A 112736-nucleotide genomic window follows, 5' to 3' on the forward strand; every position below is an offset into this window, starting at 1 on the left:
GACCATGGCAAGGGCGGCCGGTTTCTGCCTATGATACCGCCACTGCCGGTTGTCTCTCGGGGGATAACGCCATGGCGACAGAAGAAGCCCAAGCCATCGACACGGCGGAGATGCTGGAGAAGGAACGCCGGGCGGTCGAGGCCCTGCGCGAGAAGGAGACCGACGGGCCCTGGCTCGGCCTGGCGCTCTCCGGCGGCGGGATCCGTTCCGCCTCCTTCGCCATGGGTGTGATGCAAGGGCTGCATGCCCGGGGCGTCATGAAGAATTTCGACTATCTCTCCACCGTGTCGGGCGGCGGCTATATCGGCGCCTCGCTCAGCTACTTCCTGGTCGAGCACGGGCGGCGCAACCCGAAGAACCAGGACTTCTGGTTTCCGTTCGGCGAGCGCGGCCAGAGCGGCGCCCGCGGCGATCGCACCATGACGCCGATCTGGAACGTCCGGCACCCGGACGTCTCCAGCAATCTCGCGGTGCAGATCGTCAGCTTCATCCGACAGCATGCGCATTACCTGACACCGACGCCCAGGCTCGGCATCTTCGCGCTGGTCGCCAACGCGCTGCGCGCAGTGCTGTTTTCGCTCGGCATCTATTTCGCGCTGCTGGTGATCGTCATGGTGCTGGCCTTCGGGACCGGCCTCGTCATCCGGCTGCCGGAGCTGGGCCGGGTCAACCTGTTCGTGGTTCTCGGGCTGCTCGCCTTGCTCGGCTCGGTCGCCGTTACCCTGGCCTATTCGGTCGGCAGCTTCTTCGTCAAATACACCAAGGGCCATGACAGCGAGACCGGCGAGCCGATCCGGCGCTACTATCATCGCTTCACCATTCCGCTCACGGTGGCGCTCGGCCGGCTGCTGCAGGCCCAGATCGCCTGTGTCGCGCTGGGATCGCTGCCCTTCGCCTATGGCTGGGCCGAGCGGCATGGCGGTGGCGACCTCTATGGCGCGATTTCGGTCGCCATCGCCTATCTCGGTACCTGGCGCGAGAAGCACGCGACGATCATCGGCAAGCTGAAGGAATCGGCGATCTGGAAGAGCGTCTGGCCCTATCTCTATGCCGTGCTCGCGATCTACGGCATCCTGTTTCTGGCCTATGGCGCGGCGCAGTATATTGGCGATCCGTTCGGCACCAACTGGATCTGGTTCGCCGCGCTGGTGATCCTGGCGCTGCTGTTTGCGCTGGTCACCAACCTGAACCTGGTCTCGCAGCACCGGATGTACCGCGACCGGCTGATGGAAGCCTTGTGCCCGGACCCCAAGAGTGTCGAGAAGGGAATCTGGCATCCGGCGAAGATCGCCGACGCGCTGCAGCTCTCCGTGCTCGCCGGCGGCGTCAACAGCGGCAAGAAGAAGAAGGAAGACCCGGCGATCCGGATCGTCGGACCCTATCACCTGATCAACACCGCCCTCATCATCCCGGATTCGGAGAAGCCCAAATACAGCGGTCGCGGCGCCGACAGCTTTGTGCTGTCGCCGCGCTTCTGCGGCAGCGACGCCACACATTGGCTGCAGACCGAGCAGTATATGGACGACCAGATGGTGCTGCCGACCGCCATGGCAATCTCCGGCGCCGCGCTCAACGCGCATTCAGGACCCGACGGCAAGGGCATGCTGCGCACACCGCTGATCTCCTTCCTGGTGACGCTGTTCGGCGCCCAGCTCGGCTACTGGGCGCCCAATCCCGGCAAGCCCGACCAGATGCAGCAGACCGCGAACTATCTGCGGCCCGGCCTTTCCGGGCTGCTCGGCTACCGCATGGACGAGCATGGCGGCTTCCTGCAGCTCTCCGACGGCGGCCATTTCGAGAATCTCGGCCTCTACGAGCTCGTGCGCCGCAAGATGGACCTGATCCTGGTCAGCGATGGCGGCCAGGACGGCGACTTCACCTTCGCCGATCTCGGCAATGCGATCGAACGGGTGCGGGTCGATTTCGGCGTCAACATCCGCTTCGACGACGAGTGCTACACGCTGGAAGGCGTGCTGCCCAAGCCGCGCGACGCCAAGAGCGAGACTTGGCGCATTAAGTTCGGGCTGGCCAAGCGCGGCTTCGCCCTGGCCTCGGTCTGGTACCCGGACCGCCAGAGCTGCGGCGTCCTCGTTTACGTTAAGGCGACGATGGTCGATGGGCTGCCGAGCGACCTCTATGCCTACAAGGCGCAGAATCCGGAATATCCCGACCAGTCCACGCTGGACCAGTTCTTCGACGAGGACCAGTTCGAGGCCTATCGCGAGCTCGGCTACAACCTGGTGAAGCAGATGTTCGCGGAATTCGCCGAGGAGCAGGCGACCGCGGCACCCGAGAGCCTGCTCGCCACCGCCGTCACCTTCCTGGCGCCCGACTGAGCCGCCTTAGCTCTTCGCCGCCACCGCGTCGCGCAGTTGCTCGTTCATATGCTCCAGGCGCTGCGCCAGCACCCGCATCACCTCGAGCGAGATCGAGGGGAAGTCGGCGACCATGCGGTAGAACAGATCCTTGGTGATCTTCAAGGTGGTCAGGGATTCGGTCGCCTGGATCGTCGCGGTGCGCGGCACGTCGCACAGGATGCCGATCTCGCCGACGAAGGCGTCCTTGCCGACCTCGGCCACCTTCAAGGGGCCGCTGGGCGTCTCCACCAGCACGTCGGCCTTGCCGCCCAAGACGATATAGGCGGCATCGGCCTGGTCGCCTTGATGGAACAAGGCCTCGCCCGGCATGTACTGCGCGCGTTCGGCCGCGAAGGCGAGCAGTTTCAGCTTCGCGGGTTCGACCTTGGCGAACAGCGGGATCCGCTTCAAGGCCTCGACATCGTCTTGTATACCCATCTGTCCCTCACTCGCTCAGACCAACCGGCGCAAGCCGAATTGGCGTAAAACCAACCCTTGTTTATTGCGCCGCCGCGGCGACCGTGCCGACCATTTCGCGGAAGCGGCTGCCGTCCTTGTCGAGCTCGGCGACCTCGCCCTGCTCGATGACCCGGCCTTCTTTCATGATGATGACACGGTCGAACAATCTGGCCAGCGCGACGTTGTCGGTGATCAACACCAACGCACCGCCCTCCATGATCTTGTTCACGCGGTCCGCAAGCCGCCGCTGTGTCGCATCGTCGAACACGGCGAGGCTGTTATTCAGGATCAAGAGTCGTGGCCGCTTCAACAGGGCCCTGACCAGCGAGGCGCGCTGCCGTTGCGCGGTCGAGAGCCGTTTCCCGCCTGGCCCAACATTGTAGTCGAGGCCGACCTCGATCACCCGTGGCCGGAGCTTCATCCCGTCGATCACCTCGGCGATCACCCGACCGATCTTCTGTCCGGCCTGGGCCTGGCCGTAGACCAGGCGGCCGAACAGAATGTTGTCCTGCACCGAGGCCTGGCTGTTATAGGCCTCCGGATCGTAGAACTCGATCGACTTCCGGAGGCTCTCCGGCAGTTTCTCCGCCAGCGCGTGGCGCCCCTCTAGCAGCTTCTCTTCCATCTCGGCGTCGATCAGGTCGAGGCGATGGCGGGCCTCGATATAGGGGAAGGTCAGACGCACGAAGCGGAAGCGGTCTTCGCGCTGGATCTGCTCGGTGCTGAGGCGCCCGGTCCGCTGGATCAGCTCGCGGTACATCGGCAGGTCGTCGAATGAGATGAAGGCGTATTGCTCGAAGAACGGATGGCCGGGAGGCAGGTCGGCGAAGATTTCGACCATGGTCTCTGCGATCTTGCGCCCCATGGTCACGAGGTAGTCGCCGAGGCCGAGGCCGCGCAAGGTGCTGCGCAGGTATTCGTTGTTGGCGAGATTTTCGGGTGCGAAGTCCGGGCCGACCGCGGTGCCGAACAACAGGTTCTCCGCCACCGTCATATTCTTGTTGTAGCGCGCGGGGTCGAAGGGATCGACCAGGCTCGCCACGTCGGGGCGCTGCAGCCTTTCGCGCAGGCTGCGCCGCGCCTCCAGGAACTCGGCGGCGATGTCGGCGTCGCGCACCGCGTCGAGACGGCCGCGCAAGCCGAACTGATAGACGTCCTCGTCGAACTCCACCGCCTTCAAGAGGGTAACGATCCGGCCGTAAAGCTCGGGCAGGTCGGCGACGCCGGCGCCTTCAAGATCGAGCCAGTCGTCGCCGGGATCGAGCCAGGGATTGCCGGCGCGCTTGGCCTCGCGCATGCGACGCTCGAAATGCCGCTGGCTCTCGCCCTCGTAACGCGCCGGCACGACCGGGCGGTGCTTCAAGCCGTAGCTCAAGTTGTCGCGCAGCGAGAGCGGGAAGAAATAGCTCTCCTCGCCGACATAGGCGAAGCGACGGCCGGTCACCGATTCCGGCAGTTGCGTCAGGTCATGCACGCCGTACTTGATCTGGCCGGCGATCGGCAGCGCTAGACGCCCCAGCAGCAGGCCAAGGTGCTCCTTGCCGCTGGCGCCGGTGCCGATCACCGCGACATGGGCATCGGGCGCGATCTCGAGGCTTACGTCCTCCATGAGGCGCACGCCGGATTCGTCTGTGAAGGCGAGGTTGCTGGCGACCAGCGTCCCGGCATCGACGTCCTGCGGCGCATCGATCGCCTGCAGCTCCGGCGCCAGCATGCCATCGGGATTGAACTGCTCCATCACCTGATCATACTTGACCTGCACGTCCTGCCGCTGCTGGTCCCAGTCGATCAGCTGCTTGATCGGGTCCGGCAGGTCCTTGTAGGCGTTAATCGCCGCCAGCAGCGAGCCGGTGTCGAACTTGCCGTTCAAGGCGAGATAGCCGCCGATCAGGTAGAACAGGAACGGCGTGGTGGCGGCCAGCATGTTGTTCAGGTACTTGACGAAGAACTTGCGCTTGTAGAGTTCGAAGCGGATCAGGAAGATCGTGCCGAGGCGGTCGATGATATCGGCGCGCTCGAAGTTCGATGTGTCGTTGGTGTGAATTTCGACGGCGCCGTCCACGCTCTCGGCGATGCGGCCGGCCAGCGCCCGCGCGGTGATCTGCCGCTCGCGCGCCAGCAGCCGCACCTTGACCCTGAGCTTGGGGATGATCGCCATCTGCACCGCGAGGATCGCGAAGGTGAGCCCGCCCAGCCAGAAGTTCTGCAGGAAGATGAAGTAGAGCGCGGTCAGCGCCTGGCCCGCCAGCATCGCCGGCTGGATGAAGGCGTCGCCGATGAAGCCGCCCAGCGGCTCCACCTCGTCCTTGATCATGGTGGCGATCTCGGCCTGCTTCACCTTGCGGAAATGGCCGAGCGGGAACTTGAGGATCCGGTCGTAGAGTTCGAAGCGGAGCCGGCGCAGCATGCGTTCGCCCAGGCGTCCCTTCTCGGTGTTGACCCACTGCTTCATCCAGCCGTTCAAGACGACGAAGAACAGATAGGAGAAGCAGAGCGCGAACAGGTACTGCATCTGGTCGAGCGGGATGCCGGGGAAGAGAGTGATCTCCGGCATGCCGATCGTGGGATAAGGGCCGAACGAAATCTGCATGAACGGCAGGGTATCGAGGTGGGCGTCGCCGACCTTAAAGGCCTGGCCGCGGATGCCGTCGTTGACGATGCGCTTCGGCAGATCGAGGGAGATGAAGTAGAACACCTGCAGGAGCAGGACGATCGCAAGGATATAGACTTGATCGCGCCAGGAATGGCGCCAGATGTATTTGAAGAGATTGCGTTCCATCGCCCGATCCAAGGTCGCGGATACTGCCGTCCCCCCGGCTGGGCCGCGACCTCATGGACAATAGGGCGGCCGGCGGTCGGTCGCAAGCGATAGGACCCGGATCAGGCCGGATTTGCCCTGGGCATTCCCCAAAGCGATCAAGGATTTATGCCGTGGAGCCTGTCCCGAAACTTTGACTTTCACCGCGGAAACCCGCTGTGCAATACTCCGCCCGCGCAGGCTTCGCGCACTTGGTAATCCGGGACGCGGCAGTCGGGGGATGGACGCGTGACGCCAGGAACAAGGCCAATGGATAAGCGGGACGCCCGCGTTCTCATCTACAGCCACGACACCTTCGGCCTTGGCCATTTGCGCCGCTGCCGCACCATCGCGCATTCGCTGGTCGATCTGGAGAAGGACCTCTCGGTCATCATTCTCACGGGATCGCCGATCATCGGCAGCTTCAACTTCCGCGCCCGCGTGGACTTCGTGCGCATCCCCGGCGTGATCAAGCTGCGGAGCGGCGATTATACCCCGCTCTCGCTGCTGATCGACATCGAGGAGACCCTGGAGCTCCGGGCCTCGATCATCCGCCACACCGCCGAGATCTTCGATCCCGACATCTTCATCGTGGACAAGGAGCCTTTGGGCCTGCGCGGCGAGGTGCACGATACCCTGGTGATGCTGAAGGAGCGCGGCACCCGCCTGGTCCTGGGCCTGCGCGACATCATGGACGAGCCCGCCGCGCTGGTCCCGGAATGGGAGCGCAAGAAGGTGGTTCCGGCGCTGCGCGATCTCTACGACCAGATCTGGGTCTACGGCCTGCCGCAGATCTGCGATCCGCTGGAAGGGATCGAGCTGCCGAAATCGGTGCGGCGGAAGATGATCTATACGGGTTATCTGCACCGCACCCTGCCGCATGGCCCCGCCTCGACCGCGCCGCTCGCCAAGATCGACGAGCCGTATCTGCTGGTCACCACCGGCGGCGGCGGCGACGGCGAGGATGTGGTCGACTGGGTCCTGCGCGCTTACGAGAACGACCCGCACCAGCCGCATCCGGCGCTGCTGGTGCTCGGGCCCTTCATGCATTCCGACCGGCAGTCGGAGTTCATCCAGCGTGCCGCCAAGCTCGAGCAGGTCGAGGCGATCACCTTCGACGCACAGATCGAGCATCTGATGGCCAAGGCGATCGGTGTCGTCGCCATGGGGGGCTACAACACCTTCTGCGAGATCCTCTCCTTCGACAAGCGCGCGCTGATCATCCCGCGCACAAGGCCGCGCATGGAGCAGTATCTGCGCGCCACCCGCGCCAAGGAATACGGCCTGGTCTCGATGCTTGAGGATGACGGCACGCGCGACTGGAAGCAGATGGCCACGGCGCTGCGGCAGCTGCCGCAGCAGGCCTTGCCGAGCCAGGTGGTGCTGCCGGGGCTCATGGACGGCCTGGCCAACATCAACCGTCTGGTCGACCAGACGATCGACAACGCGCCGGTCCGCACGCCCCGCCCGCGCCTCAGGCTCGCCAGCCGCCGCGCGCGGTAGCTGCGCGCTTCGAACTCAATTGATCGCTGGTGATTCGTACCCCCACCCCGGTCCTCCCCCGATTCGGGGGAGGGGGAAGAGCGACTGCGCCCGGCTCCGATGCGGTCCCCGCCCCCGATTCGGGGGCGGGTTAGGGTGGGGGTGCGAGACACCCTTGGCGCATTCATGACCGACGAGATCATCTTCATCCTCAAGGGCTATCCGCGCCTTTCGGAGACCTTCATCGCCCAGGAGATCCGAGCGCTGGAGCAGCGCGGGATCAAGATCCGAATCGTCTCGTTGCGCTTCCCAACCGACAAGCACGTGCATCCGGTGCACCGCGAGATCACCGCGCCGGTCGCGTATCTGCCGGAGTATCTCCATCAGGAGCCGCTCCGTGTGCTGCGCGGCTGGTGGCAGGCGCGGCGGTTGCCCGGATATGCTCGCGCCTTCCGGCAGTGGATCGCGGACTTGAGACGCGACTTCACCACCAACCGCGGCCGGCGCTTCGGCCAGGCCTGCGTGCTGGCGGGCGAACTCGGCGATCCGGCCGGCTGGCCGAAGCGGCTGCATGCGCATTTCATCCACACGCCGGCCTCGGTGGCGTATTACACGCATCTGATGACCGGGATACCCTGGAGCACCTCCGCGCATGCGAAGGACATCTGGATCACGCCGGACTGGGAGAAGCGCGAGAAGCTCGCCTCGATGGACTGGCTGGTGACCTGCACCGAGACCGGGCACCGCGCGCTCGCCGCGTTGGCGCCGGCGCCGGAGAAGACGGCGCTGGTCTATCACGGCCTCGATTTTTCGCGCTTTCCAGAGCCGCGGAGCCGGGCGGCGAAGACACAAGGATCGTTCACCTTGCTCTCGGTCGGGCGGCTGGTGCCGAAGAAGGGTTATGCGGGGCTGATCGAAGCGCTCGGCAAGCTGCCGAAGGATCTCGATTGGCATTTGCGCCATGTCGGCGGCGGACCGCTGAAGGACGAGTTGCAGGCCGAGGCACAGGCCTTGGGTATTGCCGGGCGCATCACCTGGCTCGGTGCGCGACCGCAGGAGACCGTGCTGGAGGAGTATCGCGGCGCCGATCTCTTCATCCTGAACAGCCGGATCGCCGAGGACGGCGATCGCGACGGCCTGCCCAACGTGCTGATGGAAGCGCAGAGCCAGCGTCTCCCCGTCATCGCCACCAACCTCGCCGGCATCCCGGAGCTGGTGATCGACGGCGAGACCGGCGCGCTGGTGCCGGCCGATGACGCGCCAGCCTTGTCACGGGCGATCGAGCGATTGTTGCGGGATGCAGGCTTGCGGGAGCGGTTGGCGGCCGCCGGTTACCAGCGGGTGCGAACGCTGTTCGCCATGGACCGCGGCATCGCCGATCTCGAGCGTCGCTTCAAATAGCTTACTGCGGCGGCGCGCCGAGCAGTTCCAGCATGGTGCCGAGCGCCGCGCGGAGATCGTCGCGGGTCCTGGCGGCGGCGATGTTGAGCCGCACCGCGTTGGGCGGCTCGTCGCGGCCGATCGAGAAGGGGTCGGCGCGCATCACCAGGACGCCGCGTTCGGCGCAGGCCTGGGCGAAGTCGCGTTCGCGCCAGGAAGCCGGCAGGTTGAGCCAGGCATGCGGCGCATAGGCCTGGTTGCGCAGATCGTAGCCCGCCAGCATCGCCGAGGTGAGCGCTTGCCGCTCGAACAGCTCCTGCTTCTGCGATTCGATGATGCTCTCGACCGCGCCGGCTTCCATGAGCATGGTCGCGGTCAGCGCCGACAAGGGGCAGATGTTCCAGCAATCGACCCGGAAGGCGGCGACCACGTCGGCGGCGAGCGCGCGCGGCGTCAGCGCGAAGCCGATCCGCAGGCCCGGCGCCACGCATTTCGACAGGCCGGCGATATGCACGGTGAGCTCCGGCTCCAGGGCGGCGAAGGCAGGGGCCCGCTCTTCCACCAGCGGCGCGTAGACGTCGTCCTCGAGAATGAGAACGTTGTGCCGCCGCGCGATGGTGGCGAGCGCGCGCCGGCGCGGTTCCGGCATGCTGATGGCGGTCGGGTTGTGCAGGCTCGGCATCACGAAAACCAGGCGCGGCTGCCACCGGAGGCAAGCCTCGTCGAAAGCATCGGGCCGCATGCCGTGCTCGTCCATCGGCAGGCCGCGCAGGATCAGGCCGCGCGCGCGGCAGATGGCGACCAGGCCCATGTAGGTGACCTCGTCGGCAATCACCACGTCGCCGGGCCGCGAGACGCTGGCCAGCACGCAGGCAAGCGTATGCTGCGCGCCCATGCCGACGAAGAGCGACGAGGCATCGGCAGCCGGCACGAAGTCCTTCATCCACAGCGCCGCCGCCTCGCGCAGCCAGATCGGCCCTTCGGCCGGCTGGTAATCCTTCAGGCTCGCGTAGCGCCGGTCGCGCGCCAGGCGCGGCATCACGTCGGCCAAGGCGTCGAGATAGCCCGCGGTCGCAGGGCGGTTGACCGAGAGATCGATCACGCCGCGCTCGTCGGAGGGATTGGACTGGAAACGGCCCGCGCCGTTGCGGAAATCGAGAATCACCGTGCCGCGTCCTGGCCGCGTCTCCACCAGGCCGCGACGCTTCAGCGTGTGGAAGGCGCGGGTGATGGTGGTGACGTTGACCTTGAACTCGGTCGCGAGGTCGCGGTGGTTCGGCAGCCGATCGCCGGGCTCGAGCTCGCCACGCGCGATTCGCGCCGCGATCGAATCCGCGATGCGCCGATAGATCGGCGGCTCGGCAATCGGCTCCCCGAGCCCCGACCGAAATGAAATTCCCAGTTCTTCCATTCAACCCCGCCCCTGATTTCGCAAGTTGTATGGCCGGATATCTGGACGCCGCGTCATATTGGGTGTTCTGAGCTTTGCGGCGACGCACCGTCCGCCTATCTCGACAAATCGCACCATTTCTTCGAATGGTTCGCGCCTGCGAGACAGGAGTTTCATTAAGCGTTGACTCCATTCAAACGGTAACATAGCGTTGAGTCAATTGTGTGGTCAGACAATATCGAAGGCAATGACCACGCCGACCGGAGCGGCTGAATTAAATGGCGCCGGTCGCCTATAAAGTTCTGACAGGTTGAGGCCCGGGCTTCCGGGGAGTGACATTGCAGCAGATCGCCCGCCTTCGCTGTGCATTGGGGCGTCCGGAACGGATCTTCGATCCGCGCCGCGGGCGGCCGCATTCGCATCGACGTTAGCGGGGCATAAGGGGGCACGCATCGAACGATGGCCGAGGTCAGGACGAGTGGCGGTAAAGAGGACTACGTTCAATTCGTCGGCGTGCAGAAGACCTATGACGGCGAAACCCTGGTCGTCAAAAATCTCGACCTCAACATCCGGGCCGGCGAATTCCTGACTCTGCTGGGCCCCTCGGGCTCGGGCAAGACCACCACCCTGATGATGCTGGCCGGCTTCGAAGTGCCGACCCATGGCCGCATCTTCCTGGACGGCACCCCCATCGACCACGTGCCGCCGCACAAGCGCAACATCGGCATGGTGTTCCAGAATTACGCACTGTTCCCGCACATGACGGTGGAAGAGAACCTCGCCTTCCCCCTGAACGTGCGCAAGGTCGGCAAGGCCGAGGTCGAGGCCCGGATCAAGCGCGCGCTCGGCATGGTGCAGCTTTCGCATCTCGGAAAGCGCCGCCCGGCACAGCTTTCCGGCGGCCAGCAGCAGCGCGTCGCCCTCGCCCGCGCGCTGGTGTTCGAGCCGAAGCTGGTGCTGATGGACGAGCCGCTGGGTGCCTTGGACAAGCAGCTGCGCGAGCAGATGCAGCTCGAGATCAAGCATATCCACCGCAATCTCGGCGTCACCGTGGTCTATGTGACCCACGACCAGAGCGAAGCGCTGACCATGTCGGACCGGGTCGCGGTGTTCAACGACGGGGTGATACAGCAGCTGGCCAGGCCCGACGACCTCTATGAGCGGCCGCAGAATTCCTTCGTCGCCCAGTTCATCGGCGAGAACAACCGCATCAAAGGCAAGGTGGTGGCGATGAACGGCAGCGGCTGCCAGGTCGAGATCGAGGGCGGCGGCAAGATCGAAGCGGTGCCGGTCAAGGTCGAGGGTGTCGGCGCTCCGACCACGCTTTCGCTGCGGCCAGAGCGGGTCCGGCTCAATCCCGTGAACGGTCATTGCGCCAACGTGTTCCAGGCCAAGGTCGAGGAGCTGATCTATCTCGGCGACTTCACCCGGGTGCGGGCGACGGTCTGCGGCAACAGCGAGTTCATCATCAAGGTGCCGAATGCCGACGGCGCGCCGGATCTCGTGCCCGGCGCCTCGATCTCGGTCGGCTGGAAGAAAGAGGATTGCCGCGCGCTGGACGCCGCGCAGTGAGCCTTTCGTTTCGTGAATCTTTGAGGGCGTAGACAAGCAACCGCCGGAAGCAATCCGGCATAACAGGGAGAGAGGGAATGAAAGCATTACCATGGCTTTGCGCCGCGCTGCTGGCGGGTGTTTCCGCCACGGCGATCTCGGTGCCGAAGCAAGCATCGGCCGAAGACACCTTGACCGTGATTTCCTGGGGCGGCGCCTATCAGGAGAGCCAGCGCAAGGCCTTCATGGAGCCTTTCGCCAAGGAGACCGGCACCAAGATCAACGAGGGCGAGTATAACGGCGAAATCGCCAAGATCCGCGCCATGGTCGAGTCGAAGAGCGTGACCTGGGACGTGGTCGACGTCGACACGCAGACCGCGCTGGCGGCCTGCGCCGAAGGCACGCTGGAGACCATCGATTGGGCCAAGCTCGGCCTCGACCGCTCGAAGTTCATCGGCGGCGACATCGTGGATTGCGCGGTGCCGAACATCCTCTATTCGACGGTCATCGCCTATGACACGACCAAGCTGAACCCAGGCCCGACCACGATCAACGATCTGTTCGATCTCCAGAAGTTCCCGGGCAAGCGGGCGCTGCAGAAGAATCCGTTCGTGAATCTCGAATGGGCGCTGCTGGCCGATGGCGTGCCGATGGCCGATATCTACAAGACGCTGAACACGCCGGAAGGCGTCGACCGCGCCTTCAAGAAGCTCGACACCATCAAGAGCCAGGTGGTGTGGTGGGAATCCGGCGCGCAGCCACCCCAGCTCCTGGCCGACGGCCAGGTGGTGATCGCCTCGGACTGGAACGGCCGCTTCTTCGATGCGGTGAAGAAGGACAAGAAGCCGTTCAAGATCGTCTGGGACGCGCAGGCCCCGGACTGGGATTGGTGGGCGATGCCGAAGGGCGGTCCGAACCTTGACGCCGCTTACAAATTCATCGCCTGGTCGAGTCAGCCGGACCCGATGGCGGAGCAGACCAAGTACATCTCCTACGGTCCCGCCAACAAGGACGCCGGCCCGAAGATCGATCCGACGGTGCTGCCGGATCTGCCGACCGCGCCGGACAACATGAAGAACGTGCTCTACGTCGATCCGCAGTTCTGGGCGGACAACGGCGACCAGCTGCGCGAGCGTTTCAACGCCTGGCTGGCGAAGTAGCCTGACCACCGGGAGGGGGCGGCAACGCTCCCTCCTTTCTTTTGTTCAAGCGCGCAAGCATGACCGCCGTCACCGAGAACATCGGACTGGATATCGCCACCGACCGTGACGCGCTGAAGCGGCGCCTGCGGGCGGTCGAACGCAAGCGCCGGGTGCGCGCGCTGGCGCTGGTCGCGCCGCTGTTCCTGTTCATCCTGCTCTCCTTCGTGGTTCCGATCGGCGACCTGCTGCGCAACGCGGTCTACGATCCGTCGATCCACAAGCTGATGCCGAACACCGTGGCAGCGCTGGCGGACTGGGACGGCAAGGAAGTCCCGGGCGAGGCGGCCTTTGCCGCGCTCGCCGCCGACCTCGCGGCCGCCCAGAAGGAGAAATCCATCGCGCTGATCGGCAAACGGCTGAATTACGAGATCTCCGCCATCCGCAGTAAGATCCTGGTCAGCGGCCGCAAGGCCGCGCAGCTGACCCAGGGCCCCTACAAAGAAGCGATGATCGGCATCGACAAGATCTGGGGCGAACGCGACACCTGGGCGGTGCTGAAACGCGCGAGCGCGAGCTATACCAGCTTCTACCTGCTGGATGCGCTCGACCTCGGCCAGGACGCCGACGGCAATCTGGTCTCCACCCCGGAAGAGCGCGCGATCTACATCACGCTCTATCTCCGGACCTTGAACATCAGCATCACGGTGACGGTCGCGACCTTGCTGCTCGGTTTCCCGCTGGCTTATCTGCTGGCGAACCTGCCGACCCGGACCAGCAACCTCCTGATGATCCTGGTGCTGCTGCCGTTCTGGACCTCGCTGCTGGTCCGGACCACGGCCTGGTTCGTGCTGTTGCAGGACAACGGAACGATCAACGACGCGCTGCAATTCCTGCATCTCACCGACGAGCCGTTGCCGCTGATCTTCAGCCGCTTCGGCACGGTGGTGGCGATGACGCATATCCAGCTGCCCTTCACCCTGCTGCCGATCTACAGCGTCATGAAGACCATATCGCCCTCTTACGTGCGCGCCGCGCGCTCGCTGGGCGCGGGGCCGTTCCATGCCTTCTGGAAGATCTATTTTCCGCTGACCGTGCCGGGCATCGCCGCCGGCTGCCTGCTCACCTTCATCCTCTGCCTCGGCTACTATATCACCCCGGCCCTGGTCGGCGGGCCGACCGACCAGATGGTCTCCGGCATCATCGACCGGGCGATGAACAGCGAGAACAACTGGGGCAAGGCCTCGGCATTGGGCGCGATCCTGCTGACCGCGACCTTGATCCTCTATTTCATCTACAATCGCCTCGTCGGCATCGACAAGATCAGGCTCGGGTAGGAATGGCCCTCAGTCCTTACGCATCGCCCGCCGAACGCACCTGGCATGTGGCGCACCGACTGATCTGCGCCGCGGTGCTGCTGTTCCTGATCGCGCCGATCATCGTGATCATGCCGCTCTCGTTCAACTCGGAGTCCTACTTCACCTATCCGATGCCCGGGCTGTCCCTGCAGTGGTACCGCGAGTTCTTCACCAACCCGCGCTGGATGGATTCGGTGGTGATGAGCCTGCAGATTGCCTGCTCGGTGACCATCCTCGCCACCACGCTCGGCATCCTGGCCTCGCTCGGACTTTCGCGATTGAACATGCGTGGCAAGGCGGCGATCATTGCGATGCTGCTGATGCCGATGATCGTGCCGGTGATCATCAGCGCGGTCGGCATGTACTTCTTCTACGTCTCGCTCGGCATCCTCAACATCACCTGGGCGCCGATCGGCCTCATTCTGGCGCATACCGCGCTGGCGGCGCCCTTCGTGGTGATCAGCGTGACCGCGACCTTGAGCGGCTTCGACTACAACCTGATGCGGGCCGGCGCCAGCCTGGGCGCGCCGCCGCACACCGTCTTCTTCAAGGTGGTGATGCCGCTGATCCTGCCCGGCGTCATCTCGGGCGCGCTGTTCGCCTTCGTCACCTCCTTCGACGAGGTGATCGTCGCGGTCTTCCTGGCCAGTCCGGAGCAGCGCACGCTCCCGAAGCAGATGTTCAACGGGATCCGCGAGAACATCAACCCGACGATCACCGCCGCCGCCACCCTGCTTATCCTGGTCTCGGTTGCGCTCTTGACCTCGCTGGAGCTGCTGCGCCGCCGGCAGGAACGGCTGCGGGGCATCCGGAACTGATCCTCTCGGCTTGGCGCAATGCGGGTCGCACCTGTAGAGTGCGGCCATGCGGATCGCCTTCTATGCGCCGTTGAAAGCCCCCGATCATCCGGTGCCCTCGGGCGACCGGACCATCGCGCGTCTGCTGGTGGCGGCGATGAAGCAGGGCGGTGCCACGGTCGAGATCGCCAGCCGCATCCGCAGCCGCATCGCCGAGCCGAGCCTCGACGCCCAGCAGGCGATGGCCAAGAAGGGCCGCGCCGCGGCGAAGCGCCTGATCGCCAAGTACCGCGCGCGGCCGAAGCGGCAGCGGCCGCAGGCCTGGTTCACCTATCACCTCTATTACAAGGCGGTGGATTGGATCGGGCCGGAAGTCGCCAGGGCGCTCGAAATCCCCTACTTCCTCGCCGAGGCGAGCCATGCGCCCAAGCGCGCCGACGGCCCCTATGCCTTCAGCCATGAAGCGGCGGAAGCCGCGATCCGGGCCGCCGATGGAGTTTTCTGCCTGAATCCGATCGATCGGGGCTGCCTCGAGCCTCTGGTCGGCAAGCGCCGGCTGATCGACCTCGCGCCCTTCCTCGACCTCGCCGACTTCACCAAGCGACTGCCGGCGCGCGCGACGATGCGGGCGAAGCTGGCGCACGACCACGGCCTCAACGCGGACGAGCCCTGGCTGCTGGCGATCGGCATGATGCGCAAGGGCGACAAGCTCGCCTCCTACCGGTTGCTGGCGCAGGCCTTGCAGCATCTCGACCGGCCCTGGCAGCTCTTGATCGTCGGCGACGGCGAGGCGCGGGCCGAGGTCGAGCGCGCCTTCAAGCCGGTGGCGGGCGGCGTGTTCCTGCTGGGCGCCAGGCCGCGCGAGAAACTGCCGGAAATCGCCGTCGCCTGCGATCTCTGCGTCTGGCCCGCGGTCAACGAGGCCTTCGGCATGGCGCTGCTCGAAGCCCAGGCCTGCGGTCTCCCGGTGGTGGCCGGCGCCTGGGGCGGCGTGCCGGCGATCATCGTCGACGGCAAGACCGGCTGGCTCTCCAAGCCGGGCGATGCCACCGAGTTCAGCGCCGATCTCGACTTTGCGCTCGATGCCCCGCTCGCCCTGGCGGGCCGGGCGGCGCGGGCCAATGCACTCGCCAGGCATGACATCGCCGGCGCCGCGCGGACGCTCATTTCCAGTATCAGGAAGACCATCGGGAAATGACGGCCCCTGGGTCCGAAGCGGGCTTGCCGCTGGTCGCGATTCGCCACGCGCCGACCGAATGGAATGCCGCGAGGCGACTGCAGGGGCGGACTGATGTCGCGCTTGGCGCGGACGGCATCGCCGCAGCGAAGGCCTGGCGGCCGGATCCCGGCTGGACCGCCCATCGCGTGCTGGCCAGTCCCTTGAAACGCGCGCAAGAGACCGCGCGGCTGCTGTTCCCGGGACGCGAGATCGCGCTGGACCCGCGGCTGATGGAGATGGATTTCGGCACCTGGGAAGGACGGTCCCTGACCGAACTGCGGGCGACGCCGGGGGCCGCAGCGGCAGAGCGCGAGAGCCTCGGCCTCGATTTCAGCGCACCCGGCGGCGAGACGCCGCGCCAGGTCCAGGCGCGCCTTCAACCGTTGCTGAGCGAGATTGCGGCGGCGGGCGTGCCGACGGTCATCGTCACGCATAAGGCGGTTTTGCGCGCCCTGCTCTCGCTGGCGACCGGCTGGAGCTTCCTCGGCAAGCCGCCGGTGAAGATCAAGGCGGACAGCGCGCATCTCTTCCGGCTCGACGCGGATGGGAAGATCCGCGTCGAGAAGATGAATGTGTCGCTGCTGGCGGCGCCGAAATGACGCCGCGCGTGCTCATCCATGTCCAGCATCTGCTGGGCATCGGGCATTTGCAGCGCGCCGCCGCGATCGCCGGCGTGCTGCAGGAGCGTGGCGCGAGGGTGGTGCTGGCGACCGGCGGCGTGCCGGTGCCGCAGGTGGAGGCCGCGTTGGCGCAGCGCGGCGTCGAAGTCGTTCGGCTGGCGGCGGCGCGGGCAGCGGATTCCAGTTTCTCGGCGTTGCTCGATGAGCACGGCAACGCCATCGACGAGGCCTGGCGGGCGCGCCGGCGCGACGCCTTGCTGCAGCTCTTCGCCGAAACGGCGCCCGACGCGCTCATCACCGAGATGTATCCATTCGGCCGGCGGCCGTTCCGCTTCGAGCTTAAGCCCTTGCTGGAAGCGGCGCGCAGCAGAAGGGGCCCGCCGTTGATCGCCAGCTCGGTACGGGACATCCTGGTTGCCAAGCAGAAACCGGGCCGCGCCGAGGAGATGGCCGAGACCGCGCGGGACTTCTACGACCTGGTGCTGGTGCACAGCGACCCAAACCTCGTTCCCTTCGAGGCGACCTTTCCCCTGGCCGCGACCATCCAGGACCTGATCCGCTACACCGGCTATGTCACCGAGGCGAAGCTGTCGACGGCCTCGGCCGACCGGAGCGCGGGCGAGATCCTGATCTCCGCCGGCGGCGGCGCGGTGGGGCAGCCGTTGCTGAAGGCCGCGCTGGCTGCGCGCGCCTTGTCGTTCGAGCGGGCGCGGCCCTGGCGGCTGATCACCGGCGGCAATCTTCCGCAGGCGGCGTTCGAGCAACTGGAGCAAGAAGCACAGGGCTTCATCGTCGAACGCTTCCGCACCGACTTCAAGGAGCTGCTTTCGCGCTGCCGGGTCTCGGTCTCGCAGGGCGGCTATAACACCGTGCTGGAGATCCTGGCGACCCGGACCCCGGCGGTGGTCGTGCCCTTTGCCGAAGGGGCTGAGAGCGAGCAGACCGACCGGGCGCGGCTGCTGCATGAGAAAGGCCTGTTGCGCCTGCTCCCCGCGCCGGCGCTCGATCCGATGCGGCTGGCGGAGGAGATCGACCGCGCGTCTGTGATGGCGATCCCACCCTTTACCATCAATCTCGATGGTGCCCGGCAATCCGCCGCCCTTATCCTCGACGCCTTGGCAAAGAGGGCGGCGTGACCGGTTGGGGCGATCTGGCGCGCGAATGCGACATTTGGGGCGCAGCAGGACGGACGGCCACCTGGTGGTGGCGGGACGACGACGCCGTTGCGGCGACGCCGGCGCTCGACCAGTTGCTGCGGATCGCGGACGGGCCGATCTGCCTCGCGGTCATCCCGGCCGGCCTGCAACCGGACCTCGCGCCGCGGCTGCGGCAAAGCCCGGGGACGGTGGTGCTGCAGCACGGCTATCAGCACCGCAACCATACCCCCGAAGGCGGTCGGAAAAGCGAGTTTCCAGACGAACGGGACAGCCAACAGATCGCGCAGGATCTTTCGGCTGGGTTCCGAAAGCTTTCCGCTGCGTTCGGGGACCAGTTCCTGCCGGTTCTGACGCCGCCCTGGAACCGGATCGGCGGCCGGGCCGTCGCAATCCTGCAATCGATCGGCTTTATAGGGCTGACCCGCTATCTCCCGCGGACCGCGCGCGCGGTCCATGGGGTGAACCAGGTGAACACACATGTCGACGTTATGGATTGGCGGGGCAAGAATGGCCCGCCGGGGGGATTTCTGGGGGAAGGCGCCTGTCTCGACCTGTTGATCGGCCATCTCCGGGCACGGCGCCTGGGCGAAGCCGATGCCGACGAGCCGACCGGGATCTTGAGCCATCATCTTGTTCATGATCCGGCCACTTGGCGTTTTCTCGAGAAACTGCGAGATTTCCTTGCGAATCAAGCGGCAGCACGTCTGCTCGACCCGTCTGCCGCGTTCATGGGGGGTAACACCCCAACAGGGAAGCTTTCGGGATCCGACGCATAACATGGTCGAGCTGCGCTATCCGGTTTCAAGCCTGGTCTATGACTACCTGCGGGGGATCTTGGGCCTCGGCATCAGCGTGGTGATCATGCAGTCGATCGACGCCGATACGCCGATCTTCTGGGTGATCCTCGGCCTTGCCGTGTTGTTCCTGGTCTGGCTGGCCAATACCGCATTGCGGCATGCGAGCCGGATCCGCTTCGACGAAGAGGGGCTGCACAGCATGCCCTGGCCGAAGAAGAACATCGCCTGGAGTGGACTCGAGGAGATGGCGCTGCGCTACTATTCTACGCGGCGCAAACGTAAGGATGGGTGGATGACGCTGACGCTGAAGTCTGGCAAGCAAAAGATCGACATCGAATCCACCCTGCCGCATTTCGCGGACATCGTCGCGCGCGCCGCCTATGCGGCCAAGCAGGCGAATCTGCCACTGGACCAGATCACCATCGAGAACATGGACGCGATCGGCGTCAAGGTGGACGCTGCGTGACCGATCTCCTGAACGTTAAGGACCTCAAGGTCGATTTCGTCCTCGACGGCATCGTCATTCCTGCCGTGCGCGGCGTCTCATTCCGGGTGCCCAAGGGCAAGACCGTGGCACTGGTCGGCGAATCCGGTTCCGGCAAGTCGGTCTGCGCCCAGGCCATCATGGGAATCCTGCCCAAGGTCGCGAACATCACTGGTGGCCAGATCCTGTTCGATGACTCGGCGCGCCTTGGAAAAGAAGGGGGCCAAGGCGTCCTCGACATCGCCCAGCAGCCGCGCAACGGCGCGGTCATGCAGAAGCTGCGCGGCGGCTCGATCTCGATCATCTTCCAGGAGCCGATGACCTCGCTGTCGCCGGTCCACACGGTCGGCGACCAGATCGGCGAAGCGCTGCACCTCCATCGCCAGGTGAGCAAGGCCGAGGGTACTGCGGCGGTGCTCGAGATGCTGCGCCTGACCGGCTTTCCGGATCCGGAGCGCGCGCTCAAGACCTATCCGTTCGAGCTCTCCGGCGGTTTGCGCCAGCGCGCCATGATCGCCATGGCTCTGGTCTGCCGGCCGGCCTTGCTGATCGCCGACGAGCCGACCACCGCGCTCGACGTCACCTTGCAGGCGCAGATCCTGAAGCTGATGTCGGATCTGAAAGCCGAGCTCGGCATGGCGATGCTGATGATCACCCATGACCTGGGCGTTGTCGCCAACATGGCCGACGAGGTCGTGGTCATGTATCACGGCGAGGTCCAGGAATCCGGCACCGCGCAGGACATCTTCACCCACCCGGAGCATCCTTATCTGCGGGCGCTGCTGAAGGCGGTGCCGCGCTTCGGCATGGAGCCCGGCGAACGCCTGACGCCGATCCGCGAGATCAAATCCAAGCCGACCGGCATGTTCGCGGACGCGAAGGCGCTGCCGAAGGATGGACCGGAAGTCGACTTGCCGCTGCTCTCGATCGAAGGCATCTCCAAGACCTATCGCATCCGCAAGGGCGGCTGGATGGGCGGCGGCGATCGCGTCATCCATGCGGTCGCCGATGTCGGTTTCGAAGTGAAGCGCGGCGAGTGCCTGGGCCTGGTCGGCGAATCCGGCTGCGGCAAGACCACGCTCTCGAAGCTGATCATGCGCGCGATCGATCCCGATTCCGGGGTGATCCGCTACAACGACCACGGCAAGCTGGTCGATGTGCTGCGCTTGCAAGGCCGGCCGTTGAGCGAGTTCCGCAAGAAGATCCAGTTCGTGTTCCAGGATCCCTTCGCCAGCCTCAACCCGCGCATGACCGTGCTCGACATCATCAGCGAGCCGCTGGTGATCCATAACGTCGGCACGCCGAAAGAGCGGATCGAGATGGTGAAGGAGCTGATGTCGCTGGTGGGCTTGAACGTGAAGCACCTGCGCCGCTATCCGCACAGCTTCTCCGGCGGCCAGCGCCAGCGCATCGGCATTGCGCGCGCATTGGCCCTGAAGCCCGACCTGCTGATCTGCGACGAGCCGGTCTCCGCGCTGGACGTATCGATTCAGGCGCAGATCCTCAATCTGCTGAAGGATTTGCAGGCGCGGCTCGGGCTCACCTATATCTTCATCTCGCACAATCTCGCGGTGGTGGATTACGTCGCCGACCGTATCATGGTGATGTGCGCCGGCCGCGTGGTCGAGTTGGCGCCGGCGGCCAGCCTGTTCAAGAACCCGGTGCATCCCTACACCAAGGCCCTCCTGGCCGCGGTGCCGGATCCCTCGCTCACCCATCGCCTCGACTTCGAGAAGCTGATGGGCGGCAAGGCCTCGGTACCGGCCGCCTGGCCCGCACCCTTCACCATCGATGCCGACAACCAGCCGAGCCTGGTCGATATCGGCGACGATCATTGGGTGCGCGCCGCGATCAGCATCCGGAGCGCGGCATGAAGCTCCGTTCGCTCGTTCTCGCCGCAGGCCTGCTGTTCGCCGCAAGCGCCGCAAGCGCCGACTGGATCAGCCCGCCCTACTTTGCCAAGGACGAGCAGGAAGGCGAGCTGCCGCCGATCGCCGAGCGGCTGCCCGAGCATCCGGCCGTCGCCACGATGCCGGAGCAGGGCCAGCAGGGCGGCGAGCTGAAGACGCTGCTGGCCAGCGCCCGCGACAACCGGCAGATCTCCTACTACTCCTACGCGCGCCTGGTCTGCTACGACCGGAATTACAAGCTGCAGCCCGACATCCTTGAGAGCTACGAGGACAAGGACGACAAGGTCTTCACGCTGCACTTGCGCAAGGGGATGAAGTGGTCGGACGGCAAGCCCTTCACCACCGAGGACTTCCGCTATTGGTGGGAGGACGTCGCCAACAATCCCGAGCTCTCGCCCTCCGGTCCGCCGAAGGATCTCATCGTCAACGGCAAGCCCCCGGTGGTCGAGTTCCTCGACGAGACCACCGTGCGCTATTCCTGGGACGCGCCCAACGCCGACTTCCTGCCGAAGCTTGCGGGTGCCGCGCCGCTCTACATCTACCGCCCGTCTCATTACCTGAAGAAATTCCACGCCAAGTACGCCGACCCGGAGAAGCTGGCCGAAGCAGTGAAGGATGCCGAGCAGCCGAGCTGGGCCGGCCTGCACAACCGGCGTGACAATATGGGGCGCAACGACAACCCGAAGCTCCCGACCCTCGATCCCTGGGTCCTGCGCACCAAGCCGCCGGCGCAGCGCTTCGTCTACACCCGCAATCCCTATTACTACCGGGTCGACCAGGCGGGGCATCAGCTCCCCTACCTCGACCAGCTGATCGTCGACGTGGCGGCCTCCTCGCTGATCCCGACCAAGACCGGCGCCGGAGAGACCGATCTCCAGGCGCGCTATCTCCGGTTCGACAACTACACCTTCCTCAAGGTCGGCGAGAAACGCGGCACCTATTGGGTGCGGCTCTGGGACGACGGGCGCGGCAGCAATCTCGCGCTCTTTCCCAACCTCAACACCAACGACGATGTCTGGCGCGAGCTGATGCGCGACGTGCGGTTCCGCCGTGCCCTCTCGCTCGGCATCGACCGCCACGAGATCAATCAAGCGATCTATTTCGGCCTCGGCAACGAGGGCGGCAACACGCTCATTCCGGCGAGCCCGCTGTTCAAGCCGGAATATCGCAACGCCTGGGCCAATTTCGATCCGGTGCTGGCCAACCGCCTGCTCGACCAGATCGGCCTCACCGAGCGCGACGAGAACGGCATCCGCCTGCTGAAGGACGGAAGGCCCGCGCAGATCATCATCGACATCGCCGGCGATTCCACCGAGGCGACCGACGTGCTGGAGCTGATCAAGGACACTTGGCACACGATCGGCATCGATCTCTATCCCAAGCCCTCGCAGATCGAGGTCATGCGCAACCGGATCTTCTCCGGCGACGCGCAGATGTCGCTGTCGAACGGCATCGACAATGGCTTCCCCTCCGCCGATATGAGCCCGCAGGACTTCACCCCGACCACGCAGCAACAATACCAGTGGCCGAAATGGGGCCAGTATCTGGAAACTGGCGGCGAGGACGGTCAGAAGGTCGACCTGCCGGAAGCGACGAAGCTGCAGGACCTGATGGGCCAGTGGCGCCGCGCGGGAGACAGCGCAGCGCGCGCTCAGATCTGGGGACAGATCCTGTCGATCTGGGCGGACCAGGTCTATACAATCGGCACGGTCGCCGGAATTCCGCAGCCGGTGGTCGTCTCGCGGCATCTGAAGAATGTGCCGGAGCGCGGCATGTGGGCTTTCGAGCCGGGCGCGAGTTTCGGCGTCTACAAGCCGGACACGTTCTGGCTGGACGCGCCCGGCCCGCTCAGTCCGGTGGCGGAGAAGTAGTCGGAGAAGCCGGCAGGGGAGTGCCGGTGCGTGCGTTAAGAGACTTGGTCTAGGGGATTCGATGCTGCGTTATCTGGTCCAGCGGCTGTTCGTGATGATACCGACGCTGCTGGTGATCAGCTTCCTGGTCTTTGCGATCATCCAGGCGCCGCCCGGCGACTTCCTGGAAAGCATGATCGCCGAGCAGCAGTCGCGCGGCGAGAACGTGAACAACGACAAGATCGAGTTCCTGCGTCACACCTACGGCCTCGACCAGCCGTTCTACCTGCAATATCTGCACTGGATGTTCGGCAACTGGGATGGGCTGAAGCACGAGGGCGGCGGGCTGATCTTCGGCGACATGGGCTATTCCTTCGAGCATATGCTGCCGGTGACCGAGGTGATCGGCGATGCACTCAGCCTCACCGTGCTGATCTCGATCGCCTCGATCTTGTTCGTCTGGGTCGTCTCCTTCCCGATCGCGGTCTATTCTGCGACCCATCAATACGGCTTCTTCGACTATGTCTTCACCTTCCTGGGGTACCTCGGCCTTGCCACGCCGAGCTTTCTGATCGCCCTGGTGCTACTCTACTTCGCCAACATCTGGTTCGGCACCTCGGTCGGCGGGCTCCTCGACCCGCAATACATCGACCAGCCCTGGAGCTGGGGCAAGTTCGCCTCGCTGATGGAGCATATGTGGGTGCCGGTGCTGGTGATCGGACTGCCGGGCACCGCCGGCATGATCCGGCGGTTGCGCGCGAATCTGCTCGACGAGCTGAACAAGCAGTATGTGGTGACCGGCCGGGCCAAGGGCCTGCCGCCGTTCCGCCTGCTGGTGAAATATCCGCTGCGGATCTCGCTCAATCCCTTCATCGCCGACATCGGCAGCCTGCTGCCGGAGCTCATCTCCGGGTCGGTCGTGGTTTCGGTGGTAATGTCGCTGCCGATTACCGGGCCAATCCTGCTCGCGGCCCTGCGATCCCAGGACATGTACCTCGCCGGCTCCTTCCTGATGTTCATGGCGCTGCTGACGGTGATCGGAATCTTCGTTTCCGATCTGGCCCTCGCCCTGCTCGATCCCCGAATCCGCTTCGGCGCCGGGGGCGGCAAATGATCGAGATGAACGCCGATCCCCAGCCGCTGAAGCACAGCGTCTCGCAGGCGCCCTTCGATCCCTATTCGGTCGAGGTGGTCACGCCGGAGCAGGAGAAGATCTATCTCGCCTCGCAATGGCGGATGATGTGGCTCCGCTTCAAGAAGCACCGGCTGGCGGTGGTCTCCGCGATCGTGCTGGCGGTGATGTATGTCGCGATCCTGTTCGTCGAGTTCCTGTCGCCGTACAATCTTCATTCGCGCAACGTCGATTCGATCTTCGCGCCGCCGCAGCGAGTCCACCTGTTCGACAAAGGCGAGTTCATCGGGCCCTTCGTCTATGCCTATGACTACAAGCTCGACATGGAGACGTTGAAGCGCGTCTATACGCCGAACCCCGAGAAGCCGCAGCCGATCCGCTTCTTTTGCCGCGGCGACAGCTACAAGTTCTGGGGGCTGATCGAGGGACAGACCCACCTTTTCTGTCCGCCCAACGGCGGCACCCTCTTTCTCTTGGGCTCCGATCGGCTGGGGCGCGACATGTTCTCGCGAATCCTCTACGGCATGCGGATCTCGCTCACCATCGGCCTCGTCGGCGTGACGGTCTCCTTCGTGCTCGGCATGCTGCTCGGCGGGCTGGCCGGCTATCACGGCGGCTGGGTCGATGACCTGGTGCAGCGCGCGATCGAGATCCTGCGCTCGATCCCGCATCTGCCGCTCTGGCTCGCGCTGGCGGCGATCCTACCGGTGAACTGGTCGCCGCTGCTGATCTATTTCGGCATCACCATCATCCTCGGCCTGATCGACTGGACCGGCCTGGCCCGCGCAGTGCGCTCGCGGCTGCTCTCCTTGCGCGAGGAGGATTTCTGCGTCGCCGCCGAGCTGATGGGCGCCAGCCCCGGCCGCATCATCTTCCGCCACCTGATGCCGAGCTTCATGAGCCATCTCATTGCCTCGGCGACCCTGGCGATCCCCGGCATGATCCTCGGCGAGACTGCGCTCTCTTTCCTCGGCCTCGGCATCCGGCCGCCGATCGTCTCCTGGGGCGTGCTGCTCAACGAAGCGCAGAATATCCAGGTGGTGGCGCTGTATCCCTGGTTGATGCTGCCGATCGTTCCGGTCATCATCGTGGTGCTCGCCTTTAACTTCATGGGCGACGGCCTCCGCGACGCGGCCGATCCCTACAAGTAATCCGCGGAGGAGACGATGACGCCGACCCTCGCCATTCTCGCGATTTCTGGCGCCATCGCGGTCGGCGCCGCCAGCCCCGGGCCGAGCTTCGTCATGGTGATGCGCACCGCCCTGGCCCGCTCCCGCGCCGACGGTGTCGCGGCGGCCTTCGGCATGGGAATTGGCGGCGTCATCTTCTGCACCCTCGCCTTGCTCGGCATGCGTGCGGTCTTCGCCCAGGCGCCCTGGCTCTATCTCGGTTTCAAGGTCGCGGGCGGCGCCTACCTGCTCTATCTCGCCCTGCGCATGTGGCTGGGCGCCCGGCAGCCCTTCATCGCCGAGGCCGGCGCCGCGGCGCGGCCGCAGGTCCTGAAGAGCTTACTGCTGGGGCTTGCGACCCAGCTCAGCAACCCGAAGACCCTGGTCTTCTACGGCAGTGTCTTCGCGCTGCTTCCGGCAGACCTGCCGACTTGGAGCTATCTGGTGCTGCCGCCGGTGATCATGGCGATCGAGACCGGCTGGTACATGATCGTGGCCCTGGTCTTCTCGCTCCGGAGGCCGCGCGCCGCCTATCTGCGCTGGAAGACCTGGGTCGACCGCTTCGCGGCCGGCGTCATGGGCGCGCTCGGGCTGAAGCTGATCTTCTCCTCGGCCAAGGCCTAGCCAACCGCACACGTCCTTAACCACCCTGCGACAAGGCGCCCCGCCGGTTTAACCACGAATGCCACAACCGGGGATTTAATCCGGCTTGACCCCATGAGGGCCTGAAGTAGTATCGGATTTCGAGGCATCTTCGTGGGGATATCATCCATGTTGCGTATTCTGGGCGCCGCGCTGGTTGCGGTGCTGCTTGCCGGCTGTGCATCGTCGCTGAGCGGCGATTATGCGCGCGGCAAGGGCAAGACCCTCTCGGTCACCAAGGACGTCTGGGCGGGCTATCAGGAATATCTCTCCCTCATCAGCGGCACCAATCCCGGCGATTTCGTCGTCGCCGCAGTTGACGGCGTGGCGCTGGGCTATACCGCCGGCTACTGCCCGGCGGCGGGCTGCCTGATCATGGGCGGCAGCCGGCACAACAAGTTGATGAACGAGTGCCGGAGCTACGGCCCGGGCGTGGAATGCATCCTGTTCGCCCACAGCTCGGACATCCTGGTCGACTATAAGATCGTCGAGAACATCAATTAGCGCCGGCTCTGCCCCGCCGCCTCCCGTCGAGGTCGCGGCGTCGCGCCGATTGACAGGCTGACGCCCCCTCGCTATTCCCAGCCGGACCCTCGGCGCGGACCGCCGATCGAGCTTGGGAGTGACAGCGCCCGATGAGCGCAAGCAAGAATCGCGATCTGGCGTTCATCCTGGGCGCGGGCAAGACCGCCACGACCTCGCTCTGCGGCATGCTGAACAGCCATCCCGACGTCTTCATGATGTGCGAGGTGCTGCTGAACAACAGCCATGTCTCGCGCTACGGCACCAAGCTGGTGAAGGCGCAACCCGAGCTGCTGTCCTGCTTCTTCCGTCCGGCCGGCGCCGACAAGCTGGAGAACTACCGCCGGGCTCACGAAATCCTGCGCGCCCACGGCTTCGCCAGGCAATGCTTCGGCGACAAGCTGGTCGGGATCGATTCGAACTACGCGAAGGATTTCAAGGATACCCGGGTCATCTACAGCGTGCGGCGGCTGCCCGAATGGATCGCCAAGGATTCCGTGCGCGCCTGGTTCCCGCTCGACGTCGACGTGGTCCCGTTCGCGACCCAGTATACCAAGCATTTCGTCGAGAGCTTCCTGATCCCACGCATCTACCACGTGCGGATGGAAGCCTTTCTGAAGAAGAACGCGAGCGTGGTGCGGGACATCTGGCAGTTCCTGGAGATCGATCCGCCGGCGAGAGCCGAGCTCTGGTGGGAGACGATCGGCCATTACCCCTCGGGCGACCCCAAGGGCGCCTTGAACTGGTGGCGCGGCCATGCCTCGAGCGCGGTGGCCCCCCAGGACAACGACACCCAGGCGCAGATCCGGCAGAACGCCTTCTGGGCCGAGATCATGCCGATCTTCAACAAATACTACGACGGCGTCGGCCAGAGCTTCGCCCGCGCCGAGATCGAAGCCGACCTCGAGACGCTGCAGACGATGATCGGCCGGCACCGGCAGCCGTTCGAGACCTGCTTCAAGGTGGCGGATTCCGAAAGCCGCAACCGCCGCTTCAAAGACGAGCGGGCCGCGGCGAAGAAGAAAGGCGTCGGCCGGATCCTGCGGGCGATCGGCCTGAAATAGCCGCGCCGATCAAGGCACTCGTTACAACCTAGGATTTTATCCGCGCTTGATCTTCCGGCGCGCCTGAGTAGTAATGTACTCAGTCGAGTTCGCGTGGGGAGTGGGGTTAGGATGCTGGAATTTGTGGGCGCCGCGATGCGGGCGGCACGGCCGGCCGCGCGCGTGGGTGTTCTCACCCTGGTGGCGGCGATCTTTCTCGGCGGCTGCGTCAGCGGTTACAAGAGCGAGTATGACAAGCCGGACGGCAAGGTCTTGCTGGTCAGCAAGGACCACTGGGCGGATTTCCAGAAGTATCTGGGCGACATCGGCAGCACCCGGGATGGCGCCTTTGCCATGGGCGTCAATCAGGGCCACAGCGACGGCTGGGCCAGCAGCTCCTGCCCGATCGACGCTTGCTATGGCAGCAACACCGCCACCGAGGTGATGCGGCGCTGCCGCCAAGGCGGCGAATGCGTGCTGTTTGCCATCGATGACCGGATTCTGGTGAACTACAAGATCGAAGAGTAAGTGCTGCGCGCGCCGGCGCGTCACGGCACATGAATCCACCATAAGGAAAGAGCTGAAATGTTGCGCATTGCCGCCGTGCTGGCTGCCGGGCTGCTGTTGACTGCCTGCGCGTCTCCTTTGAGTGGCGAATATGCCGGGAGCAACGGCAAGACCTTGCTGGTCACCCAGAAGGTCTGGGGCTGGTACAAGGAATATCTCACTAAGATCAGCGGCGTGAACCGCGGCCTGTTCGTCGTCGCGGTTTACAACGGCGTCGCGTCCTCGGCCTACTACTACTATTGCCCGGGCACCAGCTGCCTGTCGGCGAACTACAGCAAGAAGGCGATGGACGGCTGCAGGAGCTACGGCGCCGAATACGAATGCATCCTGTTCGCCAACAGCGGCAGCGTCGTCGTCAACTACAAGGTCATGGGCGAATAGCCCGCGGATCGACCGAGGAAATTTCCCGATGCTGCGCATTCTCGGCGCCCTGATCCTGTCGGGCCTGCTGACGGCCTGTGCCTCCTCCTTCCCCAGTCCCTACGACGCGCCGGAAGGCAAGGTCCTGATCGTCCGTGGGGTGGAATGGAAGGAGTTCGAGACCTATCTCTCGATGATCGGGAATACGCGTCCCGGCGCCTTCGTCATGCACGTGACCAACGGGCAGACCGACGAGTTCAACTACAGTCTCTGCGAATATGACTCCTGCTACGGCGGTCCGGCCTATGCCAATGGCGCAATGAATCGCTGCCGTAAGCGTGGTGGCGGCGAATGCGTGATGTTCGCCGACAACCGCGACATCCTGGTGAACTACAGGATTGCCGAGCAGCCATAGAGGCCAAGGCGCCGGCTGGGGCCTCAGTCGGTGATCGCGATATGCCGGCCTTGTGCCGCGACGCGACCGAGCCAGTCCTGGATCGCCGGATAGCGCCTGAGCTCGAAGGCGCCGCCCTCCTCGGCAACATGGGTGTAGGCGTAGAGAGCGATGTCGGCGATCGAGTAATCATTGCCGGCAAACCAGCGATGATTCCTCAAATGTCCTTCCATCACGCCGAGCGCGCGCTCGCCGCCGGCGATCTTGGCCGGCAACAGCGGCTCGTTCTGGGGCGTCTTGCCGAGATGCGCGACCCAGTGCCGGACCACGGCGATGGTCGGCTCGTGGCTGTATTGCTCGAAATTCATCCACTGCATCGCCTGGCCCTGGTCCCAGCGATCGCTCGGCCAGTATTTCGTGCCCTGTGCCAAGTAGAAGAGGATGGCGTTGGATTCGAACAGCACGCGGCCGTCGGGGAATTGCAGCGCCGGCACCTTGCCGTTGGGATTGATCTTCAGGAATTCCGGCGTCCGGGTCGAGCCGTCATCGACGTTGAACTCGATCCGCTCGAAGGGAATTCCGAGATGATGCAGCAGCAGCCGCACCTTGTAGGCGTTGCCGGAAATCGCGCTGTCATAGAGCCGATGCATCTCATCCTCCCCGTCCCGAAGACGGCCGGACCATCGCAAGCGCGGCGCCGACCGGCAATAGAGGTTTCCTCACAGCTGATGTGAGGGGAAGTGGAGAAATGTATGGGTGCAATCAGTCCAGCGCGACCATCCGGCCCATGTTCTGGCCGCCGAGGATATGGATGTGATAGTGCGGCACCTCCTGCCGGCCGTCGGCGCCGGTATTGGCGATGACGCGGTAGCCGGTCACCGCGACACCCACCGCCTTCGCCACCTTGCCGATCGCACGGTGCATGGCGGCGAGCTCGGCATCCGAGGCCTTCTCGGAGAAGTCCTGGGCGGAGACGTAGGGTCCTTTGGGAATGATCAGGACATGGACCTTGGCCTGGGGACGGATGTCTTTCAAAGCGAGGACATGCTCGTCCTCATAAACCTTGTCGCTCGGAATCTCGCCGCGGATGATCCTGGCGAAGATGTTGTTCATGTCGTAGCTCATGGCGGCCCCCATAACCGTCAGCTCGGATTTTCCAAGGTGAAGCGCTGCGCGTCGTCATCATAGGCGAAGATTTCGGCGAAGCGGCCCCAGTTTATCACGCTCCGCAGAGTCATTTCAGCCGCTTCCCGCGTCATATGGTCCTGCAGCTCCTCGCTGAATCGGCTCTTCGGCGCCGCGCGGTTCGGGCGCTCGTCCAGCACCCGCCGGATATGCGCGGCCAGCGGCAGATAGGCGATCAAATGCTGGGCGAAGATCCGCTTCTTCTCGGTGATCTCGGACTCGGCGAAGCGACGGCCGGCTTCGGTCAGGCGGATATCCCCGCCCTCGAGCTCGACCAGGCGCAGCATCTGCAGCGTCTCGGCGACCGGGAACAGTTCGTCGATCTCGAGCTGCAATTGGCGGGCAATCTCGGGCAGGTCGGCGCGGCCGGAATAGGGCCTCTCCGCCACCGCCTCGGCCATGCCGGCCAAGAGATTGGTCGAGACCCGCGGCAGGATGGTGGCGATACCCGTGCCCGGGAATTTCTCCGCCCGGGCGAGCGCTGCGACCGGGTCCTGGCGTGCGGTCATCGCCACATAGATTTTTTCGACCAGGGCGCGGAAGGCGGGATCCTGGCGGTTGCGGGGATGCGGCAGGTCCACCTTCAGCTCCAGCAGGATGCGGCCGGGATTGCTGGCAAAGAGCAGGATGCGGTCGCACATCTGCACCGCTTCCTCGATGTTGTGGGTCACCAGCACCACGGCCTTGATCGGCAGCTGGCCCTCGGACCAGAGGTCGAGGAAGTCGGTGCGCAACGTCTCGGCGGTCAGCACGTCCAAGGCCGAGAAGGGCTCGTCCATCAACAGGATGTTGGGGTGCGTGACCACGGCGCGGGCGAAGCCAACCCGCTGGCGCATACCGCCGGAGAGCTCGCGCGGGAAGGCGCTCTCGTAGCCGTCGAGGCCAATCATGTCGATCGCGGCCAGCGCGCGGCTGCGCTTCTCCGCGGCCGCGACGCCCATCGCCTCGAGGCCGATCTCGACATTCTCCAGCACGGTCAGCCAGGGGAAGAGCGCGAAGTTCTGGAACACCATGGCGATGCCCGGCAGCGGACCCTGAACCGGCTTCCCCAGGTATTCCAGCGCGCCGCCATTGGGCCGCGAAAGACCGGCGATCAGGCGCAGCAGGGTCGACTTGCCGGAGCCGGAGCGGCCGAGCAGACCCACCAGCTCACCCTCCCGCAGGCTGAGATCGACATTCTCCAGCACGACCAGCGGCTCGCCGTTCGGGCGGCGGAAGCTCTTGTTGGCGCCATTGACGGCGAGAATTCGCTCACCAGGCATGGAACATCTCCTCAGTTCATCCGGTACTTGCGCTCGGCCAGGGCGAAGAGCGGCCGCCAGAGCAGCCGGTTCAGGCCGATCACGTAGACGATCATCACCACGATCCCCAGCACCACGCGGTCCATGTCGCCTTGCTCGGTCGCCTGCGCGATATAGGCGCCGATGCCATGGGCCTTAAGGTGGCGGTCGCCCCAGCTCACCCATTCGGCGACGATCGCGGCGTTCCAGGAGCCGCCGGAGGCAGTGATCGCGCCGGTGAGATAGAAGGGAAAGACGGCCGGCAGAGCAAACCTGCGCCACCAGAGCCAGCCCTTGAGGCCGAGATTGCCGCTCGCGTCCTTCAAGTCGCGCGGAATCGCCGAAGCGCCGGCGATCACGTTGAACAGGATGTACCACTGGGTTCCGAGCGCCATCAGCGGCGAGAGCCAGACATCGGGATCGAGATCGAGCGCGACGATCGCCGAGACCGCGAGCGGGAAGAGCAAGTTGGCCGGAAAGGCCGCCAGCATCTGCGCCACCGGCTGCAATGCCGCGGCGAGGCGCGGCCGGAGCCCGATCATGACTCCGACCGGCACCCAGACCAGGCTGGCGAGCGCAATCAGCACCAGCACCCGCACCAGGGTCGGCAGGCCGAGCAGCAAGGCATGGACGATCTCCCGCTCGGGAAAGGTCCGGTGCAGATGGAGGGCGAAGACGCCCAGGCCGACGAGGCCGGCCAGGATCAAGCCGGCATTCCACAATCGGTCGCCGATCGGCCGCCGGCAATCGGGCTCGGGCACGGCGACCTGTCGCGCGGCGTCGAGACGCGTCCAGCGCAGCGAGGCATCGAAGCCGGCCAGCACGGGACGGCTCGCGTGGTCGATCAGGCTGGAGCGCTGCAGCACGGTCAGCATCCAGGCCGCGGCCGCGGCGTCTCGTCCTCCTCCCCGGGGCGGAAGCGGTCCGACCAGGCGACCAGCGGGCGGAACAGGAGCTGATCATAGATCAGGATCACTGCCAGCATCACCGCGATCGCCCAGTAGATCGCACTCAAGTCTTGGTCCGCCACGGCGACCGCGATGTAGGAGCCGATCCCCGGCAGCAGGAGATTGGTCGAGCCGACATTGATCGCCTCGCAAGCGACCACGAAGAACCAGCCGCCCGACATCGACATCATCATGTTCCAGATAAGGGCCGGGGCAGCGAAGGGTACTTCCAGCCGCCAGAAGCGCATCCAGGCGGAGAAGCGCAGGCTGCGCGATGCTTCCTTGAGATCGTCGGGAATGATCTTCAGCGACTGATAGAAGCTGAAGGCCATGTTCCAGGCCTGGCTGGTGAAGATGGCGAAGATCGCCGCCAGCTCCGCGCCCAAGGCATGGCCGGGCGCCAGGGCCATGAAGGCGGTGACGGTGACCGAGATGAAGCCCAAGACCGGCACCGACTGCAAGATGTCGAGCATGGGCACCAGCACGGTTTCTGCCCGGCGGCTTTTTGCGGCGAGGCTGGCGAAGGCGAAGGTAAAAATGAGCGAGGCCGCCATCGCCGCCAGCATCCGCATGGTCGAGCGCAGCGCATAAAGCGGCAGGTTCCAGGGCGAGAGCGAGATCGGCGCGCTCTCGGCCGCCATGGGCGCGGCCATATGCCGGCCGGCATCGGCGAAAGCCAGCAGAAAGGCGAGGATCAGCCCGGCGGCGACCAGGTCATGGAGATTGAAGCCGCGGCGCGCCCCTTGGACGGCAACAGGGGAGGATTGCCGCAACATCGGCTCTGCTCCATCGTCGTCGTCCTTTGCAAGAGTGGGTATGCGCCGTGCACTTAGTGCCGGCGCCGCAGGGCGTCAAATTGAATCGGGCGGATGATACCGGCCGTTACACGAAAGACGGTGGCGCTCAGTCCTTCGCGCGCGCGGCTTTCTCGGCGATGCCGGAAATGCCTTCGCGGGCACGGAGCGCGGCCCAGACTTCGTCGGGCTTCACGTCGAGCGCCGCCCAGAGGACCAGCAGGTGATAGAGCAGGTCGGCGGATTCCGAGATGACGCCGTCCTTGTCGCCTTTTACGCCCTCGATCAGCGTCTCGACCGCTTCCTCGCCGAGTTTCTGGGCGATCTTCTTCTTGCCCTTGGCGAAGAGCTTGGCGGTGTTCGATTGCGTGGGATCGGCGCCGCGCCGGGTGAGGATCACCCGGTAAAGCTGCTCAAGAACATTGTCTTCCGCCATGAACGCCCCCTAACGCACCAGCCGCATCGGCAGGCCGGCTTTCGCCATATGCGCCTTGGCCTCGGCAATCGTATAGGTGCCAAAGTGGAAAATGGATGCGGCCAGAACCGCGGTCGCATGGCCGTCGCGGATACCTTCGACCAGATGGTCCAGCGTGCCGACGCCGCCCGACGCGATCACCGGCACGGTGACCGCATCGGCGATCGCGCGCGTCAGCGCCAGATTGTAACCGGCCCGGGTGCCGTCACGGTCCATCGAGGTGACCAGCAGCTCGCCGGCGCCGTTCTCGGCCATGCGTTTGGCAAAACCTACGGCGTCGATACCGGTGGCGTTGCGGCCGCCATGGGTGAAGATCTCGAACCTGCCCGGTACCGTCTCCTTGGCGTCGATCGAGACCACGATGCACTGGTCGCCGAATTTCTGCGCCGCCTGTTTGACGAAGTCCGGGTCGCTCACGGCCGCGGTGTTGATCGAGACCTTGTCGGCACCGGAGAGCAGCAGCTTGCGGATGTCCTCGATCTTGCGCACGCCGCCACCGACGGTCAGCGGCATGAAGCAGGCTTCGGCGGTCCGCTGCACCACGTCGTAAAGCGTGTCGCGGTTGTCCGAGGAGGCGGTGATGTCGAGGAAGCAGAGCTCATCGGCACCAGCCTGGTCGTAGACCCGCGCTTGCTCGACCGGATCGCCGGCATCGACCAGGTTGACGAAGTTGACGCCCTTCACCACGCGCCCATCCTTCACGTCGAGACAGGGGATGATGCGCATCTTCAGCATGCCCGAACTCCCCTTAGGCGGCCTTCAAGGCAGTGATCGCGGCGCGCAAGTCCAGTCGGCCATCATAGAGCGCGCGGCCGGCGATGACGCCGGCGATCCCGCCGCCGGCCTTCTTCGATTGCGGCAGCACCGCTTTCAAACGGTCGAGGTCTTCGGGACCAGCGACCCCGCCCGAGGCGATCACCGGGATGGTAAGGCGGGACGCGAGCTCGGCGGTGGCTTCGGCGTTTACGCCCTGCAGCAGGCCGTCACGGTCGATGTCGGTGTAGATGATCGCGGCGACGCCGGCATCCTCGAAGCGGCGGGCGAGGTCGAGCGCCGTCACATCGCTGGTCTCGGCCCAGCCCTCGACCGCGACCCGGCCGGCCTTGGCATCGATGCCGACGGCAATGCGTTTCGGAAAGAGTTGCGCCGCACCCTTCACCAGCTCCGGCTTCTTTAGCGCGACGGTGCCGAGGATGACGCGGGCGATACCCTTCTTCAACCAATCCTCGATCCGCGCCAGGTCGCGGATGCCGCCGCCGAGCTGCACCGGGATCTTCACGGCCTTGAGGATGGCTTCCACCGCGGCGGCGTTGACCGGCGCGCCGGCAAAGGCGCCGTCGAGGTCGACGAGGTGCAGCCATTCGGCGCCGTCGCGCAGGAACTTGCCGGCCTGGTCGGCGGGGTCGGCGTTGAACAGGGTGACCTGGCCCATGTCGCCTTGGCGCAGGCGCACGCATTGGCCGTTCTTGAGGTCGATCGCGGGGAACAAGATCATTGGGGACGCCACTTCAGGAAGTCGCCGAGAAGCCTCAGGCCGACGGCCTGGCTCTTCTCCGGGTGAAACTGCACGCCGAGCATGTTGTCGCGCCCGATCGCCGCGACCACCGGCCCGCCATAGTCGATGCGCGACAGCACGTCTGCGTCATGATCGGCGACGAAATGATAGGAATGCACGAAATAGGCGTCCGCGTCCTTCGGCAGGCCCCGCAAGACCGGATGCGTCGAGGCGGTGAGGTTGTTCCAGCCGATCTGCGGGATTTTCAGGCTCGCGTCGCTGGGCTTGAGCTTGACGACCTTGCCCTTGATCCAGTCGAGGCCGCGGTGCTCGCCATATTCGATGCCAAGCGTCGCCATCAGCTGCATGCCGACGCAAATACCGAGGAAGGGGCGCTGCTTGTTCAGCACCGCCTCGTTCAGCGCCTCGATCATGCCCGGCAAGGCTTCGAGCCCCGCCTTGCAATCAGCAAAGGCGCCGACACCCGGGAGCACGATCCGGTCGGCGGCCCGCACGGCCGCGGGATCGGCACTGACCGCGACGTCGATGCCGCTGCCCTTCGCCGCTTCCATGAGCGCCTTGGCGGCGGATTTCAGATTTCCCGCGCCGTAATCGACGACCACGACGGCCATGTCAGGCTTTCAGCGTTCCGCCGAGCACGCCCTTGGTCGAGGGGATCGCATCGGACTTGCGGGGATCGATCTCGACCGCAACGCGGAGTGCGCGCGCGAGGCCCTTGTAGCAGCTCTCGACGATGTGGTGGTTGTTCTCACCGTAGAGGTTCTCGACATGGAGTGTGAGGCCGGCCGCCTGCGCGAAGGCCTGGAACCATTCCTTGAAGAGCTCGGTGTCCATCTCGCCGAGCTTCGGCTTGGTGAAATTCACCTTCCAGATGAGATAAGGCCGGTTGGAGGCATCGAGCGCCACCCGCGTGAGGGTCTCGTCCATCGGGATCATGGCATCGCCGTAGCGGTTGATGCCGCGCCGCTCGCCCAAAGCCTGAGAAACCGCCTCGCCGATGGCGATGCCGGTGTCCTCGGTGGTGTGGTGGAAGTCGATGTGGAGATCGCCCTTCGCCTTGACGGTGAGGTCGATCAGGCTGTGGCGCGAGAGCTGCTCCAGCATATGGTCCAGGAAGCCGATCCCGGTCGCGATCTCGGACTTGCCCGAGCCGTCGAGATCGACTGAGACCGAGATCTCGGTTTCCTTGGTCTTCCGTTGAACGCTCGCCTTACGCCCGAAAGCCTGCATCGAAGGGGTCCAATACCTTGCCAAAGCCGTGCTGGGCGGGTTTCTTACCAGCGTTATCCCGAGAGGCCAAGCAGCCGCAGCTTGAACGCCCCAGTTGAATCCCCGGCCTCGTTAACCTATTTGAGCCCCATGTCGCAGAACTCCTCCCAAGACGCCGCCGCCCACGGCCTTTCGCCTTGGCACGGCACCACCATCCTCTTGGTCCGCAAAGGCCCGGAAGTCGTGCTGGCCGGTGACGGCCAGGTGACCGTCGGCCATACGGTGATGAAATCCAATGCCCGCAAGCTCCGGCGCCTCGGCAAGGCGGATGGCCCCGGCCAAGTGATCGCCGGGTTTGCCGGCGCGACCGCCGACGCCCTGACCCTGTTCGAGCGGCTGGAGGGCAAGCTGGAGCAGCACCCGGGCCAGCTGGCGCGCGCCTGCGTCGAGTTGGCCAAGGATTGGCGCACCGATCGCTACCTGCGGCGTTTGGAAGCGATGATGGCGGTCGCCGACAAGTCGGTCAGCCTGGTGCTGACCGGGACCGGCGACGTCCTGGAGCCGGAAGACGGGCTGATCGGCATCGGCTCCGGTGGCGCCTATGCGCTGGCGGCGGCGCGGGCTTTGATCGACCGCGAGGAGCTCGACGCCGAGGCCATCGCCCGCAAGGCGATGCGGATCGCCGGCGATATCTGCATCTACACCAACCACAACGTCATCCTGGAAAAGCTGTAACGCCATGGCCGAACCCGCGAAGAAGCTTGAAGCCCCGGCCGAATCCGCCGCCGCGGCGCTGACCCCACGCGAGATCGTGTCGGAGCTCGACCGCTTCATCGTGGGGCAAGGCGAGGCCAAGCGCGCGGTCGCCATCGCGCTCCGCAACCGCTGGCGCCGGCAGCAGCTTCCCCCGGAGATCCGCGACGAGGTCATGCCGAAGAACATCCTGATGATCGGCCCGACCGGCGTCGGCAAGACCGAGATCGCGCGGCGCCTCGCCAAGCTCGCCCAGGCGCCGTTCCTGAAAGTCGAGGCCACCAAGTTCACCGAGGTCGGCTATGTCGGCCGCGATGTCGAGCAGATCGTGCGCGACCTGGTGGAGATCGCGATCGCTATGACCAAGGAAAAGGCGAAGCGCCAGGTGACCGCGAAGGCCGAGGGTCTGGCCGAGGAGCGCGTCCTCGATGCCCTGGTCGGCACCGATGCCAGCGCCGAGACCCGGTCCAAATTCCGCCGCATGCTGCGTTCGGGCGAGCTCGACGGCAAGGAGATCGAGATCAACGTCAAGGATGCGGGCGGCGGCAATCTGCCGACCTTCGACATCCCCGGCATGCCCGGCGCCAGCATGGGCATGATCAACCTCAACGAGGTGCTGGGCAGCGCGCTGGGCGGCGGGCGGCAAAAGCCGCGCCGCATGACCGTCGCCGATTCATACGAAGTGCTGATCGCCGAGGAGAGCGAGAAGCTGCTGGACCAGGAGAAGGTGACGGCGGAATCGATCCGCGCGGTCGAGCAGCACGGCATCGTCTTCCTCGACGAAATCGACAAGATCTGCGCCCGCTCCGAGCATGGCCGGGTCGGCGCCGATGTCAGCCGCGAAGGCGTGCAGCGCGACCTGCTGCCGCTGATCGAAGGAACGCAGGTCTCGACCAAGCACGGGCCGGTCAAGACCGACCATATCCTGTTCATCGCCTCGGGCGCCTTCCATCTGGCCAAGCCCTCGGACCTGCTGCCCGAGCTGCAGGGCCGCCTGCCGATCCGCGTCGAGCTCAACGCGCTCACCCGCGAGGACATGAAGCGCATCCTGGTTGAGCCGGAAGCGAGCCTGATCAAGCAATATGTCGCCTTGCTGAAGACCGAGGACGTGACCCTCGATTTCGCCGAGGACGCGATCGACGCCCTGGCCGATCTCGCCACCGACATCAACGCGACGGTCGAGAATATCGGCGCGCGGCGGCTTCAGACCGTGATGGAGCGGCTTTTGGAAGAAGTCTCCTTCACCGCCAGCGAGCAGAGCGGCAAGACCATCCGCATCGACGCCCAGATGGTGAAGGACAAGGTCGCACCGCTGGCGAAGAACGCGGACCTGAGCAAGTTCATCCTGTAAACCCTTGCGTCATGGCCGGGCCCGACCCGGCCATCTCCAGCCGGCTTCGCTCGGCACGAGACCCGCGGGTCAAGCCCGCGGGTGAAGGCATAGGTCATCCCGCGTAAAGCAGCCAGACGCCGAAGCCGAGGCCGAAGAGGATGCGATACCAGGCGAACGGGGCGAGCCCGTAACGGCCGACGAAGCCGATCAGCCCTTTGACCACCGGGATCGCCACGACGAAGGCGGTGACGAAGCCGACCGCGATCAGGCCCAAGCCATCCGTGGTGAGGTCGTGGCGCGCCTTCCAGAGGTCGAGCACGCTGGCGCCGAGCATGGTGGGGATTGCGAGGTAGAAGGTGAACTCGGTGGCGATCCGGCGATCGACGCCCAGGAGCTCGCCGCCGAGGATGGTGGCGCCGGAACGGCTGATGCCGGGGATCATCGCCAGCGCCTGGCAGAAGCCGATCCCCAGCGCCGTCTTCATCGGGATGTCCTCGATGCTCTTGTAGCGCGGGCGCGGCGCGATGCGCTCGATCACCAGGATCACGATGCCGCCCAATACCAGCGTCACGCAAACCACCCAGGATGAAAACAGTTTCTCCTTGATGAAGTCGTGAAAGATCAGGCCCAGCACCACCGCCGGCAGGAAGGCGAGCAGGACCGCCAGGGCGAAACGCCGCGCGCCGGGTTCGCTCGGCAGCCCGACCAAGACCTTCCACAGCCGACCGAAATTGAAGACCACGACCGAGAGAATGGCACCAAGCTGGATCACCACCTCGAAGACCTTGCCCGTCGTGTCCTGGAAGCCGAGCAATTCACCAGCCAGGATCAGATGTCCGGTTGAGGAGATCGGCAGGAATTCGGTGAAGCCCTCGATCGCGCCAAGGATGATGGCCGAAATCCAGTCGTTCATGAAACCTCAGGGAAAGGCAGGGGAGGGCTGGGACGAGGCTTACGCGAACGCAGGCGAACCGGCAAGGGTTCCCGCTATGACAGCGTGTGACGGGAAGCTGACATCACTTGCCGAGCTGCTTCAGGATCGCCTTCAGCGCCAACTCATCCAGCGCCTTGATCTTCGTCCGCAGCCGGTTCGCCACCTCGGTCGCGAGCGGCGAGAGTCCGCGTGTGTCGATGCTGGGCTTGGGATCGGAAAGCTCGGCCAGGGCCTTCAGCTCGTCGACCTCCTCCCAGGCGAGATTGAAATAGGCCGCCACCTGCTGCACGAAGCCCGGCTTCGGCTGCGCCCGATGCCCATGCTCGAGGGCGGAAAGATAGGCCGAAGAGACTTTGAGCGCCCGCGCCATGTCCTTGAGCGCACGGCCATGCTGCTGCCGGAGATCGCGCAGGCGCTGGCCGAAGGGAGTCATCGGCGCTCCTCCTTCTTCCGCTTCAGCAGTACGTAGAGTGCGCCTTCGCCGCCGTGTTGCGGCTCGGCGTAGTCGAAGGCGAGGACGTGGCGGCGCAAGCTGGGCTCGTTGAGCCAGCGCGGCACGTTCTCGCGCAGCACGCCGGATTTCGCGCCGGTGATGCCCTTGCCGGTGATCACCAGCACCATGCGTTTCCCGGAAGCGTGGGCGCGGGCGAGGAAGTGGTGCAGGTCGTCATGCGCCTCCTGCTGGGTGCGGCCGTGGAGATCGATCTTGCCTTCGATCGGCGTCTTGCCGCGGCGGAAGCGCTCGGCCTGCCGCTTGTCGATGCCGACCGCGTGGCCGTGCGTGAGTTCGTGCGGGCGTGATGGCGGCGGCATGACGGGTGCCGGCGCTTTCGGCGGCGGCGCCTTGGTCTTCGGCTTGGCAGGCTTCGGGACGGGCTTTTCCGCAGGCGGCGGCAACGGCTTCGGCTCGGACTTGCGGCGCCGCTTCAGCGGCGTCGCGGTCTTGGCGATCATCTGCCAGAGCGCCCGCTCTTCGTCGCTGATCGGGCGGCGCGCCATCCGGATTCAGAGGGTCGGGCGCGCAGAGGGTTTCGGGGCATCGACCAGGATGACATGCAGCCGCTTCGGGCCATGCGCACCCATCAGCAGAATCTTGCCGATATCGGCACTCCGAGACGGCCCGGTCACGAAGCTGACCGTACGCGGCATGGCGCCGTTGGAGAGATCGCCGCCCTGCTTCGCGCGGAGCGCGGTCCAGCCTTCCTCATAGGTGCCGACCAGCTCATCGGCATAGACGACGGCGATGTGGGTTTCGGGCAGGAAGTGCAGGGTGTTCGGCGTCGCATCGCCGGAATGCACTATCAAGGTGCCGGTCTCGGCGACGCCGGCCAGCACCGGCGTGACCGCGGCGGAGTCGTGGCCGTCGCTGGCGCCGCTGCTGGTTTCCAGCAGCGGCTGGCTCTTCCAGTCGAGACCTTGGACCCGCGCGTCGGGTGCCAGCTTGATCTGCGGCGGAAGGTTGCGGCCCCGCAAGTACTCGGCGACCGCGGCGGGTACGTCCTCGGCGCGCGCGACCTCGGCCACCGTTGCGGCTGCGGCTTCGGCCTGCTTGCGGAACAGATCGACCAGCGCGCGGCCGGTCTGCTGGCCGCGCTGCGGCACCAGGGGTGCCGGCTTCGGCGCGCCCCTGGTGGGCGAGCGGGAGACGCCAGCACGGATCGTCGCCAGCATGCGGTCGCGATCGGTGCTCATGCTTTGCGGGCCTTCCACTGGTCGTGAAACGTCTTGCCCTGCGGCACCGGAAAGTCGCGATGCTTGGTCCAGCCGCCGGCCAGCGGCAGGGTCGTCAAGCTGCCGCGTCCGTCGGCGATGACCTTCAAGAGTCGCAGGCCCCAGCGCGCGGCGATGCGATAGAGCGCCGGGTGCTTCGCGAACCAAGCCCAGAGTCCGAGACCCGCGCGTTGCGTGGCCGGCGTGATGGCGCGGGAGAATTCCTCCTCGCGCCAATGGCGCAGCAGCTTCGGGATCGGGATCCGCACCGGGCAGACGGATTCACAGCGGCCGCAGAGCGACGAGGCATGCGGCAGGTGCTTGGCGTTCTCGACGCCGACCAAGGCCGGGGTCAGGATCGAGCCGATCGGGCCGGGATAGACCCAGCCGTAAGCATGGCCGCCGACCGCGTGATAGACCGGGCAGTGGTCCATGCAGGCACCGCAACGGATGCAGCGGAGCATCTCCTGCATCGGGCCGCCGAGATAGGCGCTACGCCCGTTGTCCAGCAACACGACATGGAAGGCCTTCGGCCCGTCGGGATCCGTCTGGCGGCGCGGCCCGGTCGAGAAGGTGACGTAGACCGACAGCTCCTGGCCGGTGGCCGAGCGCGGCAGCACGCGGAGCAAAGTCATCGCATCCTCGAGGGTCGGCACGACCTTCTCGATCGAGGTGATGGCGATGTGCATCTTCGGCAGGGTCTGCGTCAGATCGCCGTTGCCCTCGTTGGTGACGATCACCGTCGAGCCGGTTTCCGCGATCAGGAAATTGGCGCCGGTGATGCCGACATCGGCCTCGAAATACCGGTCGCGCAGCTTGGCGCGCGCCTCGGCCATCAGCGCTGCGGGTTCTTCGAGGGAACGGTTCGCGTCGAGATCGGTGTGGTGCTCGCGGAAGGTCTCCTCGACCTGGCGCTTGGTGACATGCAGGGCCGGGCCGATGATATGGCTCGGGATCTCGTGGCGGAGCTGGATGATGTATTCGCCGAGATCGGTCTCGATGGGCTCGATGCCGTTCCGCTCGAGGAAATCGTTGATGCCGATCTCCTCGCCGATCATGGTCTTGCCCTTGGTGACCGTCTTGGCATTCGCCTCGCGGCAGAGCCGGAGCACGGTCTGGCGCGCGGTCTCGGCATCGCTGCACCAGTGCACCTCGCCGCCCGAGGCCTTCACCTGGGCCTCGAACTGCAGCAGGTACTGGTCGAGATGGCCGAGGATGTGGTTCTTCAGGTCGCGCGCGCGGTCGCGCAGGAGCTCGAACTCGGCGAGGTTGTTGGCGGCCTTCAACCGGTTCGGGATCGACTGGACGCGCAGGACGCTCAGGGCTTCCTGCAGCTGCGGGTTCGCGATCGCCTTGGTGGATTCAATCGCGAAGGCATTGGCGTTGGGCTGCACCATGGCGCTATTCCGCTTCCCCGATCGCGGCATGGTCGGTCATACCGGCGAGCACTTCGGCCACGTGGCGCACTTTGACGGCACTGCCTTCGCGCTTCAGCTTCCCGGCGATGTTCATCAGGCAGCCGAGATCGCCGGCCAGCAGGGTGTCGGCGCCGCTGGCCGTGATGTCGGCGGTCTTGCGCTCGACCATCTTGTTGGAGATGTCGGGAAACTTGACGCAGAAGGTGCCGCCGAAGCCGCAACAAGCCTCGGTCTCGGCGAGTTCCGAGATCTGCACGCCTTTCACCTGGCCGAGCAGATCGCGCGGCTGCGTCTTGACGCCCATTTCGCGCAGGCTCGAGCAGGAGTCATGATAGGTGACGCGCGACGGAAACGAGGCGTCGATTCTGATCTTCGCGACCTCGACCAGGAACTGGGTGAGTTCGTAGCTGCGCGCGGCGAAAGCGACGGCGCGCGCGGCCCATTTGGGATCGTCGGCCAGCAGCTCCGGATAGTGGCAATGCAGCATGCCGCCGCAGGAACCGGAGGGAGCGACAATGTAGTCGTAGCCCTCGAAGGCCGCGATGGTGTTGCGGGCGATCGCCTGGGTGTCGGCACGGTCGCCGGAATTGTAGGCAGGCTGGCCGCAGCAGGTCTGCGCTTCCGGCACCTCGACGGTGAAACCCGCCTGTTCGATGAGTTTCACGGCGGCAAAGCCGACCGAAGGGCGGAAGAGATCGACCAGGCAGGTCACGAACAGGGCGACACGCTGGCCCTTAACGTGACCCTGGGATGCAGGCGGCATACTCAATTCGGTCCGTCGGTGTTGAGCTCGCTGACGGTCAAGGTGTTACGCGTCGCCACCGTTTTCGGCAACAGGACATAGTAGCGGCCGCTGTTTTTCATCCGCCCGGCAAATTCCAGGGCGGTCTCGCCGGTGCCCCAGAAGAGGTCGCCGCGGATCGGGCCCTTGATCGCCGAGCCGACGTCCTGGGCCACCATCAGCCGCTGCAACGGGGAGCCGTCCGGGGCATGGGTGTCGAGCCAGACCGGAACGCCCAGCGGCATGAAGGCGGGGTCCACCGCCATGCTGCGGGTCGGCGTCAGGGTGACGCCCAGCGCGCCCGCCGGGCCGGTCGGCATGCCCGCCGTGGTGTCGAGCTCGCGGAAGAAGATGTAGCGTGGGTTCTTCTGCATCCAGGTCCTGGCCTCAGCCGGGTGCGCCTGCAGCCAGGCCCTGACCGATTGCATCGAGGCCTGGCCCTTCGGGATCAGGCCTTCCTGGATCATCAGCCGCGCGACCGGGACGAAGTCCTGGCCGTTGTTGCCGGCATAGCCGATCCGGGTGAGCTTGCCGTCGGGCAGCTTCACCACACTCGAACCCTGGATATGCAGCATCCAGGCATCGACCGGGTCCTTGAGCCACATCAGCTCCAGCCCCTTGCCGGCCAGCGCGCCGTTGTCGATCTCGGCGCGGGTATAGGTGACCGGCGGGTTCGGCGCCTTGTAGAGCGGCACGGTATAGGCACCGCCGCGCGCCCGCGCGCCGTCGAGCTCGGTCTCGTAATAGCTGGTGAAGAGGCCCTGGTCGGTGGTGCGGTCGAGCGCGCGGTAGGGCTGGAAATAGGTCTTCAAGAAGATCGCCATGCCGGTGTTGTCGCCGGCTTGCAGCTGCATCGCCGCGTTGCAGGCGGGGCGCCAGTCGGCGGCCTGGCCGCCGAGCTTGCCGATGGCTTTCTCGTCCGGCCATTTCGCGAAGGCGGCACAGCTGTTCTGCAGCGCCGGCAGCGCCTCGGAGAGGCGATCCTGCTCCCAGCCGGGCAGAGAGTCGAAATCGGTCGCGACCAGCGCGAGGCTGTGATCCGGCGCTTCGCCGACCCTCGGCGTCGCGCAGGAGGCGACCAGCATCAAGAGACCGAGCGACGCCAGCGTGAAGGAATGCCGGCCGTGATGCAGCAGCTTGCGCAAGGCGGCGAGCTGCGCCGCCTTGCGCGCGGCGCGCTTCTTGGCGACGGGATGTTTTGCGGCTTTGCGCTTGCCCTTATGCGGGGCGCCCGGGCGGTGCGGCTGGCTGCGGCGCTTTCCCGGGCGGCGATGCTGTCCGGCCTGCCGAGCCTGCATGTTTCCCCCTAGCGCTCAGGCTTAGTTCGGGCTTTCGGTGCCGATCAGGACCCAGTTCGGATCGCGCGCCGTCACCGGGCGGCTGAAGGTCCAGATGTCGGTGATGGTCGCGACCTCGTTGGGATGGCCATCGACGATCCGGCCTTCGCTGTCCTGGGTGACGTTTACCTGCTGCGAGATGAACTTCACCTTGATCCGCGCGTCGGGGCCCTTCATCTCGGCGTCGAGCAGCTCGAGGCCGATGATCCCGACCAGGGTCGTCTTCAGGGTCTCCTTGCGGCGCAGGCGGTCGCTGATGGCGGAACCGAATTGCTGCATGACTTCCGGCGCCAGCAGCGGCTTCAGCCCGTTGGCGTCGCCGGCGGCAAAGGCTGTCAAGATCATGTCGAAAGCGATCTTCGAGCCGGCCAGGAAGGACACGGCGTCGAATTCCGGATCGGCGGCGCGGATCGCTTCCAGCCCCTTGCGGGCGGATTCCGGAGATTGCGCGATCACCGCTTCCAGCTGGCGCTGCTCGCGCGGCAGGACGCTGCGCTCCTCGCGCGGCTGCGGCGCGTCCTCGTTCGCCGGCGCATCCAGACGCGGCGCGCGGCCCGCCGGCTCGCTGTTGGGCGTTCCGGTCGGCGCGGAGCCGGGCTTGGTCATGAAGGGATCGATCGAACGCTCGTTGCCGGTGCGGCGGCCCAGCACCGTATAAAGCTTCCAGCCGAGAAACAGGGCGAGGGCGGCGAAGATAATCAGATCAAATCCGGTCACGGTGCGGTTCGATGCCTATCTATCTGAACAGGAAACTCTATCTGAGCAGGAAACCCCGGCCTGGACGGGTGGTACGGCCCGCCGGAACAGAGTAAACCATTGATTTCCATTTTACATAGGAAGCCTTGGCCCCGCCAACAACTATGACCCGTTTCGTGACCTTGACCGCCGTCATGCTGCCTTTCCTGGAAATCCCGGGTTTTGTCCTGGTTTCCACTTGGATCGGCGTGATTCCGATGCTGGGCCTGGTGGTCTTGGGGGTGATCCTCGGCATCATGGTGATCCAGCGGGTGGGCTTGAATGCGGTGGTAAACCTCCGGCTGGCCGTCGCCCGCGGCGAGGAGCCGGGCCATACCCTGATCGACGCGGCCTGCTTCGCGTTGGGGGGCTTCTTGCTGACCATCCCCGGTTTCATCAGCGATATCATCGCGCTCTTCCTGTTCCTGCCCTGGACCCGCAACTACCTGCTGCGCCGGGCGGCCCGTCACTTCGACGTGAAGATCTATGGCACTGGATTCGGGGCGAGGCCGGAGCCCAGGACCGGCGCCGGCGGCGTGATCGAGGGCGAGTATTCGGTGGTGGATTCGGAAGCGCCCGAGCCCGACCAGCCGCGATTGAAGGATGGATCTTCCGGCCCATGATCCTGATCCGCCACGGCGAGTCCGAGTTCAACGCCGTCTTCAACCGTACCCGCAAGGACCCCGGCATCGCCGACCCCAAGCTCACCGCCCAGGGCAAGGAGCAGGTCCGCCGCGCGGCGGACCGGATCCGGCGCGACGGGCATCCGGTCCGGCGCCTGATCACCAGCCCCTACACCCGTGCGCTCGAAACCGCCGCGATCCTGGCCGAGGTGCTGAAGCTGCCGGTCGAGGTCGAGCCGATCGTGCACGAGCATGCCTGCTGGACCTGCGATATCGGCACGGCCGTCAGCGCGCTCTCCGAGCAATGGCCGGCGCTGGATTTCAGCCATCTCGAAGAGATCTGGTGGCCGGAGAACGAGCCACATGAATCGGTGCACCGACGCTGCAACGATTTCCGGGTCAAGGCAGCGCAGCTCAACGACTGGCGTCATGTCGGCGTGGTCAGCCATTGGGGTTTCATCCGCACCCTGACCGGGCTCGACGTGAAGAATGCCGAGGTCGTGGAGTTCGATCCCACCTTGCGGCCATGAGCCATCCGATCATTGAGACCCCACGCCTTATCCTGCGTCGCCTGGCGAACTATGACGCGCCGGCCTTGCATGAAATGCTCTCGGATCCGGAGACCATGCGCTTCTGGTCGACCGTTCCGCATGTCGAGATCGCCGAGACCGAGGCCTGGATCGCCGAGAGCGTCGCCGCCACGTGCCGCGGCGATGCGCATGACTTCGCGGTGCTGGTCGAGGGGCGGGTGGTCGGCCGCGTCGCCTTCTGGATGGGCAACGAAATAGGCTTTCTCTTTCACCGCGACGTCTGGGGCCAGGGCATCGCGCGCGAAGGAGTCGGCGCGCTGCTGCGCCATGGCTTCGACACGCTGAAATTCACCAGTGTCCGCGCCGATGTCGATCCGGGGAACATACGCTCGCTGGCTTTGCTCGGGCGCTTGGGCTTCAGGCGCACCGGCTATGCCGAACGCACCTTCAAGATCGGCGAGACCTGGGTGGACAGCGTGTACTTGGAGCTGAAGGCGGGCGAGTTCGTCGCCGCCTAGAAATTCTCCGTCCATGGCCGCACTTCCATCTCCGTGCTCCAGGCGCTGCGGTGCTGGCGATGGACGGCGAGGTAGGTCTGCGCGATGGCGTCGGGGTTGAGCCATTTGTCGTTGGCGGAGACACGGTCGGCCGTGGTGCCGGCGATGCCGCCGTCGATTACGAAATGCGCGACATGAATGCCCTTGGGCTGGAGCTCGCGGGCGAGGCTTTGCGCCAGCCCCCGCAAGGCGAACTTCGCCATCGCGAAGGGTGCCGACTGCGCATAACCCTTCACGCTGGCAGAAGCGCCGGTGAAGAAGATCGAACCGTTACCCTTGGGCAGCATGCGCTTCGCGGCCTCCTGTGCCACCAGGAACCCACCATAAGCCGAAGAGATGAGGGTCTTCTCGACCTCGGCCGGATCCAGCTCGACGAAGGGGCCCCTGGTGCGATAGCCGGCGTTGAAGACGACCAGGTCCGGCACCGTGCCGATCTGCTCGAACAAGGCCTTCACGTCGGCCGGCTTGGTGGCATCGCAGGCGACCGCCTTGGCTTCCGTCTCCTTCACGAGGTCGGCAAGCTTCTCCGGATGGCGGGCGGCCAGGACCAGCTTCATGCCCTCGGCGGCAAGGATCCTGGCAAGGCTGGCCGAGAGGCCGGAGCCCGCGCCGACGATGACGGCAAGCTCGCCCGGGTTTGCATTCGCCATTCTAATCTCCTGTGATTTCAGAGGTTTAAAGCGAAGATGCCGGCCACTTCGGCCCGTCGCGGTTGCCAAGCCCAGGCGAAGGTGCTAGCGGGAGCGCCGATTCCGAACATGCTTCGCGAAACGGTCCCGTCCAAGGGCCAGGCGAAAAAATACACGACTTCAAGATCAGGGACCCTCATGGCCGACCAGACCCCCTCCAATCCCAGCGGCACCCAGCCCGGCAATGCCGCCGACGCCGCCGCCCAGGCTGCCGCCCCGCTGACCGTGGTGCATCAGTACCTGAAGGATTTTTCCTTCGAGAACCCGAATGCCGCGAACGGCTTCCAGCCGCTTTCCACCATGCCGACCGGCTATATCCGGGTCGATGTGCGGGTGAAGCCGATGACGCCGCCGGACATCGAGGTGTCGCTGTTCCTGGCCGCCGAGGCGAAGATCGGCGAGACCACGATCTATGTGGTGGAGAGCGAATATGCCGGCGTGTTCCGCCTCGGCCGCGTGCCGCAGGAGCATATGCTGCCGCTGATCATGATCGAGGCGCCGCGGCTGCTGTTCCCGTTTGCGCGCCAGCTGATCGCGACCGCAGTGCAGGCCGGTGGCTTCCCACCGCTCTACATCAATCCGGTGGATTTTGTGCAGCTCTACCGCGACCGCCAGCCGGACCTGCAAGAAGCGATCAAGGAAGCGCAGGGCGGGGAAACCGCGAAGGCCTAGCTAAGTCCTAACCCGTCATGGCCGGGTCAGGCCCGGCCGTCTTGTGCCGCCGGAGAGAGATGCGCGGGTCGAGCCCGCGCTTGCCGGCTTGTTATGCCTTCAGCCAGATCGCGTCCTTGATCTTGGCGAGAAACGCCTGATGCGCCGCGAGCTCTTCGGGACTCGGCGCATGGGGGCGGGGCGGGCGCACCGGCAGCTCGATTCCCGGTGACGCGCTGCGCCTTCCGCCGGTGAAGTCGAGATCGACGCTGACGCTGACTTCCTCGGTCAGGATCAGGCCGGCCTGGCGGCCACCCATCAGCTCCAGATAGACGTCGGCCAGCAGCTGCGCGTCGAGCAGGGCGCCGTGCAGGGTGCGGTTGGAATTGTCGATGCTGAAGCGCTTGCAGAGCGCATCGAGGCTGGCCGGGGCGCCGGGGAATTTCTTGCGCGCCATCGCCACCGTGTCGATCGCGCGCTGAAAGGGAATCGCCGCCTTGCCGGCGCGCTCGAGCTCGACATTGATGAATTTCATGTCGAACTCGGCGTTATGCGCGATGATCGGGGAATCGCCGATGAATTCCAGCAGCGCGTCCGCGACCTCGGCGAATTTCGGCTTGTCGGCAAGGAATTCCGCCGAGAGCCCGTGCACCTGGAAGGCCGCCTGCGGCACGTCCCGCTCCGGGTTGACGTATTTCCAGAAGCTCTTGCCGGTCGGCACGTGGTTCATGAGCTCGAGGCAGCCGATTTCCACCAGCCGGTCGCCATTGACGGCGTCAAAGCCGGTGGTTTCGGTGTCGAGCACGACTTCACGCATCGAGCAGCGTCTCCGTTGAGTCCAGCGTCCCAGGGTCTATCGAGTCGACGCGTTGAAATCGAAGATGCCGCCCGTAGAATCGGCTGGCAAGCGTGGAAACCGCCTCCGGTTCGCCAGTGGTGAGGCAGACCGGCGCGACCGGGTCCCGCGCAAAATCCTTCATTTCCGGATGGCGGAAGAGATAGGCGACCATCGCGGCGGCCACCCGCGCCGGCTGGCTCAGGATCTGGGTCTCCGGCGGCAAGGCGCCGCGAAACAAGGCTTCCACCAGCGGGAAATGGGTGCAGCCCAGGACCGCCTTGTCCGGTGCCTTGCCGAGGCGTTGCAGCAGCGCGTTGACGTGGCGCGAAACCGTCTCGCGGAGCGCCGTCTCGGAGGCGCCAGACTCGATCATGCCGGCGAGTTCCGGGCAGGCCTGCTGCGTCACCACGATGTTCGGCGCGCGCAAGGAGATCTCGCGCGGATAGAAACCACTCTCGACGGTCGCCTGAGTCGCGAAAACGGCGACGGTCTCGACCGGACGGCGCGCTTCACCCGGACCGGCGGTGGAATGCCAGGGCGTCTGGGCGATCTCCTCGATCATCGGCGCGATGACGCCGAGGATCCGCCGGTCGGGATAGTACATCGGCAACCAGTCCTGCTGCAGCGGCCGGATCGCGGCTGCCGTGGCGGTGTTGCAGGCGAGGACGACGACGCGAGCCCCGGCGTGGAACAACAGCGCGACGCCGGACCGAGTCAGCGCCAGGATTTCCGCGGCGCTCTTCGGCCCGTAGGGCGCATGCGCATTGTCGCCGAGATAGAGGAAGCGCTGGCGCGGCAGACGCGCGTGCAGGGCGGCCAGCACGGTAAGGCCGCCATAACCGCTGTCGAAGACCCCGATCACTTGAACTTCTTCAAGATGCGGGCGAGGGCGACGCGCGAAGCGCGCTTGCCCATGCCAGTCTGCACCACGAAGTCGGCGCATCGGCGTTTCTCCGCATCCGGCATCTGCTTGCTCGCGATCTCATCGAGCCGTTGGCGGCTCATGCCCGGACGCTTCAATACCCGCTGATCTTGGAGAAATTTAGGCGCGGTCACGACGATCACGGCGTCGCAACGCTTTTCGCCTCCGGTCTCGTAGAGCAGCGGGATGTCCAGCACCACGACCCGATGCCGGCGGGCCCGCGCGCTGCGGAGAAAGATCCGCTCCTGTTCGCGCACCATGGGATGGAGGATGGATTCCAGCCGCTTCAACTGGGCCGGATCTGCAAAGGCCCGACGCCCCAGTTCCTTGCGGTCGATGGCGCCGTCGAGCGCCGTGCCGGGGAAGGCCGCTTCGATGAAGCCGACCGCGGCGCCGCCATGGTTCATCAGCCGGTGCACGCTGGCATCGGCGTCGTGCACCGGAACGCCCATCTGCCGCAGGGCCTGAGCGGCGGTGGATTTCCCCATGCCGATCGAGCCGGTCAGGCCGAGGATGATCACGGGATGTCTTTCAACACGAAATCCCTGAGCGCTTGCGTCACCTGGGGCTCGACGCCGAACCAGGCGGCGAAGCCGGGCCGCGCCTGGTGCAGCAGCATGCCGAGCCCGTCCACCACGGCATTGCCGCGCGCCCGGGCGGTGGCGAGCAACGGCGTTTCCAGCGGCACATAGACGATGTCATAGACGGTCGCCGATTTCGGCAGGGCGTCGAGATTCATGTCCAGCGCCGGCTGGCCGGCCATGCCGAGCTGGGTGGAATTCACCAGCAGGCCGGCGCGTTCGAGCGCGGCCTCGCGGTGATGCCAGGTCACCACCTTCAGGCGGCCGGCAAGATCGCTGCCGAGCGCGGCGTCGAGTGCCTCCGCCAGTTCCTCGGCGCGGCGCTGGGTGCGGTTGGCGAGCAGGATTTCCGGCACGCCGGCTTCCAGCAAGGCGACGATGATCGCCCGCGCCGCGCCGCCGGCGCCGAGCAGCAAAGCGGGGCCTGCGTGGGGCTGCCAGCCGGGCTGGCTCGCCTGCAGATGCGCCAGGAAACCGAAGCCGTCGGTGTTGTCGCCGAGGATCGAGCCGTCATCCCGGACAATCAGCGTGTTCACCGCGCCGATCCGTTCGGCGACGCGGGTCACTTCATCGACCAGGCCGAGCGCCGGCTCCTTATGCGGCAGGGTGACGTTGCCGCCGCGAAAACCGAAACTCGGCAGCGCGCGGATTGCCCGGGGCAGGTCGCGCGGGTGGGTCGCAAAGGGGATATAGGCGCCGTCGATCCCATGCTGCGCCAGCCAGAAACCGTGCAACCTGGGCGAGCGCGAATGATCGACCGGATAGCCGAAGACTCCGGCGATCTTCGATTTGCCGGTCAGCGTACGGGTCACTGAGAGAGCCTCGTCGTTCATCGCGGCAGCATGTTCTGTTCGCGCAGGATGTCCAGCACGGGGAGCAGCGGCAGGCCAAGGATGGTGAAGAAATCGCCATCGATCTGCTTGAACATCTGCGCGCCCAGGCCTTCCAGCTGATAGGCCCCGACCGAGCCGAGGACCGCGTCGCCCGCCTGGCCAAGATAAATGTCCAGGAAGGCGTCTGTGAAGGCACGCATGGTGAGGTTCGCGGCGCCAGCATGATGCCAGATCCGCTGCCCGTCACGCGCCAGGACCGCGGCGCTGGTCAAGCGGTGGGTCTTGTCGCGCAAGGCCAGGAGCTGGGTCCTGGCGGCGGCACGGGATTCCGGCTTGTCGAACCAGACACCCTTGCAATCCAGCATCTGGTCGGCCCCCAGCACCAGCCGGCCCGGCCTGGCGCGGCTGACCTGCAGCGCCTTCAGTTCGGCGAGGGCAATGGCCGCGGTTTCGACCTCGGCTTTCTGCCGCTGCAGCGAGAGCTTCAGCTCGGATTCATCAACCCGGGCCGGGACGATTTCGATCGCGACACCGGCTGCGCGCAGCATCTCGGCGCGCGCGGTGCTGGCAGAGGCGAGGATGAGAGGCTGGGACGGCACTAAGCTTCGCGGACCGCCGCCAAGCCACGCTTCTCGCGGTGCTCGTGCAGCAGCTGGATGATGCTGGCGGCGGTTTCCTCGATCGAGCGGCGGGTCACGTCGAGGACGTGCCAGCCATGCTCGCTGCAGAGTCGCCGCGCCTGCACCACTTCTTCGCGGACCGCGGCGAGATCGATGTAGTCGGAATCCTCGTCCTTAGCGATCATCTGCATGCGGTTCTTGCGGATCTGCACCAGCTGGCTTGGGTCTTTGGTAAGGCCGACCACCATCGGGTTCTTCACCGTGAAGAGCTCGGCCGGCAGCGGGCAGCCGGGCACGATCGGCACATTGGCCGCCTTGATGCCGCGGTTGGCGAGATAGACACAGGTCGGCGTCTTCGAGGAGCGGCTGACCCCGACCAGGATCACATCGGCATCCTCGTAGTTCCGGGCCGACTGGCCGTCGTCGTGGGCAAGCGCATAGTCCATTGCCGCGATGCGGTGGAAATAGTCCTGGTCCATGATGTGCTGGCGGCCGGAGAGGCCCTTGGCGGTTTGCCCGAAATGCGCTGCCAGGGCGGTCATGACCGGATCGAGGACGGGAACCAGTGTGACGCCGAGGTCGCGGCAGCTCGAGACCAGCAGGTTTCTGAGCTTGTCGTCGACGATGGTGTAGAGGACCAGGCCCGGATTCTGCTGGATGCCCTGGAGCACCTTCTGCATCTGGCCGGTGGTGCGGATCAGGGTCCAGGAATGCTCGATCGCGGTCACTTCCTCGAACTGGACCAGGCAGGCGCGGGTGATGCTGTTCAGCGTCTCGCCGGTCGCATCGGAAACCAGGTGGATGTGGAAGCCGGTCGGCATCGGTCTCTCTCGTTCGCGAGGCGCGGGTCAACCCGGTGCACAAACCCGGGATAACTCCCCGACAACCCTGGGACAAAAGCCCAGTTTATGCACCTTCATGGGTTGTCCCCAGTCATGGCATTGCCCATCTCCAGGATCAACCCCCGGCACGGGTGACATCTTGAATCACGTGAATCCCGGGGATCGTCACGGCGACCGATTTCATCCCGGTTTTCCCCGTTATTCGTCCTCCTGGCGTCTTGCGGATTCACCCGGTGTTATCCTTCGGATCAGGTCTCGCCGGTCTGCGATTCCATCCGCAGGAATTGCGGGCATGAGATAGAAGACCGGGGATTACGACGATTCACCGCACATCTACTTCATCTACCTCTCTAGATTCTCTTTAAGTGTAAGAGTAGGAGGGACGGAGTTCTCCCTGGTCCTGCCGAGATGACCCAGCCCAAAGCACTGCCAAAGGTTTTGATCGATACTTTGCATGGTCGCAAAACCGACCGGACCCCGATCTGGCTGATGCGCCAGGCCGGGCGCTATCTGCCGGAATACCGGGCGCTCAGGCAGAAGGCTAAAGACTTCCTGGATTTCTGCTACACGCCGGAGCTGGCGGTCGAGGCGACCTTGCAGCCGATCCGGCGCTATGACCTCGACGCCGCAATCCTGTTCTCGGACATCCTGGTGGTGCCCCATGGCCTCGGGCAGAAGGTCTGGTTCGAGGAGGGTGTCGGCCCGCTGCTGGACCCGATCGCGGGCGCGGACGAGCTCAACCGCTTCGAAACCGGACGTATGGTCGAAGCCTTGGCGCCGGTCTACGAGACTTTGCGGCGCCTGAGAGAAGAGCTGCCGAAGGACCGGGCCCTGATCGGCTTTGCCGGCGCGCCCTGGACGCTGGCCAGCTACATGATCGAAGGCGGTTCGAGCCGCGACTTCGCCAAGGCCAAGCTCTGGGCCTATGGCCGGCCGGAGAGCTTCCAGAAGCTGACCGACCTGCTGGTGGATGCGGTGGCGACGCATCTGGAAGCCCAGGTCGCGGCCGGAGCCGAGGCACTGCAGATCTTCGATTCCTGGGCCGGGGCGCTGGATAGTGCGGGAATGCGACGCTGGTCGCTGGAGCCGATCCGGGCGATCGTGGCGCGGCTGAAGCGGACGGCGCCGAATGTGCCGGTGATCGTCTTCCCGCGTGGGGTCGCGACCGGCTATCGCGATTTCGCCGAGGCCGGGATCGGCAACGCCATCAGTCTCGACCAGCATATCGATCCCGCCTGGGCGCACGATGTGATCCAGAGCAAGACAGTGGTCCAGGGCAATCTTGACCCGCGCTGGCTGGTGGTGGGCGGCGACGGCATGCGCCAGGCGATCCACCGGATTCTCGACGCGCTGGGCCAGGGTCCGCTGGTGTTCAACCTCGGTCATGGCTGCGTGCCGGAGACGCCGCCGGAGCATGTCGCCGAGCTGATCGAAACGGTCCGCAGCGCGCGATGAGCAGCAACCGGCGCATCGCGGTCGTGCTGTTTAATCTCGGCGGGCCGGACAATCCGGCGGCGGTGCAGCCCTTCCTGTTCAACCTGTTCAACGACCGCAACATCATCGACCTGCCCGGCATCCTGCGCTGGCCTCTGGCGAAGCTGATCTCCAGCCGGCGGGCCAAGGCGGCGACCGCGATCTACCAGGCGATGGGTGGCCGCTCGCCGATCCTGCCCAACACCGAGCGCCAAGCGGCGGCCTTGCAGGCGACTTTGGGTGATCTCGGCGAGGTGCGGGTGTTCATCGCTATGCGCTATTGGCATCCGCTGACCGAGGCGGCGGCGGCGGCGGTGAAAGCCTTTGCGCCGGACGAGGTCATCCTGCTGCCGCTCTATCCGCAATTCTCGACCACGACGACGGAATCCTCGAACCGGGTCTGGCGCGACGCGGCCAGGAAGCTGGGACTCGAGGCGCCGCAGAAGCTGATCTGCTGCTATCCCTCGGAGCCGGGCTTCGTCGCAGCGGTGGCCAAGGTCACTGCCGCGGCGATCGCGCGGGCGAAAGCCAAGACTGCGGCGCCGGTCAAAGTGATCTTTTCCGCCCATGGCCTGCCGAAGAAGATCGTCGATCGCGGCGACCCGTATGTCGCGCAAGTCTCGGCGACGGTGCATGCGGTGGTGGACAAGCTCGGCCTTGCGGCGCCGGAATGGATGGTGGCCTTCCAGAGCCGGGTTGGCCCGCTGGAATGGGTTGGCCCGCCGACCGATCATTCGATCGAGGAAGCGGCAGCGGCCGGCAAGGCGGTGATCGTGGTGCCGATTGCCTTCGTCTCCGAGCATTCGGAAACTTTGGTCGAGCTGGATATCGAATATCGTCACCTCGCCGAGAGGCGCGGAGCGGTCGCCTATGAGCGCGCGCCGACCGTTTCGGAGGAGCCGGATTTCATCGCCGGCCTGGGGCAGCTGGTGCGCAATGCCTTGAACGACCCGAAACGCGTTCAACCGGGTTCGGGCGCTCAGGTCTGTGCCGACTGGCCGCGCTGCGCCTGCCAGCAACAGGGGCTGTAGACGATGCTGTACAACTGGCTGCTGGCGCTGCACGTCATCGCCGTGATCGCCTGGATGGCGGGCATGCTCTATCTGCCGCGGCTGTTCGTCTACCACGCGCAGGCTCTGCAGAAAGGCGGGGCTGGAGCCGCCGCGCTCAGCGAGACCTTCAAGGTGATGGAGCGCCGGCTGCTGCGCGCCATCATCAACCCGGCGATGATCGCAGCCTGGCTCCTGGGGCTGTCGCTGGCCTGGCAGGGGGATCATTGGCTGGAGGGCTGGTTCCACGCCAAGGTCGTACTGCTGATCGGCATGCAGCTGATCCACGCCGCCCTGGCACGCTGGCGCCGCGCCTTTGCCAGGGACGCCAACATTCACTCCGAGCGCTTCTACCGCTTCATGAACGAGGTCCCGACCCTGCTCATGATCGGGATCGTGATCCTTGCAGTGGTGAAGCCGTTTTGACGCGAAAGCCGAACCCGGTCGGCAAGATCACCGAAGGCGGCGCTGCCGCCGGACGCTAGGGGCACGGCCGATTGTATGACGGCCAGCCAGACATTCGCCGGCCGCCGCCCTTCCAAGCAATCAGAACTCCCGGCGCTATGCCCCTTGAAACCGCGCACGAAATTGCCATTTGACTTTGCATGGTCACTCCGGTATCGCCATGGGTAGCACCCTGGCAGGACCAATCGTTCCTCGCTCCCCCACGATATAATCCGTGAGTCTGGCCCTAAGACCTGGGCTTTGAGCGAGGGACCGGACCCGTCCAGGACGCGGCCTTCAGAAGACCGGTCATCAAACCCGGCACTCTTTCAGGATCGGGCGAACCGGAATCGGTCGCGCCGCGTCCCACTCCCCAGAAACTGCCCCCCTTTCCGCGCGTTTTCCCCACAAGAACCAAAGACCTACCGAAACCACATGAATCTCCAAGAACTGAAGCGCAAGACCCCCGCCGAGCTGCTGGAGTTTGCCGAGAGCCTGCAAATCGAGAACGCGAGCGCGCTCAGGCGCCAGGACATGATGTTCGCGATCCTGAAGCAGCTCGCGGAGAACGACACCGCCATCTTCGGCGACGGCGTGCTGGAAATCCTGCAAGATGGGTTCGGCTTCCTGCGCAGCCCCGAGGCCAATTACCTCCCCGGCCCCGACGATATCTATGTCTCCCCCAGCCAGGTGCGCCGCTTCGGGCTGCGCACCGGCGACACGGTGGAAGGCCAGATCCGGGCGCCGAAAGATGGCGAGCGCTACTTCGCCCTGCTGAAGGTCAACAAGATCAATTTCGACGACCCGGACAAGCTCCGACACCGCATCAACTTCGACAACCTGACGCCGCTCTATCCCGACGAGCGCTTCAACATGGAGCTCGAGGGCAAGGGCGATGTCGAGATGCCCAAGCGCGAGGAAGAGGCGCCGGCGATCAAGGTCGAGCCCGGCAAGCGCATGGAGCTCTCCAAGGGCAAGCTGCGCGGGTCGCGCGAATCCCACGATACCCAGAAGGTGGACATCACCGCGCGGATCATCGATCTCATCTGCCCGATCGGCAAAGGCCAGCGCGCGCTGATCGTGGCGCCGCCGCGGACCGGCAAGACGGTGATGCTGCAGAACATCGCGCATTCGATCGCCGCCAATCACCCGGAATGCTACCTGATCGTGCTCCTGATCGACGAGCGGCCGGAAGAAGTCACCGACATGGCCCGTTCGGTGAAGGGCGAAGTCGTCTCCTCCACCTTCGACGAGCCGGCGGTGCGCCACGTCCAGGTTGCGGAAATGGTGATCGAGAAGGCCAAGCGCTTGGTCGAGCACAAGCGCGACGTGGTCATCCTGCTGGATTCGATCACCCGCCTCGCCCGCGCCTACAACACCGTGGTCCCGTCATCGGGCAAGGTGCTGACCGGCGGTGTCGATGCCAACGCGCTGCAACGCCCGAAGCGCTTCTTCGGTGCCGCGCGCAACATCGAGGAAGGCGGCAGCCTGACCATCATCGCGACCGCGCTCATCGATACCGGCAGCCGCATGGACGAGGTCATCTTCGAAGAGTTCAAGGGCACCGGTAACTCGGAAATCATCCTGGACCGCAAGCTCTCCGACAAGCGGACCTTCCCCTCGATCGACATCACAAAGTCCGGCACCCGCAAGGAAGAGCTGCTGGTGGACAAGGGCACTCTCTCCAAGATGTGGGTGCTGCGCCGCATCCTGATGCCGATGGGCGTCACCGATGCGATGGAATTCCTGATCGACAAACTGAAGCATTCGAAGACCAATTCGGACTTCTTCCAGTCGATGAACCAATAGGGAAACCCCCCAGCGGCGCGACGAACCACCCGGTTCGGCGCTTATGACGAGCCCCGCGCTTGATCGACATCAGGCGCGGGGCTGTTCATGACAAATTAACGCTGTCTCACCGATCCTGGCATTGCTTGCTGGTCGCGGGTGGTCGCGCTACCTCTTTGGGCGGACTTGCGGCGGCGGCGCGACTGGACCGGGGATGCTGCGGATGCGGTTGGCGAAGGGGGGCACGGCGGGGCGAAAGCTCAGGGGCCGGATCGCTGCGATTGCAGTCGGCGGCGCCCTGTTGCTGGCCTTTTCCGCCGGCGCCGAGCCGCTGCCCAAGCCGTATGGCGGCGAAATCATCCTCACCATCAACGGCGCGATCGCCAATGGCAATGGCGATGGCGGTGCCTATTTCGACCTCGAGCTGCTCAAGACCCTGCCGGCGCGCGTGCTGGTGACCGAGACGCCCTGGACCAAGGGCAGGCATAGTTTCACCGGCGTGCCGCTCGAGGTCCTGATGGCGGCGGTCGGCGCCACCGGCAAGACGGTCACGGCCTATGCCCTCAACGACTATTCGGTCGACCTGCCGGTGGATGATGGCAAGAAGCACGGCGCGCTGGTGGTCTACCTGTTCGACGGCAAGCCGATGCTGCCCTCGGACCGCGGTCCGCTCTGGATCCTCTATCCGTTCAGCGCCCGGAAGGAGACCCAGTCTGAGACCTATTACCAGCGCGCAGCCTGGAACCTCTATGCGATGACGGTGCGCTGAATGCATGCACCGCCGCTCATCCTGCACCACTGGCGCAAGATCTTCATCGCCGGCCTGGTGCTGCTGGCGGCCCTGGTGCTGTGGTCGGCCAAGGAAGTGGCGGTCAGCATCAATACTTTGCGCGCCAACGAGCTCGACAATGTCGGCTGGAATGCAAGCCAGCTCGAAGTGCAGCTGGTAAAGCTCCAGCACCTTCTGGCCGAGGCCAAGGCGGGCAACCCGCAGCGGCTGCTGCTGCAGCGGCGCTGGGACAATTTCCTGAGCCGGGTCGATCCGCTGGATGCCGCGATCACCCCGGACCTCGATGCCCGCCAACCGGATTTCGCGCCGACCTTCAAGGAGGTCAAGGCTGGCATCGCCGAGATGGAAGCCTATGTGCGGGTCCGCAACGGCAACCTCGTGCAATCGGCCGACGTGCTGGAAGCGCCGGCCACCGCGCTCGCCGTGCCGATCCGGCGGCTGGCGGTGATGGGCGACCAGTATTGGGGCCAGCTGGTCGAGCGCCGCCGTGGCGCCCTGGTGGACAAGATCCAGTTGCTGGCCTTTGCGCTGGGCGGATTGCTGCTGCTGCTCTGCGCCAACCAGGTCGTCATCCTGGCGCAGCGGCGGCGGCTTCACGCGATGGCGGGCGACCTGCAGCGCGCGCTCACCGCCGCCGACCAGGCCAATGCCGCCAAGACCAGCTTCCTCGCCCGCATGAGTCACGAGCTCAGGACGCCGTTGAACGCGATCATCGGCTTTGCCGAGGTGATGCAGACCGAGATGTTCGGCCCGGTCGGCCATCCGCGCTACAAGGACTACGCCACCGGCATCCATGCCTCCGGCCGCAATCTGCTGGGGCTGGTGGATTCCGTGCTCGATGTGTCGCGGATCGAATCCGGCAGCGTGCCGGTGACCCAGGAACTGGTGGCGCTGGACGAGCTGGCGCGCAGCTGCGTCACCGCGATGCAGAACCAGACCCGCAACGGTGCCGTCGAGATCGCCAACGTGGTGCCGGAGGATCTGCCGCGGGTGCGGGTGGATCCCGAGCACCTCCGCAAGATCCTGCTGCAGCTGCTGGAGAATGCGGTGAAATTCGGCCCCAACGGCTGCCATGTCGAACTGGGTGCCCGCCGTGGCGATGCCGGCAAGCTGGAGATCTGGGTCAAGGATGACGGTCCCGGCATCCCCGCCGCCGACCTCAACAGCGTGCTGGTGCCCTTCAACCAGGTGCGCAACCATCTGGTCTTCCAGCATGAGGGCCTGGGCCTGGGCCTGCCGATCGCGAAGTCCCTCACCGAATTGAACGGCGGCGAGTTCGAGCTGACCAGCCAGCCCGGCCACGGCACCGAGGCCCGTCTGCGCTTCGACGCCGCCGCATAAGCCACGTTTCGGCCCCAGTCCCGCCGCGATTTTCGGCTAAGCTGCTTGCGGGGTGTTCGACCGCAAGTGGGGCTGCTGCAATGACGTGCATATCGCGATGGATCGTCTCGATCCTGCTGGTCCTGTCGCTTGCCGCCTGTGCGGCAAGCGATGGTGCTGGCACCAACACCGGTGGCGCCGGATCCTCCCTGGAATCCGCGATCGTGATCGAGGCGAAGAACGAGATCGAGGGTGTGCGCGCGGAGTATAGGTGGATTCGCGACCACATGCCGGGCTGGCGGAGTGGAAACCAGCATCTGCTCAACGAGAATGGCCGGGTCTACGACATGATCGAGGTCAGCCGCGGTGGCGAAACCCGCGAAGTCTATTTCGACATCACCGGCTGGTTCGGGAAGTGGGAATAGAGTCTGGCCGCGCCACCAAGAGGCATGATGCCTGGCATGCATCGATTGCATCGCCCTGGAGCGAGCGGGGCAGCGCCGATCCGGTAAAGCTCCGAATCTTCAAACCATGCCCCAACGGCATCGATCTCCTGATTAGGCTTGGCTGCAATCGATGCTGTCGATCCGGGGAGGAGACATGGCGGGGCGTGGTTTGCGGAGGCTCTTGGTCGCACTGGCGCTGTTCTGGACTATGACAGGGGGCGCCGAAGCTTCGACGATCTATACCTACAGCTTCAGCGAGGATTTCAACTACTCGCTGGGCGCCGGCTACCTCTATCCCACCAAGCTCACCGGCGGGTTCACCGGCGCTGCCGATGCTACCGGCCATATCAGCCTGACCACTCTCACCGACTTTCACTTGACCTTCGATTACGCGCCGGGAGGCCTGCCGGGCCTTGCCTTCGGCAGCTATGCGGGCCTGCCGGATTACTTCTCGTTTCTGGTCGGGGACACCAGCGGCAGCACGCTCGCCTTCCAGTCTCCGCTGCCGATAGGATTGTTCTCGACCGCGACAAGCACGGTCTGCGTCGGGGCGGCAGTGGCACCATTGTGCAATGGCGGAACGCCGCGCGGCGTCGTTGCCATCTCGTTCGGCGGAGCTCCAGCAGGCATCTTTGCCCGCAGCGAGGTGGCGCCGGTCTTGACTCTGGCCTCGTCTTCCACCATCGCCACGACGCCGATTCCAGGGGCGATGTTGCTGTTCATGACCGCGGTTGGCGGACTCGGTGCGGCGAGCCTGCGCTGGCGAAGGCGCGCTGCAGTCTCATCATGAAAGAGGGCGGCGGATCGCTCCGCCGCCCCAACTGCAACGCGATCCGAAGGTTCGCGTCTACTTCATCGTTTTCACTTCTTCCCAGACCTTGGTGTATTTGTCGGCATCGACCTTCTGCAGCATGATGCCGGAGTTCAGGGCTTTCTCCGGGTCGGTGATGCCGATGGCGGCGACCGCCTCGGGCTTCGCCATCTCGAAGGCCTTCCGGTTGCTGTGGCCGTAGCTGAAATCCTCGATCAGCCGCACGCCGGTTTCCGGCGACAGCCAGGCGTCGAGGAAGTCGTAGGCGGCTTCCTTGCTGGCCTTGCCGGTCGAGAGCAGGGTCAGGCCGCAGAGCCAGGTGAAGATGCCTTCCTTCGGCACCGCGTAGGCCGCCTGGATGCCCTGCTCGCGCAGGGTCTTCGGCGTCTCGTTCCAGGCATAGGCCGCGACGATTTCGCCGGAAGCCAGCGCCTGGTTGATTTCGGTCGGGTCCTTCCACAGGAAACGCGCGTTCTTCACCACCTTCTCGACCAGCGGCTTGGTTGCCTCGAGGTCCGCGTCGGTCATCTCGAAGATCTTCTTTGGGCCGTAGCCGAGCAACAGGCCGGCGATCTGGGTCACGACGTAGTCGTCGGTCATGGCGACACGGCCGGCATACTTGTCATCGGTGAAGATCGACCAGCTCGGGTCCTTGTTGAAATCGGCATCGACCAGGTCCGGCCGATAGCAGATCGACGAGTTGCCCCAGTCGCAGGGCGTCATCACTACGTTGCCGTCGACCACGACGCCGGGTGCCTTCTGCAGGGCGGGGAAGACGTCCTTCCAGTTCGAGAGCTTGGAGGTGTCGATCGGCTCGGCGATCTTGGCGTCGGTGAAGCGGAAGACCGAATAAGTGCAGGGATGCATGATGTCGGCGTTGAAGCCGCCGCGCACCTTCTGCAGCGCCTCTTCCTCGTTGGCGAAGATCGAGAAGTTCGGCGCCTTGCCGTGCTTCGTCACATAGGAGGAGAAGAGATTGTCGACGTCGTAGCCGCTCCACTCCATGCAGGTGAGTACTTCTTCCGCCTGGCCGATCCGCGGCAGCATCACCATGCCGACGCCGAAGGCCGCGGCCCCCCGCATCATGTCGCGCCGGGAAACCTTGCCCTGTGCCATCCGGTCGATGAATTTCAGCTTGTTCATAATCGTCTCCTGTTGCCTTGATTTGCCCTGTTGCCGCTTTCTTTTTGAATGCTTCTTCAATTCTTCAATTTGACATCCGCGCGTAAATCGCTGTCAATGAAGTTTCGGACCCGATTTTCAAATCCGGCGGCCGGAAGAGCTGCATTGGGAACCGAACCCGCGTCGTTAAGAGAGCGGGCCACAGGGCAGGTGGATGGCTGAGACCAGTGTAGAATTGCCGGCACCGAATCCCCCAAAGGGATCGGCGGGTACCCGGACCAATATTGGTTTGCTGCAGCGGCTGGAATGGGTCCGCGGCTACTTGTTAATGGCGCCGACCATCCTGCTGATGGTCGGGCTGCTGATCGCGCCCTTGGCCTCGCTGCTGCTGCGCAGTTTCTGGAGCCAGCACGGCTTCGAGCTCGACCCGACCTTCACCTTGAAGAACTACTGGGCGCTGATCGCCCCGTCGGACAAGGTGACCTGGTGGTCGGGCATTCCCTTCCCGCTCGAAAACCCGGCCTACGCGATCGTGATCGTCAAGTCGTTGGCGCTCTCCTTCGCCGCGACCGTGGCGGTGATTCTGATCGCCTACCCGATGGCCTATTTCCTGGCCTTCAGGGTGACCCGGCACAAGATGCTCTGGTTGATCGTGATCACGATTCCGTTCTGGACCAGCTATCTGCTTCGCGTCTTCGCCTGGAAGATCATCCTGGGCTTCAACGGCGTCATCAACAGCTTCCTGATCTGGGTTGGGATCATAGACAAACCGCTCGAGTTCCTGCTCTACAATCCGCTCTCGGTGGTGATCACCCTGGCCCATGCTTGGGTCGCCTATGCGATCCTGCCGATCTACGTGAGCCTGGAGAAGATCGACCGCTCGCTGCTGGAAGCCGCGACCGATCTCGGCTACCGGCCCTGGGAGCGCTTCCTGCGCGTGACCCTGCCGCTTTCGCTGCCGGGGGTGATCGCCAGCACGCTGCTGGTCTTCATCCCGACGGTCGGTGATTACGTGACGCCGAGCCTGGTCGGCGGCCCGACCGGCGTCATGGTCGGCAACACGATCCAATCCCTGTTCGGCCAGCGCAATGACGGGCCGCTCGGCGCCGCACTCTCGGCGGTGGTCATGCTGATCGTGACCATCATCGTCTGTCTGTTCCTCTGGGCGGTGGGCTATCGCAAGATGCAGCAGCGAGGGGCCTGAGCGAATGACCCGGCATCATCCCCAATGACAAGACGGTGGGACTTCCTGACCTTCTACGGGCTCGGCTTCGTCGTCTTCCTCTACGCGCCGGTCCTGCTGCTGCCGCTGTTCTCCTTCAACGACAACATCTTCGCCATCTTCCCGCTGAAGGGCTTCACCCTGAAGGCCTATGCGCAGCTGGCCGATGACACCAAGTTGCAGGCCGCGGTCTGGAACAGCATCACCGTCGGCTTCTGGGTGGCGATCGTCAGCACTGCGCTCGGCCTGCTTGCCGCCATGGCGGTGACGCGATATCGCCTGCCGGGCAAGGGGCCGGTGGTGGGCACGATCATGCTGCCGCTGGTCATCCCCAGCATCATCCTCGGGGTGGCCTTGCTGGTGCTGGTGCGCCAGGTCTTCGACATCGAACTCTCGCTCTGGTGCGTCGCCGCCGGGCACATCCTGCTCTGCACGCCCTTCTCGATGCTGGTGCTGATCTCGCGGCTCGAAGGCTTCGACAAGAATCTGGAGGAAGCGGCCCAGGATCTCGGCGAGAACGGCTGGATGACTTTCTGGCGGGTGACCTTCCCGCTCGCCATGCCGGGCGTCATCTCCAGCCTGCTGATGTCTTTCACCACGTCCTTCGACGAATATGTCCTGGCCTTCTTCCTTTCCGGGATCGACCAGACTCTGCCGATCTATCTCTGGAGCATGCTGCGCTTTCCGCAGCGCCTGCCGATCACCTTGGCACTCGGCAGCAGCATCCTGATCATCTCCACCATCGTCGTCGTCGTATCCGAGGTCCTGCGGCGCCGCGGCGTCCAGTCCGAAAAACCGAGCGGGTTGTAGCAATGCCTGAAGTCAAGACCGACGCCATCATCTCGCTGCGGCATCTCTCGAAGAGCTTCGGCCCGGTCAAGGCGGTCGATGACATCAGCTTCGACATCCGGCGCGGCGAGTTCTTCTCCCTGCTGGGGCCGTCGGGCTGCGGCAAGACCACCTTGCTCAGGATGTTGGCCGGCTTCGAGCAGCCGACCGCCGGCGATCTCTTGATCGACGGCCAGCAGATGGCGGGCGTGCCGGCCTACAGCCGCCCGACCAACATGGTGTTTCAGAATTACGCGATCTTTCCGCATCTCAATGTCGCGGAAAACATCGCCTTCGGGCTCCGGAAGCGCGGCTTTTCGAAATCCGACATGGCGAAGCGGGTCGAGGAAGCCCTGGCGCTGATCAAGATGGAAGGCTATGGCGGCCGCGCCAGCAATCAGCTCTCCGGCGGCCAACGCCAGCGCGTGGCCTTGGCCCGCGCGCTGGTCTGCCAGCCGAAGGTTCTGCTGCTGGACGAACCCCTGGGCGCCTTGGACAAGAAGCTCCGCGAGGAAATGCAGATCGAGCTCCGGCAGCTGCAGCGCAGCGTCGGCATCACCTTCGTCTTCGTGACCCACGACCAGGAGGAGGCGCTGGCGCTCTCCGACCGTATCGCGGTCATGTCGCGCGGCAGGGCGCTGCAGATCGAAAGCGCGACGCGGCTCTACGAAGCACCGAACTGCCGCGAGGTCGCCGAGTTCATCGGCTCGATGAACTTCTTCCCGGGCACCCTGCGCGATGCGGCCGGCGGCCGTGCCGTGGTCGATGCCGGGCCTTTGGGTTCGTTGAATGCGATGCTTGAGGGTACGCCGCCACCCTTGGGGGCCGCGGTCTCGATCGCGGTGCGGCCGGAGAAGCTGCGGCTCGCCTGGGACCGGCCGGCGGGCAATGCCAATGCGGTGGCGGGCAAGGTCAACGCCCAGGCTTATTTCGGCGACCGCAGCCACTTCTACATCTCGGTGCCAGGCAGCGAGCGTCCCATCGCCGTGGCGCACCAGAATGTCGACCGCAGCCTCGAGGATGTCGAGACCATCGGCCGCCCGGTCTGGCTCACCTTCCCCGCCGAAGCCGCGGTGCTGCTGACGCGCTGACGCGCGGCCTGCGCAGCGCCGGAATATCTTCTCAGCGCCGTTCCCATTTTCGTTAACGTCGCTTCAATTAATCCCTGAGCAAACTCGCTTTAATTGCGGCTTTGTTTGGGGTTGGACGGCATGAGACCGCGCGTTCTGTTTCGCGGCGTGTGCGCCGGGATGCTGATGGGGATCGGCGTCGCGACAATCGGTTGGCCCGGTGGTTCGAGCGTCATGGCGCAAGCCGCGACGCCGGCCGGCACGATTCTGGTGATCGATGGCAATGTTTCCGGCGGCCAGCCCGCCGCCTTCGACCTGGCGGCGCTGAAGGCTCTGCCTGTCACGCGTATCACCACCATGACGCCTTGGACCGATGGCGAGAATCTCTACGAGGGCGTGAAGATCCGCGACCTGCTGGAGCGGCTGGGGGCCGAAGGCCAAAGCATCATCGCCGACGCGGTCGACGACTATAAGGTCAAGATCCCGATGGAGGACGTCCGGGACTACGACGTCATTGTCGCCTACGCGGTCGACGGCAAGCCCTTGCCGGAGGACGACAAGGGCCCGCTCTGGATCATCTATCCCTATTCCGAACATTCCGGGCTGCAGAAGGATCTCTACTTCTCGCGCAGCGTCTGGCAATTGAACCGGTTGACCGTGCAATGAGCATGAGCGGACGCACTACCTTCAGCGGCATGCCGGCCGCCCGCAGCGCCATGTTGAGCCGGCGCCGCGGCATCTTGCGTGATGTCCTGATCGCGATCGGGATCGCTGCCATGGTGATTGCCGCCGGCTGGATCGGCAGCCGGGCCGTGGATCGCCTCGACTCTCTCCGTAACGCGCCGCATTACAACATCACCTGGATGGGAACCCAGCTCGAGACGCATTACACGCGGTTCGAGGCCTCGGTCGCCGCCTCGCTCGCCGGGCATGACGATCCGCAGGAGCTCGCCGACCGCTGGAATTCCTTCCAGACCTGGGTCCATGTGGTGAGCGCGGGCGACGCGCGTGCGCAGCTCCCGCAGGACGAGATGTTCAAGATCGAGCTGAGGCGGATCGCGACGCTCGACGGCGAGATCACCGGCCTGGTCGCGGCCACGGGCTCGTTGAGCGCCGCGGCGCCGGAGATCTATTCCATCTTGCGCGCAACCGAAGGCTCGGTGCGCCGCATTGCGCTCGCCAGCTATCAGCAAGGCCTGCAGACGGTGAATGCCGAGCGCGGCCGGATCGAGGTTGATTTCGGCCTGCTGGCCGGGATCACCGCGGCGGTGCTGCTCTCGCTGCTGATCCTGGTCGCGGTGCTGATCCGGCACCGCCGCCGGCTCTGGTATGTCGCGCACGAGCTCTCCGCCGCGAAGCTCCGGGCCGAGGTCGCCAACCGGGCCAAGACGGAATTCCTCGCCCATATGAGTCATGAATTGCGCACGCCGCTGAACGCCATCATCGGCTTCTCCGAGATCATGGCGCTGGAGGCCTTCGGCCCGCTGGGCGAGCCGCGCTACCGGAACTACGCAGCTGACGTGGTCGGCGCTGGGCGGCATCTGCTCGGCCTGATCGACGGCGTGCTGGACATCGCCCGGATCGAGAACGGCAAGATGACGCCGGTGCCGCAATCGGTCGATGTCCATGAGCTCGGCAACGCCTGCATCGGCATGATGCAGCAGCGCGCCGCGGAACGCGGGCTCGCGCTGCTGGGCGATCTCGACGGCGAGCTGCCGCGGTTATTCGTCGATCGCAAGCATCTGAAGCAGATCGTGCTGAACTTCCTCGGCAATGCGGTGAAGTTCACCGAGCCCGGCGGCAGTGTGACCTTGGGCGCGCATCGCACCCAGGACGGCCAGCTCTGCATCTGGGTCAAGGACAGCGGCATCGGCATCGCCGCCGGCGATCTCGAACGCGCGCTGCAGCCCTTCGGCCAGATCGAGAACAGCCAGTCCAGGACACAGATCGGCTGGGGTCTCGGACTGGCGATCTCGAAGTCGCTGGCCGAGCTCAACGGCGGCACGCTGGCGCTCGCCAGCAAGCCCGGCCAGGGCACCACCGCCAGCGTGACCTTCCCAGCGCCGGCGCTGGCCCGCGCGGCGTAAGCGTTACGGCAGCAGGATCGTCGCGCCGGTCGTCTTCCTGGCCTGCAGATCGCGATGTGCCTCCGCCGCGTCCTTCAGCGGATAGCGGTGGCCGATCTGGATCTTCACCACGCCGCGGTTGACCACGTCGAACAAGGCGCTGGCTGAGAGCTCGAGATCGGCGCGGCTGGCGATATAGTGGAACAGGGTCGGCCGGGTCAGGAACAGCGAGCCCTTCTGCGAGAGCAACAGCGGCGGGATTTCCGGCACCGGGCCAGAGGCGTTGCCGAAGGTCACCATCATGCCGCGCATCCGCAGGCAATCGAGCGAGGGCAGGAAGGTGTCCTTGCCGACGCCGTCATAGACCACGTGGACGCCCTTGCCGTCGGTGATCTCCTTGACCCGCTTCACCCAGTCTTCGCTGCGGTAGTTGATGACGTGGGTCGCACCCAGCGATTTGGCGATGGCGCATTTCTCCGGCGATCCTGCGGTGCCGATGGTGACCGCGCCCAGGCTGGCGAGCCACTGCATCGCGATGGTGCCGACGCCGCCGGCGGCGGCATGGAACAGCACGAAGTCGCCCGCCTTCACCGGATAGGTGCGGCGGAGCAGGAACTCGACCGTCATGCCCTGCAGCATCATGCCGGCGGCGGTCTGGAAATCGACCGAATCCGGAAGCTTGATCAGGCGCTCTGCGGGATAGTTGCGGTAGGTCGCATAGGCGCCGTTCGGCGCCGAGCAATAGGCGACCCGATCGCCGGGCTTGAACTCGGTGACGCCGGGCCCGATCGCCTCGACCACGCCGGCGCCTTCCAGGCCGAGACCGCTCGGCATGGTGAGCGGATAAAGGCCGCTCCGCTGATAGGTGTCGATGAAGTTGAGGCCGCAGGCATGGTTCTTGATCGTGACCTCGCCGGGACCTGCCGGCGGCACCTCGACCTCTTCCCAGCGCATGACCTCGGGTCCGCCCGTTTCATGGATGCGGATGGCATTCGCCTTCATCGCTTTACTCCTGGCTGCAATAAGGAGCGGCGACTCTGGCGCGATTGGCCGCGGAATGGAAGGGCGAAGCGCCGCCGGCTAGCCGATCACCGTGTGGCTGTGGCCCCACCATTTCGGCAGCGGCGTGACGCTGTCGATGAGATGGGTGCCCGCCTGGAGCTTCATCAGGCCGTTCCAATAGCCGGTCACATGCCAGGAGGCACCGTCCGGTGAGAGCGCGACGCCGCAGGGCCAGCGCAGCCCATGCTGGTCGGTCCGGATGACCTTCTTGACGGCGCCGGTCGCCCCGTCGAACAGCGCGATGCGGTGCGTGGCCGGAAAGGTCATCAGGATTTCATCAGCCGTCGCGTCGTAGAGCACGGAAAGTCCATGCCGGGTCATCGGCAGGTTGTCCGAGAGCAGCGGCTCGGCCTGACCATCGACGACGCGAACCGGCCGCGAAGCGAGATATTCGAATCCATGCTCGGCGCTCGGGTCCGGTTCGAGGCCTGCCGCTTCCGGGGAATCGGCCCAAGCCATCTTCGCGGTTACCGCGAAGATGCGATCCAGCCGCTTGCCGCATAGATGCCGGAGCTCGGCGGTCGGATCCGTCCCATCGATCCAGGACAGCAGCTTGCCGCTGGCGATCTCGATGACGGCGATGCCCGGTGCGATCGGGTCCGGCAGATCGGGATTGTCGTCCGAGGAGCCGGCGACCGCGGTGCTGCCGTAATTCGCCACCACCATGTGGCGCCCGTCTTCGGTGATCTGGATCTCGTGCGGGCGAATGCCGTGGCCCGGCAGTTCGCCGACCGGCGCGAGGGTGACCGCGTCGCGGATGACGATGCGTCCCGCCAGCCGTGCGATATCGCTGGCGCGATCGCCGCTCTTCGGGTCGGCCGGATGGCGCTCGGCGATGGCGACGTGCTTGCCGTCCGGCATCACCGCCGGATGGCCGCCGAAGCGCCAGCCTTCCCGAACCGGGCGAACCAGCGCCGTCATGTCGAGGCTTTCCAGATCGAAGCCGACGACGGTGTCATGCTCCATGCCGGAGAAGATGCCGACGCCGAGCGGGCGCAGCACCTGCAGGCCGTGGCCGCGGACCGGGAACACGGCGCGCTTGGGTTCGGCGCCGGGCTCCGAAAGGTCGAACATGTTGAGCGCGGTACGGTTCTCGGTCCAGCCGGCCGGGACCTTGCTGACCTCGGGCAGGTCGACCAGCAAGGTGTCGCCTTGGCGGGCGAGCTCGGTGCGGTAGCCGGGCACGAACAGCCGGCGCCGGGTATCGACGCCGGCTTGTGCCGCGCGCTGCAGCGGGCCTGCTGTCGCGATCGCGCCGAGTGCTGCCAGCGCGCTCTTCAATGCAATCCGCCGTGAAAAGCTGCGCCTCATGATGACCTCCTCAGCCCTCACCCCCGCCGCCGCCACCACCGCCACCCCCGCCGCCGCCACCCCCGCTGCCGCCGCCGGTGCGCGGCTTCTTGGTCGGCGTCGTCGTCGGTGCGTTGGTCGGTGGAACCGGACTGGTCATCGGATCGCTCCAGTCGCTGTAGCCGCCATCGCCGGTGTGATGCGTGGTGCTGTTGGGGCCGAGATAGTTGTCGGAGGTCCAGGTGTCCTTGACCCTACCGTCGGGTCCTTTGATCTGCGTAACGGTGTAGGTGTGCAGGCTACCGTAGTCGATGCCCGGCACCCGATAGCCGCTGTAGGTATGGACCTCGATCGTGTGGTCGGCGGGAATCTGCCCATTGTTCTGCATGGTTTGCAGCTTGTCGGCGATGGCGCGGCCGCGGGTGGTCGCCGCGTCGACGCAGCTGCCGCCCGACCCGTTGAGCACGTTGGTGTAGATCGTGGTCCGCGGCGTGCTGCTGACCGCCGAGCTGATTTCTTCGCCGACATGGTCGGCGTCATAGGGTGCTGGCGGCGGTGCCGGGAGCTCCGTGGTGCCGCCGGCGACGCCGGGTTCGGTCGGCTCCGGCATCTGCGACGGTTCCGGAATGGAGGGGGGCGGCATCATCGAGAATTGTTCTTGCGGCGGCGGCGCGCAGCCGCCGAGGGCCGCCGCGGAGAGCAGCGCAATCGTTGCAAAGCTGGCGGTGCGGAAATCGATTCTCTTCATGGCCGGGCCCTCACTTCTTCACGCTGTAGTTGGCGATGGCGAAGGCGCCCTTGGTGGGCGAGCCCTTCATGACGAACTCGAAGACGGCGACCGAGGCCCCGCCCTGGTCCTGCACGGAGTAGTTGGCGCGGTCGAACACGGTGAGGTCGAGCGGCAGCCGGTATTGCTGCGCGAAAGCGACGAGCTCGTCGAGATTGGCGGGCCAGCGCTTGTTGGCGCCGCTGAAGCCGGTCAGCGCGTCGCGGACATGCTGGACGTCGCTGTCGTTCTCATTCTTCATGCCGGCGAAAAGCGGCTTCGCTGGCGAGGCCGCTTCGGCCGCGAGCCCCAGGCCGTAAGTGAAAAGACCGGCCAGCAGTGCACTGGCCATCATCCAACGTTTCATGATCTCGCCTCGCGAAAGGATTTTCCGATGCTGGCCGTCGCAAACATGGCTGAGCAGCCTGCGACTGAAATCCTTAGCGGCGAAGCGGTGCGGGCGATTTGCGTTTAGTCAAACTTAGGACAAATCCGCCTGGCGGACTCCAAACGCGGCGCTTTGCCGCGCCGGGGCGGTCAGGCGGCGGCGCGTTCCACTTCCGTCCGATAGGCGACCAGCTCGGCGATGGTGAGCACCGGGAAGCCGTGGCGGCGGGCATAGCTTTTTGCAGCTTTGCTGCGCAGCATTTCACCGTCCTTGGTCATCAGCTCGCAGATGACCGCGGCCGGTTTCAGCCCGGCGAGCCGCGCGAGATCGACCGAGCCCTCGGTATGGCCGCGCCGCGTCAGAACGCCGCCGGGATTGGCGCGCAGCGGAAAGATATGGCCGGGGCGGATGAGGTCGGCGGGCGTCGCGCGTTCCGAGACCGCGGCGCGCACCGTGACCAGCCGGTCGGCGGCGGAAACGCCGGTGCTGATGCCGTGCCGCGCGTCGATCGAGACGGTGAAGGCCGTGCCGTTCTTGCATTCGTTGCGCGCCACCATCGGCGGCAAGTCCAGCCGCCGCACTGTCTCGTCGTCGAGGCAGAGGCAGACAATGCCGCTGCCGTCATGGATCATCCGCGCCATCACATCGCGGGTCAGGGTCTCGGCGGCGAGGACAAGATCGGCCTCGTTCTCGCGGTCATGGTCGTCCAGCATGACGACCGGGATGCCCGATCGCATGGCGGCAATGGCGGCATCGATGCGCTGGTTGAGAAGAATGGTCATTGTGAAACGCTCCTCGCACTTCAACAGGTTGCGACAAACGTTTCAGGGCGAACGCCTGACAAGACGGATTCCGCGCGCGGAATCGCTCATCGGACGTTGCGTCTTCTTCCATCCGGACTTTAACCGTCGGCCCAGGACTGGCATCGGGAGATGCGTCACCTGATCTGCTGACCCGCGATCCGAGGATCGCGGCGCTCGCGGGCTCGGATTCTTAAGAACCCTTACCGCCGGTGGGGAGTTTCACCCCGCCCTGAAGACGTGTAACGGGATGAAAGTGGCAAGTCCGCCGCGCCCCGTCAAGACAGGGTTATCTCGTCGGCGGGATGAGGAAAGCGCGCTTCTATTGATCGAGCGTCGTGACGGCCCGCCGGTTCTGGCTCCAGCAAGCCTCCTCCGCCTCGGAGCAGACCGGTCGCTCCTTGCCGTAGCTGATCGTGTTCAGGCGTCCGGGATCGACGCCGAGAGCCGCGAGATAGCGGATCACGGCTTGCGCCCGGCGCTCGCCGAGCGCGATGTTGTCGCAGCATCGGGGCGATCTTTCGGTTGGGGGTGGTTAGTTGCTGAGCGCGGTGACGCCGCGGCGGTTTTCGGCCCAGCAGCTGTCGGAGGCGTCCGGGCAGACCGGCTTCTCCTTGCCGTAGGAGACTTCCGAAAGCCGCGATTTATCGACCCCGAGCGCCACCAGGTAGTTCAGCACCGTGGTCGCACGCCGATCGCCCAAAGCCAGGTTGTATTCGCGGGTGCCGCGCTCGTCGGCATGGCCCTCGATCGTCACCATGTGCTGCGGGTATTTCTGCAGCCAGGCCGCCTGCTTCTGCAGGATGCCCTGTGCCTCGGCATTCAGCGAGTAGCTGTCGGTGTCGAAGTGGATCGTATTGCCGATCTGGGTCTCGAATTCCCCGGCACTGCCCGGGCCCATGCTGGCGCTCTGGACGCCGTTGTCGAGCCCGGTGCCGGTCACGCTGTCGGCGCCCGTGCCGGAGAGCTGCGACATGTCGTTCGCCGCCATGTTTCCGCCGGTATCGGATCCGCTGCTCCCGCAAGCGGCAAGCAGCAGCGCAGCGCCGAGCGCTGACATCATCCTGAAGTTCATCGAAGTCCCCATAAGTTGCGACTCGGAATCGTCGCTTAGCGGTTGCAAAGCTGCAAGGTAATCGGGGCGATCTTGAGGCGAAATTCGGGCGTGCGGTGACAAATCGGGGGGATTTTGGCGTCGACTTCGGGCGTCGAGCCTCAAATTCCGCGCTGAGACTTCATGGCTAACGTCGGGAATTAAGTCTCGACTCGGCTTGTCCATCCTTTCCAGCCCCGGTAAACTCTATGCTTAATAAATCGTTAACACGTGGATCGCGCTGTTAACGCGGGGGTCGAAACGGGGAGACAGCGGCCGGCCGAAAACCGTTATTTCGCGGGGGGTTACGCGAAGGCGGAGCAGCTTGGCCGGGCGATCGGGCATGACGGGGGTCGCACCGAATACCGAAGATGCAGCGCCGGAGCCGAAGAGCCCGACGGCGGCCCCTGCCCTTGGCCCGGACGGAACGCCGAATGTCGTCCCGCGCATCCTGACCGCCCAGCCGGGTCAGGTGGTCGAGCTGCCCTTCACCTTGGCCGCGGCGACGATCGCCTTGCGCGACGGCGATCTCTACCTGCAATCCGGCGACCAGCTTGTGGTCATCGAAGGCTATGGGCCGGCGCTGCTGGCCGGCAGGGCGCCGACCGTGCTCGATCCCCGCGGCGATACCCTGGCGCTGGAGACGCCCGAGATCCGGCCCGGGAACGAGATCATCCTGACCGATGCGCCGGAGCCGCCGCCGCCACCGGCGGCGTTCGCCACCGCCGGGGTGAAGCCGCCGTATTTCGGCGGCGCGCTGCTCACCGTCTTCGATCCCGTCTCGGGAACGCTGCTGCGCAGCTTCCGCTCCGTCGGTACCGGCCGTGAGGATGCGGGCTTCGATGGAAGCTCGACATTGCGCGGCACCGGATCGCAGGTGCCGGATTTCGAGGACATCAACCTGGCGCGGACCAGCAACGGTCCCACCCTGCCGACGCTTGCGCCGGGTCCCTTCGAGGCGAAGGACGATGCCGGTGGCGTGCTGCGTGGGCTCGGCACCGGCAATGTGATCGCCGGATGGGGCGGCGCGCCGGATCTCACGGCCGGCGGCAGAGTCACTGAAGCGGCGGGGATCGGCGCCGCGATTCCGGTCACAGCTTCGGGCGTCGACGTCGCCGGCCAGTTTGGAAAGTTGCATGTCGCGGCCGATGGCGGCGTCGGCTACCAGCGAACGGTGGGTTCGGTCACGGATCTCGCCGCCTTGCCGAACGGCGCGCTCGATCTCTTCACCTACACCCTGGTGAACGGCGACGGCCGCAGCGACACGGCGACGCTTTCGATCCGCGTGATGCCGGAGACGGTGGTCGCCGGCAATGCGACCGGCACCGGCAATGACGAAGCCCTGGTGCTGCAGGCCGGCGCCGCGGGCCAGCTCTCCGGCCTCGGCGGCGAGGACCGGCTGTTCGGCGCGAGCGGCAGCGACACCCTTTCGGGCGGCGACGACGACGATTTTCTGCAAGGGGGTTCCGGCGACGACGCGCTGCTCGGCGGCGATGGCAACGATACGCTGGCCACCGGCAGCGGCATCGACAGCGCCGATGGCGGTGCCGGCGATGACATATTCGACCTCGCCGGCAATCTGACCGCGGCGGATACGCTGACCGGCGGCAGCGGCAACGACATCCTGAAGCTCGACGGCAACTACGCGGCGGGGGTCATCTTCGCCGCGACCACCTTGAGCGAGGTCGAGCGCATCGAGCTCAAGGCCGGCAACAGCTACAAGCTTACCCTTGCGGATGCGAATAACGCGGTCTCGCTGACGGTCGACGGCAAGACGCTGACCGCGAGCAATGTGCTCACCCTGAATGGTGCCGCGGAGACCAGCGCGGCGCTGATCGCCGAGGCCGGCGCCGGGAACGACGCGCTGACCGGTGGCGGTGGTTCGGACCAGCTCGACGGCGGCGCGGGCAACGACACGCTGACCGGCAATGCCGGCGCGGATGTGCTGACGGCGGGAACCGGCAACGACACGCTGAGCGGCGGTGCCGGGAACGATCGCCTGCTACTGGCCGGCAATCTCACCGCGGCGGACAAGATCGACGGCGGCGCCGACACCGATACGCTCGCGCTCGACGGCAACTACGCGGCGGGCGTCACCTTCACGGCGACCACGCTGGTGAATGTCGAGGCGATCGCCCTCGCTGCCGGCAACAGCTACAAGCTCACCTTGAGCGACGCCAGCAACACGACGGGCCTCGTCCTCGAGGGTTCCGCGCTGGCGGCACCCAACAGCCTCACCGTCATCGGCACGGCGGAGACCGCCGCCGCTCTCTCCGCCACGGGCGGCGCCGGCGACGACGTGCTCACCGGCGGCGCCGGCAAGGACCTGCTCTCCGGCAATGCCGGCAATGACGTGCTGACCGGCAACAACGGCGACGACAGGCTGATCGCGGGGAGCGGGACCGACAGGCTCGCCGGCGGCAACGGCAACGACGTCCTGGATCTCGGCGCCGGCCTGGATGCGGCGGACAAGATCGACGGCGGCGCCAACGCCGACAGCTTGAAGCTGGACGGCGATTACGGCGCGGGCGTGGTGTTCGACGCGACCACGGTCACCAATGTCGAGACCTTCCTCCTCGCCGCCGGTCACGACTACAACCTGAAGCTCACCGATGCCAACAACACGACCGGGATCAAGGTCGATGCCTCGGCTTTCGCCGCCGGCAACCGGTTGGTATTCGACGGCGCTGCGGAAACCGCGTCGCTGCTGAATGCGACCGGTGGCGCCGGGGACGATGTCTTGATCGGCGGCAGCGGCAACGACACGCTGACCGGCGGTGCCGGGGCCGATGCGCTGACCTCGGGCGCCGGCAATGACATGCTCTCGGGCGCGGCCGGCGATGACGTCATCACCCTGAACGCCGGCCTCACGGCGGTGGATAAGATCGATGGCGGCGCTGATTTCGACATCGTCAGGCTGGACGGAAACTACGTCGTCGGCGTGACGCTGAGTGCCACCACCATCACCAACGTGGAGCAGATCGAGCTCATCGGCAGCAGCTACAAGCTGGTGCTGAATGACGCGACGGCGACGACCGCGCTGAAGGTCGACGGCACCGCGCTCATCGCCGGCCAGGTGATGATCATCGACGGCGCGGCCGAGACCGGCGCCGCTTTGACCCTGCTGGGCGGTGCCGCGAACGATACCATCGGCGGCGGCGGCGGCGACGATGTGCTCTCCGGCGGCGCGGGCAACGATACGATCACCACCGGCGCCGGCATGGACAGGGTGAGCGGCGGCACCGACAACGACACCATCGTGCTCGCCGGCAACTTGACCGCGGCGGACGCGATCGATGGCGGCAGCGGCACCGACACGGTCACGCTCAACGGCAATTACAGCGCCGGTGTCACGTTCGGGGCGGCCACGATCAACAATGTCGAGACCGTCACGCTCGCCAACGGCTTCAGCTACAAGCTGATCCTCAACGACGCGACCAACGCCCTGGGCCTGACGGTCAACGGCGCGGCCCTGGTCGCGGCCAACGCGCTCTATCTCGACGGCAGCGCCGAGGCCGGCGCCGCGCTCACCGCGATCGGCGGCAGCGGCAACGACACGATGCTGGGCGGTGCCGGCGATGACGTGCTGACCGGCGGTAGCGGCACCGATCTGCTGCGGGCCGGTGCCGGCACGGACACGCTCTCCGGCGGCAATGGCAACGACACCCTGTATCTCGGGGCCGACCTTTCCGTCGCGGACAGGATCGACGGCGGCGCCAACACCGACACCCTGTTGCTGGACGGCGATTATGCCGGCCTGACGCTGACGGCGACCACGGTCACCAATGTCGAGACCATCCAGCTCGCGACCGGCCATGATTATGGACTGACCCTGGACAATGCCAACAATGCGGTTGGGCTCACGGTCGATGGTTCCGCCCTCGGCGCGGTGGACACACTATCCCTGAACGGCGCGGCGGAGACGAGTGCGGCGCTGACCGCCCGCGGCGGCGCCGGTGATGACATGCTGGTCGGCGGCGCGGGGGCGGACATCCTGCAGGGCGGCGCCGGCAACGACCTGCTGATCTCCGGCGCCGGTATCGATACGCTGCAAGGCGGCGCCGGCGATGACGTGCTCGATCTCGGCGCCAATCTGCTGGCGACGGACAAGCTCGATGGCGGTGCGGACAGCGACATCCTGAAGCTCAACGGCAACTACTCTGCCGGCCTCACCTTCATGGCGACGACCATTGTCAACGTCGAGGCGATCGCGCTCGCCGCCGGCAACAGCTACAAATTCACCCTGAACGATGCCAACGCGACGGCATCGCTCGCCATCGACGGCAGTGCGCTCGCCGCGAGCCAGGTGCTGACGGTCAACGGCGCTGCGGAGACCGCGGCGGCTCTGCTGCTCAGCGGCGGCGCCGGAGACGACGTGCTGACCGGCGGCGCCGGCTCGGACTTGCTGAAGGGTGGCGACGGCAATGACAAGTTGACCACCGGCGCTGGCAACGACTTGGTGGATGGCGGCAGCGGCAATGACACCATAGTGCTGGCCGCAAACCTGACCGCGGCGGACCAGATCGACGGCGGTGCCGGCAACGACACGGTCACGCTGTCCGGTAGCTACGGTGCCGGCGTCGTCTTTAGCGCGACGACCCTGACCAATGTCGAGACGCTCACGCTGGCGGCTGGCAACAGCTACAAGTTCACGCTGGACGACGCCACGAACGGCACCGGCCTCACGGTCAATGCCGCCGCCCTCGCCGCGACCGCCGTGCTGACCCTGGATGGTTCGGCGGAGATCAGCGCGGCGCTGATCGTGACCGGCGGCGCCGGCAATGACGTGATCACCGGCGGCGCCGGAGCGGATGTGATCACCGCGGGTGGCGGCATCGATAGCTTGAGCGGCAATGCTGGGGCCGACAGTTTCATCCTCGGCGGCAGCTTCACCGCGGCGGACCAGATCGACGGCGGCGCGGACCAGGACAAGCTCAGCCTCAACGGCAACTATGCAGCCGGCATCGTCTTCAACGCGACCACGCTCGCCAATGTCGAGACCATCACTGTCGCCGACGGCAACAGCTACAAGCTTACCTTGAACGATGCGACCAATGCAGCCGGGCTCAGCATCGACGGCTCGCTGCTCGGCGCCACGCGTGTCCTCACGGTGAACGGCGCGGCCGAGACCAGTGCGTCACTGGCTGCGACCGGCGGTGCCGGCAACGACGTGCTCACCGGCGGCGCCGGATCGGACGTGCTGAGCGGCGGCGCCGGCAACGACCTGTTGACTACCGGCGCCGGCGACGATGTCGTCGATGGCGGCGCGGGGAATGACACGATTGCGCTCGGGACGAACCTGACCGCGCTCGACCAGATCGACGGCGGCGCGGACACCGATACGCTGACCCTCTCCGGCAACTACAGCGCGGGGGTCGTTCTCGGCGCGACGACGGTCAGGAATGTCGAGACCATCTCCGTCGCGGCGGGCAACAGCTACAGGCTGACCCTGGATGACGCGACCAACGGCAGCGGCCTCACGGTGAATGCCGCTGCCCTGGCCGCCGCCAATGCGCTGACTCTCGACGGGGGCGCCGAGCTTAGCGCGGCCCTGACGGCCATCGGCGGTGCCGGCAATGACACGATCACCGGCGGTGCCGGGGCTGACAAATTCACCGGCGGGGCCGGCAATGATACCTTGAGCGGCGGCGCTGGCAGCGACACTTTCACCCTCGGCGGCTTCTTCACCGCCGCCGACCGGATCGACGGCGGCGCCGATGCCGATACGCTCAGTCTCAACGGGAACTACGCGGCAGGCGTGGTCTTTAGCGCGACCACGCTCACCAATGTCGAGACCATCACCGTCGCCGACGGCAACAGCTACAAGCTCACTGTGAACGATGCGACCAATGCCGCGGGCCTTAGCATTGATGGCGCATTGCTCTCGGCCACCCGCGTTCTCACCGTCATCGGCACGGCGGAAACCAGCGCGGCGCTGTCCGCGACGGGCGGCGCCGGCAATGATTCGCTGACCGGCGGCGCCGGCGTCGATACGCTCACCGGCGGTGCCGGCAACGACACCCTGGTCGGCAATGGCGGCGGCGATACGCTCGTGGGCGGTGCTGGCAATGATACGATGACCGGCGGCACGGGCGCGGACACCTTCCAGTTCCGCTTCGCCGAGCTCGGCAAGGACACGGTCACCGATTTCAAGCTGGTCGAAGGCGACCGGCTGGTCTTCACCCAGGTCCTCGACGGCGCGGGCAACGACATCCAGGACCTGATCGATGCCGGCTTCTCGGCCGTGGCTGCCGCCGGCAATTGCGTCATCAGCTGGAACGGCGGGGCTTCAACCCTGACCTTGACCGGCGTCGGCGGCTCGGTCGCCAGCATGAACGACCTCGGGACCCTGCTCGGGCCGCAGCTCCAGGTCACTCATTGATCGTCACGCCGCCGCCAGCTGCGTCGACAGCGCGGCGTCCAGCGCTTTCGGGTCGGTGATCGGCAAGCCGCAACTTCGGTTCCGGCAGAGATAGGCGGTGGCCTTGCCGTTCTGCTGGGTCTTGCCGGACGCGGGATGCGCTGCGGGCAGCGTGGTATCGGGCGGCACCACCTGGAGCAGCCGGTCGGGCAGCGAATGCCGCATCGCCGTCTTGATCAGGTCGATCGTGTCCGGTGCGTCATGGGCGCCGATGATCACCACTTCCAGCGCATTGGCGAGGAAGGCCGCGTTGTTGAGGAAGGTCGAGAGCGGGAAGAAATTGCGCTCGACCTCGCCGCTGAAGGCCGCGACCAGGGCGCGCGCGCGTTCCTCGAAGCGCGCTTCGCCGGTCAGCAGGAAGAGCCGCGCCAGCACGCCGACCATGACGCCGTTGCCGTTGGGCACCGCGTTGTCGGCGGCGGATTTCGGCCGCACCACCATGTCCTTGGTGTCGTCGGCGGTCATGAAATAGCCGCCGCTGGCCGGATCCCAGAAATGGGCGTCAAGCAGCGCGGTCAGCTCACGCGCGGCGTCGAGATACTGCACCTTCGCCGTCGCCTCGTAGAGCGCCAGCGCCGCGCGGGCGAGATTGGCGTGATCGTCGAGCGTCGCCGGATGCGCCAGCTTGTCCTTGCGCCAGGCGTGGTAGAGCCGCCCGTCCTTGAACATGTGCCGGCGGATGAAGGCGAAGGCGTCGCGGGCGAGGTCGATCCAATGCGGCTCCTCGAACACCAGGCCGGCTTCGACCAGGGCCGCGATCATCAGCCCATTCCAGTCGGCCAGTACCTTGTCATCCCAGCCCGGGCGCACGCGCTCGGCCCGCGCGGAGAGCAGGGTTTGCCGCGCGCGCAGCAGGCGGGCCTCGCCCGCTTCGTCCAGGAGGGCGGGTTTTTGCGAGCGGTTGAGAATGGAGAGGCCTTCCCAATTGCCGCCGGGTGTCACGTCGTAATGGGCGCAGAAGAAGTCGGCCTCGTCGCCGAGGGCGGCGTCGATCTGCTTACGGCTCCAGACGTAGAAGCGTCCCTCCTCCCCCTCTGAGTCGGCGTCGAGCGAGGCGGCGAAGGCGCGGTTGGTCTTCTGGTCGGGGCCGGTCAACATTTCGGCCTCGAGCCAGTCGATGGTCTCGCGCACCCTGGCCTCGTAGAGCGGGTCCTTGGTCTCCTGCCAGACCAGGGTCAGCAGCGCGATGAACTCGGCATTGTCGTAGAGCATCTTCTCGAAATGCGGCACCAGCCAGTCGGCGTCGGTCGAATAGCGCGCAAGCCCGCCGCCGAGATGATCGTAGATCCCGCCCTGGGCCATCTGCGTCAGGGTCACGGTCACGGCGTGGCGAAACTCCGCGCGGCCTGAGCGCTTATAGGCGCGCCAGAGCAAGGTGAAGATCGCCGGTTGCGGGAATTTCGGCGCCGAACCGATGCCGCCTTTCTCCAGGTCGACCTCCTGCAGCAGCCGCTCGGCGATCTGGTCGAGCAAGGCGGCCTCGATCTCGCCGCCGCTTCTCGGTGTGGAGAGCTTCTGCATCGCCTCGCCGATCGCGGTGACGTTGGTCATCACCTTCTGCGGTTCCTTGTGGAAGATCTCCGAGACGAAGTTCAGCACGTCGCCGAAGCCCGGCCGGCCGTAGCGCGCCTCCTTCGGAAAATAGGTGCCGCCCCAGAACGGCCGCCCGTCCGGCATCAGGAACATGGTCAAGGGCCAGCCGCCCTGCTGGCCCAGCAAGGCCAAGGCCTGCTGATAGATGGTGTCGAGATCCGGCCGCTCCTCGCGGTCGATCTTGATGTTGACGAAGAGCTTGTTCATCAGGGCCGCGATACCCTCGTCCTCGAAGCTCTCATGCGCCATGACATGGCACCAATGGCAGGCGGCATAGCCGACCGAGAGCAGGATCGGCTTGTTGTCGCGCTGCGCCTCGCTGAGCGCTTCCTCGCCCCAGATCCGCCAGTTCACCGGATTGAACCGGTGCTGCAGCAGATAGGGCGATGTGGATTCGCCGAGCTTGTTTTCCGGGTTTAGCTTCGGCGCGGGAGCGGTCATTGCGGATCCTTTGCGGTATGCTTTGGATCAAACGCTGTGCGGACAGATGGTTCAACCCGTGATTTGCTGGGGTCTCTGCTCAGGCGACGCGGATGTCGGTTTTCGAGAAGTCATGGCCCTTGAAGAGCAGAGGCTCGCCGATTTCCTTGGCGAGCGCATAAGCAAAGCAGTCGGCGAGATTGAGTTTCGCGCCGTGATTGCCCTTGCCGAAGCGACGATAGGCCTCGCGGGCGAGGCGGGCATGCTCGACGCGCACGGGGACGATCTGGATATTCGTCGCGGCGACGAACTCTTCCACGGCCTCGCCGCCTTGCGGGCCGAGGCGGCTGTCCATCACGACCAAGGCTTCGAGAAAATTCACGGCGGATAGGTAGCGAACCGGAGCGGCGGCCATTTTGCGCAGCAACTGCAGCGCACCGTCTTCCTTTTGCATGATGCCCAGCACCGCCGACGTATCGATCACCATCAGCCGAACAGCCCGTTCTCGTCGTAACCGATGATTTCATCGGCCGGCCGGGGATCCAGGACAGGAAGCTTGGCGGATCGCTCGACAATCTTCATCACGTCCGCGATGAACTGTTCTTCAGTCCGCTCATCACCCTCGATGATGCGCAGCTTGTCGCGCAAGGCGCTGTTGATCGCATCGGTGAGACTCTGTCCAGTCGCCTTCGCCAACCTGCGCGCGAGCTGGTCCGTCTCCGGGTCCTTGATGCTGAGGGCCATTTTCCACCTTTCTAGACAAGGTTTCTAGAAATATAGAAAGCCGGGTGCGACCTTGCAAGACTTCACCCCGTTGGATGGCCGGACTAAAATGAATATTCATTCAGCGGAGGCGCAGATGGCCGATACTGCCAGCATTTCGGAACTCGGTGGGCGTTTGGGTCGTGGCGGCAGCGCGGCGCGTCGCGCCTTGCGGAAGTCCGGGCCCAAGGCCGGTGCCGTCCGTCCCGGCATGCCCGGCGGCACCTATCGGCCGCTCTCCGAGCATGACATGCGGCGCATCCACGACACGGCGCTCGACGTCCTGGAGAAGCTCGGCGTCGGCGAGCCCATTCAAGAGATTCTCGACGTCGCCCAGCCGCGCGGCTGCTGGCTGAACGACCAGGGGCGGCTCTGCTTTCCGCGCGCGCTGGTCGAGGACATGCTGGCGATCGCCTGCCGCCGCTACACCGCCTATGGCGTGACCCCGGAGCACGACCTCGAGCTCGGTGGCAGCCATGTCAACTTCGCCACCGCGGGCGAGGCCATCAAGGTGCTCGACTTCAACAGCGGCGAGTACCGGCCCTCGACCCTGCTCGACCTCTACGATTTCGCGCGGCTCGCCGACCGGCTGGAGCATGTGCATTGCTTCGGCCAGACCATCGTCGCAACCGACATGCCGGACCGCATCACTTCGGATTTCAACGTCGCCTATGCCTGCCTGGCCGGGACGCAGAAATCCTTCGGTGTCTCGATCGAGAATGTCGAACACCACGCCAAGCTGATCGCCTTCTTCGACGCCTTCCTCGGCGGCGAAGGCCGGTTCGTCGAACGCCCGTTTTGCGTCATCGGCGGCTGCCCGATCGTCTCCCCGCTTCGCTTCGGCAAGGAGAATGCCGAGGTGATGGTGGCGAATGCGCGTCTGGGCCTCTGCATTGATCCGGCGATCGCTGCCCAGGCCGGCGCCACCGCGCCCGCGGCGCTGGCCGGCACCCTGGTGCAGACCGTGGCGGAAACCTTGGTGACCTTGATCGTCGGGAATCTGATCACGCCGGGCCTGCCGGTCTCCTTCGGCATTTGGCCTTTCGTATCGGATCTGCGCACCGGCTCCTTCACCGGCGGTGGCGGCGAGGAGGCTTTGCTCACCGCGGCCGCGGTGCAGATGTGCCGCTTCTACGATCTCCCCTCCTCGGTCGGGGCCGGCATGACCGATGCAAAGGCGATCGACGCCCAGGCGGGCTATGAGAAAGGCGTCAGCGTCACCCTCGCCGCGGTCGCCGGTGGCAACTACGTCAACGAATGCTGCGGCATGATGGCCAGCCTGATCGGCTGCTCGGTCGAGGCCATGGTCATCGACAATGACATGCTCGGCAACATCCAGCGCGTGCTGAAGGGCATCGACGTCACCGACGAGAGCCTGAGCTTCGACGAAATCGCCCGCGTGATCGCCGGACCCGGTCACTATCTGGGTTCGCCGAAGACGCTCGAGCTGATGGAGACCGAGTATCTCTACCCGCATATCGCCGACCGCGATTCGATGAACGGCTGGCAGAGCCGTGGTTCCCCCGACATCCGCCAGGCGGCGCGCGCAAGGGCGCAGGAGATCCTGGCCTCGCACTACCCCGCCTATATCGATCCCGCGACCGATGCCAGGTTGCGTGCGCGGTTTCCAATCCTGCTGAAGCCGGAGGATATGCGTACCGGCAACGGACGCTGGTGAGCCATTCCACCGAATAACGGTTAACGCTGCGCGTTCACCCCCATTTGGGGGAGGCGTCGCTTTGCGACATCGGCCACCTTTTCCGCAGGCAGGTAACTAAAAGCGGTGAGGCAGATGAAGCGGACAGCGTTGGGGCTGCTCATGGCGGCCGGCGTCGTTGGTGCCTTCGGTCTTGAAGCCCAAGCGACCACCCTGGATTTCGGCAACACGGCGGGCAGTGCCGCGAACTGCATCGAGAACAGCACGCAGCCCTGCTACGGCTCGCGCGTCAACAACACCACGGATCCGAACGGCTTCGGCACCTATGGCCTGGGCAACGGGTTCACGCCGAATGTCGTCGCGGACTATACCGGCACGAACCAGCGCCTAGTGACGGTCAGCGCGGCCAATGGTGGCGGCGCGGTCTTCGCCACCAGCTTCCACGGCAGCTCGCACGTCTTCACCCTGACCGCGGATGCCGGTTTCAACGTCCAGCTGAACGCGGTCACGGTCAAGAACTCGGACATCCCGGGCATCGACCAGACTGAGAATTTCGAGGTCTGGGCCGATGGCACCCACCTCACCAGCCTCGACTTCACCTATACCGGCCAGGCCCCACTGAGCTTCACTTTCGCCAGCTTGATCGCGCAATCGATCTCGATCATATCCGACAGCGCCTTCGCCGGCCTCTCGGCGGCCAATTTCGATCAGGTCGCCGCGACCCCGATTCCGGCCGCTCTGCCGCTCTTCGCCTCCGGGCTCGGCGCGCTCGGCTTCGCGCGCTGGCGGAAGAGCAAGCGGGCCGCCAAAGCGGCCTGACGACCCTGGTACGGACTTCGTACTGCAAGCTCCGCCCTTCCGGGTGGAGCTTCATTTTTGCGCTTCGCGCTGCAGTTCGGCTTTCCGTGCCGGCGTGATCGCGCGCCAGTGCTGTCCGGTCAGCACGGCCTCCAAGCCATAAAGCGCATTCAAGGTGACGTCCTTGCCGAAGCGGAACTTCAGCCGCTGATAGGCCTTGGCGGCCCCAGCTTGCGCAAGGCGGCGAGGTCGGCGACGCCAACGGCAATCAGCCTTTGCTCGGTGACCGGGCCGATGCCGGGAAACAGGGGCGAGGTTTTGCTGCGGGCCATGCTGCGCAGCATAGCGCATGGTCGATTGCTTTTCCGCAGCCGCGGGCGTAGAAACCCGGCCCATGACCAGCGCGCTTCTCACCCGGCTCCAACGGCAACGTCGCCATCACGCGGCGGCGTTTGTGCTGGCTGGAATTTGAGGATCGCCCCGACCGGTTGATCCCGACCTGGTCGACACCAAGCCCCGCCCATCCGGCGGGGTTTTTCATTTCGGGCTCCCGCCGCATTTCCCTCTGACGCAAAGGAGAGTCCCTTGATCGATCTCAGTCTCTATTTGGCTTTCATCGCCGCGGTCACCGTCCTGATGGTCATACCCGGCCCCAATGTCGCACTGATCGTCGCCAACAGCGTGGCGCATGGAGCGCGTTACGGCCTGCTGACGGTCGCCGGGACCAGCTCGGCCATGCTGCTGCAGCTTGCCCTGGTCGCCGTCGGCATGACGCCGCTCCTCGGCGCACTTGGCGCCTGGTTCGAGCTGCTGCGCTGGGTCGGCGTCGCCTACCTGGTCTATCTCGGAATCAGGGAATGGCGGGCGCCGGCGGTGGATCTCACCAAGACCAGGCCGGAGCTGAAGTCGCGGCGCGCGATGTTCACGCGGGCGTTCCTGGTGTCGATGACCAACCCGAAGACGCTGCTCTTCTATGGCGCTTTCTTCCCGCAGTTCGTCTCGGTCGAGCGCGCTTTCCTGCCGCAGGTCATGCTGCTCTCGGCGACCTTCGTGGCGATCGCCGTGTTGGTGGACGGCAGCTGGGCCCTGGCGGCGGCGCGGGCCCGGCATCTGCTGGCTGCCCGCGGCCGCTTGCGCAATCGGATCGCCGGAGGGATGTTGATCGGCGCCGGTGCGGTTCTCGCGGCGGCGCGGCATCGCTAGGGGTCGAGATGACGGGGGTTTCGAAGCAGCCGGTCGAGGATCCCCCGGGCTGGCGCAGGGGCCTGGCCTGGCTCACCGGCCTGTTGATCCTGGCCGCCGTCATCCTGGTCGCGCTGCATTTCACCGAGCTCGAGCATTTCGCCGAACTGGCGCGACAGGCGGAGCCGCTTTGGCTGTTGGTGGCGGCCGGCCTGCAGGCGGCGACCTATTTCGCCGCCGCGGGTGTGTGGTGGGTGACCCTGCGCCGCGCCGGGCAGCCCCGGCCCTATCTCGCACTGGTGCCGATGGGCCTGGCCAAGCTCTTTACCGACCAGGCGCTGCCGACGGGTGGGATCGGCGGCACCCTGCTGGTGCTGGCGGGATTGCATCGCCGCGGCGTGCCCAAGGGGATCGCCATGGCGACCCTGCTGGTCGGGATGATCTCCTATTATGCCGCCTATTTCATTGCGGTCGCGGTCGCGAGCGGAATCCTCTACGCCGAGCGGGTGCTTGACCGTTGGATGATCGCCGGCGCCGGCGCCTTCGTGCTGGTGGCATTGGCGGTGCCGATGGCGGTGCTGCTGGTGCGGCGCTGGGTCAGGGTCTGGCCCTTTACCCTGGTGACGCGAATCCTGCCGGCCCTCTCCACCCTGGTCGACGCCATGGCCGAGGCGCCGGCCCGGGTGCTGAAGGACCCGGTCTCCTTCATCGCCTCGCTGTTGCTGCAGCTCGTTGTCTTTCTGCTCGACGCCATGACGCTCTGGGCGATGCTTCACGCGGTCGGCAGCGACGGTGATCCGGCCGAGGCCTTCGCCGGCTTCATCATGGCTTCGGTCGCGGCGACCGTCGGGCCGATGCCGCTCGGTCTCGGCACGTTCGAGGCGGTGTCGACCGCCGCCCTCAATCTCCAGGGCCAGTCGGTGGCGGCGGCGCTGACCGCGACCTTGCTGCTGCGCGGTTTCACCTTCTGGCTGCCAATGATTCCCGGCCTGGTGCTGGCGCGCCGCGAGCTCGGCCGTCACGCCCGGAAGCGGCGATAGAACCAGCGCTTGGCGATTTCGACCAGGATCAGATAGGCGGCGACCGCCGCCGCGAGAAAGGCGAAGAACAAGGCCGGCAGCGGCACCAGCCCGAACCAGGCGCCGACCGGCGTATAGGGCAGGACCAGCGCCAGGGCGCTCAGGCCGAGCGCGGTCGCCGTCACCGCCGCATGCGGCCGGCTCTTGAGCAGCGGGCGCCGGGTGCGGATTGCAAACACGACCAGGATCTGGGTGGCGAGCGATTCCACGAACCAGCCGGTCTGGAACAGCGCTTCGCCGGCCGCGAACAGCACGAACAGCGTATAGAAGGTGAGAAGGTCGAAGACCGAGCTCAGCGGCCCGAACACCAGCATGAAGCGCGCGACCAGGTGGTTGTCCCAGCGCGCCGGCCGTTCGGTCGCTTCCGGATCGACTTCGTCGAACGGCAGGGCGGTCTGCGAGAGGTCGTAGATCAGGTTGTTGAGCAGCACCTGGACCGGGAGCATCGGCAGGAACGGCAGCAGCACCGCGGCCAGCGCCATGCTGAGCATGTTGCCGAAATTGGAGCTGCTGCCCATCAACACGTATTTCGCGACGTTGCGGACGGTGCGGCGGCCGTAGAGCACGCCTTCGCGCAGCACCGAGAGATCGTGCTCCAGCAGGATGAGATCGGCCGCGGCGCGCGCGACATCGGCCGCGCCGTCGACCGAGATTCCCACGTCGGCGGCATGCAAAGCCGGCGCGTCGTTGATGCCGTCGCCCAAGTATCCGACCACATGGCCGAGACGCTTCAGCGCCAACAGGCAGCGCAGCTTTTGCTGCGGGTTCAGCCGGCAGAGCAGATTGACTTGCGGCAACCGGGCCAGCAGCGCTTCCTGGGAGAGATGGTTGAGCGCGTCGCCGTCGATGCAGCCGGTGACGGGAAGATCGAGTTCGGCAAAGACATGGCGCGCCACCTGCTCGTTGTCGCCGGTCAGCACCTTGACCGCGACCCCGCCCGCCGACAGCGCGCGGATGGTCTCGCCGGCGCTGCTTTTCGGCGGATCGAGGAAGACGGCGAAGCCGTCGAAGACGAGCTCGCTCTCGTCGGCGGTGGAGGCCGAGAGATGGTCCGGCGGCACGATGCGGCTGGCGATGCCGAGCGCGCGCTGGCCGTCGCGGCTCAGCGCGGTGAAGGTCGCGGCGATCCTCGCGCGGGTGGCCGCGTCGAGATCGAGGGTCGTTCCGTCTGCCGCGACGGCGCGGTTCGACAGCTTCAGGATCTCCTCCGGCGCGCCCTTGACGATGAGACGGCGCTCGCCGTCATGCTCGGCCAGGATGGAGACGCGGCGGCGCTCGAAGTCGAAGGGCGCTTCGTCGAGCTTGCGCCATTCCGCGGCGCTGGCCGGCGGCTTGGCCGCAAGGATCGCGGCGTCGAGCGGGCTCTTGAAGCCGCTCTCGCAACGGCTGTTGACCGCGGCGAGCAGGAAGGCCCTGGCGCTTTCGGTGCCGAAGCCGTCGATGCAGCGGACGAGATCGATGCGGGCCTCGGTCAGCGTCCCGGTCTTGTCGGTGCACAACACGTCGATCGCGCCGAGGTCGTGGATTGCGGCCAGCCGTTTCACGATGACCTTGCGCTTGGCGAGTTCCAGCGCCGCCCGGGCCAGCGTGACGGTGGTGACCATCGGCAGCAGCTCGGGCGTCAGCCCGACCGCGAGCGCCAGGGCGAACAGCAGGGAATCCAGCACCGGCCGGTCGAAGGCGATGTTGACCACCAGCACGAACAGCACCATCGCGACCGCGATCCGCAACACCAGCATGCCGAAATGCCGGACGCCGAGCTCGAAGTCGGTGGCGGGCGGCTTCTGCGCCAGGTTGCTGGCGAGCGCGCCGAGGGCGGTGGCGCCCCCGGTATGCACCACCAGCGCGGTCGCGGTGCCGCTGATCACCGAGGTGCCGGCGAACAGCGCATTGGCCGCGTCGGTGAAGGCCGCCGTCGCGGTGCCGCCTGCGCCCCCGGTCGCCTGTTTCTCGACCGGATAGGGCTCGCCGGTCAGCAGCGCCTGGTTGACGAAGAGATCCTTGGCTTCGAGGAGCCGGCAATCCGCCGGAACGAGATCGCCGGCGGAAAGCGCGATCACGTCGCCGGGGACCAGCCGATCGACCGGCAGCGTGGTGGCCTGTCCGTCGCGCCGGACCGCGGCGGAGACCGCGACCGACCGGCGCAGGGTTTCGACGGCATTGGCGGCGCGACTCTCCTGGAAGAAGTCGAGCAGCATGCTGAACAGCACGATGACCGCGACGATGACGAAGCTGGCCACGTCGCCGGCGGCGGCGGAAAGGGCGCTGGCGACCAGCAGCATGACCACCAGCGGATTGGCGAGCCGGCCGATGAGGCGGAGCCAGAACGGCCGGCGGCGCTCCGCCGCGGCGTCGTTGGGTCCAAACTGTAGAAGGCGCCGCCGGGCTTCTTCGTTGCCGAGGCCGGCTGGGGTGGTTCCGAGTTCGGCCAGCAGTTCGGGCAGGGCGGCGCGCCAGAGCCGGTTCCGTCCGGGATCCGTCGCGGCGGCCGGAGAGTGGAGGGTAAGGTGCGGCGCGTGCAGGGGCATGGCTCCGAGTTTCGGCGGGGAGGACCGGCCGGCATTGTAAGTCGGTTGCCGCGCCCTTAGTCTTGATCGGATCGGCATCCGGGAGCGCTTTATGAAGATCCATGTGGATATCGACTGCACGCCGGAAGAGGCCCGGGCCTTCTTCGGCCTGCCCGATGTGCAGCCGGTCCAGGCCGCCGTCATGAAAGAGCTGGAGAACCGGCTGATGGCCGGGATGCAGGCCATGGATCCGGAGACCCTGATGAAGACCTGGGTTCCGGCCGGCCTTGCCAATATGGAACAGCTGCAACGCATGTTCTGGCAGCAATTCGGCGGGTCGGATAAGAAGTCCGGCCAATAGCCCATCCGAGGCATCCGCCCGAAGGATTTTACCAATGGCCGATCCCGCGCCTTATTACAGCGCCCATGTCTTTTGTTGTGTGAACGAGCGGCCCGACGGCCATCCGCGCGGCTGCTGCAAGCGCAAAGGCGCCGAGAAGCTGCGCAACTATATGAAGGCCCGGGCCAAGGAGCTCGGCCTCAAGGACGTGCGCATCAACCAGGCCGGCTGCCTCGACCGCTGCGAGCTCGGGCCGACCATGGTCATCTATCCGGAAGGCGTCTGGTACAGCTACAACTCGATCGAGGACGCTGAAGAGATCCTGCAACGCCACCTTCTCAAGGGCGAGCGGGTCGAGCGGCTGATGCTGCAGCCGGAGGACAAGCTGCCCGAGGACCGCATCGCGAAGTCGGCGCAATGAGCACGACCATCTTCGCGCTGGCGACGCCGGCGGGAAGATCGGGCGTCGCCATCATCCGCATCTCCGGCCCCAAAGCCGGCGATGTGCTGCGCGCGATCACGCGGCGCGATCTGCCACAAGCACGCGTGGCGGCGCGTCGGAAATTCCACGGCGCCGGCGACATTGTCATCGACGACGGCCTCGCGCTCTGGTTTCCCGAACCCGCCAGCTTCACCGGCGAGGACATGGTTGAGCTGCATATCCATGGCGGCCCCGCCGTCATCACCGCGATGGCGGAAAGCCTTGCGGCGCAAGGGCTCCAGCCTGCGGAGGCCGGCGCCTTCACGCGCCGCGCCTTCGACAACGGCAAGCTCGACCTGACCGAGGTCGAGGGCCTCGCCGATCTCATTGCCGCCGAGACCGAGGCGCAGCGGCGGCAAGCGCTGCGCCAGATGGAAGGCGGCTTCGGGCAGCAGATCGAGGCCTGGCGGGGCGGATTGCTCGGGGCGCTCGCGCGCATCGAGGCGGCGATCGACTTTCCGGAGGAGGATCTGCCCTCCGGTCTGGTCGAGGGTGTCGATGAGGCGATGCGCGCGATCGGCGTCGAGATTGCGCGGACATTGGACGACGACCACCGCGGCGAGCGCCTGCGCGAAGGTCTGTCGGTCGTCATTCTCGGCGCGCCCAACGCCGGCAAGTCCAGTTTGATGAATGCGCTGGCGAAGCGCGATGTCGCAATCGTCTCCGATGAAGCCGGCACGACGCGGGACGTGATCGAGCTGCATCTCGATCTTGGCGGTTATCCCGTGCTGCTGGCCGACACCGCGGGCCTGCGCGAGAGCGGCAACAGGATCGAGACCGAAGGGGTCCGCCGCGCGCTCAATCGGGCGGCGCGCGCCGACGTGAAGCTCATCGTCATCGACGGCGCCGTCTGGCCGGTTATTCCCGAGGCGACCAGGGCGCAGATTGACGCTCAGTCCATTCTGGTATTGAACAAGGCCGATTTGCTGGCGGCGCCGTTGCAGGCGCTGTCCGGGCACCTGTTGATTGCGGTCTCGGCGTTGAGCGGGAGGGGCCTGTCGGATCTGCTCGCGGTGCTGAAGGTACGGGCGGCCGGATTGCTGGCCTCCAGCGACCAGCCGGCGCTGACCCGGCTCCGGCACCGTGAGGCGCTGGCAGATTGCCGTCAGACCCTGGTCCGGGGTCTTGCCGTCGGGCCGGTCGAGTTGAAGGCAGAGGAACTCCGGCTGGCGACCCGGGCGCTCGGGCGGATCACCGGGCGGGTGGATGTCGAGGATGTCCTCGACATCATCTTCCGTGAGTTCTGCATCGGTAAGTAATTGATAAATAACGATAATAGATGTTTCACGTGAAACAATTCGATGTGGTGGTGGTCGGCGGCGGCCATGCCGGGACCGAGGCGGCCGCGGCTTCGGCGCGGATGGGCGCCAGCACCCTCCTGATCACTCATGATCCGGCCAAGATCGGCGAGATGTCCTGCAATCCCGCGATCGGCGGGCTGGCCAAGGGCCATCTGGTCCGGGAGATCGATGCCCTGGACGGAATCATGGCGCGGGCAATCGACCGGGGTGGCATCCAGTTCCGGATGCTCAATCGCTCCAAGGGCCCTGCCGTTCGCGGCCCCCGGGCCCAGGCCGACCGCAAGCTCTACCGCGAGGCCGTGCAGGCCCTGATCGCCGAGCAGGAAGGCCTGACCGTTCTGGCGGCCGCCGTCGAGGATCTGGAAGTCGAGAACGGCCGGCTCTCCGCGGTCCTGACTCAGGATGGCCGGCGTATCCCCTGTGGCGCCGTGGTCCTGACCACCGGCACCTTCCTGAACGGCCTGATCCACTGTGGCGAGGAGCGGATCCCTGCTGGGCGGGTCGGCGAAGCCCCGGCTTTGAAGCTCTCGGAGACCCTGGCCCGCTTCGGTTTTGCCCTGGGCCGTCTGAAGACCGGCACCCCGCCGCGGCTGGACGGCCGCACCATCGACTGGGCCTCCCTGGAGATGCAGCCGGGTGACAATCCGCCGGCGCCGATGTCCTTTCTCACCCGGGAGATCAACACCCCGCAGATCTCCTGCGGTATCACTTATACCGGTGCCGCCGGGCATGACCTGATCCGGTCCAATCTGCACCGATCGCCGATGTATTCCGGCCAGATCGAGAGTCGCGGTCCCCGCTATTGTCCCTCGATCGAGGACAAGGTGGTTCGTTTCGCCGAGAAGGACCGGCATCAGATCTTCCTGGAGCCGGAGGGCCTGGACGACCCGACCGTCTATCCCAATGGAATCTCGACCTCCCTGCCCCGGGATGTCCAGGAGGCGCTGCTCCGGACCATTCCGGGCCTGGAGCAGGCGGCAATGCTCCGGCCCGGTTATGCGATCGAATACGATTTCGTGGACCCCCGCGAGCTCCGGCCGACCCTGGAGACCCGGCGGGTTCCGGGCCTTTTCCTGGCCGGCCAGATCAATGGGACGACCGGGTATGAAGAAGCTGGCGCCCAGGGCCTTCTGGCCGGGGTGAATGCGGCATTGGCCGTCTCCGGTGACGATCGGGGCTTCACTTTGGACCGGGCCGAGGCCTATGCCGGGGTCATGGTGGACGATTTGGTGACCCGCGGCGCCGACGAGCCCTATCGGATGTTCACCAGCCGGGCGGAATACCGGCTTTCGCTCCGGGCGGACAACGCCGACCAGCGGTTGACCGCTCGCGGGATCGAGGTTGGCTGCATCGGACCGGAGCGGCAGCGGGCTTTCGCCGACAAGACCGCGGCTTTGGAAAGCGGGCGCGTCCTGATGACGGGCCTGAGCGCCACCCCGACCCAGCTCCAGCGGCTGGGCCTCACCATCAACCAGGACGGCGTCCGGCGGAATGCCCTGGAATTGCTGGCTTATCCGGATATCACCTGGGAGCGCCTGGCTGCGATCTGGCCCCAGCTTCAGGGGCTGGCGCCGGAGATCGCCGAGCAGATGGAGATCGACGGTCGCTATGCCGGTTATCTCAAGCGCCAGGAGGCCGATGTCGTGGCCTTCCGGCGCGATGAAGACCTCTCCCTGGCGCCGGACCTCGATTACGACCGGATCGCCGCCCTTTCCACTGAAGTGCGGCAAAAGCTGAAGACGGCGCGCCCGGCGACCCTCGGGGCTGCCGGCCGCATCCCGGGCGTGACCCCGGCGGCCCTGGTCGCCCTCCTGCGCCATGTGAAGCGGCGCACGGCGGCTTAGCGTCATGAGCCTGGTTTGCGGCACCCCCTCCCCAGCCCTCCCCCGGAGCCGGGGGAGGGAGAAGAACAAAGCCCTCCCCCGTCTTTGGGGGAGGGTTGGGTCGGGGTGCAACACCTCGATCTCGGCCAACTAACCATGGCCCCTTCCTTTGGCCCCGAGCAATTCCTGGCGGAATTGAAGAAGCTCGGTGTCATTGTTTCACGTGAAACAATGGCCGCCCTGGAGACCTATGCGGGACTGCTCCGAAAATGGCAGAAGGCCATCAACCTGGTCTCGGGCGCGACCCTGGATGACGTCTGGAACCGCCATTTCCTGGATTCCGCGCAGCTGCTGCCGCTGCTGCCCGAAGGCGACGGCCATATCACCGATCTGGGCTCCGGCGCCGGCTTCCCCGGCTTGGTCCTGGCGCTGCTCTCGGGCCGGGCGGCCAACCTCGTCGAGTCCGACCAACGCAAGGCGGCCTTCCTCGGTGAAGTGGCGCGGGCGACCGGCTGTGCCGGGCGGGTGCAGATCCATGCCGCCCGGGTCGAGGCGCTGAAACCCTGGGTTTCGCCCATCATCACCGCCCGCGCCCTGGCCGATTTGACCCAGTTGCTCGACTGGGCGTCACCTTTCCTGTCAACCGCATCGGTTTGCATTTTTCCCAAGGGTGCCAAGGCGGAAGAGGAATTGACCGCCGCCTTGAGAGTCTGGAAAATGACGGTTGAGCGCGTTCGGAGCGTCACCGATCCCACCGGGCTCATCCTCCGATTGTCGCATCTCGAGAAACGGGGCCAGACGTGAGCGACCAGCCCGGAAACAATGGAGCGACGGAGCTTAGGGCTCCCGGCGCACCCCACGGTTCGCCTCACGGTTCGCCGCGCATCATCGCCATCGCGAACCAGAAGGGCGGCGTCGGCAAGACGACGACCGCGGTCAATCTGGCCACGGCCCTGTCCGCCTGCGGTCGCCGCACCCTGATCATCGATCTCGATCCCCAGGGCAATGCCTCGACCGGCCTCGCGATCGACAGCGTGCAGCGCAGGCTGGGCGCCTACCAGGTCCTGGTCGGCGGTGCGAGCCTGGCCGCCGCGACACAACCCACAGTTGTGCCGAACATGTCGATCATCCCGACCACGCCGGACCTCGCCGGCGCCGAAATCGAGCTGATCGATCTCGACCGCCGCGAATACCGGCTGCGCGATGCGCTGGCCCGCGCCGCCAGCCACGGGCCGCTGCCCTACGATTTCATCCTGATCGATTGCCCGCCTTCGCTCTCGCTGCTGACCTTGAACGCGATGGTGGCGGCCGATTGCGTTCTCGTGCCGCTGCAATGCGAGTTCTACGCGCTGGAGGGTCTCTCGCAGCTGATGCGCACCATCGACCGGGTGAAGCGTGCGCTCAATCCAGTGCTGGAGATTCAGGGCGTCGTGCTCACCATGTACGACAAGCGCTCGAGCTTGAATGAGCAGGTCGCCTCGGACGTTCGCGCGCATTTCGGCGCCAAGGTCTACGAGACCGAGATCCCGCGTAACGTCCGGGTCGCCGAGGCGCCGAGCCACGGCAAGCCCGCTTTGCTCTATGACATCCGCTGTGCCGGATCGCAGGCCTATGTGCGGCTCGCCGGCGAGCTGCTGAAGCGCGAGCACGGTCTCTCCGGCCGTTCCCTCAGTGCCGCATAAAGCGCGCGGCTTCGTATGACCAAGAAACCGCATCTCGGTCGCGGCCTCTCGGCTTTGCTCGGCGGCGAGGAGACGCCGGCAGATCTCGGACCCCAGCGCAGCATGGCGATCGACCTGCTGCATCCCGGCCGCTATCAGCCGCGCGGCCGCTTCGCGCCGGAGGAGCTGCAGGCACTGGCGCAATCGGTCAAGGAGAACGGCATCCTGCAGCCGATCCTGGTCCGTCCGCATGAGAAGCTCACCGGTCATTTTGAGATTGTCGCCGGCGAGCGCCGCTGGCGCGCGGCCCAGCTGGCGCAGCTCCATGAAGTGCCGATTATTGTCCGCAGTCTCGATAACCGCAGCACGCTGGAGATCGCGCTGATCGAGAACGTCCAGCGCGAGGACCTGACGCCGCTCGAGGAGGCCGAAGGCTATGCGCGGCTGATGGCGGAATTCGACTATACCCAGGAGACCCTGGCCGAGCGCATCGGCAAGAGCCGCTCGGCGATCGCCAACCTGCTGCGTCTCCGCGCCCTGCCGGAAGCGGTGCGCGCCCTGATCTCCGAAGGCAAGCTCAGTGTCGGCCATGCCCGCGCGTTGATCGGCGCCGCCGATCCGATCGCGCTGGCCAAGGAGATCGTCGCCAAGGACCTCAACGTCCGCCAGGCCGAAGCACTGGCGAAGAAGCAGAAGCCGGAAGCTTCGCGGAAGAAGAGCCCGGCCGGCGGGGGATCGGAAAAGGATGCCGACACCCGCGCGCTCGAGCGCGACCTCTCGCTGAAGCTCGGGCTGAAAGTCGAAGTACAGTTCGACGGCAAAGGCGGCCGCCTGGTGCTGCACTACACCTCGCTCGACCAGCTCGACGGTGTGATCGAGAAGCTGAACGGCTGATTTCTAGTCCTCCACCATCTTCGGGGGAGGGTTGGGTGGGGGTGCCGCAGACGCGCTGCATCAGCGGCGGAAACTTGTCTCATCGGTCAAACTTTGGGAACACCGTCTCGTCGCAATCGGCGTGAAACGCTGATAGGTTAAGGCACGGTCCGACAACGATTTTCACATTACCCAGTCCAGAATGTACGCGCTCGAACGGCCGCCACATTTCAGCTCCGCCGCCCTCGACGATGTAAGATCCCCGCGCATCCGCGCGCTGTATGACTATTGGAAATCGAAGTGCAACGACGTCGTGCCGCCACCGCGCAGCGCGATCGAGCCGGCGGAGATCCGCCCACTCCTGCCCTATCTGCTGCTGACCGAGCTTTCCGCGGAGCCGTTTGGCATCGCCTACCGGCTGGTCGGCACGGCGGTGGTACGCTGGCATGGCGAGGATTTCACCGGCCGCGAACACGGGTCGGTCGCATCGCTTTCCGAGTCCGGGATCGAAGGCTCCTATCGGCAGGCGGTTGCCACCAAGGCACCGGTGTTCGGCCGCACTGCGCTCTATGCCGGGGACCGGTCCTGGATTGCCTTCGACTATGCGGTCTTCCCGCTGAGCGACAACGGCAAGACCGTCAACAAATGCCTCGCGATCGAGTGCATCGGCCCCGCCGAGGCAGTCGATGCGGATGCGCCGTCAGTCGGCGGCGACGGTTCGAAGCGCCCGCTTGCGGCGCCAGCCGAGAACGCCGAAACCCGCAAGCCCGGTCAGCATGAGCGGCAGGGCCGCCGGTAGCGGCACCGTGCCCACCTGGTACTCGACGAAATAGCCGATGCTGCTGCTGCCGCCACTGCTGCTGCCGCCACTGGCGCCGCCCGCCGCATCGCCCCATTGCCCGGTCAGAATGCCGGCGATCGCCGGCCCGATGTTCATATAGACATTGCTCGGCCCGTCATCGGGCTCTGCGCCGCCGAAATTGCTGAAGGTGAAGAGCTGCCCGGCTTCGGGGCCGACCGCCCAGCGCGCCGTTCCGCCGGCATCGACCGCCCCGCCCAACCATACCGCCTGCGGAAAGCTAATGCTCGGCGCGATCCCCAGCAGGAAATCATTCTCGGCAGAGGATGTGACGGTCGCGAGATGACCGTTGACCCCCATGAAGATCGAAGCGCCGGCCGCGGCGCTGGCGTCGCTCCAGGAGATGGCCTCGTCGGTGATGTATTCGTAGTAGCTGTTGCCGAACTGGACCGGCGCGGCATCCGCACCACCCAATGGAAGGATCGCGGCGGCCGCCAACAGGCCAGCCGCCAGCATCGCGCGTGACGCCGTGCACCGCATGTCTTTCTCCTGATGGGGCGCACTGGAGGCCCCAGCGCGCTTGCATCGGCCCAACCCAACGAACGCAGCCGGGTTGCACGTCGGCACCAGGAATACGCGGGCCCGGCCGCCATATCGGATAATCCCCGACTTCGTCCGTCACGCGGCGAACCAGCAACAGAGGAAATGGCACCGAGCCGGATGGCGCTGTCCCCCACCCGGACGATCCTGCCCAGCATGGAGAATCCCGCGACTGTGCCGGCCTGCACCGGTAACCGGTGGTTAACCTAAGATTGTTAACCTAGGCGCCTGGGATTGCGGTCGGTGCCCCCGTGGTGCGCCATCGCCCGCCAGGAATCGGGAATGCGCCTCAGCAATCGGAACAGCTTCATTCTCGGGGTCACCGCTGGCTACGCCATTCTGGCGAGCCTCTGGATTCTGCTCTCTGACCATCTCTTGGCGCTGCTGGTCGGCGATGCCAACGCGGCATCGCCGCTGGCGAGCCTGAAGGGCCTTGGTTTCGTGGCCGCTACGGCCGTCGGCCTGGCGCTCCTGCTTCGCCATGTCACGCGCGGTGCTACGCCGGCGGAACAGCTGACCGCGGTGCCGACCAAGCTGCGGCGAGAGTCGCTCGCCATTGCGCTGGCCGCCATCGCCCTGACGCTCGCCGTGATCGGCACCCTGGCCTACCGCAGCGGCGCGGAGTCGATGAAGCATGACCAGCGCGACGCCCTTCGCACCGTGTCCGAGCTCAAGGTGAGCGCCATCAAGCGTTGGCTCCTGGAGCGGCGCACCAATGTCCTTGCCTTCGCCCACGACACCGCGGCGGGCACCGTCCTGAACAGCTGGCTCGTCGCCGGAGCCCCGGCGGACAGCGATATCCTGGTTGGTGCGCTCGCGAGCCTGCGTCACACCTACGGCTTCACGTCAGCGCAGATTCTCCGCGCCGACGGCACGGTGCTTCTGGGCGACGGCGAGCCCAGCCTGGAGGGCGACCGGCTGCGACAGGCCATCGACGCCGCGTTTGCCAGCGGCAGCGTGGCCACGGTGGATCTCTATCGTCCCGATCGCGCCGCCGGCATTCGCCTCGGCTTCGTGGCGCAGATCACGACGCCGCGCCGTGCCGCCGCTCTCGGTCCGATCCTGGTGGCGGTGGAACTGAGACCGGACGAATCCCTGTTCCCGCTCCTGGAATCCTGGCCCACGGCCCAGTCCGGCGGCGAAGTGCTCCTGGTGCGCCGCGAAGGCAGCGACCTCGTCTATCTCAACGATCTGGAGGGTCGGCCGGACAGTGCCTTGCGGATGCGGATGCCGCTCGATGATCCAGCTTTGCCGACCGCGAAGCTCCTGCTGGCCGAGGCCGACGTGGTCGAAGGCACCGACTATCGCGGCGTCGCGGTGCTGGCTTCGGTACTGCCGGTGCCGGGCACGACATGGTTCGTCCTCACCAAGGTGGATGCGGCCCATGCGCTGCAATCGGTCAATCGTCTCGCTGCCTTCACCGCCGGCATGACCATCGCGGCGGTCCTGTTCGCGGCGGCGATCAGCGGTCTGGTCTGGCAGCGGCAAAGGCTCCAGGCGGCGATGATCGAGGTGCAGCAGCGCCAGGAGACCGCGGCGGCGCAGCTTCGCTTCGAGGCGACGTTCGATCAGTCCGAAATCGCGCTGGCGCATTTCGGACTGGACGGCCGCCTGCAACGGTTCAACGAGCGCTTTTGCATCTGCCTCGGTCTCGACCGTTCCGCCCTCGCGAATGCGAGCCTGACCGGAATCACCGAACCGCGATACCACGAGGATAACGCCGCGGCGCTGGCCCGCCTGATGAGCGGTGAGATTCAAAGCCATCATGTCGAACGTCGGATCCAGCGCGCCGACGGCACCGCGTTATGGGTCGACTTCACGCTGTCGCTGGTCCGGGCCCGGGGCGGCGCGCCGCAATTCATCGTTCTGGCGATGCGCGACATCAGCGAGCGGCGCCGCGCCGAAGAGAGCCGGCGACAGGCCGCCGCGGTCTTCAGCAGCACGCAGGAAGGCGTCGTGGTGACCGACGCCGCCGGCACCATCCTGAACGTCAATCCCGCGGTCTGCGAAATAACCGGCTATGAAGAGGCCGAGCTGTGCGGCAGCAACATGCGGATATTGCAATCGGGACGCCACGACGCCGCGTTTTACAAGGAGCTTTGGCAAGCGGTCGCCACTGCCGGCTTCTGGCAGGGCGAGATCTGGAACCGGCGCAAGGGGGGCGAAATCTATCCGGAGCTCCTCACCATCAGCACGGTGCGGAACGAGGCCGGCGAGGTCGTCAATTACGTTGGAACCTTCTCCGACATCACCAACATCAAGCGCTCGCAGGAGGAGCTGCACAAGCTTGCCCATCACGATCCGCTGACCGGACTGCCGAACCGCCTGCTGCTGCACTCGCGCCTTGAGCATGCGCTCGAACGCTCGCGGCGGCATGGCGAGATCGGCGCGGTGCTGTTTCTGGACCTCGACCGGTTCAAGAACGTGAACGACAGCCTGGGTCATCCCGCCGGCGACGAGCTGCTGATTCATGTGGCACAGCGCCTGCGGGCACGATTGCGCGACTCGGACACGCTGGCGCGGCTTGGCGGCGACGAGTTCGTGGTGGTGCTGGAAGGCGTCGGCACCCCGGAGCGCGCCGCTGCGGTCGCGCAAACCCTGATCGAGCGGCTGGCGGAATCCTTCGAGCTCGATGGCGGTCACGTCGTCTATATCGGCACCAGCATCGGCATCAGCCTGTTCCCGGCCGACGCCACCGTCGCCAGCAAGCTCATCCAGGAGGCCGACACCGCGCTCTACGAGGCGAAGGAGCACGGCAAGGGGACCTATCGCTTCTACCGTTCCGCGCTCACGGAAGCGGCCAATGCCCGCCTGGCCTTGGAGGCGAAGCTGCGCCGCGGCCTCGAGCGCGAAGAGATGGTTGTGTACTACCAGCCGCTGGTCGCAATCGAGGGCCGCCGGCTGATCGGCGCCGAGGCGCTGCTGCGCTGGCAGGATCCCGATGCCGGCCTCGTGCCGCCCGATCGCTTCATCCCGCTCGCCGAGGAGACCGGGCTGATCGTGCCGCTGGGCGACTGGGTCTTGCGCGCCGCCTGCCGACAGCTCAAGGCCTGGCGCGACGCCGGGGTTGCGATCGAGGTCATCGCCGTCAATCTCTCGCCGCGCCAATTCCTGCTGCCCGATATCGCCGAGCGGGTCGGCGCCGTGCTTCTGGAGACCGGGCTGCCGCCCCACTGCCTGGAAGTCGAAATCACCGAAGGCGCGTTGATGGAGCGGCCCGAATCGACGCTGGAGAAGCTGTCGGCACTGAAGGCCCTCGGTATCCGGCTGGCGATCGACGACTTCGGCACCGGCTATTCCTCGCTCGCCTACCTGAAGCAATTCCCGATCGACAAGCTGAAGGTCGACAAGAGCTTCGTCACCGACATTCCGAACAACCCCGCGGACATCGCGATCACCACCGCGATCATCGGCCTCGCCAAGCATCTCGACCTCGAGGTCCTTGCGGAAGGTGTCGAGACGCCGGAGCAGTTCGCCTTCCTTGACCAGAAGGGTTGTGACACGGTGCAGGGCTTTCTGTTCTCTCGCCCGTTGCCGGCGCAAGACCTGTTCCAGACCCTCGGCCGGGACGGCGCCGTCCACTTCAACTTCCCGGCGCCCCGGGCCGGCGCCGCCTGACGGCTTCAGGCTGGCCGGCCGTTCCCGACCTGGGTTGCATCGCGCAGCGCAAAGCCGTAACCAAGGAACCACTGCCTAATGGTGGAACCTGGATGGCCGAGCACCAATCGATCGACGTCAAACCGGACGCGGCGCGCCCGAAGATCGGCCTGCGGGACTACTTGGCGAAGATCGCCGCGACCGTTCCGGGCACGATCTATGCCTTCCGCCTGGCGCCCGACGGCACGATCTCGGTGCCCTATGCCGCGCCCAACCTGGTCGAGCTTTGCGGCCTGGCGCCGGCGGCCGTCGAGGCCGATGCGGCGCCGCTCTTCGCCGCCATGCTCGAGGAAGACAGGGCACGCCTTATCGCCTCGATGCGCATCTCCGCCGAGCGGCTCACGATGTGGGAGCAGCAGTTCCGACTGCAGCATCCGAAGAAGGGGTTGGTCTGGATATCGGCCTGCTCGACGCCGGAGCGCGCGGCCGACGGCGGCACGATCTGGCACGGCTTCGCCCGCGATGTCACCGGGAGTCGCCGCGACGACGAAGAGCGCCGGCTGGCCGCCGCAGTCTTCAACAACACCCAGGAAGGCGTCGTGATCACCGACCCGGACGGCCGGATCCTCGCGGTCAATCCCTCCGTCAGCGTCATCACCGGCTATGATCGCGACGAACTGCTGGGCAACACGATGCGGCTGTTGCGGTCGGGCCGCCACGACCAGGCCTTCTATGACGCGCTCTGGGATGCGGTGCGCAACGCGGGCTACTGGCAGGGCGAGATCTGGAACCGGCGCAAGAACGGCGAGGTCTATCCCGAGCTTCTCACCATCAGCACGGTGCGCGACGAGCAAGGCGAGATCACGAACTATGTCGGCACCTTCTCCGACATCACGCTGTGGAAGCGCTCGCAGCAGCGCATGGAGCATCTGGCGCATCACGACGCGCTGACCGGCCTGCCGAACCGCCTGATGCTGCTGACCAGGCTGGAGCATGCGCTGAGCCGCGCCCGCCGCGACAAGGGATTGGGCGCGGTGCTGTTCCTCGACCTCGACCGCTTCAAGCAGGTCAACGACACGCTCGGCCATCCGGCCGGCGATGTGCTGCTGATCGCCGTCGCCAAGCGGCTGCGCGAGCGCCTGCGCGACGCCGATACCCTCGCCCGGCTGGGCGGCGACGAATTCGTGATCGTGCTCGAGCAGCTCAGCGACCGCGATCGCGCCGCGGCGCTGGCGCTGGAGCTGATCGCGCGGCTCTCCGAACCCTTCGACATGCCCGGCGGCCATGTGGTGCGGATCGGCGCCAGCATCGGCATCAGCCTGTTTCCGGCCGACGGAATCCTGCCTGACGAGCTCATCAAGCATGCCGACGCCGCGCTTTATGCCGCCAAGCAAGGCGGGCGCGGGACCTATCGATTCTACCGGGATTCCGGCATTCCGCCGGCGCTGTGACGCCGTCGACGTGACGCAGGACACAGACCCCCCGCGAACCGCGTGACGCCCGGCCGCGACAAGGCCATGGTCTCGACGGCACCGCGCCTCAACGGGCGCGCTCGTCCCCATATGCTCAATAGGGATCATGAACTCGATCACGCGACCGGAACAGCTGCGGCCCGATGAAAACTGGCGTCAACCGACCCGGCTTTCCGGGCTGATCTTCGCGGCGAAGGCGGCCGGCCTGCGGGTGCAGCGGCGCCTCAGCGACATTCTCCACCCGCTGCCGAAGCTTGCCCAGGCACAGTGTGAAACCTGGCCCGTGCTGCTCGCGGAATCGGTCACGCCGCTCTGGTCCGACCCGCGGCAGAGCGAATCCGGCTTCCAGTTCGGCAAGGTCGAGAACCTGCGCCGGGCGGCGCGGCATCTCGACGGCTTGCTGATTCCGGCCGGCGAAGTCTTCAGCTTCTGGAAGCAGCTCGGCAAGCCGACCCGCGCCCGCGGCTTCGTCGCCGGACGGATGCTGAAGGAAGGCTGCATGGTCGCCTCGACCGGCGGCGGCCTGTGCCAGCTCTCAAACGCCCTGTTCGAGGTCGCGCTGACAGCCGGCTGCCCGATCCTCGAGCGCCATGCGCATTCCCGCGCGGTTCCCGGCTCGGCGGCGCAACTCGGCCGCGACGCGACCGTCGCTTGGAACTATGTCGATCTCCGCTTCCGCGCGCCGCAGGCCTTGCAGCTCCGCGTCACCTTGAGCGCAACTGCGCTCAAGGTGCAGCTCTATGCCCGCGCGCCGCGCGCTTCCATTCTGATGCCGGTGCTCGATCTCGACCACCGTCCGCTGACCCCGGCCAATGATTGCGGGTCCTGCGGCCAGACCCGCTGCCATCGTCACGAAGACCCCCTCATTAGACAGGGAACGAGGAAACTGGGAGCCCCCCGCGTGCTCGGTCGTACCGCCTTTCTGCTCGACGAAGCCTGGCCGGAGTTCCGCGCTTATGTGGAGCAGCGGCGCGCCCCGGGCGATCGCATCGGCATCCCGGTTGACGGCAACCGCTGGAACAAGCCGCGCTACGCCTGGTCCACCGAAGGCTTCGACCGGCCGGCCACCGCGACCGTCGCCAGCCTGATCCATTCCCTCCGCGCGCGGCGCCACGCCGCCAACGGCCGGCGCGTCGCCGCGCAGCTGCGCCGCTGCGAGGCCGTGGCGAAACGACTGGCGCGGATCCTGACGCCGGACGTGACTGAAGTCTGCGTCGCCCAGTCGCTGCTGCCCTTCCTCTGGAAACTGGGCGTGCTCGGCGGCCGCCGCGTCACCGTGCTGATGACCCGGATGCCGATGGAAAAGCTGCAGTCGCGACTCGACCGCGCCGCGCAGGCCCATCCCGACCGCGCCACCCTCGCCGACTTCCGCGCGCCGGCCGATGTGGTCGCGGCGGAAAAGGCCGCGCTCGAGGCCGCGGACCGTATCGCGACGCCGCATGCCTTGGTCGCCAGCCAGTTTCCCGGCAAGGCCGAGCTCCTGGACTGGCATATGCCGAGCCCGTTGCGCGCGCCCCGCACGCCGAAGCGCCGCTCCATCGTCTTCCCGGGTCCCAGCATCGCGCGCAAAGGCGCCTACGAAGTCCGCGCGCTGGCGCTGAAGCTCGATCTCGAAGTGGTGCTGCTCGGCAGCGACCTGGAAGGCGAAGGCTTCTGGTCCGGCCTGCCGGTGCGTCATGCCGCCCGCACCGATCTCAACTGGCTGCGCGAAGCGGGCCTGGTGGTTCAGCCCAGCATCATAGAAGAGCAGCCGCGCAGCCTTCTCGCGGCGCTCGCCGCCGGCGTCCCGGTGATCGCGACGCCGGCCTGCGGCATCCTGCCGAAGCTCGGCATCACGCTCATTCCGGAAAACGATCCTGAGGCATTGGTCGAGGCCATCCTCGCGCATACCGATGTGCCGCAGCGAATTGCCCAGCCGGCGGTTTCCCAGGCCGGCGTTTCCCACCGCGGTCACCTGAGCGAAGCCGAAGCTTCATAGAAGGTTCACCGCTTCTTTCGCGCTTCATCATCGCGCCCGTGTGAAGACGGGCGGGTCGATCGGCCGGTTCCGCGCGCTGATCCAACCGAAATGATGGGTGTGGCATGAAAGCTTCCTGGCCCCTTGGCCTTTCCCTTGGCGCTTGTGGCGCCGCGGCGCTGTTGGCGCTCTCCTCTTCCGCGGCGATCGCCGGCGGCAAGACCAAGATCGATTTCTGGTACGGCAATTCCGGCGACATCTCGAAGCGCGTCCAGGAAGTCTGCCAGCACTTCAACGAATCGCAGAAGGACTACGAGATCGTCTGCACCAGCCAGGGCACTTACGCCGGCGCGGTGCAGAACACGATCGCGGCCTATCGCGCGGGCCAGCAGCCGACCATCGTCCAGGTGTTCGACGTCGGCACCCTCGATCTCATGCTCTCCGACGCCTATGTCCCGGCTTCGAAGCTGATGGCCGACGAAGGCTACAAGGTCGACTGGAGCAACTATCTCCCCGGCATCCGCGGCTATTACGCGACCTCCAAGGGCGAGATGTATTCCTTCCCCTTCAACTCCTCGACCGCCTTGCTCTACTGGAACAAGGACGCGTTCCAGAAGATCGGCAAGACCGAGGCGCCGAAGACCTGGGAGGAAGCCGCCGCGGACATGAAGGCGCTGAAGGATGCGGGCTATGCCTGCCCCTTCGGCTTCAACATCAGCGCCGATGACAGCTGGCAGCTGCTGGAGCAGTTCTCCGCCGTCAACGATCAGCCGCTCGCCACCAAGGACAACGGCTATGGCGGGCTCGATGCCGAGCTGGTGTTCAACAAGACCAAGTTCGTGCAATACGTCACCGACCTGAAGTCCTGGTACGACCAGGGCCTCGCGGTGATCAAGAGCAAGGAGAGCGGCCAGGAGATCGTCCCGGCCTTCGCCTCGGGTGACTGCCAGATGATCCTGACCTCGGTCGGCGATCACGGCTCCATTGGGCGGACCGCCAAGGAAGGCATGAACTGGGGCGTCGCCATGCTCCCGGTCTACGCCGGAGTCGAGCGCAAGAGCTCGCTGGTCGGCGGCGCTTCGCTCTGGGTGCTGCAGGGCAAGACGCCGGCGGAATACAAGGCCGCCGCCGCCTTCCTCGACTTCATCGCCCAGCCGGAGCAGGCGCTGTTCTGGTCGACCGTCACCGGCTACATCCCGGTGACCAAGACCGGCTACGACTTCATGGTGGAGAAGGGCTTCTATCAGGATCCGAAATACCAGGGCCGCGAGATCGCCATCGCCAGCCTGACCGCCTCCGACAAGCTGTCACAGACCCACGGCACGCGGTTGGGCGGCTTCCTGCAAATCCGCAACGAGGTCGCCAACGGCTGGCAGGCGATCTTCGCCAACAAGGTCTCGGTGCAGGAAGGCATTGACCAGATGGTCGACCGCGGCAACCAGATCCTGCGCCGCTTCGAAGCCACCTATAAGGGCAAGCAGCTGCCGTAAATCCGGCAACTTGTCCTCGCGTCGTTTCGCACCCCCACCCCAACCCGCCCCCGATTCGGGGGCGGGAGTTCTTCCGCGTTCGTCTTCGCGCGACGCACCTTCCTTCCGCCTCCCCCGAATCGGGGGAGGGCCGGGGCGGGGATGCGAATCACCGGTGAGCGCGAGCTAGCGCATGGAAAAGCGCACCCTCTTCACCAACAAGGGGCTCGGCATCGCGCTGGTGCTGCCGCAGGTCCTGCTCATCTTCACCTTCTTCTACTGGCCGGCAGGCGAGGCGCTCTATTGGGCCTTCACGCTCGAGCGGCCTTGGGGCGGCGGGAATGAATGGGTCGGCTTTGCCAACTTCGCGCATATCCTCGGCGACGCGGTCTATTGGAACTCGATCGGCGTCAGCCTCACCTTCGCCTTCGCCGCCACCGGGCTCGGCATGGGTGTGGCCCTCGCCCTGGCGCTGCTGACCGACCGCGAGCTCCGGGGCTTCCGCGTCTATCGCACGATCCTGGTCTGGCCTTACGCGATCGCGGCACCGGCGCTGGGCGTTGCCTTCCGCTTCATCCTGGCCCCGGAAGCCGGCTTCATGGCCTATCTCAATCACCTCTGGCCGGGCCTCTGGAACCCGGCGCTGAACGGCGGCCAGGCCATGGTCGCGATCGTGATCGCCTATACCTGGAAGTATATCGGCTACAACTTCATCTTCTTCCTCGCCGCCCTGCAGGCGATCCCGAAGAGCCTGATCGAGGCGGCGGCGATGGACGGTTCCGGACTCCTGCGCCGGGTGAAGGACATCCAGGTCCCGCTGCTGACGCCGACCATCTTCTTCCTGGTCGTCATCAACTTGACTGACAGCTTCACCGACAGTTTCGGCATCGTCGATCTGATGACCGCGGGCGGGCCCGACCGCGCCACCGAGCTCATGGTCTACAAGATCTTCTTCGACGGCTTCAAGGGCCTCGACTATTCCGGCGCCGCCGCGCAGAGCATCATCCTGATGCTGCTGGTGATCGGCCTGACCGTGTTCCAGTTCCGCTTCCTGGAACGCAGGGTCCATTACAAGTAGGCCGGGGAGATTCCAGCATGGTCGAGCGCACGCCGGTGCTCAGTGTCGTGACTCAGGTCCTGCTGCTGCTGGGCTTGTTGCTGGCGCTGCTGCCCTTCGCGATCATCGCCATCGCCGCCTCGCATGACCTGCGCACGGTCAATGAAGTGCCGATGCCGCTCGTCCCCGGCGACCGGTTCTGGGTCAACCTGGTCGAGGCCTGGACCCGCGCCGATCTCGGGCCGAAGCTCCTGAACAGCATCGTCTTTGCCGCCGGCGTCGCGCTGGGCAAGGTGTTCATCGCCGCGCTGACCGCCTTCTCCATCGTCTACTTCCGCTACTGGGGAAAGATGCTGGTCTTCTGGGCGGTCTTCATCACGCTCATGCTGCCGCTCGAAGTCCGGATCGTGCCGACCTATGCGGTCGCCGCCAATGTCCTGAGCCCTTTCCAGGCGCTGCTCGATCTCAGCGGCATCACCTGGTTGGTGCGGCAGGCGACCGGCGTCGAGATCGCGCTGAAATGGGGCCTGCTCAATTCCTATACCGGCCTGATCCTGCCGCTGATCGCCACCGCCACCGGCACCTTCCTCTATCGCCAGTTCTTCCTGACCCTGCCCGATGAGCTGACCGAGGCGGCGCGCATGGACGGCGCCGGGGCGATCCGCTTCTTCTTCGACGTGCTGCTGCCGTTGTCGCGCACCAACATGGCGGCGCTCGGGACCATCATGTTCGTCTGGGCCTGGAACCAGTATCTCTGGCCCTTGCTGGTCACCACCGATTCCGCCCATGGCACGGCGGTGACCCAGCTTCGCGAACTGATACCGCAAACCAACGGCACGCCGGACTGGCATGTCGCGATGGCGGGCACCTTGATCGTCATGCTGCCGCCGCTCGCGGTCGTGATCCTCATGCAGCGCTGGTTCGTGCGTGGCCTTGTCGCAACTGAAAAGTAAATGGGCGAAAAAGAGGAGAGGCGCTATGGCCGAGGTCGCAATCCGCGGCGTCCATAAGAGCTACAACAAGGTGCCGACCGTGCACGGCGTCGACCTCACCATCGCGCATGGCGAATTCGTGGTGCTGCTCGGGCCTTCGGGCTGCGGCAAGTCAACCTTGCTCCGCATGATCGCCGGCCTCGAGGAGATCACCGGCGGCGAGATCGCGATCGACGGCACGGTCGTCAACAAGCTGGAGCCCCGCCAGCGCGGCTGTGCCATGGTGTTCCAGAACTACGCGCTCTACCCGCATATGACGGTCGGCGAGAATATCGGCTATGCGCTCAAGGTCGCCGGCATGCGCAAGGCGGAACGCAAGGCCAGGATCGCCGAGGTGGCGCAGAGCCTCGGTCTTGGGGAAATGCTGGACCGCAAGCCCGGCACGCTCTCCGGCGGCCAGCGCCAGCGCGTCGCCATCGGCCGGGCGATGATCCGCTCGCCCAAGGTTTTTCTGTTCGACGAGCCGCTCTCCAATCTCGACGCCAAGCTGCGCGCCCAGATGCGGATCGAGATCCGCCGGCTGCATCAGAAGCTGGGTGCCACCAGCATCTTCGTCACCCATGACCAGGTCGAGGCGATGACCCTGGCCGACCGGCTGGTGGTCCTGAACCAGGGTCGGATCGAGCAGATCGGAACGCCGACCGAGGTCTACCGCCGGCCCGCCAGCCGCTTCGTCGCCGGCTTCATCGGCGCGCCGGCCATGAATTTCATGGCGGGCGTCATGGCGCCCGACGGCAGGATCGCGATCGGCAGCGGGCCAATGGGAGATGGCCTGGGCATCCCGGTCACCATCGGTGTCCGGCCGGACGAGATCAAGCTGGTTGAGGCACCGCTCCGCGGCACGCTAGATTTCACCGTCGAGCTCGTCGAGGAGCTCGGCACGGGACAGGTTCTGTACGGCAGGAGTGGAGAGCTGGAAATGACCGTGATGTGCAGCGGCGGCGCCGAAGCCCGGATGCTGCCGAAACCCGGCCAGCGCCTCCATCTCAAGATCCCGATGGCCTCCGTGCATCTCTTCGAGGCGGAGAGCGGCCGGCGCATCGAGCTTCCGCCCACCCGCCTGGCCGCGGAATAGAATCGGGACGAACAGCACCGGCATGATCGAGATCCATTCGCTCACCACGGCGGCGCTTCCCGCGCCGGGTCACGCCGAGATCACCGCGGCCCTGACCGCGGAGCCAACCCAGGCCGAGCACGATCGCATCGCCCGCGGCGTCACCGCCTTGACCGCGATCGAGTATCGCCCCCCGGAGACCGTCACCGTGCCGCGCCGCCCGCTGCGGCTCGCCGCCTGGAATGCGGAGCGGCTGAAATACGGCGAGGCCTCGGCCGCTCTCCTGCGCGGGCTAGATCTCGACATCCTCCTGCTCTCGGAAAGCGATGTCGGCATGGCGCGCTCCGGCAACCGCCACACCACCGCCGAGCTCGCCGCGGCGCTCGACATGGGCTACGCCTACGGCGTCGAGTTCGTCGAGCTGGGCCTTGGCGACGACCGCGAGCGAGAATGGCACAAGGGCCAGCGCAACCATGCCGGATTGCACGGCAACGCCATCCTCTCCCGACTGCCGCTCCATGACCTGGCGCTGATCCGGCTCGATGCCGGCGGCCGCTGGTTCGCCGATCGGGTGAACGGCAAGGCCGGTGGCGTGCAGCGCCGGCTCGGCGGCCGCATGGCGCTGGCGGGCCGGATCGCCACCGACGGCGGCGACTGCGTCCTGGTCTCGCTGCATCTCGAAAGCGACAGCGACGCCAACGGTCGCGCGCAGCAGATGACGCGGCTGCTCTCGGCCATCAACGGCTGCTACGGCAATGCGCCGATGGTGATCGGCGGCGACTGCAACACCGCCGCCCTGCCCGAGGTCGATCCGGCGCGCCCGGAAGATGCACGATCCTGGTTCCACCGCTGTGATGCCTACGAGCCGCTGTTCGGCGTGATGCAGCAGGCAAGCTTCGGCTGGCGGAGCGCCAACGACATGGCGGCCACCCAGCGCCAGCGTCCGGACGGCAGGCCGCTGCCGCCCTTCCGTCGCATCGACTGGCTGTTCACCCGGAACGTGGTGGCGTCGGCGCCACGCACCGTGCCGGCGGTCGACGCCAACGGCGCGGCGATTTCCGACCACGACGTCGTCGTAGCCGAGCTGGCGGTCGGCTAGGGCGCGACGATACGGAGCAGCAATCCCAGGGCGGGCATAACGCCGACCACGACATAAGCACCCCAGGCCCAGCGGCGGGACCGGCGCTCGGGGCGCGGCCCGGCGATCAGCAACACGGCGGCGATCAGGAATGCCGCGATCACCAGGACGCTGTAAGCGGCGTATGGCAGCGCGATGACCCGGAGGACGAGGCCTTGCAGCACGACGGCGAGCGCGAGCATGGCTGTGATCCAGGCGCCCCAGGAGATTGCCGCGGGGCGCCAGATGCGCAAGGCGAGGGCGGCGGCGATGAGCGCGATCTGCGCGGCGCGCTGTCCCAGCGGCGAGATCAGGCCCAACGCCACCGTGCCGCCGAAGCAGCAGACCGCGAAGATGGTGAGGACTGCCGCGCCGAGGCCGCTGGGCCACGGGCCGCTAAGCCTCTCGCGCAGGCGCAACGCACGACCCGAAAGCGGAACAACCGGTGCCGCCAAGAGAACGGCGCTCACCGCCACGACCCGGATGAGCAACCACCAGATGTTGTCCAGGATCGCCGTGAGCGGCTCACCGGCAGCGTGATAGTGGTCCAGGAAGAACATTCGAGCGGGTTGCGACAACCAGGCGACCACCGGGATCGCATACACGCCGATCATTTCGCTCAGTCCCAGCAAACCCGCCAGCAGCATGAGCACCATGCTGATCGTGAACAGGGCGCCGTCGGTGATCGCTTCTCGCGGCACCATGCATGCCGCCGCGGCGGCGAGCACGGCCGCGGCCACGGCCAGCCGATGCGGCAGCCGCTTTGCGGCCGTTGCCAAGGCGAGGCCGGCAACCGCGCCGGAGAGAATCAGCAAGAAACCCGGATCGGCTATGCCATGTCCCATCGACGCAACCGTGCTTTTCGGCGGAGCGCTCTGTCCCGCGTACGGCTACCACAACTTGCGATGTTAGTGGGGCTAACTTCGTTTCCGATCGCGTTACCGCTTGCCCGGCAGCGCGGCGATCTCCAGCCCGGCGCGGCGGGTCAGCGTGTCGGCGATCTCGCGGTGGCGCATCGCCTGGGATTCCGTCTCGCCGATCTTCTGCAGGGCGACGGCGATGGCGCGGCTGGACCAGCGGCGGCATTGCTTCTCCAGCCGCGGGCGGTCGCGCCAGAACAGGGGCGAGTTCAGCGCCACCATCGCGTCCTGCAGCGAGGCGCCGGATTCCAGACGTCCCACCGCGCCGTGCAATTTCAGGAAATGCCGGGCGAGGCCGCGCAGGATCATGATCGGCGCGGTCTCGGCGAGGTTGAGGTCGAGCTGCCGCTCGATCGCGCGTGAATCGCCCTCGGCAATCGCGTAGTTGAGATCGTCCTGCTCGACTCCGGCGGAATGGCCGACCGAGGCCATCGCATCCTCGAGCTCTATCTGTTTCGCCGCGCCGACATAGAGAATGAGCTTCTCGATCTCCGAGCGGGTGGCGCCGCGGTCGCCGCCGAGCGACTGCTCGAGATAGGAGAGCGCCGCCGGCGCGGCACCCTTCCCCGCCGCGCTCAGCTGCTGCTGAATCACCGCCTTCAAGTCGCCGCCGGAATCGTGATAGCAGGCGATGACGGCGGCATGCGGCGCGCCCTCGAACAGCTTGCGCAAGGTGGCGCGGCCGGGCAGCTCGCCGGCCTCGAAGATCACCAGGGTGTTCCTGGAGTCGCGGTGGCTGTCGAGGAAGTCCTCGATCACCTTGGTCTGGCCGTCGGTGACGCCGCCCACCCGCACCGCGCGGCGTCCGCCCAGCATCGAGATCGCGCCCGCCTCGTCCATCAGCCGCGCCGGATCGCCGCGCAGCTGATCGGCGTCGAGCTCGACCACGCGGAAGGGATCGTCGCTGCTGCCGGCCGCCGCCTTGACCAAAGCGTTGACCCGCTCGCGCACCAGGCCTTCGTCCGGCCCGAAGACCAGCACCGCGGCGGTCTTCTCGCCGGGATTCTTCAGGAACTCGTCGATCTGCCGGCGCTCGAGCTTCATGATTCGCGATTCCGCCTGCAACAGACCCGCGGGTCAAGCCCGCGGGTGACGCCTAAGAAAGAAACGTCATGCCCGGACTTGATCCGGGCATCTCCTGCCGCGTGAAACTCAGACGACGATATTCACGATCCGGTTCGGCACCACGACGACCTTCTTCGGCGCCTTGCCTTCCATGGCGCGCTGTACGCCGGGATCGGCGAGCGCGGCCTGCTCGGCCAGCGTCTTGTCGCAATCGCGCGGCAGGCTGATGGTCGCGCGCAGCTTGCCGTTGACCTGGACCGCGACCGTCGCCTGGTCGTCGGTGGTGAGCGCTGGATCGGCCACGGGCCAGTCGGTCTCGACCAGCATGGTCTTATGGCCGAGGCCCTGCCAGATCTCTTCGGCCAGATGCGGCATCATCGGGCCGATCAGCAGCGCCAGGGTGTCGAGTGCTTCCTTGCGCGCCCACAAGCCCGCGGCATCGCTGAGCGCTTCCGGCTTCACCTCGGCCAGTGCATTGGCGAATTTGTAGATCGCCGCGACGCCGCTGTTGAAGCTGAACTTCTCGATCGTCTCGGTCACCTGGGCCACGGTCTTATGCGTGATCCGGCGCAGCGCCAGCGCGTCGCCGGAGAAGCTCGTCGGCGCGGCGCCGAGTTCCTCCCTCAGCGAAGGATGCGCCTCGGTCCAGCTCTCGGCGATCCGCCAGAGCCTTTGCGTGAACCGCCAGGCGCCCTCGACGCCGGCATCGGTCCATTCCATGTCGCGCTCGGGCGGAGAATCGGAGAGCACGAACCAGCGCGCGGTGTCGGCGCCGAAGGTCTCGATGATGCGCGCGGGCGGCACCACGTTCTTCTTCGACTTCGACATCACCTCCTTGCGGCCGACCTCGACCGGCTGGCCGGTCTTCACATGGACCGCGCTGCCGTCGGCGCGCTTATCGACCTCTTCCGGATAGAGCCACTTGCCCTCGTGGTCCTTGTAGGATTCGTGCAGCACCATGCCCTGGGTGAACAGGCCTTCGAACGGTTCGTCCAGCTTGGCATGGCCGGTCAGCTTCATCGCCCGGGTGAAGAAGCGCGAATAAAGCAGGTGCAGGATCGCGTGCTCGACGCCGCCGATATACTGGTCGACCGGCAGCCAGTAATCGACCTTGTCGCGCTCGGTCGGCACGGTCGCGCGCGGCGAGCAGAAGCGCGCGAAATACCAGGAGGAGTCCACGAAGGTGTCGAAGGTGTCGGTCTCGCGCCGCGCCTTGGCGCCGCAGCTCGGGCAGTTCACATG

The 112736-nt window shown here is 65.9% G+C and carries 107 protein-coding genes and 1 riboswitch (1 of these 108 running past the window's edge); of the genes, 62 read left to right on the top strand and 45 right to left on the bottom strand.

Annotated features, from left to right (window positions below; all coding sequences use genetic code 11):
- Window positions 1-71: 71 nt before the first annotated feature.
- Window positions 72-2336 (top strand): patatin-like phospholipase family protein, encoded by a 2265-nt coding sequence (locus tag ACYQ4T_RS15995; protein ID WP_459856042.1) that lies wholly within the window; start codon window positions 72-74, stop codon window positions 2334-2336.
- Window positions 2337-2342: 6 nt separating this feature from the next.
- Here ACYQ4T_RS15995 and ACYQ4T_RS16000 read toward each other — a convergent pair whose 3' ends face one another.
- Together ACYQ4T_RS16000 and ACYQ4T_RS16005 are read right to left on the bottom strand one after the other, a co-directional pair.
- On the bottom strand, window positions 2343-2795 hold the full coding sequence (locus tag ACYQ4T_RS16000; protein WP_379955932.1) for a cyclic nucleotide-binding domain-containing protein: 453 nt from the start codon (window positions 2793-2795) through the stop codon (window positions 2343-2345).
- Window positions 2796-2856: 61 nt separating this feature from the next.
- The gene (locus ACYQ4T_RS16005; protein WP_459856046.1) at window positions 2857-5595 is read right to left on the bottom strand and encodes an ABC transporter transmembrane domain-containing protein; all 2739 of its coding nucleotides are present in this window, start codon (window positions 5593-5595) and stop codon (window positions 2857-2859) included.
- Window positions 5596-5883: 288 nt separating this feature from the next.
- Here ACYQ4T_RS16005 and ACYQ4T_RS16010 point away from each other — a divergent pair, with 288 nt between their 5' ends.
- Window positions 5884-7116, top strand: coding sequence for a glycosyltransferase family protein (locus tag ACYQ4T_RS16010; RefSeq protein ID WP_459856048.1), 1233 nt, complete (start codon window positions 5884-5886; stop codon window positions 7114-7116).
- 165 nt (window positions 7117-7281) lie between these two features.
- Entirely contained in the window at window positions 7282-8496 is a 1215-nt protein-coding gene (locus tag ACYQ4T_RS16015; protein ID WP_459856051.1) for a glycosyltransferase family 4 protein, read from the top strand.
- A gap of 1 nt (window position 8497) precedes the next feature.
- Here the strand turns inward: ACYQ4T_RS16015 and ACYQ4T_RS16020 are convergent, their stop codons facing one another.
- Window positions 8498-9886 carry an aminotransferase-like domain-containing protein gene (locus tag ACYQ4T_RS16020; RefSeq protein ID WP_459856054.1) on the bottom strand — a complete coding sequence of 463 codons (1389 nt, stop codon included), beginning with the start codon at window positions 9884-9886 and terminating at the stop codon, window positions 8498-8500.
- A gap of 438 nt (window positions 9887-10324) precedes the next feature.
- Here ACYQ4T_RS16020 and ACYQ4T_RS16025 point away from each other — a divergent pair, with 438 nt between their 5' ends.
- From ACYQ4T_RS16025 to ACYQ4T_RS16115, 19 genes are all read left to right on the top strand, one after another.
- Window positions 10325-11437 carry an ABC transporter ATP-binding protein gene (locus ACYQ4T_RS16025; protein ID WP_459856057.1) on the top strand — a complete coding sequence of 371 codons (1113 nt, stop codon included), beginning with the start codon at window positions 10325-10327 and terminating at the stop codon, window positions 11435-11437.
- 77 nt (window positions 11438-11514) lie between these two features.
- Entirely contained in the window at window positions 11515-12576 is a 1062-nt protein-coding gene (locus ACYQ4T_RS16030; RefSeq protein WP_459856060.1) for an ABC transporter substrate-binding protein, read from the top strand.
- A gap of 59 nt (window positions 12577-12635) precedes the next feature.
- Window positions 12636-13892, top strand: a complete 1257-nt coding sequence (locus ACYQ4T_RS16035) for an ABC transporter permease (RefSeq protein ID WP_459856063.1) — start codon at window positions 12636-12638, stop codon at window positions 13890-13892.
- 2 nt (window positions 13893-13894) lie between these two features.
- The gene (locus ACYQ4T_RS16040) at window positions 13895-14731 is read left to right on the top strand and encodes an ABC transporter permease (RefSeq protein ID WP_459856065.1); all 837 of its coding nucleotides are present in this window, start codon (window positions 13895-13897) and stop codon (window positions 14729-14731) included.
- Window positions 14732-14777: 46 nt separating this feature from the next.
- Window positions 14778-15908, top strand: coding sequence for a glycosyltransferase family 4 protein (locus ACYQ4T_RS16045; protein ID WP_459856067.1), 1131 nt, complete (start codon window positions 14778-14780; stop codon window positions 15906-15908).
- Window positions 15905-16528 carry a histidine phosphatase family protein gene (locus tag ACYQ4T_RS16050; RefSeq protein WP_459856069.1) on the top strand — a complete coding sequence of 208 codons (624 nt, stop codon included), beginning with the start codon at window positions 15905-15907 and terminating at the stop codon, window positions 16526-16528. The genes ACYQ4T_RS16045 and ACYQ4T_RS16050 overlap by 4 nt, the downstream gene beginning before the upstream one ends.
- Window positions 16525-17685, top strand: coding sequence for a glycosyltransferase family protein (locus tag ACYQ4T_RS16055; RefSeq protein ID WP_459856071.1), 1161 nt, complete (start codon window positions 16525-16527; stop codon window positions 17683-17685). The genes ACYQ4T_RS16050 and ACYQ4T_RS16055 overlap by 4 nt, the downstream gene beginning before the upstream one ends.
- The gene (locus ACYQ4T_RS16060) at window positions 17682-18482 is read left to right on the top strand and encodes a polysaccharide deacetylase family protein (protein WP_459856073.1); all 801 of its coding nucleotides are present in this window, start codon (window positions 17682-17684) and stop codon (window positions 18480-18482) included. The genes ACYQ4T_RS16055 and ACYQ4T_RS16060 overlap by 4 nt, the downstream gene beginning before the upstream one ends.
- 1 nt (window position 18483) lies before the next feature.
- The gene (locus ACYQ4T_RS16065) at window positions 18484-18969 is read left to right on the top strand and encodes a hypothetical protein (RefSeq protein ID WP_459856075.1); all 486 of its coding nucleotides are present in this window, start codon (window positions 18484-18486) and stop codon (window positions 18967-18969) included.
- Complete coding sequence (locus tag ACYQ4T_RS16070) at window positions 18966-20861, top strand: ABC transporter ATP-binding protein (protein WP_459856077.1); 1896 nt, start codon at window positions 18966-18968, stop codon at window positions 20859-20861. The genes ACYQ4T_RS16065 and ACYQ4T_RS16070 overlap by 4 nt, the downstream gene beginning before the upstream one ends.
- Window positions 20858-22768, top strand: a complete 1911-nt coding sequence (locus tag ACYQ4T_RS16075) for an ABC transporter substrate-binding protein (protein ID WP_459856080.1) — start codon at window positions 20858-20860, stop codon at window positions 22766-22768. The genes ACYQ4T_RS16070 and ACYQ4T_RS16075 overlap by 4 nt, the downstream gene beginning before the upstream one ends.
- Before the next feature lie 61 nt (window positions 22769-22829).
- The gene (locus ACYQ4T_RS16080) at window positions 22830-23861 is read left to right on the top strand and encodes an ABC transporter permease (RefSeq protein ID WP_459856082.1); all 1032 of its coding nucleotides are present in this window, start codon (window positions 22830-22832) and stop codon (window positions 23859-23861) included.
- Window positions 23858-25030, top strand: a complete 1173-nt coding sequence (locus ACYQ4T_RS16085) for an ABC transporter permease (RefSeq protein ID WP_459856085.1) — start codon at window positions 23858-23860, stop codon at window positions 25028-25030. The genes ACYQ4T_RS16080 and ACYQ4T_RS16085 overlap by 4 nt, the downstream gene beginning before the upstream one ends.
- A 15-nt stretch (window positions 25031-25045) precedes the next feature.
- Window positions 25046-25672: a LysE family translocator gene (locus tag ACYQ4T_RS16090; RefSeq protein WP_459856088.1), complete on the top strand. Its 627-nt coding sequence runs from the start codon at window positions 25046-25048 to the stop codon at window positions 25670-25672.
- 147 nt (window positions 25673-25819) lie between these two features.
- The gene (locus ACYQ4T_RS16095; protein WP_459856091.1) at window positions 25820-26194 is read left to right on the top strand and encodes a hypothetical protein; all 375 of its coding nucleotides are present in this window, start codon (window positions 25820-25822) and stop codon (window positions 26192-26194) included.
- Between the two features lie 131 nt (window positions 26195-26325).
- Window positions 26326-27276 carry a hypothetical protein gene (locus ACYQ4T_RS16100; protein WP_459856093.1) on the top strand — a complete coding sequence of 317 codons (951 nt, stop codon included), beginning with the start codon at window positions 26326-26328 and terminating at the stop codon, window positions 27274-27276.
- Window positions 27277-27387: 111 nt separating this feature from the next.
- A complete protein-coding gene (locus ACYQ4T_RS16105; protein ID WP_459856096.1) occupies window positions 27388-27783 on the top strand; it encodes a hypothetical protein in 396 nt (131 codons plus the stop codon).
- A gap of 57 nt (window positions 27784-27840) precedes the next feature.
- Window positions 27841-28203 carry a hypothetical protein gene (locus ACYQ4T_RS16110; protein ID WP_459856098.1) on the top strand — a complete coding sequence of 121 codons (363 nt, stop codon included), beginning with the start codon at window positions 27841-27843 and terminating at the stop codon, window positions 28201-28203.
- 28 nt (window positions 28204-28231) lie between these two features.
- On the top strand, window positions 28232-28597 hold the full coding sequence (locus ACYQ4T_RS16115) for a hypothetical protein (protein WP_459856101.1): 366 nt from the start codon (window positions 28232-28234) through the stop codon (window positions 28595-28597).
- A 23-nt stretch (window positions 28598-28620) separates the two neighbouring features.
- Here the strand turns inward: ACYQ4T_RS16115 and ACYQ4T_RS16120 are convergent, their stop codons facing one another.
- The 10 genes from ACYQ4T_RS16120 to hisB all read right to left on the bottom strand — a co-directional run bounded on the left by ACYQ4T_RS16120 (window position 28621) and on the right by hisB (window position 36003).
- Entirely contained in the window at window positions 28621-29226 is a 606-nt protein-coding gene (locus tag ACYQ4T_RS16120; protein WP_459856104.1) for a glutathione S-transferase family protein, read from the bottom strand.
- Between the two features lie 112 nt (window positions 29227-29338).
- Window positions 29339-29701: a histidine triad nucleotide-binding protein gene (locus tag ACYQ4T_RS16125; protein WP_459856107.1), complete on the bottom strand. Its 363-nt coding sequence runs from the start codon at window positions 29699-29701 to the stop codon at window positions 29339-29341.
- A gap of 17 nt (window positions 29702-29718) precedes the next feature.
- Window positions 29719-31023, bottom strand: coding sequence for an ABC transporter ATP-binding protein (locus ACYQ4T_RS16130; protein WP_459856109.1), 1305 nt, complete (start codon window positions 31021-31023; stop codon window positions 29719-29721).
- Window positions 31024-31034: 11 nt separating this feature from the next.
- Entirely contained in the window at window positions 31035-31916 is an 882-nt protein-coding gene (locus ACYQ4T_RS16135) for an ABC transporter permease subunit (protein WP_459856112.1), read from the bottom strand.
- Entirely contained in the window at window positions 31910-32764 is an 855-nt protein-coding gene (locus ACYQ4T_RS16140; protein ID WP_459856115.1) for an ABC transporter permease subunit, read from the bottom strand. Before ACYQ4T_RS16140 ends, ACYQ4T_RS16135 begins: the two co-directional genes overlap by 7 nt.
- 127 nt (window positions 32765-32891) lie before the next feature.
- Window positions 32892-33218, bottom strand: a complete 327-nt coding sequence (locus ACYQ4T_RS16145) for a phosphoribosyl-ATP diphosphatase (protein ID WP_459856117.1) — start codon at window positions 33216-33218, stop codon at window positions 32892-32894.
- Window positions 33219-33227: 9 nt separating this feature from the next.
- The gene (gene hisF / locus ACYQ4T_RS16150) at window positions 33228-33992 is read right to left on the bottom strand and encodes an imidazole glycerol phosphate synthase subunit HisF (RefSeq protein ID WP_459856120.1); all 765 of its coding nucleotides are present in this window, start codon (window positions 33990-33992) and stop codon (window positions 33228-33230) included.
- Between the two features lie 13 nt (window positions 33993-34005).
- Window positions 34006-34752, bottom strand: a complete 747-nt coding sequence (gene hisA / locus ACYQ4T_RS16155; RefSeq protein WP_459856122.1) for a 1-(5-phosphoribosyl)-5-[(5-phosphoribosylamino)methylideneamino]imidazole-4-carboxamide isomerase — start codon at window positions 34750-34752, stop codon at window positions 34006-34008.
- Window positions 34749-35384 (bottom strand): imidazole glycerol phosphate synthase subunit HisH, encoded by a 636-nt coding sequence (hisH, locus tag ACYQ4T_RS16160; protein ID WP_459856125.1) that lies wholly within the window; start codon window positions 35382-35384, stop codon window positions 34749-34751. Before hisH ends, hisA begins: the two co-directional genes overlap by 4 nt.
- A gap of 1 nt (window position 35385) precedes the next feature.
- The gene (gene hisB, locus ACYQ4T_RS16165; RefSeq protein WP_459856127.1) at window positions 35386-36003 is read right to left on the bottom strand and encodes an imidazoleglycerol-phosphate dehydratase HisB; all 618 of its coding nucleotides are present in this window, start codon (window positions 36001-36003) and stop codon (window positions 35386-35388) included.
- Between the two features lie 129 nt (window positions 36004-36132).
- Between hisB and hslV the strand changes: the two genes are divergently transcribed.
- Together hslV and hslU are read left to right on the top strand one after the other, a co-directional pair.
- Window positions 36133-36717: an ATP-dependent protease subunit HslV gene (hslV, locus tag ACYQ4T_RS16170; RefSeq protein ID WP_459856129.1), complete on the top strand. Its 585-nt coding sequence runs from the start codon at window positions 36133-36135 to the stop codon at window positions 36715-36717.
- Window positions 36718-36721: 4 nt separating this feature from the next.
- The gene (gene hslU / locus ACYQ4T_RS16175; RefSeq protein WP_459856131.1) at window positions 36722-38086 is read left to right on the top strand and encodes an ATP-dependent protease ATPase subunit HslU; all 1365 of its coding nucleotides are present in this window, start codon (window positions 36722-36724) and stop codon (window positions 38084-38086) included.
- A 94-nt stretch (window positions 38087-38180) separates the two neighbouring features.
- On the opposite strand, the gene ACYQ4T_RS16180 is transcribed toward hslU, so the two are convergent.
- The 8 genes from ACYQ4T_RS16180 to ACYQ4T_RS16215 all read right to left on the bottom strand — a co-directional run bounded on the left by ACYQ4T_RS16180 (window position 38181) and on the right by ACYQ4T_RS16215 (window position 44965).
- Complete coding sequence (locus ACYQ4T_RS16180) at window positions 38181-38981, bottom strand: undecaprenyl-diphosphate phosphatase (protein WP_459856133.1); 801 nt, start codon at window positions 38979-38981, stop codon at window positions 38181-38183.
- A 103-nt stretch (window positions 38982-39084) separates the two neighbouring features.
- Window positions 39085-39435: a helix-turn-helix domain-containing protein gene (locus ACYQ4T_RS16185; RefSeq protein ID WP_459856135.1), complete on the bottom strand. Its 351-nt coding sequence runs from the start codon at window positions 39433-39435 to the stop codon at window positions 39085-39087.
- Window positions 39432-40001 carry a Smr/MutS family protein gene (locus tag ACYQ4T_RS16190; protein WP_459856137.1) on the bottom strand — a complete coding sequence of 190 codons (570 nt, stop codon included), beginning with the start codon at window positions 39999-40001 and terminating at the stop codon, window positions 39432-39434. The genes ACYQ4T_RS16185 and ACYQ4T_RS16190 overlap by 4 nt, the downstream gene beginning before the upstream one ends.
- A 6-nt stretch (window positions 40002-40007) precedes the next feature.
- Complete coding sequence (locus ACYQ4T_RS16195; protein WP_459856139.1) at window positions 40008-40694, bottom strand: LutC/YkgG family protein; 687 nt, start codon at window positions 40692-40694, stop codon at window positions 40008-40010.
- Window positions 40691-42109: a LutB/LldF family L-lactate oxidation iron-sulfur protein gene (locus ACYQ4T_RS16200; protein ID WP_459856141.1), complete on the bottom strand. Its 1419-nt coding sequence runs from the start codon at window positions 42107-42109 to the stop codon at window positions 40691-40693. Before ACYQ4T_RS16200 ends, ACYQ4T_RS16195 begins: the two co-directional genes overlap by 4 nt.
- 4 nt (window positions 42110-42113) lie before the next feature.
- Window positions 42114-42893: a (Fe-S)-binding protein gene (locus ACYQ4T_RS16205; protein ID WP_459856143.1), complete on the bottom strand. Its 780-nt coding sequence runs from the start codon at window positions 42891-42893 to the stop codon at window positions 42114-42116.
- Window positions 42894-42895: 2 nt separating this feature from the next.
- Complete coding sequence (gene mltA, locus ACYQ4T_RS16210; RefSeq protein WP_459856145.1) at window positions 42896-44209, bottom strand: murein transglycosylase A; 1314 nt, start codon at window positions 44207-44209, stop codon at window positions 42896-42898.
- Between the two features lie 21 nt (window positions 44210-44230).
- Complete coding sequence (locus tag ACYQ4T_RS16215; protein ID WP_459856147.1) at window positions 44231-44965, bottom strand: Tim44/TimA family putative adaptor protein; 735 nt, start codon at window positions 44963-44965, stop codon at window positions 44231-44233.
- 155 nt (window positions 44966-45120) lie between these two features.
- On the opposite strand from ACYQ4T_RS16215, the gene ACYQ4T_RS16220 reads away from it, so the two are divergent.
- Genes ACYQ4T_RS16220 through ACYQ4T_RS16230 form a run of 3 tightly spaced genes read left to right on the top strand, consistent with a single transcriptional unit; the run spans window position 45121 to window position 46654 of the window.
- Window positions 45121-45606 (top strand): FxsA family protein, encoded by a 486-nt coding sequence (locus ACYQ4T_RS16220; RefSeq protein ID WP_459856149.1) that lies wholly within the window; start codon window positions 45121-45123, stop codon window positions 45604-45606.
- Entirely contained in the window at window positions 45603-46136 is a 534-nt protein-coding gene (locus tag ACYQ4T_RS16225; RefSeq protein WP_459856151.1) for a histidine phosphatase family protein, read from the top strand. The genes ACYQ4T_RS16220 and ACYQ4T_RS16225 overlap by 4 nt, the downstream gene beginning before the upstream one ends.
- Window positions 46133-46654: a GNAT family N-acetyltransferase gene (locus tag ACYQ4T_RS16230; protein ID WP_459856153.1), complete on the top strand. Its 522-nt coding sequence runs from the start codon at window positions 46133-46135 to the stop codon at window positions 46652-46654. The genes ACYQ4T_RS16225 and ACYQ4T_RS16230 overlap by 4 nt, the downstream gene beginning before the upstream one ends.
- On the opposite strand, the gene ACYQ4T_RS16235 is transcribed toward ACYQ4T_RS16230, so the two are convergent.
- Window positions 46651-47343: an SDR family NAD(P)-dependent oxidoreductase gene (locus ACYQ4T_RS16235; protein WP_459856155.1), complete on the bottom strand. Its 693-nt coding sequence runs from the start codon at window positions 47341-47343 to the stop codon at window positions 46651-46653. The two genes, ACYQ4T_RS16230 and ACYQ4T_RS16235, sit on opposite strands and share 4 nt — an antisense overlap.
- A gap of 177 nt (window positions 47344-47520) precedes the next feature.
- On the opposite strand from ACYQ4T_RS16235, the gene secB reads away from it, so the two are divergent.
- A complete protein-coding gene (gene secB, locus ACYQ4T_RS16240; protein ID WP_459856157.1) occupies window positions 47521-48054 on the top strand; it encodes a protein-export chaperone SecB in 534 nt (177 codons plus the stop codon).
- 91 nt (window positions 48055-48145) lie between these two features.
- On the opposite strand, the gene dnaQ is transcribed toward secB, so the two are convergent.
- Genes dnaQ through ACYQ4T_RS16270 form a run of 6 tightly spaced genes read right to left on the bottom strand, consistent with a single transcriptional unit; the run spans window position 48146 to window position 52648 of the window.
- Entirely contained in the window at window positions 48146-48850 is a 705-nt protein-coding gene (dnaQ, locus tag ACYQ4T_RS16245) for a DNA polymerase III subunit epsilon (protein WP_459856159.1), read from the bottom strand.
- Complete coding sequence (locus ACYQ4T_RS16250) at window positions 48843-49733, bottom strand: glutamate racemase (RefSeq protein ID WP_459856163.1); 891 nt, start codon at window positions 49731-49733, stop codon at window positions 48843-48845. The genes dnaQ and ACYQ4T_RS16250 overlap by 8 nt, the downstream gene beginning before the upstream one ends.
- On the bottom strand, window positions 49730-50314 hold the full coding sequence (gene coaE, locus ACYQ4T_RS16255; protein WP_459856165.1) for a dephospho-CoA kinase: 585 nt from the start codon (window positions 50312-50314) through the stop codon (window positions 49730-49732). The genes ACYQ4T_RS16250 and coaE overlap by 4 nt, the downstream gene beginning before the upstream one ends.
- Window positions 50311-51186: a shikimate dehydrogenase gene (locus ACYQ4T_RS16260; RefSeq protein ID WP_459856168.1), complete on the bottom strand. Its 876-nt coding sequence runs from the start codon at window positions 51184-51186 to the stop codon at window positions 50311-50313. The genes coaE and ACYQ4T_RS16260 overlap by 4 nt, the downstream gene beginning before the upstream one ends.
- A 17-nt stretch (window positions 51187-51203) precedes the next feature.
- Entirely contained in the window at window positions 51204-51806 is a 603-nt protein-coding gene (locus ACYQ4T_RS16265) for a Maf family protein (protein WP_459856171.1), read from the bottom strand.
- Window positions 51806-52648: a pyruvate, water dikinase regulatory protein gene (locus ACYQ4T_RS16270; protein WP_459856174.1), complete on the bottom strand. Its 843-nt coding sequence runs from the start codon at window positions 52646-52648 to the stop codon at window positions 51806-51808. Before ACYQ4T_RS16270 ends, ACYQ4T_RS16265 begins: the two co-directional genes overlap by 1 nt.
- Before the next feature lie 429 nt (window positions 52649-53077).
- Between ACYQ4T_RS16270 and hemE the strand changes: the two genes are divergently transcribed.
- The 8 genes from hemE (at window position 53078) to ACYQ4T_RS16310 (ending at window position 60769) form a co-directional block, all read left to right on the top strand.
- On the top strand, window positions 53078-54124 hold the full coding sequence (hemE, locus tag ACYQ4T_RS16275) for a uroporphyrinogen decarboxylase (protein ID WP_459856176.1): 1047 nt from the start codon (window positions 53078-53080) through the stop codon (window positions 54122-54124).
- Complete coding sequence (hemH, locus tag ACYQ4T_RS16280) at window positions 54121-55173, top strand: ferrochelatase (protein ID WP_459856178.1); 1053 nt, start codon at window positions 54121-54123, stop codon at window positions 55171-55173. Before hemE ends, hemH begins: the two co-directional genes overlap by 4 nt.
- Before the next feature lie 3 nt (window positions 55174-55176).
- The gene (gene hemJ, locus ACYQ4T_RS16285; RefSeq protein WP_459856181.1) at window positions 55177-55617 is read left to right on the top strand and encodes a protoporphyrinogen oxidase HemJ; all 441 of its coding nucleotides are present in this window, start codon (window positions 55177-55179) and stop codon (window positions 55615-55617) included.
- A gap of 453 nt (window positions 55618-56070) precedes the next feature.
- Entirely contained in the window at window positions 56071-57444 is a 1374-nt protein-coding gene (gene rho / locus ACYQ4T_RS16290) for a transcription termination factor Rho (protein WP_459856183.1), read from the top strand.
- 202 nt (window positions 57445-57646) lie between these two features.
- Window positions 57647-58192: a putative pterin-binding protein gene (locus ACYQ4T_RS16295; protein WP_459856187.1), complete on the top strand. Its 546-nt coding sequence runs from the start codon at window positions 57647-57649 to the stop codon at window positions 58190-58192.
- Window positions 58193-59554, top strand: coding sequence for a sensor histidine kinase (locus ACYQ4T_RS16300; protein ID WP_459856189.1), 1362 nt, complete (start codon window positions 58193-58195; stop codon window positions 59552-59554).
- A gap of 80 nt (window positions 59555-59634) precedes the next feature.
- Complete coding sequence (locus ACYQ4T_RS16305; RefSeq protein ID WP_459856192.1) at window positions 59635-59958, top strand: hypothetical protein; 324 nt, start codon at window positions 59635-59637, stop codon at window positions 59956-59958.
- Between the two features lie 202 nt (window positions 59959-60160).
- Window positions 60161-60769 carry a hypothetical protein gene (locus ACYQ4T_RS16310; RefSeq protein ID WP_459856195.1) on the top strand — a complete coding sequence of 203 codons (609 nt, stop codon included), beginning with the start codon at window positions 60161-60163 and terminating at the stop codon, window positions 60767-60769.
- Window positions 60770-60826: 57 nt separating this feature from the next.
- On the opposite strand, the gene ACYQ4T_RS16315 is transcribed toward ACYQ4T_RS16310, so the two are convergent.
- Complete coding sequence (locus ACYQ4T_RS16315; protein ID WP_459856197.1) at window positions 60827-61933, bottom strand: ABC transporter substrate-binding protein; 1107 nt, start codon at window positions 61931-61933, stop codon at window positions 60827-60829.
- Window positions 61934-62240: 307 nt separating this feature from the next.
- Here ACYQ4T_RS16315 and ACYQ4T_RS16320 point away from each other — a divergent pair, with 307 nt between their 5' ends.
- The 5 genes from ACYQ4T_RS16320 (at window position 62241) to ACYQ4T_RS16340 (ending at window position 67119) form a co-directional block, all read left to right on the top strand.
- A complete protein-coding gene (locus tag ACYQ4T_RS16320) occupies window positions 62241-63116 on the top strand; it encodes an ABC transporter permease (RefSeq protein ID WP_459856200.1) in 876 nt (291 codons plus the stop codon).
- 24 nt (window positions 63117-63140) lie between these two features.
- On the top strand, window positions 63141-63944 hold the full coding sequence (locus ACYQ4T_RS16325) for an ABC transporter permease (RefSeq protein WP_459856203.1): 804 nt from the start codon (window positions 63141-63143) through the stop codon (window positions 63942-63944).
- 2 nt (window positions 63945-63946) lie between these two features.
- Window positions 63947-65053 (top strand): ABC transporter ATP-binding protein, encoded by a 1107-nt coding sequence (locus ACYQ4T_RS16330; RefSeq protein ID WP_459856206.1) that lies wholly within the window; start codon window positions 63947-63949, stop codon window positions 65051-65053.
- A 120-nt stretch (window positions 65054-65173) separates the two neighbouring features.
- Window positions 65174-65698, top strand: coding sequence for a putative pterin-binding protein (locus ACYQ4T_RS16335; RefSeq protein ID WP_459856208.1), 525 nt, complete (start codon window positions 65174-65176; stop codon window positions 65696-65698).
- A gap of 2 nt (window positions 65699-65700) precedes the next feature.
- Window positions 65701-67119, top strand: a complete 1419-nt coding sequence (locus tag ACYQ4T_RS16340) for a sensor histidine kinase (RefSeq protein WP_459856210.1) — start codon at window positions 65701-65703, stop codon at window positions 67117-67119.
- Between the two features lie 3 nt (window positions 67120-67122).
- On the opposite strand, the gene ACYQ4T_RS16345 is transcribed toward ACYQ4T_RS16340, so the two are convergent.
- From ACYQ4T_RS16345 to pal, 7 genes are all read right to left on the bottom strand, one after another.
- Entirely contained in the window at window positions 67123-68100 is a 978-nt protein-coding gene (locus tag ACYQ4T_RS16345) for a quinone oxidoreductase family protein (protein WP_459856213.1), read from the bottom strand.
- A 78-nt stretch (window positions 68101-68178) separates the two neighbouring features.
- Window positions 68179-69471: a DUF1513 domain-containing protein gene (locus tag ACYQ4T_RS16350; protein WP_459856215.1), complete on the bottom strand. Its 1293-nt coding sequence runs from the start codon at window positions 69469-69471 to the stop codon at window positions 68179-68181.
- A 10-nt stretch (window positions 69472-69481) separates the two neighbouring features.
- Window positions 69482-70198, bottom strand: coding sequence for a hypothetical protein (locus ACYQ4T_RS16355; RefSeq protein WP_459856218.1), 717 nt, complete (start codon window positions 70196-70198; stop codon window positions 69482-69484).
- A gap of 10 nt (window positions 70199-70208) precedes the next feature.
- On the bottom strand, window positions 70209-70583 hold the full coding sequence (locus ACYQ4T_RS16360) for a hypothetical protein (RefSeq protein ID WP_459856220.1): 375 nt from the start codon (window positions 70581-70583) through the stop codon (window positions 70209-70211).
- A gap of 170 nt (window positions 70584-70753) precedes the next feature.
- Window positions 70754-71386 (bottom strand): 3,4-dihydroxy-2-butanone-4-phosphate synthase, encoded by a 633-nt coding sequence (gene ribB, locus ACYQ4T_RS16365; protein WP_459856222.1) that lies wholly within the window; start codon window positions 71384-71386, stop codon window positions 70754-70756.
- A 96-nt stretch (window positions 71387-71482) separates the two neighbouring features.
- Window positions 71483-71648, bottom strand: a riboswitch (FMN riboswitch).
- Between the two features lie 78 nt (window positions 71649-71726).
- A complete protein-coding gene (locus tag ACYQ4T_RS16370) occupies window positions 71727-71900 on the bottom strand; it encodes an OmpA family protein (protein WP_459858030.1) in 174 nt (57 codons plus the stop codon).
- A gap of 39 nt (window positions 71901-71939) precedes the next feature.
- The gene (pal, locus tag ACYQ4T_RS16375) at window positions 71940-72479 is read right to left on the bottom strand and encodes a peptidoglycan-associated lipoprotein Pal (protein WP_459856224.1); all 540 of its coding nucleotides are present in this window, start codon (window positions 72477-72479) and stop codon (window positions 71940-71942) included.
- A gap of 361 nt (window positions 72480-72840) precedes the next feature.
- Here pal and ACYQ4T_RS16380 point away from each other — a divergent pair, with 361 nt between their 5' ends.
- Window positions 72841-78879, top strand: a complete 6039-nt coding sequence (locus ACYQ4T_RS16380; RefSeq protein ID WP_459856227.1) for a beta strand repeat-containing protein — start codon at window positions 72841-72843, stop codon at window positions 78877-78879.
- Window positions 78880-78882: 3 nt separating this feature from the next.
- On the opposite strand, the gene ACYQ4T_RS16385 is transcribed toward ACYQ4T_RS16380, so the two are convergent.
- The 3 genes from ACYQ4T_RS16385 to ACYQ4T_RS16395 form a co-directional block, all read right to left on the bottom strand.
- Complete coding sequence (locus tag ACYQ4T_RS16385) at window positions 78883-80952, bottom strand: thioredoxin domain-containing protein (protein ID WP_459856229.1); 2070 nt, start codon at window positions 80950-80952, stop codon at window positions 78883-78885.
- 79 nt (window positions 80953-81031) lie between these two features.
- Window positions 81032-81418 (bottom strand): type II toxin-antitoxin system VapC family toxin, encoded by a 387-nt coding sequence (locus ACYQ4T_RS16390; protein WP_459856231.1) that lies wholly within the window; start codon window positions 81416-81418, stop codon window positions 81032-81034.
- The gene (locus ACYQ4T_RS16395; RefSeq protein ID WP_459856234.1) at window positions 81418-81675 is read right to left on the bottom strand and encodes a type II toxin-antitoxin system VapB family antitoxin; all 258 of its coding nucleotides are present in this window, start codon (window positions 81673-81675) and stop codon (window positions 81418-81420) included. Before ACYQ4T_RS16395 ends, ACYQ4T_RS16390 begins: the two co-directional genes overlap by 1 nt.
- A gap of 115 nt (window positions 81676-81790) precedes the next feature.
- Here ACYQ4T_RS16395 and ACYQ4T_RS16400 point away from each other — a divergent pair, with 115 nt between their 5' ends.
- Window positions 81791-83371, top strand: a complete 1581-nt coding sequence (locus ACYQ4T_RS16400; protein ID WP_459856236.1) for a trimethylamine methyltransferase family protein — start codon at window positions 81791-81793, stop codon at window positions 83369-83371.
- A 114-nt stretch (window positions 83372-83485) separates the two neighbouring features.
- Window positions 83486-84169 carry a hypothetical protein gene (locus tag ACYQ4T_RS16405; protein ID WP_459856239.1) on the top strand — a complete coding sequence of 228 codons (684 nt, stop codon included), beginning with the start codon at window positions 83486-83488 and terminating at the stop codon, window positions 84167-84169.
- A gap of 51 nt (window positions 84170-84220) precedes the next feature.
- On the opposite strand, the gene ACYQ4T_RS16410 is transcribed toward ACYQ4T_RS16405, so the two are convergent.
- Window positions 84221-84562 carry a TfoX/Sxy family DNA transformation protein gene (locus tag ACYQ4T_RS16410; RefSeq protein ID WP_459856241.1) on the bottom strand — a complete coding sequence of 114 codons (342 nt, stop codon included), beginning with the start codon at window positions 84560-84562 and terminating at the stop codon, window positions 84221-84223.
- A gap of 171 nt (window positions 84563-84733) precedes the next feature.
- Between ACYQ4T_RS16410 and ACYQ4T_RS16415 the strand changes: the two genes are divergently transcribed.
- Both ACYQ4T_RS16415 and ACYQ4T_RS16420 read left to right on the top strand, forming a co-directional pair.
- Window positions 84734-85351 carry a LysE family translocator gene (locus ACYQ4T_RS16415; protein ID WP_459856244.1) on the top strand — a complete coding sequence of 206 codons (618 nt, stop codon included), beginning with the start codon at window positions 84734-84736 and terminating at the stop codon, window positions 85349-85351.
- An 8-nt stretch (window positions 85352-85359) separates the two neighbouring features.
- Window positions 85360-86370, top strand: a complete 1011-nt coding sequence (locus ACYQ4T_RS16420) for a lysylphosphatidylglycerol synthase transmembrane domain-containing protein (protein WP_459856247.1) — start codon at window positions 85360-85362, stop codon at window positions 86368-86370.
- Here ACYQ4T_RS16420 and mgtA read toward each other — a convergent pair.
- Window positions 86349-88937 carry a magnesium-translocating P-type ATPase gene (mgtA, locus tag ACYQ4T_RS16425; protein WP_459856249.1) on the bottom strand — a complete coding sequence of 863 codons (2589 nt, stop codon included), beginning with the start codon at window positions 88935-88937 and terminating at the stop codon, window positions 86349-86351. The two genes, ACYQ4T_RS16420 and mgtA, sit on opposite strands and share 22 nt — an antisense overlap.
- A gap of 91 nt (window positions 88938-89028) precedes the next feature.
- Between mgtA and ACYQ4T_RS16430 the strand changes: the two genes are divergently transcribed.
- From ACYQ4T_RS16430 to ACYQ4T_RS16465, 8 genes are all read left to right on the top strand, one after another.
- On the top strand, window positions 89029-89277 hold the full coding sequence (locus ACYQ4T_RS16430) for a DUF6489 family protein (protein WP_459856252.1): 249 nt from the start codon (window positions 89029-89031) through the stop codon (window positions 89275-89277).
- Window positions 89278-89311: 34 nt separating this feature from the next.
- Entirely contained in the window at window positions 89312-89677 is a 366-nt protein-coding gene (locus ACYQ4T_RS16435) for a (2Fe-2S) ferredoxin domain-containing protein (protein ID WP_459856255.1), read from the top strand.
- Window positions 89674-90996 carry a tRNA uridine-5-carboxymethylaminomethyl(34) synthesis GTPase MnmE gene (gene mnmE / locus ACYQ4T_RS16440; protein ID WP_459856258.1) on the top strand — a complete coding sequence of 441 codons (1323 nt, stop codon included), beginning with the start codon at window positions 89674-89676 and terminating at the stop codon, window positions 90994-90996. Before ACYQ4T_RS16435 ends, mnmE begins: the two co-directional genes overlap by 4 nt.
- 20 nt (window positions 90997-91016) lie before the next feature.
- On the top strand, window positions 91017-92882 hold the full coding sequence (gene mnmG / locus ACYQ4T_RS16445) for a tRNA uridine-5-carboxymethylaminomethyl(34) synthesis enzyme MnmG (RefSeq protein ID WP_459856261.1): 1866 nt from the start codon (window positions 91017-91019) through the stop codon (window positions 92880-92882).
- Between the two features lie 135 nt (window positions 92883-93017).
- The gene (gene rsmG, locus ACYQ4T_RS16450; RefSeq protein WP_459856264.1) at window positions 93018-93665 is read left to right on the top strand and encodes a 16S rRNA (guanine(527)-N(7))-methyltransferase RsmG; all 648 of its coding nucleotides are present in this window, start codon (window positions 93018-93020) and stop codon (window positions 93663-93665) included.
- A gap of 80 nt (window positions 93666-93745) precedes the next feature.
- Window positions 93746-94543 carry a ParA family protein gene (locus tag ACYQ4T_RS16455; protein ID WP_459858033.1) on the top strand — a complete coding sequence of 266 codons (798 nt, stop codon included), beginning with the start codon at window positions 93746-93748 and terminating at the stop codon, window positions 94541-94543.
- Window positions 94544-94558: 15 nt separating this feature from the next.
- The gene (locus ACYQ4T_RS16460; RefSeq protein ID WP_459856267.1) at window positions 94559-95416 is read left to right on the top strand and encodes a ParB/RepB/Spo0J family partition protein; all 858 of its coding nucleotides are present in this window, start codon (window positions 94559-94561) and stop codon (window positions 95414-95416) included.
- Window positions 95417-95597: 181 nt separating this feature from the next.
- Complete coding sequence (locus ACYQ4T_RS16465; protein ID WP_459856269.1) at window positions 95598-96194, top strand: PAS domain-containing protein; 597 nt, start codon at window positions 95598-95600, stop codon at window positions 96192-96194.
- On the opposite strand, the gene ACYQ4T_RS16470 is transcribed toward ACYQ4T_RS16465, so the two are convergent.
- Window positions 96096-96734, bottom strand: a complete 639-nt coding sequence (locus ACYQ4T_RS16470; RefSeq protein ID WP_459856272.1) for a VPLPA-CTERM sorting domain-containing protein — start codon at window positions 96732-96734, stop codon at window positions 96096-96098. The two genes, ACYQ4T_RS16465 and ACYQ4T_RS16470, sit on opposite strands and share 99 nt — an antisense overlap.
- Before the next feature lie 342 nt (window positions 96735-97076).
- Here ACYQ4T_RS16470 and ACYQ4T_RS16475 point away from each other — a divergent pair, with 342 nt between their 5' ends.
- The 8 genes from ACYQ4T_RS16475 (at window position 97077) to ACYQ4T_RS16510 (ending at window position 109491) form a co-directional block, all read left to right on the top strand.
- Window positions 97077-100412, top strand: a complete 3336-nt coding sequence (locus ACYQ4T_RS16475; protein ID WP_459856275.1) for a bifunctional diguanylate cyclase/phosphodiesterase — start codon at window positions 97077-97079, stop codon at window positions 100410-100412.
- Window positions 100413-100504: 92 nt separating this feature from the next.
- Window positions 100505-101842: a diguanylate cyclase domain-containing protein gene (locus tag ACYQ4T_RS16480; protein ID WP_459856278.1), complete on the top strand. Its 1338-nt coding sequence runs from the start codon at window positions 100505-100507 to the stop codon at window positions 101840-101842.
- Between the two features lie 127 nt (window positions 101843-101969).
- Window positions 101970-103841, top strand: a complete 1872-nt coding sequence (locus tag ACYQ4T_RS16485) for a VanW family protein (RefSeq protein ID WP_459856280.1) — start codon at window positions 101970-101972, stop codon at window positions 103839-103841.
- A 104-nt stretch (window positions 103842-103945) separates the two neighbouring features.
- Window positions 103946-105310, top strand: a complete 1365-nt coding sequence (locus ACYQ4T_RS16490; protein ID WP_459856283.1) for an extracellular solute-binding protein — start codon at window positions 103946-103948, stop codon at window positions 105308-105310.
- Window positions 105311-105482: 172 nt separating this feature from the next.
- Window positions 105483-106367, top strand: a complete 885-nt coding sequence (locus ACYQ4T_RS16495; RefSeq protein WP_459856286.1) for an ABC transporter permease subunit — start codon at window positions 105483-105485, stop codon at window positions 106365-106367.
- Between the two features lie 17 nt (window positions 106368-106384).
- The gene (locus ACYQ4T_RS16500; protein ID WP_459856289.1) at window positions 106385-107299 is read left to right on the top strand and encodes an ABC transporter permease subunit; all 915 of its coding nucleotides are present in this window, start codon (window positions 106385-106387) and stop codon (window positions 107297-107299) included.
- A gap of 25 nt (window positions 107300-107324) precedes the next feature.
- Window positions 107325-108413, top strand: coding sequence for a sn-glycerol-3-phosphate ABC transporter ATP-binding protein UgpC (ugpC, locus tag ACYQ4T_RS16505; RefSeq protein ID WP_459856291.1), 1089 nt, complete (start codon window positions 107325-107327; stop codon window positions 108411-108413).
- Window positions 108414-108435: 22 nt separating this feature from the next.
- Complete coding sequence (locus ACYQ4T_RS16510; protein WP_459856293.1) at window positions 108436-109491, top strand: endonuclease/exonuclease/phosphatase family protein; 1056 nt, start codon at window positions 108436-108438, stop codon at window positions 109489-109491.
- Here the strand turns inward: ACYQ4T_RS16510 and ACYQ4T_RS16515 are convergent.
- From ACYQ4T_RS16515 to leuS, 3 genes are all read right to left on the bottom strand, one after another.
- Window positions 109488-110324 carry a hypothetical protein gene (locus ACYQ4T_RS16515; RefSeq protein WP_459856295.1) on the bottom strand — a complete coding sequence of 279 codons (837 nt, stop codon included), beginning with the start codon at window positions 110322-110324 and terminating at the stop codon, window positions 109488-109490. The genes ACYQ4T_RS16510 and ACYQ4T_RS16515 overlap by 4 nt on opposite strands.
- A 123-nt stretch (window positions 110325-110447) precedes the next feature.
- The gene (gene holA, locus ACYQ4T_RS16520; protein WP_459856298.1) at window positions 110448-111473 is read right to left on the bottom strand and encodes a DNA polymerase III subunit delta; all 1026 of its coding nucleotides are present in this window, start codon (window positions 111471-111473) and stop codon (window positions 110448-110450) included.
- A gap of 108 nt (window positions 111474-111581) precedes the next feature.
- A protein-coding gene (leuS, locus tag ACYQ4T_RS16525; protein ID WP_459856300.1) for a leucine--tRNA ligase crosses the window boundary here: on the bottom strand, window positions 111582-112736 show its end. 1431 nt of this gene lie beyond the right edge of the window; the window shows 1155 of its 2586 coding nt (coding positions 1432-2586); the start codon falls outside the window, past its right edge; its stop codon occupies window positions 111582-111584.

The organism is Dongia sp. agr-C8, from assembly GCF_054658695.1.

Coding starts and splice junctions, on each gene's coding strand:
- ACYQ4T_RS16040 (WP_459856065.1), top strand. CDS start 13,895: ATGGCCCTCAGTCCTTACGCATCGCCCGCCGAACGCACCTGGCATGTG.
- ACYQ4T_RS16115 (WP_459856101.1), top strand. CDS start 28,232: ATGCTGCGCATTCTCGGCGCCCTGATCCTGTCGGGCCTGCTGACGGCC.
- ACYQ4T_RS16480 (WP_459856278.1), top strand. CDS start 100,505: ATGGCCGAGCACCAATCGATCGACGTCAAACCGGACGCGGCGCGCCCG.
- ACYQ4T_RS16065 (WP_459856075.1), top strand. CDS start 18,484: ATGGTCGAGCTGCGCTATCCGGTTTCAAGCCTGGTCTATGACTACCTG.
- hisA (WP_459856122.1), bottom strand. CDS start 34,752: ATGATCTTGTTCCCCGCGATCGACCTCAAGAACGGCCAATGCGTGCGC.
- ACYQ4T_RS16230 (WP_459856153.1), top strand. CDS start 46,133: ATGAGCCATCCGATCATTGAGACCCCACGCCTTATCCTGCGTCGCCTG.
- ACYQ4T_RS16010 (WP_459856048.1), top strand. CDS start 5,884: ATGGATAAGCGGGACGCCCGCGTTCTCATCTACAGCCACGACACCTTC.
- ACYQ4T_RS16030 (WP_459856060.1), top strand. CDS start 11,515: ATGAAAGCATTACCATGGCTTTGCGCCGCGCTGCTGGCGGGTGTTTCC.
- ACYQ4T_RS16360 (WP_459856220.1), bottom strand. CDS start 70,583: ATGAAACGTTGGATGATGGCCAGTGCACTGCTGGCCGGTCTTTTCACT.
- ACYQ4T_RS16385 (WP_459856229.1), bottom strand. CDS start 80,952: ATGACCGCTCCCGCGCCGAAGCTAAACCCGGAAAACAAGCTCGGCGAA.
- rsmG (WP_459856264.1), top strand. CDS start 93,018: ATGGCCCCTTCCTTTGGCCCCGAGCAATTCCTGGCGGAATTGAAGAAG.
- ACYQ4T_RS16105 (WP_459856096.1), top strand. CDS start 27,388: ATGCTGGAATTTGTGGGCGCCGCGATGCGGGCGGCACGGCCGGCCGCG.
- ACYQ4T_RS16120 (WP_459856104.1), bottom strand. CDS start 29,226: ATGCATCGGCTCTATGACAGCGCGATTTCCGGCAACGCCTACAAGGTG.
- ACYQ4T_RS16045 (WP_459856067.1), top strand. CDS start 14,778: ATGCGGATCGCCTTCTATGCGCCGTTGAAAGCCCCCGATCATCCGGTG.
- ACYQ4T_RS16485 (WP_459856280.1), top strand. CDS start 101,970: ATGAACTCGATCACGCGACCGGAACAGCTGCGGCCCGATGAAAACTGG.
- mnmE (WP_459856258.1), top strand. CDS start 89,674: ATGAGCACGACCATCTTCGCGCTGGCGACGCCGGCGGGAAGATCGGGC.
- mltA (WP_459856145.1), bottom strand. CDS start 44,209: ATGCAGGCTCGGCAGGCCGGACAGCATCGCCGCCCGGGAAAGCGCCGC.
- ACYQ4T_RS16135 (WP_459856112.1), bottom strand. CDS start 31,916: ATGCTGACCGTGCTGCAGCGCTCCAGCCTGATCGACCACGCGAGCCGT.
- ACYQ4T_RS16395 (WP_459856234.1), bottom strand. CDS start 81,675: ATGGCCCTCAGCATCAAGGACCCGGAGACGGACCAGCTCGCGCGCAGG.
- ACYQ4T_RS16400 (WP_459856236.1), top strand. CDS start 81,791: ATGGCCGATACTGCCAGCATTTCGGAACTCGGTGGGCGTTTGGGTCGT.
- ACYQ4T_RS16500 (WP_459856289.1), top strand. CDS start 106,385: ATGGTCGAGCGCACGCCGGTGCTCAGTGTCGTGACTCAGGTCCTGCTG.
- ACYQ4T_RS16330 (WP_459856206.1), top strand. CDS start 63,947: ATGCCTGAAGTCAAGACCGACGCCATCATCTCGCTGCGGCATCTCTCG.
- ACYQ4T_RS16335 (WP_459856208.1), top strand. CDS start 65,174: ATGAGACCGCGCGTTCTGTTTCGCGGCGTGTGCGCCGGGATGCTGATG.
- ACYQ4T_RS16340 (WP_459856210.1), top strand. CDS start 65,701: ATGAGCGGACGCACTACCTTCAGCGGCATGCCGGCCGCCCGCAGCGCC.
- pal (WP_459856224.1), bottom strand. CDS start 72,479: ATGAACTTCAGGATGATGTCAGCGCTCGGCGCTGCGCTGCTGCTTGCC.
- ACYQ4T_RS16185 (WP_459856135.1), bottom strand. CDS start 39,435: ATGACTCCCTTCGGCCAGCGCCTGCGCGATCTCCGGCAGCAGCATGGC.
- ACYQ4T_RS16320 (WP_459856200.1), top strand. CDS start 62,241: ATGGCGCCGACCATCCTGCTGATGGTCGGGCTGCTGATCGCGCCCTTG.
- ACYQ4T_RS16005 (WP_459856046.1), bottom strand. CDS start 5,595: ATGGAACGCAATCTCTTCAAATACATCTGGCGCCATTCCTGGCGCGAT.
- ACYQ4T_RS16145 (WP_459856117.1), bottom strand. CDS start 33,218: ATGGCGGAAGACAATGTTCTTGAGCAGCTTTACCGGGTGATCCTCACC.
- ACYQ4T_RS16495 (WP_459856286.1), top strand. CDS start 105,483: ATGGAAAAGCGCACCCTCTTCACCAACAAGGGGCTCGGCATCGCGCTG.
- ACYQ4T_RS16295 (WP_459856187.1), top strand. CDS start 57,647: ATGCGGTTGGCGAAGGGGGGCACGGCGGGGCGAAAGCTCAGGGGCCGG.
- ACYQ4T_RS16205 (WP_459856143.1), bottom strand. CDS start 42,893: ATGCCGCCTGCATCCCAGGGTCACGTTAAGGGCCAGCGTGTCGCCCTG.
- ACYQ4T_RS16180 (WP_459856133.1), bottom strand. CDS start 38,981: ATGAACGACTGGATTTCGGCCATCATCCTTGGCGCGATCGAGGGCTTC.
- ACYQ4T_RS15995 (WP_459856042.1), top strand. CDS start 72: ATGGCGACAGAAGAAGCCCAAGCCATCGACACGGCGGAGATGCTGGAG.
- ACYQ4T_RS16380 (WP_459856227.1), top strand. CDS start 72,841: ATGACGGGGGTCGCACCGAATACCGAAGATGCAGCGCCGGAGCCGAAG.
- ACYQ4T_RS16325 (WP_459856203.1), top strand. CDS start 63,141: ATGACAAGACGGTGGGACTTCCTGACCTTCTACGGGCTCGGCTTCGTC.
- ACYQ4T_RS16015 (WP_459856051.1), top strand. CDS start 7,282: ATGACCGACGAGATCATCTTCATCCTCAAGGGCTATCCGCGCCTTTCG.
- ACYQ4T_RS16355 (WP_459856218.1), bottom strand. CDS start 70,198: ATGAAGAGAATCGATTTCCGCACCGCCAGCTTTGCAACGATTGCGCTG.
- ACYQ4T_RS16405 (WP_459856239.1), top strand. CDS start 83,486: ATGAAGCGGACAGCGTTGGGGCTGCTCATGGCGGCCGGCGTCGTTGGT.
- ACYQ4T_RS16025 (WP_459856057.1), top strand. CDS start 10,325: ATGGCCGAGGTCAGGACGAGTGGCGGTAAAGAGGACTACGTTCAATTC.
- hslU (WP_459856131.1), top strand. CDS start 36,722: ATGGCCGAACCCGCGAAGAAGCTTGAAGCCCCGGCCGAATCCGCCGCC.
- mnmG (WP_459856261.1), top strand. CDS start 91,017: ATGTTTCACGTGAAACAATTCGATGTGGTGGTGGTCGGCGGCGGCCAT.
- ACYQ4T_RS16140 (WP_459856115.1), bottom strand. CDS start 32,764: ATGTTGCGGCAATCCTCCCCTGTTGCCGTCCAAGGGGCGCGCCGCGGC.
- ACYQ4T_RS16125 (WP_459856107.1), bottom strand. CDS start 29,701: ATGAGCTACGACATGAACAACATCTTCGCCAGGATCATCCGCGGCGAG.
- ACYQ4T_RS16080 (WP_459856082.1), top strand. CDS start 22,830: ATGCTGCGTTATCTGGTCCAGCGGCTGTTCGTGATGATACCGACGCTG.
- ACYQ4T_RS16225 (WP_459856151.1), top strand. CDS start 45,603: ATGATCCTGATCCGCCACGGCGAGTCCGAGTTCAACGCCGTCTTCAAC.
- ACYQ4T_RS16510 (WP_459856293.1), top strand. CDS start 108,436: ATGATCGAGATCCATTCGCTCACCACGGCGGCGCTTCCCGCGCCGGGT.
- ACYQ4T_RS16000 (WP_379955932.1), bottom strand. CDS start 2,795: ATGGGTATACAAGACGATGTCGAGGCCTTGAAGCGGATCCCGCTGTTC.
- hemH (WP_459856178.1), top strand. CDS start 54,121: ATGAGCAGCAACCGGCGCATCGCGGTCGTGCTGTTTAATCTCGGCGGG.
- ACYQ4T_RS16270 (WP_459856174.1), bottom strand. CDS start 52,648: ATGCCGACCGGCTTCCACATCCACCTGGTTTCCGATGCGACCGGCGAG.
- ACYQ4T_RS16345 (WP_459856213.1), bottom strand. CDS start 68,100: ATGAAGGCGAATGCCATCCGCATCCATGAAACGGGCGGACCCGAGGTC.
- ACYQ4T_RS16315 (WP_459856197.1), bottom strand. CDS start 61,933: ATGAACAAGCTGAAATTCATCGACCGGATGGCACAGGGCAAGGTTTCC.
- ACYQ4T_RS16300 (WP_459856189.1), top strand. CDS start 58,193: ATGCATGCACCGCCGCTCATCCTGCACCACTGGCGCAAGATCTTCATC.
- ACYQ4T_RS16475 (WP_459856275.1), top strand. CDS start 97,077: ATGCGCCTCAGCAATCGGAACAGCTTCATTCTCGGGGTCACCGCTGGC.
- ACYQ4T_RS16420 (WP_459856247.1), top strand. CDS start 85,360: ATGACGGGGGTTTCGAAGCAGCCGGTCGAGGATCCCCCGGGCTGGCGC.
- ACYQ4T_RS16490 (WP_459856283.1), top strand. CDS start 103,946: ATGAAAGCTTCCTGGCCCCTTGGCCTTTCCCTTGGCGCTTGTGGCGCC.
- ACYQ4T_RS16470 (WP_459856272.1), bottom strand. CDS start 96,734: ATGCGGTGCACGGCGTCACGCGCGATGCTGGCGGCTGGCCTGTTGGCG.
- ACYQ4T_RS16195 (WP_459856139.1), bottom strand. CDS start 40,694: ATGAGCACCGATCGCGACCGCATGCTGGCGACGATCCGTGCTGGCGTC.
- holA (WP_459856298.1), bottom strand. CDS start 111,473: ATGAAGCTCGAGCGCCGGCAGATCGACGAGTTCCTGAAGAATCCCGGC.
- ACYQ4T_RS16085 (WP_459856085.1), top strand. CDS start 23,858: ATGATCGAGATGAACGCCGATCCCCAGCCGCTGAAGCACAGCGTCTCG.
- ACYQ4T_RS16090 (WP_459856088.1), top strand. CDS start 25,046: ATGACGCCGACCCTCGCCATTCTCGCGATTTCTGGCGCCATCGCGGTC.
- ACYQ4T_RS16430 (WP_459856252.1), top strand. CDS start 89,029: ATGAAGATCCATGTGGATATCGACTGCACGCCGGAAGAGGCCCGGGCC.
- mgtA (WP_459856249.1), bottom strand. CDS start 88,937: ATGCCCCTGCACGCGCCGCACCTTACCCTCCACTCTCCGGCCGCCGCG.
- ACYQ4T_RS16130 (WP_459856109.1), bottom strand. CDS start 31,023: ATGCCTGGTGAGCGAATTCTCGCCGTCAATGGCGCCAACAAGAGCTTC.
- hisB (WP_459856127.1), bottom strand. CDS start 36,003: ATGCAGGCTTTCGGGCGTAAGGCGAGCGTTCAACGGAAGACCAAGGAA.
- ribB (WP_459856222.1), bottom strand. CDS start 71,386: ATGACCATTCTTCTCAACCAGCGCATCGATGCCGCCATTGCCGCCATG.
- ACYQ4T_RS16055 (WP_459856071.1), top strand. CDS start 16,525: ATGACGCCGCGCGTGCTCATCCATGTCCAGCATCTGCTGGGCATCGGG.
- rho (WP_459856183.1), top strand. CDS start 56,071: ATGAATCTCCAAGAACTGAAGCGCAAGACCCCCGCCGAGCTGCTGGAG.
- secB (WP_459856157.1), top strand. CDS start 47,521: ATGGCCGACCAGACCCCCTCCAATCCCAGCGGCACCCAGCCCGGCAAT.
- hisH (WP_459856125.1), bottom strand. CDS start 35,384: ATGGCCGTCGTGGTCGTCGATTACGGCGCGGGAAATCTGAAATCCGCC.
- ACYQ4T_RS16075 (WP_459856080.1), top strand. CDS start 20,858: ATGAAGCTCCGTTCGCTCGTTCTCGCCGCAGGCCTGCTGTTCGCCGCA.
- ACYQ4T_RS16390 (WP_459856231.1), bottom strand. CDS start 81,418: ATGGTGATCGATACGTCGGCGGTGCTGGGCATCATGCAAAAGGAAGAC.
- ugpC (WP_459856291.1), top strand. CDS start 107,325: ATGGCCGAGGTCGCAATCCGCGGCGTCCATAAGAGCTACAACAAGGTG.
- hemE (WP_459856176.1), top strand. CDS start 53,078: ATGACCCAGCCCAAAGCACTGCCAAAGGTTTTGATCGATACTTTGCAT.
- hisF (WP_459856120.1), bottom strand. CDS start 33,992: ATGCTGAAGATGCGCATCATCCCCTGTCTCGACGTGAAGGATGGGCGC.
- dnaQ (WP_459856159.1), bottom strand. CDS start 48,850: ATGCGTGAAGTCGTGCTCGACACCGAAACCACCGGCTTTGACGCCGTC.
- ACYQ4T_RS16050 (WP_459856069.1), top strand. CDS start 15,905: ATGACGGCCCCTGGGTCCGAAGCGGGCTTGCCGCTGGTCGCGATTCGC.
- ACYQ4T_RS16350 (WP_459856215.1), bottom strand. CDS start 69,471: ATGAGGCGCAGCTTTTCACGGCGGATTGCATTGAAGAGCGCGCTGGCA.
- hemJ (WP_459856181.1), top strand. CDS start 55,177: ATGCTGTACAACTGGCTGCTGGCGCTGCACGTCATCGCCGTGATCGCC.
- ACYQ4T_RS16095 (WP_459856091.1), top strand. CDS start 25,820: ATGTTGCGTATTCTGGGCGCCGCGCTGGTTGCGGTGCTGCTTGCCGGC.
- ACYQ4T_RS16190 (WP_459856137.1), bottom strand. CDS start 40,001: ATGGCGCGCCGCCCGATCAGCGACGAAGAGCGGGCGCTCTGGCAGATG.
- ACYQ4T_RS16465 (WP_459856269.1), top strand. CDS start 95,598: ATGTACGCGCTCGAACGGCCGCCACATTTCAGCTCCGCCGCCCTCGAC.
- ACYQ4T_RS16020 (WP_459856054.1), bottom strand. CDS start 9,886: ATGGAAGAACTGGGAATTTCATTTCGGTCGGGGCTCGGGGAGCCGATT.
- ACYQ4T_RS16435 (WP_459856255.1), top strand. CDS start 89,312: ATGGCCGATCCCGCGCCTTATTACAGCGCCCATGTCTTTTGTTGTGTG.
- ACYQ4T_RS16235 (WP_459856155.1), bottom strand. CDS start 47,343: ATGGCGAATGCAAACCCGGGCGAGCTTGCCGTCATCGTCGGCGCGGGC.
- ACYQ4T_RS16460 (WP_459856267.1), top strand. CDS start 94,559: ATGACCAAGAAACCGCATCTCGGTCGCGGCCTCTCGGCTTTGCTCGGC.
- ACYQ4T_RS16035 (WP_459856063.1), top strand. CDS start 12,636: ATGACCGCCGTCACCGAGAACATCGGACTGGATATCGCCACCGACCGT.
- ACYQ4T_RS16100 (WP_459856093.1), top strand. CDS start 26,326: ATGAGCGCAAGCAAGAATCGCGATCTGGCGTTCATCCTGGGCGCGGGC.
- ACYQ4T_RS16305 (WP_459856192.1), top strand. CDS start 59,635: ATGACGTGCATATCGCGATGGATCGTCTCGATCCTGCTGGTCCTGTCG.
- ACYQ4T_RS16110 (WP_459856098.1), top strand. CDS start 27,841: ATGTTGCGCATTGCCGCCGTGCTGGCTGCCGGGCTGCTGTTGACTGCC.
- ACYQ4T_RS16200 (WP_459856141.1), bottom strand. CDS start 42,109: ATGGTGCAGCCCAACGCCAATGCCTTCGCGATTGAATCCACCAAGGCG.
- hslV (WP_459856129.1), top strand. CDS start 36,133: ATGTCGCAGAACTCCTCCCAAGACGCCGCCGCCCACGGCCTTTCGCCT.